Origin of the sequence: Oceanicoccus sp. (assembly GCF_029238675.1) — a bacterium.
GTDB lineage: Bacteria > Pseudomonadota > Gammaproteobacteria > Pseudomonadales > Dasaniaceae > Oceanicoccus.
In genome coordinates this window covers 1-82,806 of the sequence record NZ_JAQWFR010000027.1, presented here as the reverse complement: position 1 = coordinate 82,806, position 82,806 = coordinate 1, and the positions used below count along the sequence as shown (strand labels likewise).

Sequence of the window (82,806 nt, the reverse complement as noted above, 5' to 3'; positions counted from 1 at the left end):
TCATTCATACATACGCGGTTGAAATAGTGGAATTCTTTAATGGGCGGGGACCAAACTTGATGGTGTTTTGCAAGGTTTTCATATAGCCAGGTGGTGCCGCTTTTTTGGGTGCCAATACATAAAAAATCCGGTTTTGACATTATTTTAGGGGCTCTGGTTTGGTTGTGATATTTGGTTACTAGGATTATCGAATGAATAATAAAAAATCGCAACTAAACTGGGGTATTGGGCATTGTTCATACAAAAGTCATAGATAAGAAAGCCAGATATATGACGATATTTATTGAGGTGATGATAAGTGTTTCTTAGGTTGTTTGGTCGGTATATTGTAATATAGCCTCTTATTCAGTGAGCAGCGGCTATATTGTATAAAACTAATACAATCACTAGGCTGAGCTCTGACAAACCGTTAAGGCCTCTAATGAAAGATTTAGTTAAAAAGACCAGAAGTGCCATTAAGTATTATGTTGCTTATATGGGGTTTTATGTGATGGAGCGGTTGTGCCCTAAATCCAGTAATATCTGGTGTTTTTCTACTTGGAAAAATTACCCCCATACGATGGATAATTTACGGGCTGTATTTGAGGCTGTAAAAGATGACCCTGAGATAATTAAGATCATTTTGCTTCAGGGCCAAAAAAAGCCAGAGTGGCAAGTTGAAGGCGTCAATATCAGGTTTGTTCAAGAGGTTTCGCTGTCAGGTGTGTTTTATCTGTCAGTGGCTAAAGTTTACTTAATGGGGACTTCATTAAGAGGGTTTACAAATTTTCATGCCTTGGTCGGTAACAAGCACCAAATTATCCAGTTGTGGCATGGCATACCACTAAAGCGAATAGGTAAGCTGTTTCCACCTGAGAAATTTTGGGAGGAGGAAACAAAAAAGTATTCGGCAACCGTATGTTCTTCTCCTTCTGATCAGGAATTTATGCAGCAGGCCTTTGATCCACTTTCAATAGATAGGGTCTGGCAAACAGGTTTGCCACGAAATGACTTTATTCTGGCCACTGACGAACAGTTACCAAATGATTACTACACTGAATTGGAGAAAATAAGAGACCAGGTCGCAGGTCGTTTTCTAATCTTATATGCACCAACCTGGAGGGATAGTGTCGAGAATGTCTACCAGTTTTCAGCAGAGGAGCAGAGCGAACTGGATGCTCTATTGGCGAGACATAATGCTGTTTTAGCTATTAGAGGTCACGCAAATGTTAGGTCTAAAGTAGATTATCAAGATGTTGGCGCATTAAATAATATTATTTATGTGAACGATGTCCCTGATGCTAATCTTTTGCTTAAAGAAGCGGGTGCTTTAATTACGGATTATTCTAGTATTTACATTGATTATTTGATCACTGATAGACCGATTGTTTACTTTACCTATGATATTGACCGTTATATCAATGAACGTGGTTTTTTATATGAGCTGGTGGAGGCGTTTGTTTGTGACCCTGCAATAGGATTTAAGCAGTTATTGACTGATATTGAGTCCGCAATTACTGAGGGCGTTAAGGATAGAGCTAGATATCATAGGGTTAAATCCTTATTTCATCAGCATGCTGACAGTTGTGCGCTTAATGTCGTTAATAAAATTAAGGCGCTAAATTAAAATAGCTATCTACACAAAAGGAGTTTTGCTTTGAAAACAGTTATTACATTTGGAACATTTGATGTGTTTCATGTTGGGCATGTCAATATTTTACAAAGAGCCTCAGCGCTAGGCGATACCTTGATTGTAGGTGTATCAACTGATGAACTAAATTTTAGTAAAAAACAGCGTTACCCAGTCTATAAACAGCGTGACAGGATGAAGATTGTTAATGGCTTAAGATATGTCAATTACTGCTTTTATGAAGAGTCTTTAGAAAAAAAACGAGAGTATATCTTAAAATATGATGCTGATATTTTAGTAATGGGGGATGATTGGAAAGGGCGGTTCGATGAATTTAAAGATATCTGTGAGGTTGTTTATCTGGAGCGTACCCCCTCAGTTTCTACCACCCAAATTATTGAGATCATTAGTAGTGATGATGATTGAGGGTTAAGGATGTCTTTTTTGAAACATGAAGGATCACATGATAATTTAAAAGGCCAGCGAATATTATTGTTACATCGTGGCGGCCAGCATATTCGAGGAACTGAAGTCTGTCTGATTCAATTTTCTGAGGCTTTAAAAGGGGCCGGTGCTAGATTATATTTGATTTGCAATAACCTTAATTTTTTAAATCAATCCATAGGTATTGAAGAAAGCCATACTATGGAGATGCCGGTTGCCGATGTAATCTATAGTAAGCGGTTCTGGTCACAACCCTATTTAAAACACTTGATTGATGTAGTTAAGTTGGCCAATTTTTGCAGGGCTAATAGTATTGATGCTATCTATGCATCTGGAGGTGCCCCAACTCAATTGGCTGTTCATGCCAGACGTTTTTTGAAGTTGAATGTAACTGTTTTTTCTCACTTCCATCACCCTTGCACAACTCTTTATTATAAAAGCTGGAGTTTAAAAAGAGCTGATATTATCGTTTGCCCTAGTCGTTATACTGCTTCAGACCTTTTGGCATCAGATATCGCATCCAAGGTTATTTACAATGGCGTTAACGTCAAAATGCCTGTTGTAAACCAGAGTCTTGCAAAAGAAGCAGCGGTCAGGGCTTGTTTTGTTGGTCAGCTAGAGTCTAATAAGCGAGTCGATTGGTTGTTAAGGGCAGTAGCTATGCTAAAGGGGCGGGGATGCAGGCTGCATTTAGATATTGTAGGAACCGGGACGGAGCAGCAGCCTTTATTGGAATTATCGAAAGAGCTAAATATTGATGAACGGGTAACTTTTCATGGTCGTATTGATTCCATTTATGATGTTTTAGTTGGCGCAGACTTTTCTGTTATGGCCTCGGATGTGGAAGGGCTTGGGATATCTGTCATTGAGGCCGCAGTATGCGGAATCCCCAGTATTGTTTCTGCATCTACCGGTTTACTTGAGGTTGTTGAGGATGGTTATTCGGGTTGGTATTTTGATTCATCTAGCCTTGAGTCGCTAGCTGATATATTGGAACAGCGAACTTTGGCAGATGATAATCATGTGTTTGGCGAAAACGCACGTGAGCGGGCAGTAAGGGTTTTTTCTGAAGAAAGCTATAAGAAAGAAATGTTAAGTGCATTTTCTAGCGCAGCTTTTTAATGAAATTTGGGTTAATCGGACTCAGCTAAATAGCCCTTTTATGGCAAGGGTGTGAGTATCTTTAACCGTATGATTGCATGGAAGGGTTAATATTCTTTTTGCCATGTCGCTTGCATTTTTATATTGTCCGGGAGAAACGATATTATCTACTTTATCTATGTTAATAAGACTTTTTTTGTATAGCTGAGTTATTCCAAGGTTTTTTAATTGGTGTTCTGGTGGTGTGCTTTGGTTGTTATTAAGGATTGGGATTCTTAAAGGGTGTATTAGTCGATCTTTGTATAAGCTTGAAAGGTTGGCAGCATTTGCCAGCTCGTAGCCTGGATGTTGTTTAGAAGCTAGATGCTGATCTATATTCGCTGTAATAATTTTTTCTTTGTAAGTGTCTAAAGATATAATCTCTTCAAGCCCTTTATATTTGGTCACGCCTACTTTTAGAAAGGGTAGCCTATTGATCAGCCAGTATACCTGGGGTGTTAGTAGCAGGTTATAAATGATAGCTTTTGTAATGGTCGCTACCGCTTTTCTTTTTGGTTTTTTGATAATATTGGTAACGTTTATTTTACCTCTATAAGTTGTTTTTATTAGTGCAAGGCCGCCGCCAAGCAGGCTAACGGGTTTTCCTCTTCCAAATGACGTTATGGCAAAGTCACCAATAATTTTATCGGGCATACTGATGGCTTTATAACATTGGGCATTGTCTTCAATCAGTAGTATGTTATTCGGTAATACAGCTTTTATTTCTGCGAGTCTATCGCTTATGCCTAAAAAATTAACGGCAATAACGGCGATGGTATTGTCATTGATCGCGTTTTCCAGTTGGTCCAAATCATAGCCTGGGTCGTCCTTACCTATATCAACTAATACAGGCTGCACTTTTGCAAAAACAGCAGCGGCGACCAGATCGGGGCAGCCATAGGCAGGGATAATAACTTCAGGATTTTCTACTTCAGGATGTAATTGTTTGGCAGCAATAATCGTTAGTGCTAAAGCTGAGGTCCCGGAATCTACCCAGTAGGCGTCGAAGCCTTCGTAGGTTGGCAGTGGCTTGGGTTTACCTCGCCAAATAATTTTCTCACCCACAGGCGGTAAATCTCCGTGAATGATGCCGCGAATTAACGAGCGGAAGGTTGCCATACGCTCATCCGTTTACCTGCTAAAAATTGGCAGCTAGCATCAAAGATAGCCATATTAACTTGCACAAAAAAGTAGACTAGTTTTGCAACAGTATTGTTTTTAACTTTTTCAGAATAATGGGCTGATAAGGCCAGGCTGTAAAATAGGCACTGCAGGAGTAATGTGACAGTAAAAAAGTCATGATGGCTGGCTAGCATAAAATTAACCGCCAGTAAGGCTATCAAAAACCAGGGCTCTAACCAGCGCATTAGTTTATGGCTAATGACCTGAAAGGCAAATAAACCATGCTTGAAAGGGTTTAGAGCCTGCGGATGACGGCTTAGTGAGGTTAGGCCACGAATGATGGTGCGTGTTTTTCTTGCATACTCTTTGCTGGGGTCGCTTAAGTCCTGGTAGTGGCCCAATACATCTGGGGCTGTTATTGCCCTTAATTCATGGCTGGCGGTATTCAATGCGGTATTAAAATCGCTGGGTGAGTGAATATCCCAGCTCTGGCAGATTTCTTTGCGGGCGGCAAAAAATGATCCGCTTAGGCCGACCAGTCCACCCACTTTTGATTCCAGGCTGCGCAGCCACATTTCATAACGCACATAGGCCCCTTCGCCGGCTATTTCACCATGATTACTGATAAAGCGGTCTTCGCTTGAGACGGATCCAATGGTAGGGTCGCTAAAGTAGCGGCTAAGATTGCTGATGGCGTCTTCAGGTATTTGTGTGGCTACATCAGAGAATATTAGTACTTCCCCTGTGGCCTCTTTAATCGCGCAAAGTTGAGCGTGTTCTTTGCCCAGCCGTTCCGGTGCTCTTACAAGTTTTATGCCCTGGTCGGCATACTCATTAACGATATTGTCAGTGTCGTCATCGGAGCAGTCGGAGGCAATAATAATTTCTAGCTCGGGGTTGCTGGCCTTGAGTATAAGTGTGTTGTCGATTTTGCTCTTAATACGGCCCGCTTCGTTATAGGCGGTAATGATAAGACTTAGGCTGGGTGTTGTGGTGGTGGTGGAAAGTTCGGGGTCAGTTTTTCCCTTGGCAAGACACCATAAAATAGCAGGGTAAATAAAGTAGCTATAAAGCGCGCAAAAGGCGAGCAGCCAAAATAATGTTACAAGCATGCTAAGAACCGTTATCCTTATTGGTAGCCTACATGGGCAGTGGTTAATTTTAGAGTCGTTATTTTTAATAAACAACTGGGTAGCAGTGTAAATGGAAGTGCCTTCTTTGTCTTCTACTAATCAGGTGATGCGCATTATGCATATCGCTTCGGGTGATTTGTGGGCCGGTGCTGAGGTGCAGCTTTTTACCTTGGTGAAGACACTGGCCGCTATGGAGGGTAATGAGCTTTATGTGGTCTTGATGAATGAGGATGAGTTGGCGCGGCGTCTACGCGACACTGGGGTCTCAGTGTTCGTTATTGAGGAGTCTCAACATAGTAGCTGGCAAATCTTTAGGCACCTGCAGGGCCTTATGGGTCAGATTCAGCCTCACATTATCCATACCCATCGCCTTAAAGAAAATATCCTGGGTGCACTGGCTAATCACTTTTCGGTTAGAGCCTATAGTCTGAGAACGGTGCATGGTGCGCCTGAATTTAGTTACTCCTTTTATAAGCAAACCGCCAAGTGGTTTATTAGCCGGTTGGACCAGTGGGTTGGGCGTTATTTGCAGAGCCATGTGATTGCAGTATCACAGCCTTTGGCGGACCAGCTTAGTGATAAATATCCGCCGGAGCATATAAGGGTGGTGCTCAATGGTGTTGATGAGGCTGCCCTGGGTAGCGTGCAAAGTCTGGGTTTTGATGATGCAGGTTTTGAGGGTGATTCTAGGGTAAAGCATATTGGAATGGTTGGTCGATTAGTGGCTGTAAAAAGAGTCGACATATTTCTTGCGATGGCAAAAACCTTGATTGAATCCGGGGGCAGTGAGTACCGTTTTCATATTGTTGGAGATGGCCCCTTGCTGGAAATGTTAAAGAGTCAGGCTACAAATGCTGGCCTGGAAGGAAAGGTAATTTTTTATGGCCACCGAGGCGATGTTGCTAAAATCATTAAGGGCCTGGATGTATTGGTGATGTGCTCTGATCATGAGGGGCTGCCTATGACTGCCCTGGAGTCATTAGCGCTAGGGGTGCCTATTGTGGCTCATGCAGTGGGTGGTTTGGTGCCGTTGTTATCTGGGGTAGATGGTTGTGCCTTGGTGAGTCGGCATAGGTATGAGGCTTATGTTGAGGCTGTTTTGAGTTTGCTGGATAGCGCTGGGCGCGAGGATTTGGTTTTACCTTTGAAGTATTCCGCCAGAGGTAACGCGCAAGCGATGGTTCAAGTGTATAGCGAAGGTATTGAATGTTTGAAATAAAATATTGAGTGGATGTCTTTAGAATTAAAAGGTATAAAAAAAGCGAGCTTAGCTCGCTTTTTTTACACTAATCGCTATTACTTCTGGCGACGGCTAATGCCTAAGCCAGCCAGGCCAAGACCCAGTAGCGCTAATGAACCAGGTTCTGGAACATACACATTAACACCAACGATCATATCGTCATGGTTGTCGTCCTGGTCGGCACCAGAGTCATCAAACAATAAGACGGCATCATAAAAGTTACCGTTGAGGGTGTAATCAAGAATAACTGCGAACGACTGCGGTGAGCCAAGAGGGTTGTTGGCACCATTGGTAACGCCTGCACTTACGTTCTCTGAATAGAAGTTAAAATCCAAGACCTGGTCTACGCCTAATGGTGCGCCCAGGTTGCTTACCGTAAAGCTTGAACCAACCGCATCGGTATTTTTAAGCTGTTCGCTACCAACGTTGAATTGATTAATGAAACCTGCTTCTTTACCGAGAAAGGTATACTTGGCTAATGTGAAAAAACCGTCATAAGTCACGTTTGCGCCAATGTTATACTCTTCACCAGAGCCGTTGGGGATTATGTCGTTAGTGCTGAATATTTCAAGTTCTACACCACCATCGGTTTTTAATAAACCGGCAGTAGCGCTAATTGAGAGTGATACTAGTAGTGCTGCTGCACCGATGAATTTAATAGACTTCATTGTCCTGTCCTTTTAAGTAGATGTGAGATCCAAAGATAATATAAATGTAACTATTCACACTAAGCATGAATGGTGCCAGTTTTTTTAACGTGTTGATAATGTTTAAAAATACCATTTTTGGTATTGGCGGTTGGAGGGGGATTTGTAAGCTATTCCGACAGCTTTTTGCGGTGGAGAACTGCCGGAATTGAAGGTTGGATTACGTGCTTTGGCCCAGGCGTTTTATAAGCTCTTTGCACTTTGGTAATGATCACTAATTTCCTGGTTACCTGGCGCCAACTCCGCAGCTTTTTTCAGCGCAGCCAGGCCTTTTGCTTTGTCTCCTTTATTGACCTCAATCCAGCCGTAGGTGTCTAAAATCGCTGGGTTGCCAGGGGCCAGTGTCGTCGCTTTGCGGGCGGTTTCTAATGCTGCAGGGTTGTCAGTTTCGAAATACAGCCAAGCCAGGTTGTTAAGGGCCATAGCGTCTGAAGGGTTCAGGCTGATGGCTTGGTTGTAATAGTCGGCAGCCGCCTTATGGCTGTCTTTTTGATGAAGTTCTAAGGCTTTAAAGGTTAAGGGTGTGGATGACTGGGGCAGTGCATTAATCCAGCTGTCTAGCAGCTTGCTGGCTTGCTCTTGATCGCCGGCCTTTTTGAGTGTGCGGTAATACAGTGAGCCGACTCGATCAGTGGGGGATATTTCCCAGGCAGCCTTAAGGTTGCTGATAGCTTCAGGCCACTGCTGCTGCGCGACAAATATTTTGCCCTTGAAATATTTGCCTGCCAATTCTCCTTGCTCTGCAAGTTCTATTTGGTCGGCAATGTTTGTAGCTTCGCTGTAGTTTTTACTTTGTAGTTCAAGGTCAATAAGGTCGCCGAGCAGTGCATTGTTACTCGGGGCCAGTTCAAGGGCTGCTGCCAGCCGCTTGCGTGCCCTATCAATATCACCGCTGGCTAGCAGGCGTTTTGACAGGCTTCTATAAATGGTAATGGCCGTATTGCTGGCATAGTTGGAAACAGGTTTTGTGGCGATGGCACTGTCGGCATATTTCAATGCCATGTCTGCCTGGTTTTCCCGGGCGAAATACTCTGCTAATACGGTGTGCAAGATGGCATTGTCTGGTGTGGTTGTAGCTTCGGCGGTTAGTTCGCTGATGATTTTGTCGCCTTGCTTTTGCGCCTGCTGGGCAGTAATCAGTCCTTTGTAGCCAGCGGCGCTGGGGTTTTCAGCGACGGCTTTGCGAAAGCTTTCAGTGCTTTTAGACCATTGTTGATTGATTAATTGTAGCCGGCCAAGACCCAATAAGGCGGGAACGTTATTGGGGGCCAGGCTAAGGGTTTTGTTGAGGCTTTTTTCAGCGGCGGCCTGGTCTTTGTTGGCGAGGTGAACACCGGTGGCTTGCAGGTATACGCTGGGGTCTTCAGGGGACTGTTGGATAAAACTGTTTACTAATTGCAGGGCTTTCTCTTGCTCACCGTTTTGCAGTAGTGCGCGAAGATAGCTATCTCGGACAGTTCTGTCTGCAGGGACTTTTCCCAGAGCTGTATTATATTGAGCATAGGCCTGTTGGTTTTTCCCCAGGGCTAAAAAATGGCTCGCCAAAATGGTGTGTAATTTATGCCGGCTGGGATCGATGGCCAGGGCTTTTTGTAGTGCCAGTGCTGCGCGGGTGTCGGTGTTATCGATATTTAACAGTGCCAGTCCGTAAACGGCTTGAATGCTGGCATCTTCAGGGCGGGACAGCAGGGCTTTTTCCAGTAATGCTACGGCTTTTTCCGGTTTGTTGAGGCGCAGTTGGGTGAGGGCCGTTGAGCTAATGACTTGGCTGCTTGAGGTTTCGGCATCAATATTGTCTTCGAGTAATTCCCCGGCTTCTTCTATGTCTCCTTGTTGCAGGTTAATCATCCCCAGTAGCATGCCGCTGATATTGTTGCTGGGGTAGTCTTGATAAATTTTGATCAGCAGTTCTTCTGCTTTTTCTACTTCGCCTGACTGGTAGAGGCCTAAGGCTTCATTAAATTGCTGCCTGGCTTTATGGGCTTCCGGGTTGGCTTCGGCGAGAAGTTTGGTGTAGATCAGGCTTTCACTGGTGCGACCAAGTTCAGTAAGGGTTTGCGCCAGTTGTGATAGCACTTTACCTTTAAGAGGCTCCATCAGGTCTGTTTCGCGTAAGTTTTGCAGTGCCTGTGTCAGGTAGTCTTCGGCACTGTTCAGGTCATTACTGAAATAAGCGGCTTGCGCTTTCAAAAACAGGGCTTGCGGGTTGTTGGGCCGTTGTTGAAGTAATGTATTAAGTGTTGATATCGCTTTTTGCTGTTCGCCGCTTTGTAGCTGCAGTTTGATTAATTCAATCGTTATCGCTGCATTGCCTGCGTCCTTGGCTAGCAGGTCAGTATAAATTTGTTCGGCTTCTTTAGTGTTCTTTAGGCCTGCTTCAATACGGGCTTGAATTAGCTGGGCTGCTGTTGATTGTTGGTCAATATTTTTTAGCGTGTTGATTGCCGATTGGTATTTGCCGACGGCTGCATAGGCTGTTGCTAATGGCAGGCTAATGTCTTTGGCGTTGTCGGTCAGAAGAGGTTCCAGAATATTGATGGTGCCAAAGCTATTGCCTAGTTTGTTGTAGATGCTGGCCAGTAGCAGATGGCCTTGTACTGAATCGGGGGAGTATTTAATGACATTGCGCGCTTCGATAATAGCTGCACGGTACTGACCTTGTTGAATATAGGAGGCAGCTGTTTTTTGGTGAATTTCTGCTTGTTTGGCATTGTCTGCTGTCTGGTCGCCACAACCGATGATGATCAGGCTGGCTGAAAGTAATGCTGTGTAGACTATATTTTTGGCGCTGACTCTGAAGTTTGGTATTTTCATGGTCTGGTATTCTCCGCAATCCTGTTTGCTCTTGTCTGTTACTAAAAACAGATGTCATTTTTTGGTTCTGTCATATTTTGGTTCAGTGGTTATTAATCTGTGAGGTCATATTTTTTTACCAGGTCATAGAGTGTGGGCCGTGTGACGCCAAGTAGTTTTGCCGCGGCTGAATAATTTCCGTCGGTCATTGAAAGTGCTCGATTAATGGCGCTTTTTTCTGCTTCCTGGCGAACCTGGCGCAGGTTGATTGAGAAATTTTCTACCTTGCTAATGCTTAAATCATCCGGGGTGATATGTTTGGTGTCACACATAATAACGGCGCGCTTGATTTTATTTTCCATCTCACGGATGTTGCCCGGCCAGGGGTAGGATTCTATAGCTTGAGTGGCCTCAGTAGAGAAGCTGGTCACTTTGCTTTTTTGGTCGGCGGTCATGGTTTCAAGGAAGTGTCGGGCTAATAGAATTTTATCGCCCTCTCTTTCCCGCAGTGGCGGAATGTTAATGACCATTTCACAAATTCGGTAATACAAATCTTCCCGGAAGGTGCCTTCGGCGACCATGTCTTCCAGGTTTTTATTGGTAGCGCAAACGACTCTAACATCGACCGGGATTTCTGCTCGCCCACCCACTCGCTCAATGACTCGCTCTTGTAAAAAGCGCAGTAATTTAGCTTGCAGTGGCAGTGGCATATCGCCAATCTCGTCGAGAAAGAGCGTGCCTTCCTGGGCGACTTCGACTTTGCCGATGGTTTGTTTGTTGGCACCGGTAAATGCGCCTTTTTCATAACCGAATAATTCGCTTTCCATCAGGTTTTCAGGAACAGCGGCGCAGTTAATCGCAACAAAGCGGTTGTCTTTTCGTGGGCTAATAGTATGGATAGCTTTGGCGAAGACTTCTTTACCGGTTCCGCTTTCACCGAGTAGTGTTGTGGTGACTGTTGTGGGGGCTACTTTTTCAATGGTGCCGCAAATACGTAACATTTGCGGGTCTGACGCGATAACGCCGTTAAGGGGGGATGTCTGCTGATTGTGGAGTTTTCTGTTTTGCTCTTCCAGTGCGAACATCTGGTAGGCGCGCTGTACAATCAGGTCCAGTGTTTCGGTATTGATCGGCTTTTGATAAAAATCATAAGCACCCAGAGCTACCGCTCTTACCGCATTTTCGTAATCGTGGTTGCCGGTAACAACAATGATTTTTGACGATGGAGAGAGGCTGCTGACCTCTTGAACGGTTTTAAAGCCTTCTTCTACGCCTTCTTCATCCGGCGGTAGGCCAAGGTCCTGCAATATAACGGCGGGCTCGTGTTGGCGTACTGCGGCGATGGCTGCTTGCCGGTCGCCGGCAATAATTACGTTGTACTTGTCGAAGTGCCAGCGGAGTTGGCTTTGTAGTCCTGCATCATCTTCAACGATTAGCAGTGTTTTTTCGGTGTCTTTGCTCATAAATTTTTCTGGGTCATTTATAGGGCGTTAGCGGGAATGGAGATGGTGAATGTAGAACCTTCGCCGGGTGTACTTTCGACATTAATATTGCCACCCATATCGACGATAAATTCCTGGGTCTGGTAAACACCAATACCCATGCCTTTTCCTGATTTGGTTGTATCAAAGGGTTTAAACAGGCGATGACGGATAAAGTCTTCTTCCATGCCTGAGCCATTATCTTCGATGGTTATAATGGCATTTTTTCCCTCTTGGCGTAAAGTGACATCCACAAAACCTGAGTTCTGTGTGGCTTCTTGTCCATTTTTAATAATATTGGCTAAGACCATAATTAATAGGTCCTGGTCAGCCACGACTTTTATATCTTTACTCTCTAGTCGCAATGAAGCAGAGGGCTTATGGTCCTGGCATTTTTTAGCGGCCTCCATTAACACTTTGTGCAGCTCCAGGCTTTTAACTTCACTGGCTTCCTGTTGTTGCAGCTTGCGCAGCAGGTTGCTCATTCTACCGACGGAGTTATCAATGGTTTTGATGGCATCTTCGACAAAGGCTGGGTTCTCTTTGTGCCTGGCGGCATTTTCTACCACCAGTCCCTGTTGTGCGATCAGGTTTTTAAGGTCGTGCATGATGAAGGCGGTGAGTTTGTTAAAGGCATCAAATTGTTTTGAGCGGGCTAGTTGTTCAGCAGCCTCGTGGCGGTCAAGGTAGCTGGCCACCTGTCGCCCTACGGTTTTTAGCAGATCCAGGTCTTCCCAGGTCAGGGAGGTGTCGTGTTTGGGCTCTTTAAGTGCAATAAACCCTAATAGCCTGGTTTCGGTAAGTAGCGGCAGCACCAGCCATAAATCGGGAATGTCATAAATCCATGGGGGCAGTTGGCTATTGGCAGTGCCCATTGATGCTTTGCCAGTGCCGTGGGGAGAAAATACCCATTCCTTTTCAATCATTAGTTGGCAGAAGGGGGTGTTGAGTTCTTCTGTCATTTCCGGTGAGATATTTTCCATATTGTGGGTTTGCACGGGCCGGTAGGCGCGCTGGCTTTCCAGCCAAAGGGCGCCCCCTTCACTTTTAAAAATAGAGGCCACCATGTTAATAGCTCGTTCGTGAAAGTTGTCTTGAGCTGTAGATTGTGTGAGTGAGCTAATCAGGCCCAACCACTCCGCCCGGTAGTCGTATTTGTGACGAAAAAAGTGCTTGCTGATCCAGACATTGATACGTGAGCGGATGGTGCTTGAGACGAACAGGATAACAGTGGTAAACAGTGCACCAAACAAGATGGCCACCTGAACCACGCTTCCCCAGCGGCCGCCATAAAGCTGGACGTAGTAACCACCGACGGCAATCAGCGCAAGGAAGCTGCCAGCCACTGACATGCTGGTGGTATAGAAGGCAACAGGGCGAGATACTGAGAGTACCGAGCGTTCTGACTTCTGTGATGTCAGGGCCAATGAGCCCAGGCACAGGGCCAGTGCCGCCAGCCCATTAACGGCTCCCCTTGATTGCCAAAGCCCCACATCTATTTGGTTGAAAATCAAGCTGTATGAAAACAGGTAAATGTCGTAGGCGAACAGTGCACCGATAGCCACACTGATTAGCTTCATTAACCGTTGCTGGCTGGTATTTCTGTAAAGCTGCTCAACTGTAACAAGGCCGGCAATAGAGAGAATCAGGCTATTCCAGATCAGCAGGTTGCTGTCCTGAATCAAGGGGTGGTGGGCGGCACTTAGGCCGATGATTAAGAAGAGGCTAATCAGCCAGAGCCCATTGATGGAATATCGGAGCTTCGCTTCCAGTTTTTGCCCCAGGGTGTGCTGTAGTGAGGCTAGCAATGCGGCTATCCAGGCACCATAACGCAGGGTTTCCAGCATTAGCAGGTATTCTCGCTCAAGGCTAACATACTGGTAGTTGGCGGCTATGGCCAGATTCCAGAGTGCGGTGATGGTGCTGGCAATAATGAGTGAGTAGTGAGTAAGTTTTATCCTCCATGAATAAACAAAAGCGACGGTCAGTAATGCGAATGCGACGCTACCTGCGGAGTAGCTAATATAGGCTATGTGGTTTTCCTGCATAGTGGTTGCTTATTATGTGTCTGGGGAGAGGGTTCGATAAAGTTACAGCCTCAAGTATAGCTGTTCGGGGTGATATTGCTGTTTTGGTGAAGGGAAATGGTACTTTTATGAATAGAAAAGCGGCCTAAACTCAGCTTGCCTTGGTTGATTGATTGTTATTTAAGCTATTTAGGACGTTACCCATGGCCCGGTCAAAGAGATTGCCCCTTTCCAGGATGGTAATGCGTCCGGCCTGCATATCACAGGCGAAATCTTTGCGCAGTCTCTCTATGGCTTTAAAGCCAAAGCGATTAACAAACACATAGCTGTCTGAGGATTCAATTCTGGAGGCCAGTTTACAGCGAGTTACTTTACCGGTCTTGGCATCTTCAAAAGAGAGCCAGGTCTGTAAAGGGAGTTGTTCGGCTTTGCGAATATACTCATAAGTTAGTTGTTTGTAGCGAGCTTGCTGGCGCTCTACGCCGGTCATTTGCTGCCAGCTTTTGCTGCCACTACCCGGTGTATGCCCAAGGACTTCTGCCTGGCTGGTGCTTAGCGGTCTCATTTGGATGTCGCTATGCCCGGAGGTGTGAAGCTCATCCAGGGTTTTCTCCAGGCTGTTAATGCAATCTTCAGCGGCTTCTCGAGTAGCTGCAATCTGGGTCATGCCTTCGTTGATACGATTTAACAGGCCGGGTTTGATTTTTTGGTAGCGGCTTTGTGATTTGGCATCATTGTGTGCCTGGCTGGCCCAAATAAGGTCATCAATTAGTTGGGTGGCATCAATCCATTCCGAGCTTTCTTCACCATGCTTCAGGTGAGACATAATCAGCAGATTAAGCCAGTGCCTGGTTAAAAAATCACTGATCTTTTCCGGCAATTCGGCCGTTTCAAGTTTTTCAAACATCACTTTTTGTGACATCAGCCTGGCCAGTTTTGTGCGGGCCTGTCCCTCTGCTGCCTGACCGATGCGCTTTTCAATAAGTGCGGATTTGTGCTCGGTCTGCTGGATAAACTTCTCCAGTTCGTTCAGCTTATCAATAAATATCTGGTCGCTGTTGTTGTAGTTTTCATTGATGTCCTGGGTAATGGCGGTCATCAATGAGAACAGGCGATCGCGCTGTAGTTGGCTGGATTCATCCCAGCCAATACTGGCTTCTGCAATCGCATTAATTAAGCGGCGTGCAGGGTGCGAACTTTTGCTGAAAAACTTCTTGTCGTTTAAGGCGACTTTTAAAATAGGGATTTGCAGGCGGCTTATCAGTGCTTGTACAGCCACAGGTAAGTTGTTGTCATCCAGCACAAAGTCAAAAAACATGGCCACCAGATTGATCACATCATCATCGGGTTGTTGCAGGGCTTTATCGGGAGCATCGCCGGCTTCAGACAGAATGGAGCCAATAACCTGCCTCAGGCTTTCAGCCAGCTGCAGTTCTTTGTTGGCTGGTGGTGGCGCAATAGTTTGCTGAATCGTAGTTAGCAGTTGTAGCAGGTCATCGTTAGAGACTGTCGGGCCAGTGTTTCTGGAATAGGCGGTGTAGTTTGGAATCAGGCTTTCGATAGCAGCCGGGTTTTGCTGCCTTAGTGATGACAGTAAGTTACTAAGCTCGGCAAACTCGAATTCAATATTTTGATTTTGCTGTGTGCCGGTGGATCTTTGCGCCGGTGTTTCGCTGTTGCCTTGGTTCTTGTTGTTGGCGTAGCTGCGAGTATTGGGCAGCACGCCGGCTTCTACCAGCAGGTTGTTGGCCGATGAATAAACCGTTGCCAGTTTTGAAATTAACAGGCGATCAAACTGCTTAAACAGGATGATTCTAGCTTTAATATTCAGGTCCAGCATTTTGCAGGCATCGGCAAAATAGCGGCAAATTTGCTGGGGATCCATCGGGTTGTTTTGATCAGTAATGGCCGTGTTAGGCATGAGGTAATCAAACCTCAGGTTCAAGTGATAGAGGCTTTCCTGGCAATTAACCCGAGCCTTGCTGACCATACTGGCAATGGCGACATCCTGTTCCAGAATATCGTTTTGTACCAAACTAAGGCTGGTGTGGTCATCGGCGATGTTATCGAGGTCGGAGGATGGGGTGCTGGTTTGGGCGGCACTGGCAATCTGGTGGAAGCCGGTTTCTATTTCACTCTTGAAGGCCGCTATCACTCCGTGCTTTTTAAGCCTGACTTCACGCATGGACTCAAAGTAGAGATTTTGCTCGCTATTGGTGGCTGCTCGGCTGGATAAATCAAAAAACAGGTCATCGCAGGAACTAAACAGATTTTCCAGATGCGCTAGCAAGATGGAGGCTGAATTATCTTTAATCTGGCGCAGCAGCACAGGGATTTCAGTTGCATTGTTCTTGGCGGGTGCAGCCTGTATGTAATCAGAGTCTTTGTTCATCGTCAGCTTCAAGTATGTCGGAATCACAATTAAACATCCTGCAATATATGTGCCTTAACTGCTTACAAGTTGGCGGTATTGTTTAAGCAACAATAGCTTGTTTTTTAAGTGCTTGTTATTAATGACATAAACGGGATTTCCCTTATCTGTGCCACTAAGACATTATGTTAGATGTGGCCAAAGTATAGGCGTTAGAGCGATATAGCGAGGGGCGCATGTAAAAAAAACCGACGAAAATAGTGGACTATTTCCCTAAGAGGGGCAGCTTAGCTGTTTCTGGAGACTGCTAAATGGGCCAGCCGTATTAACGATTCCTTATAAGGGCTGTCTTTGCAGTCGTTGATAATGGCAGCAGCGGCCTGGCTTTTCTGTTGGGCCAGCTGTTTGGTATAAGTCAGCGCATCACAGCGTTGCACGGCGCTAATAACATGGCTGAGTTGGTCGATACTTTTATTGCTGATGGCATCATAAACAAGAGTCGCATCTTCCTGGCTGCCTTGTTTCATGGTGTAAATCAGGGGCAGGGTGGGCTTGCCTTCGGCCAGGTCGTCCCCTACGTTTTTACCCATTTCTTCGGCATTGCCCTCATAATCAAGTACATCGTCAACCAGTTGGAAGGCCAGCCCAAGATCCAGCCCGTATTGGTAGAAACGGTCGATCTCCTGCTGTTTGGAGCCGGCTAAAATCGCGCCGCAGGCGGTTGCCGCGGCAAATAGCACGGCAGTTTTATTCTTGATCACCTCAAAATAATCTTCTTCGGTGGTGTTGGGGTCTCCCGCTTTGGTTAATTGCAGTACTTCACCTTCGGCAATGGTATTAGTGACCTCGGACATCAGTGTCATCACCTCCATATTGCCGATGGAGACCAGTAGCTGGAAGGCGCGGGTATACAGAAAGTCCCCTACCAGCACGCTGGGAGCGTTACCCCATTCCGCATTGGCGGTGGGTCGGCCGCGGCGCAGGGTGGAGATATCCACCACATCATCGTGCAGCAGGGTGGCGGTATGGATAAACTCAATCACTGCCGCCAGTGTCAGGTGGTCTTTATTCAGGTTGCCACAGGCACCACCGCTGATCAGGGCCAGCATGGGGCGCATACGTTTGCCCCCAGCATCTACGATATAGTGGCCGATATTCTCAACTAAGGGGACGTTGGAGTGGAGTTGGTCGATAATCAGTTGATTAACCGCTTCAAACTCTTTGGCGACGACCTTACGAACCTGTTGCATAACTATTATGGGTGCCTGGCTAGCCTAATCGGGACGCTATTCCTTATTGAACAGCGGGAGCCGCATGCTAGGGGGATGCTGTTATGGTGTCAAGCGGGCTGAGCCCACAGCATAATCCGGGGCAGTTGGTTGGTTTTAACGGTATTTTAGGGCTTGTCCTGTCTCCATAACTACCGTAGAATGCGCCTCCCAAATCTGAACCCGACCCCTTTTTAGGATTCTGAGGAATACTGGATTGAGGCATGGGCTTAGTGCCTGGACTTGTACCGATTGTATTGATTGTCATAGGGATGATTGCTACAGCCGGCTGTACCACGCAAGACCTATATGCAAGCAGGCCAATATTAGTGGAGTAAAGCTATGTACGCTGTTATTGAAAGCGGTGGTAAGCAACACCGAGTCAAAGAGGGTGAAACCCTCAAGTTAGAAAAAATTGAAGTCGCCATTGGTGAGTCGATTGATTTCGATAAAGTATTAATGGTTGGCGAAGGTGAGAGTGCCAAAATTGGCGCCCCTTACGTTGATGGTGGAAAAGTGACTGCCGAGGTTGTTGACCAGGCCCGTCACAAGAAAGTGAAAATCATGAAGTTCCGTCGTCGTAAACATTCTATGAAGCAGGCTGGTCACCGTCAGTGGTACACTGAAGTGAAAATTACAGCTATTAAAGGCTAACAGACTAACGAGGAGAAGTAACAATGGCTCATAAGAAAGCAGGTGGTAGTACTCGTAACGGTCGCGATTCTAATGCCAAGCGCTTAGGTGTTAAGCGTTTTGGTGGTCAGGATGTATTGGCTGGTAACATTTTGGTTCGTCAGCGTGGTACACGTTTCCACGCCGGTGAAAATGTTGGCCTGGGTGTAGATCACACTCTGTTCGCCAAAGCCGATGGTGTAGTAAAGTTTGAAGTGAAAGGCCCGAAAAATCGCAAATATATCAGCGTTGTTTCTGCCTAAGCACGAGAAAGTTTGATAAAAAGCCTCGTCATATGACGGGGCTTTTTTATTTGCGGATTAATCAACTATTATCCATCACATGTCCAATTACATTGAATCGTGATGTCGAAAGCGGAGAACAGGCATGAAATTTGTCGATGAAGCTACTATTAAGGTGCAGGCCGGTAATGGTGGCAATGGCGCACTCAGCTTTCGCCGTGAAAAATATGTTGCTGAAGGCGGCCCCGATGGTGGTGATGGTGGTGATGGCGGCAGTGTTTGGCTACAAGCTGATTTTGCGGTTAATACTATGGTGGATTACCGCTTTCAGCGCTTTTACCAGGCAGAAAATGGTAAAGGGGGTAGCGGAAGAAATTGTACCGGTAAAGGCGGCAGTGATTTAACGCTTACAGTACCGGTAGGCACCACAATTATCGATGACGACACCCAGGAAGTTTTAGGTGATTTGGCAGAGCACGGTCAGCGTATCAAAGTGGCGCAGGGTGGTTTTCACGGTTTGGGTAATACCCGCTTTAAATCGAGCACCAACCGGGCACCCAGACAAACATCACCGGGCTCAGAAGGTGAGTTCCGCAATCTGAAATTGGAATTAAAGGTTTTAGCGGATGTGGGTTTGCTGGGGCTGCCCAATGCGGGTAAGTCGACCTTTATCCGTGCAGTATCGGCGGCGAAGCCTAAAGTAGCGGGCTATCCGTTTACGACTATGGTGCCGAACCTGGGTGTGGTAAAAGTGCAGGCCCACCGCAGCTTTGTGGTCGCTGATATCCCGGGCTTGATTGAAGGTGCCTCCGAAGGTGCAGGTTTGGGGATTCGCTTTTTAAAGCACCTGACCCGTACTCGCTTATTACTGCATCTTGTTGATATGGCGCCTTTCGATGGCAGTGACCCCGCTGAGGCGGCGCAGGCGATTATTACTGAGTTAGAGCGTTTTAGCCCTACCTTGCATCAGCGCGACCGCTGGTTGGTATTGAACAAAATGGATCTGCTGCCAGAAAATGAGCGCGAAGAGCGATGCCAGAAGGTGATTGATGCGCTGGGCTGGCAGGGGCCGGTTTACTCCATTGCGGCTATTAGTAAGCTGGGTGTCGAGCCTATCTGTGGTGATGTGATGGCTTATCTTGAAGCCTGCAAAGAAAGAGAATTGGAAGATCCTGAGTTGGTGGCTATGGAGGCTGATATCCAGAGTCGCATGCAGGAAGAGTCACGCCTGCGAATCCAGCAATTGGCTGCAGTGCGCAAAGCGGCCAGGGCTGCCAGGCAAGCAGAGCAAGATGACGATGATGATTGGGATGAAGATGATTACGATGTTGAGGTGGTCTACGAACCTTGAGTGAAATGATGAATACGCAGCAAACAACCGTTAGGCCCCAGCGCTGGGTCGTTAAAATTGGCAGTGCATTGCTGACCGCCAATGGCAAAGGTCTGGATATGGAGGCTATTGCCGGCTGGACTGCACAGATGGCCGAGTTGCGCCAGCAGGGCATAGAGCTGGTATTGGTCTCATCCGGTGCTGTCGCGGTGGGTATGAGTCGTTTAGGCTGGGTTGAAAGGCCCCATGCCCTGCATGACCTCCAGGCAGCCGCTGCACTGGGCCAGATGGGGCTGGTGCAGGCTTATGAGTCCTGTTTCCAGAAGTTTGACCTGCATACTGCCCAGGTCTTGTTGGGGCATGATGATATCTCCGCTCGCGACCGTTATTTAAATGCCAGGGGCACACTCACCACGCTGTTAAAGCTGGGGGTGATTCCTGTGGTGAATGAGAATGACACGGTGGTGACCGATGAAATCCGCTTCGGTGACAATGACACACTGGCTGCGTTGGTGGCCAACCTGATTGATGCTGACCGTTTGATTATATTGACCGACCAGGAGGGTTTGTATAGCGCCGACCCACGCACTAACCCTGATGCCAAATTGGTGATTGAGGCGGCAGTTGATGACGAGAATCTGGAGCAGATGGCCGGAGGCAGCGCTGGAGCACTGGGTCGTGGCGGTATGGTTACCAAGGTGCGGGCGGCTAAATTGGCTGCTCGGTCCGGTGCCAGTACGGTGATTGTGGGGGGCGAATTCCAGGATGTATTGTTGCGCCTTTCCCTTCAGCAGGCCTTGGGTACATTGCTAAAAGCCAAGCAGCGGCCACTGGTGGCCCGCAAGCAGTGGCTGGCAGGCATGTCGCAGTTAAATGGCACGGTGCAACTGGATGATGGGGCGGTAAAAGTGTTGCGCGAATCAGGCCGTAGTTTATTGCCTGTAGGTGTCAGGGCAGTTTCCGGGGCTTTTAGCCGGGGTGACCTGGTGTCTTGTACGGATCGGGCCGGTAATGAAATTGCCCGAGGCCTGGTGAATTACAGCGTTTTTGATGCCCGGCAAATTATTGGTAAGGCCAGTCAGGAGATTGAAGAGATATTAGGCTACCAGGGTGAAGAGGAATTGATTCACCGGGATAATCTGGTGTTGATGTAATCTTGCGGGGCTTAAGCACCAGGCATAAAAAAACCGGCTATCGCCGGTTTTTTTGCCTTCAGGCTACTCAATTAAGCAGCCAGGGCCTTTACCTGTGAGTTAAGGCGGCTCTTATGACGAGCAGCTTTATTCTTGTGAATAATGCCTTTGTCTGCCATGCGGTCAATAACCGGTACGGCTGCGGCGTAGGCTGCAGTAGCTTCTTCGGCATTGCCAGTGGCGATAGCGGCCAATACTTTCTTGATAGAAGTACGAACAACAGAGCGAAGACCGGCATTGTGCTGGCGACGCTTCTCGCCCTGGCGGGCGCGTTTTTTGGCTTGTGGTGAATTCGCCATGGTTTAAATCCTGTGTCTAATGTGGTCTTTAAAAAAGAGTGGAAAATTAGGAGGCGGGATTATTCCTTGTAAAGACCTCGATGTCAACCGCATCGGCTAGTTATTGCTGGTTTTTAGTGATTAAAAATGTAACTAGTTGGCAGGGCTGTTTGTGAACCCGCGTAAAACCTGGGCTCCCTCCGTCAATAAAATAATTGCCAACTTTTTACCCATGAAGTCAGGCGCTAATAAGGCTAAGCTGAATTCATGTTAATCGGATAGTGAATGCTGCTTGTTGCTATGAAATGCTGCAGGCCCAGGTGGCGGTAAACCGCTACCGAGCTCGCTTTGCTGGACTAAGTCTTTAAGTTTTCACGTAGCTCTCCCCTCGTGAGCTGGAGCCACCTTTGGTGGCTCCTTTTTTATTTCTTCTTTATTATTACCCCCCTTCTATCTATAGCGATCTATCTATAATCACCCCGGAAAAATAACAGAGCCGTAAATATGTTTGATGATAAAACTGATGTTGCCACCCGTCGCCATATCCCCTTTGAGGGAACCCCTAACTTTCGTGATTACGGTGGCTATAAAACAAGGGATGGTCGAGCTATAAAATGGCGCCAGCTATTTCGTTCCGGCGAGTTGTCCAAGCTTACCGATAATGACCAGGACCAGTTTGGTAGCCTGGATATCCGTATAGTCTTTGATTTCAGGCGGGATGATGAGCGACTAAAAGACCCCAGTCTATTGCCTGAATCCGCGATGCCGGAAATGGTTCCGTTGCCGATTAACCCCGGCAATGCGGTGGATTTTGTAGAGATAATCGCGGCGGGTACAATGAATAGCGAGCAGCTGGCCGGCTTTATGTGTGACGTTAATAAAGAGTTCGTTTTTGACCAGTCGGAACAATACCGAAAAATGTTTAGCTGTTTTTTAAATCTGGATGAGGGCGGGTCTTTGGTGCATTGTGCGGCGGGTAAAGATCGCACGGGTTTTGCAGCGGCAATGATGTTATCGGCCCTGGGCGTATCACGGGAAACTATTTTTGCGGATTATATGCTGACAGCTGATTACCTTTCGGTTGATAAGGAGGTTGCCCGCATCAGTCAAAAATACCAATGGCCGGGTGAGCCAGAGGTTATGCGCCCGATGCTGGAGGTGCGGCCCGACTATTTGCAATCTGCCTTTGAGATTATCGACAAGGAGTTCCCACGGGTTGAAGATTATTTGCAGGAAGTTTTAGGGATGGGCGAGGTTGAGCGCAACTGGTTGCAATCGCGTTACCTTGTATAAATAGCAGCAGAAGGCGGGCAACCTTATTGCTGTTCTTTTTGCTTGCGCTTTTCTTTGCTTGCCGAGTTGATGCTGTGATTAAGTCTTTGGTAGTGCAGGTTTTGCAGATAAAAATGCAGGGGTAGGGCGGCTTGCTCATTGTTCTGTGTTGAATGGTCCTGTGTTGAATGGCCCTGTGTTGAATCAGCCACTATGCTCGATTGCTCGCCTGGCGAGAGCTTGAAGCCACTGCCTTTATAATTCGGCTCTATAGCACGTGCTAGTGGGCTTGGCTCATAGTAGTTATCGAGAATCTGCACAGCTTGCCTACCTGATAGTGAATTAGACAATAAATCACGGTTACCACTTAAGTGTAGCTGCCAGACATAAAAAACCCCAGCCTGATAATTAATCAGGCTGGGTTTAATACTTGCGCCCAAATAAGCGGTTAATCTTTACAGGCTTTCTTAGCGGTTTTGATCTGCTTCTGGTGACAGTTTTCCAGAGGATCACTACCCACACACCATTTTTTGCGGTTATCCCATGCGGTCAATATTTGTTTCTCGCCATTAGAGCATTTAACACTGAAGTTAGCGTATTCAACGCCGTCAGCGGTTGTGCCATTAGATTCGAAGGTGATGCTGGCAGGCCTGGCAGCCGAAGCGCTTAAAGAAAATGCAACTAAAGTGGTGGTTAAAGCAATTGATAGGTGTTTTTTCATGCCGAAGGTTCTATGTCGGGTTGGTTGAAAAAAATCGTGCGAGGATTTTAGCATTTGACCAACGGCTTACCAATCGTCTCGGCGGATATTGGTAATAGTTCACCTTAATCGGTGGGTAGGTTTTTTTAGCGGCTGCGCCAGATGTAGTAGGTACCGATCCTCTGGCTTCTATCTAACGGGCGTATCTTGAATTGGTAGCGGGGGCCAGATTTGAACTGACGACCTTCGGGTTATGAGCCCGACGAGCTACCAGGCTGCTCCACCCCGCATCAATAAGCTCTGTCGAAACAACAGGCCGTTGCTGGCTGTTGTTAAGCAAGGCGCGCATCATAGGGATTAGCATGGGGGGCGTCAAGCTAATTCAGATGGATGACGCTAATTAGTTCGTGCCTGCCTTCAAGTCATGGTTTATCTGCGTGGTTTTTGTTCGATCGGGTGCGTTGCGGATGACTAAGCAGCCCATTTCCGGTATCGTTCGCCGCCAATCAAGTTTAACTAAAGGTAGTGAATCACATGGGCCAGTTTGCGGATATCCGTCCCTATAATAATGAAGAAGTGGCTTCCGTTTTAAACAATTTGCTGGCTGATGATGAGCTGGTTGCTGCGGTGGCCAGCTTAAAACTGGGCCCATGGCATAAAGCCTTTACCTGGCTGGTTTATCCCATTATTCGTTTTGTCATTTCACGCCAGCTACGGGGTGTTAGCACCGTCGAAGATTTTCAGCATGTGGTCAAAGGGTATATGGACGGCATGATAGAAAGCACCACCACAGGCCTTACCGTATCCGGATTGGACGCATTGGACCCGAATAAACCCTATCTGTTTATGAGCAACCATCGCGATATCACCATGGACCCCGCCTTCGTTACCTATGCGCTATATCACAACGACCATGATACCGTGCGCATTGCCATTGGTGACAATCTGTTAACCAAGCCCTATGTATCCGACTTAATGAGGCTAAATAAAAGCTTTATCGTAAAGCGCTCCGCCAAGGGGCCACGGCAAATACTGGCTGCCTATAAAATGCTGTCCAGCTATATTCGTCACTCCATAGAAGAAGATAACAACCCCATATGGATTGCCCAGCGCGAAGGTCGAGCCAAAGATGGTAATGACCGTACTGAGCCTGCCATTATAAAAATGCTGGCTATGAGCCAACAAAAACAGACAGAAAGTCTCTCTGACTATATTAATAAGTTACATATTGTGCCGGTCTCTATTTCTTATGAGCTAGACCCCTGCGATGGTGCTAAAGCGAAAGAGCTTTATGAAACCGCCACCCACGGTGAATATCAAAAAGACGAGCATGAAGATGTAGAGTCTATTGCCAAAGGTATTGCTGGTAATAAAGGCAATGTACATGTGTCTTTTGGTGTGCCATTAGAAGGTGAGTTTGACAATGCCGATGCGGTAGCTGATGCCATTGATCGACAGGTTGTTGGCAACTATGTGCTACATAGCAGTAACTTTTTTGCCTATAAATTGTTGCATGGGCACTATCCCGAAGGTGTACACTCCAGTGATCACCAGACTTTTTCCGCACAGGATTTAGCCGCGGGCGAGGCAGCCTTTAGTGCGCGTATTAATGCCCTACCTGCTGAGCACAGAGAGTTTGCACTAGGTATTTACGCGAATACGATTGACCGCAAAAAAGATTTTGCCTGATCTTTTTCATGATAGTTGTGCTGCATGTTAACTGACACCATAAAAGAATCCATCCAATCGGCTTATACCTCCTTGCTGGATAGCAAAGAGTTAAAAGCCCGCTATGGCCAGCGTTTAATGATCGCCGAAGTGGCGCGCACGCTCACAGCAAAAAATGACCAGCAAGATACGCCAGTCTGCGTCGTAGAGGCGGGAACGGGTACGGGCAAAACCATCGCTTATACCGTAGCTGCGGTACCCATTGCCCAAGCTTTGGAGAAAACTCTGGTCATCTCTACCGCAACCGTTGCCCTGCAAGAACAGATTATTCATAAAGACCTGCCCGATATTTTACGTCACAGTGATCTGTCATTTAATTTCGCCCTGGCTAAAGGTCGTGGGCGTTATTTATGCCTGTCTAAACTGGATGCGGTGTTGCAAGATAGCAACGCTAACAGTGAAGCTATGGCGCTTTATCCCGACGAACAACAGGCGCAGGTGGATACGCAAACATTGAATGTTTATCAGGATATGCTGACCGCACTAGGGGCGGGTGACTGGGATGGTGACCGCGATGCCTGGTCGCAGGAATTGGATGTGCCAACCTGGTCCAGGGTCACTACTGATCATGCTCAGTGCACGGGTCGTCGCTGCGCCAATATTAGTCAGTGCTGTTTTTATAAAGGGCGCGAGCAGTTAGGCAGCGTTGATGTGATTGTCACCAATCACGATTTGGTATTGGCAGATTTAGCTTTGGGCGGTGGCGCCATTTTGCCCGACCCTGAAGATTGTATTTTTATTTTTGATGAAGGCCATCACTTGCCGGATAAGGCGATTAACCATTTTTCACAATTTAGCCGCGTGCGTTCAACCGAGCGCTGGTTAGACCAGGGTATTAAAGTGCTGGCCAAAGCGGCGCCGCAGTTGGGTAATGCTGCCGGTATTGGGCGACACCTGCAGGCCCTGCCGCCGATTATGGAAACGCTTAAACAGCATATGGGTATGCTGTTTAATAGTTTGGAATCCATGGTCAGTGTTGAGCCTGGTCGTCGTGGTTCTATTCCTACCCATCGTTTTGAACAGGGTTTGGTGCCGGATGTGTTAAGAGCGCAGGCCACTGAGTTGGTCATGCAATTTCGCGGTATGCAGGATGCATTGGACGGCTGCTGTAAATTATTGGAAGAGGCGATGGAAGATGCCGAGCATGCGATTCCTAAAACCATCGCCGAAGCCTGGTTTCCACCCCTGTCGATGTTGCGTGGCCGTGCCGAGGGTAACTACTCTTTATGGTCTGATTACAGCCATGCCAATACTGTGGAAGACCCGCCACGCGGTCGCTGGATTGCGGTGGTAGAGGGCGCCGGTGGCAATCTGGATTTTGAAGTTTCCACCAGCCCGATTTTGGCGGCGAACACTTTATCCCAGTATTTATGGAACCGCTGTTACGGCGCGGTTATTACCTCCGCAACCTTAACTGCACTGGGTGGTTTTGATCGTTTTAAGATGCGTGCCGGCACGCCGGAGCAAACCAATTATGCCGTGGTGCCCAGTCCGTTTAATTTTGCTGAGGCCGGTGAATTAGTGGTGCCGCAAATGCCCTGTGAACCTTCCGATGCAGAGGCCCATACTGAAGCGCTTATCGATATGCTGCCGGAACTATTAAATAGCAAACAGGGTAGTCTGGTGCTATTTGCTTCCCGCCGCCAAATGGAGCAGGTGTTTGAAGGAATTACTTTAGAGTGGCAGCAGCGCATTATTATGCAGGGGCATTATCCCAAACACGAAGTGCTAAGAATGCATAAAGAAGCAGTGGATGCCGGTGATGGCAGTGTGATTTTTGGCTTGGCCAGTTTTGCCGAGGGTGTTGACTTACCCGGTTTGTATTGCACCCATGTGGTGATTGCCAAAATCCCTTTTGCAGTGCCAGACCAACCTGTCGAGTCGGCATTGGCGGAGTGGATTGAAAGTCGTGGCGGCAATCCGTTTATGGATATAACCGTGCCGGATGCCGCACTTAAACTAGTGCAGGCCAGTGGCCGTTTATTGAGAACAGAAACCGATAGCGGCAGAGTGACTTTGTTAGACCGCCGAGTGGTTAGTAAGCGTTACGGCCAGGCGATGTTAAATTCCCTGCCGCCGTTTAAGCGTACCGTGGCTTAAGCAAAGATTTCAGGCGTGCTGGCTATTTATCTCAGCTTCGACAGATAAATACATTCTCACCAAATGGGCCAGTGAGTTGGCGTTCAGCTTTTCCATTACCCGGGCGCGATGAATTTCTACCGTCCGCTGGCTGATATTCAGTTCAATAGCGATAACCTTATTCGCCTTGCCCTCCACCATCTGTCGCATTACATCGCCTTCCCGCGCTGTTAGTTCATTGATGCCGGCAAAGATGACTTGTTTTTGTTGCAGGCTATCGCGGTTCTCCTGGTCGAGGGTCATAGCCTGGCTGATTTTGTCCAGCAGCTCCTGCTCGCGATAGGGTTTTTGGACAAAGTCCAAAGCACCTTGTTGCATGGCTTCTACTGCCATCGGTACATCACCGTGTCCGGTTACAAAAATAATCGGTAGGATGGAGTTAATCTCGTTAAGCTTGCGGTGTAATTCCATGCCGTTCATGCCGGGCATACGGATGTCCAGCACAATACAACCGGCCATATCCTGGGAGTAAGCATCCAGAAAACTGTCGGCACTTGCAAAAGCCTGAACCCGGTAGCCAATGGACTCCAGCATCATTTGAAGTGAGTCCCGAACGGCATCGTCATCCTCGACGACATGAACACATGCAGCTATATCCATCTTGAATGCTCCAGCAATTTATTATTGGTTATCATTGATTTATATGGCATTTTGTCGCTTCAGTAAAGCCTTATCGATGTATTTATAGATATGCCCGTGTTGCTGATGCTAATCTAATAACTATAGCGGTGCTTTCAGCATCGCTGACAAGGCAAGGGCTTTATTCCACTATGAGTGATTTATCCATACCACAGGCAGAGCAAGAAAAAGGTGTATTGGAGCATGTGCTGCTGGTCGATGATAATCCTGTCAACCTGAAAATCCTTTATAAGACACTGTCTAATGGTGGTTATAAATTACTGACCGCCGAGGATGGAGAAACAGCGGTACAGATCGCTCAACAAACTAAACCCTCGTTGATCCTGCTCGATATTATGATGCCGGGTATAGATGGCTATGAGGTCTGTGAAATACTGAAAAACAACCCCGATACTGCCGATATCGCCATTATATTTCTTTCGGCACTGGAAATTAGTAGCGCCAAAGTTAAAGCCTTTGCTGTGGGCGGCGTGGACTATATTTCCAAACCCTTCCAGGCGGATGAAGTGGTTGCCCGTGTTCGCAACCATATAAAAATTCACCGTCTTGAGCGCCAGTTAGCCAGAAGAAATTTTGAGCTGGAATCTGAAAATCACCAAATATTCAATGCGGTCAGTGAAGGGATTATCGGCCTCGACAAAGATGGCCGTATTACTATGCTAAACCCCTCGGCGATGGTTATTTGTGGCTGGGCCGTGGCCGACTGCCTGGGAGAACAGCTAACTGCACTCAGGCTGTTTGAAGTGGATGAGACTGTTAAGATGCAGGAGCATGAAACACTGCCTTATCTTAGCTACCGTATGGGGCAGTCAGCCCATAGTGATATGAAGCTAATCAGGCGGCGAGACAATACCTTTTTACCCATAGCCATCACCTCAACACCCAGGGCCGAGGGCGGGGCGGTTGTTGTCTTTCGTGATATCAGTGAATGGTTAGACAGTGAAGAAGCGCTGCGTATTGCCCGCCAGGAGCTGGAGTCCCAGCGCCAGAATATTGCCCATATGGAGCGGTTAAATACTACCGGGGCAATGGCTGCGGGTATTGCCCATGAGGTCAACCAGCCGCTGACGGCGATTTCCAATTATTCCAGGGTTGCCCGGCGTCTATTGGAGCGTGAGAATTTCCAGCACCAGCAACTTGCCGAGTTACTGGACAAATTGAATGTTCAGTCTGAGCGTGCCTCTGAAGTGATCCACAGAATGCGCAGCTATGTAAAAAAACCCAACGGTGTGCTATCGGAGGTCGATGTTAATGAGATGGTCATGGAGGTGATAGTCCTGGCTGAGGTCGATTCACGCATCAATGATGTGAGCGTGCATTTTGAGCCGCAGTTGGACTTACCAGCCTTGCATTTGGATGTGGTGCAAATTCAACAGGTGACCCTGAATTTAATTCGCAATGCCATGGAGGCAACGGCAATGGCTAATAGCTCCGCCCAGGGCGTAATGGTAAAAACCGAGCGGCAAGGCAATGCGGTCTTTATCCGTGTTATTGATCATGGCGTTGGGATTGCAGAGGGTAAAGAAGATCAGGTGTTTAACCCTTTCTATACAACAAAAACCAATGGCATGGGCATTGGTTTATCAATCTGCCAGTCAATTATCCAGGCTCAGGGCGGGACCATTGGTTTTGAGCATAATCCAAAAGGTGGCGCCAGTTTTTACTTTAGTTTGGCGATTACCTAATCCGATGTTGGAGTAGGAAAACCACCAAGGTCCTTCCAGCGATTAACAATCAGGCAAAATAATTCCGCAGTTTTTTCTGTGTCGTAGGCCGCCGAATGTGCCTCGGCATTATCAAAAGCGATTTCCGCTGTTTGGCAGGCTTTAGCTAAAACCGTTTGCCCAAAGGCCAGGCCCGCCAGCGTCGCAGTATCAAATACCGAAAAGGGGTGAAATGGATTGCGCTTAATCTGGCAGCGCTCTACCGCCGCCATCACAAAACCGTGGTCAAAGTGAGCGTTGTGGCCCACCAGTACCGCACGGGTACAATCATGGGCTTTGACCTGTTTTCTGATAGCCTGCAGTAACTCGGTAAAAACCGTTTCTTCCGGGTCGGCTTCGCGAAAGGGATGGTGAGGATCAATACCGGTAAACTCCAGCGCCGCCGGGTCGAGATTAGCCCCTTCAAAAGGCACCACATTAAAGACAAAGGTTTTATCCGGTTTAAGATCGCCCCGGTCGTCCATGGTCACAGTGGTGGCTGCAATTTCCAGTAAACCATCGGTCTGGCAATCAAAGCCGCCGGTTTCCACATCGATCACCACGGGTAAAAAACCGCGAAACCGTTTCGATAGTGGGTGAAGTTCTTCTTCGTTAAACTGTTCGTCGTTCACATATATTCCTTAGCTAGGCGACAACTTGCCATTGCAGTGTTTCGCCGGCGCAAAGTGGGATAACGTGTGAGTCGCCCAGCGGTAAACGTTCGGCGACCTGCCAGGCAGATTTTTTTAATGTAATAGTATCTTTGTTTCTTTCCATACCATAAAAGTCGGGGCCATTATGGCTGGCAAATTGTTCCAGCTTGTCCAGTGCACCAGCTTGCTCAAAAGCCTGGGCATACAGCTCAATAGCGGCGTGGGCAGTATAGCTACCGGCACAACCGCAACTGGTTTCTTTATTGTTCTGGGTATGGGGCGCAGAATCCGTGCCCAGGAAAAACTTGTTACTGCCGCTGGTCGCGGCGTCTATCAGGGCCTGCTGGTGAATATTGCGTTTCAAAATAGGCAGGCAGTAATAGTGCGGGCGAATACCGCCCGCCAGCATGTCGTTGCGGTTATACAGCAGGTGATGCGCGGTGATGGTGGCAGCTACATTCTGGCCAGCCTCAGCTACAAACTGTGCCGCGTCTTTGGTGGTGATATGTTCCAGCACCATAGGTAATTCGGGGAAGTCTTTAGCGAGCTGTCGCAGTGAGCGATCAATAAAGACTTTTTCACGATCGAAGATATCAATCTCGTGGTCTGTCACCTCGCCGTGCAATAAAAACCGCAGGCCTTCCTGCTGCATGGCTTCCAGTGCGGGGTAAATCTTATTGATATCGGTAACGCCAGAGTCAGAGTTGGTGGTGGCACCGGCAGGGTAAAGTTTGCAGGCCACAACACCCGCCGCTTTGGCCTGGCGAATATCTTCAGCGGTGGTGTTATCGGTTAAATAAATCACCATCAGGGGTTCTACCTGACGGGGGCAATCTTGCTGGGCCTGCATAATCCGCTCGCGATAGGCACTGGCCTGCGCTCCATTACTGACAGGGGGTGCCAGGTTAGGCATGACAATAGTGCGGCCAAAGTACCGAGCCATGGCCGGTACAGTGTGTCTAAGTGCTTGTTCATCTCGCAGGTGAACGTGCCAGTCGTCCGGGCGGGTCAGGGTGAGTTCTGTTGGGGCTGATGTCATGGATCACTTCTTTCAATACAGGGAGTGTCGGCCAATGGCCTTTGAGCGTGCATGCTACCGGATTCGAGGCCGGGTTTAAAGAAATTGGCTGATTTGCCGATAAGGGCCTGATAATAGAAGAAAAGTAGTAGGAGATTGCTATGAGTCGTGGGTATTTACAGGTTATTTTGGGGTTGTTAATCGGCTGTTTGACACTGTCTGTGCAGGCGGTGCGCCTTGGGCCAGGTATGAATCATGCCGAGTGGAGGCTGGAGCTTTCCCCCTTCGAGTGCAAAATGTTGCAGCCGGTACCCTATTTTGGTGATGCGGTATTCGCTAATCGGGCCGGAGAAGAGCAGAAGTTCTATTTGGCTTCCACCCGTAAGGCGATGAAGCCCGGAGAAGCGAGGTTAGTCTCTGCCGCGCCAGTATGGGATGAAACTCGCCGCGGCCTGGATATGGGTGTGGTCAAAGTTAGTGCGGGTAAGCCCTCAATCTCCCTGGGTAAAAAACGCACCCATCAGCTACTCAATGAATTGTATAATGGTATGTCACCGGTTTTTTCCCGTCCTTCCTGGTATGCCGAAGATGAGCAGACTGAAGTCTTTTTGTCCTCGGTTAACTTTCGTAAAGCCTATGATCAGTATCGGGGCTGCCTGTCGGCTTTGTTGCCGGTTAATTTTGACCAGATCAATCGTTCCCGTATTCACTTCCCCACTGCCAAATATGAGTTAACCAAGTCCTCGAAAACCCAGCTGGACCATGTGGTGCAGTATGTTAAGGCCGACTCGTCAATCACCGGTTTCTTTATTGATGGTCATGCCGACAATGCGGGCCGGCGTCTTTATAACCTGGATTTATCCAAGCGCCGGGCTGAGGCAGTGACCCAATACTTGATTGCCAAAGGGGTAGATGAAGCCATTATTACTACCCGCTACCATGGTGAGCGCTATCCGGTGGCCAGTAACGCCAATGCCAAAAAACGCTCGGCTAACCGCCGCGTTACCATCCGTCTGGAGCGGGACGGACTTTAAGCTCGCCGCAAACCGTCATTCCCGCGCAGGCGGGAATCCAGCCTGCATGCTCATAAAGCACTCGAGGGCAGGCTGCGGAAATTGACAGCACTGGATTCCCGCGTGCGCGGGAATGACGTGTGCGGTGGCAGTTGATAATTAAGACTGTCACCCTCTCGCCTTCTGCGCTAAACCCCAGTAGAATACCCGCCCTCAAAACCCCCTAGAACCATGGTTTACAGCCTGTGTGGAGATTTTCATGTCTGATATCAACAAAGTCGTTTTGGCCTATTCCGGTGGTCTGGATACTTCCGTTATCGTCCGTTGGTTGCAAGATACCTATAATTGCGAAGTGGTGACCTTTACCGCTGATATCGGCCAGGGCGAAGAAGTTGAGCCAGCTCGCGCCAAGGCTGAGGCTTTGGGTGTTAAAGAAATCTATATTGATGACCTGAAAGAAGAGTTTGTTCGCGACTATGTATTCCCTATGTTTCGCGCCAACACCATCTATGAAGGCGAGTACCTGCTGGGCACCTCCATTGCCCGCCCATTAATTGCCAAGCGCCTGATTGAGATTGCCAATGAAACCGGTGCCGATGCGATTTCCCACGGTGCCACCGGTAAAGGTAATGACCAGGTGCGTTTTGAGTTGGGTGCCTATGCCCTTAAGCCCGGTATTCAAGTGATTGCGCCATGGCGCGAGTGGGACCTGACCTCCCGTGAGACCTTAATGGCTTACTGTGCCGAGCGCGATATTCCCGTTGATTTTGCCGGTAGCAAGAAAAAATCACCCTATTCAATGGATGCTAATCTACTGCATATCTCCTATGAAGGCGGTATTCTGGAAGACCCATGGGCAGAAGCCGAAGATGATATGTGGCGCTGGAGTGTGTCTCCTGAACAGGCCCCCGACACACCCACTTATCTTGAATTAACCTACCGCGGTGGTGATATTGTCGCTATCGACGGTGAGGAAATGTCACCAGCTACCGTATTGGCGTACCTGAACAAAGTTGGTGGTGCTAACGGTATTGGTCGTTTGGATATTGTAGAAAACCGCTATGTAGGTATGAAGTCCCGCGGTTGCTATGAGACTCCAGGGGGCACCATTATGATGCCGGCCCACCGCGCTATTGAGTCGATTACATTAGACCGTGAAGTGGCTCACTTAAAAGATAGCCTGATGCCGAAATATGCTGAGTTGGTCTATAACGGTTATTGGTGGGCGCCCGAGCGTCAAATGTTGCAGACAGCGATTGATGAATCCCAGCAATTTGTTAACGGTGATGTACGCGTGAAGCTGTATAAGGGCAATGTCACCGTGGTTGGCCGTCGTTCTGATCAGTCGCTATTTGATGAGAGTATCGCGACCTTTGAAGATGATGCCGGCGCCTATGACCAGCAGGATGCCGAGGGCTTTATCAAGCTTAATGCGCTGCGCATGCGCATTGCGGCCAACAAGGGTCGTTCCCTGTTGTAATCCTTATTGTAAGTCTTAGAGTGCTGTTTGAGTTAATCAGGCAATAATACGGTTGTTTTTAAGCTCGGCCAGTTGTTCGTCGCTCAGGCCCAATAGCTCACCCAGCACTTCGTCATTATGACTGCCCAACTGAGGCCCTGACCAGGTCGTTGCTCCGGGTGTTGATTTTAACTTCGGTAAAATCGCCGGAATCTTCAGCGGTTTGCCATCAATTTCAACCTGCTCAAACATCCCGCGCGCCTGATAGTGCGCGTCGTTCATCATATCTTCGACATTATAGATAGGGCCAACGGGTACACGCTCGGCCTCTAAAATATCAATAATGGTTTTAGCATCATTATCCAAACACCACTTAGCCAAAGCGTTATCAATGTCTACTTCGTGAATTACGCGGCCAGCGTTGTCGGCCATTTCAGGATTTTCCGCCATTTCAGGGTGGCCGGCAGCAATCATCAGGCGTTTAAAAATAGCATCGCCGTTACCGCCAATGACCACATACCTGGCATCGCGACAGCGGTAGGTATTAGTCGGTACGATACCGGTGACGGTAGTACCTGATGGCTCGCGAATGACACCGGCGCCGTCATATTCAGGAATCACCGCTTCCATTAAGTTAAACATGGACTCATACAGGGCCACATCAATCACTTGCCCTTCACTGTTTTCATTATTGCTGCGTTCAATAATCGCAAGGGTGACCCCCAGCGCAGCATGGATAGCGGCAATAGTGTCGCCAATACTTAAATTAGGGCGAACGGGGGCCTGATTTTCAAAGCCATTAACATAACGAAAGCCGCTGTAGCCTTCACAAACCGACGCATAACCGGGCTTAACTGAATTGGGGCCATCCTGCCCGTAACCGGAAATTCGAGTGTAGATAATACCGGGGTTAGTCTTTTTGATGGCATCGGGTCCAAGTCCCCATTTTTCCATCACACCGGGACGAAAGTTTTCAACTAACACATCAGCTGTATCAATCAACTGACGCACCAACTCTCGACCTTCCTCGGCTTTTAAATCAATGGCGACAGATTTCTTATTACGGCCCAGGCTATGCCACCACAATGAGGTACCGTTTTGCACTTCACGCCAGCCTCGAATAGGGTCACCGCCTTTGGGGGGTTCAACCTTAATCACTTCAGCGCCAAAATAGGCCAGCATAGAGCCGGTAAAGGGGCCTGCCAGTAACTGGCCCAATTCAATAACACGGATGCCCTCTAGTGGGCGTTTGCGGCTAGGCATGAGTGAGGTAGCTTAGTGAGCGTGGCCGTGCTCTTGCTCTTCAGCAGTCGCTTCGCGGACGCCTTCAATTTTGCCTTCAAAGTGCAAGGTCAAACCCGCTAAAGGGTGATTGCCATCGACTGTAATGGTGTCATCAGCAACTGCAGTAACAGCGACTGTCATAGGGCCATTAGGTGACTCAGCATTAAACTGCATACCTACCTGGATATCCTGGTCGGGTGGGAAAGACGTGCGGGGTACTTCCTGCACCATTTCCGGAACATGGTCGCCATAGGCTTCTTCAGGTTTAATAGTCACTTTAAAGTCGGCGCCTGCAGTTTTGCCGGTGAGTTCATTTTCAAGGCCGGGGATAATACCCGCCGCACCGTGTAAGTACACTAAAGGTTGCCCCTCCAGGGACTGGTCCATAATTTCACCGCTGTCGTTGGTCAGGGTGTATTGGATACTTACAACAGAATTTTGGCCGATCAACATGATTTTTTCCTCAGTAGTGTGCTCGCGATCAGTGGTTAATCAGGCCAATGGCAAGCTTTATTGTTTTTGGTCAACAATCTATATGGGTTAATAAAACAGCATTTCAAGTGCAGCGGCTATTAAGTCACACTTTCCAGCGACATTAAAGTGCCTCAATTTATGAAATGCTTTGTATAGTTGTATCACTTTGGCAGACAGGGTGACGGTGTCTGCCGCCGGTAATATTAAAACGAGTAACTAACCGCCACTGTAGTTTCAGTGTCAGCATGCTTGGTGTCTGCTGGTACTTCTTCTTTGTACTTGACCGTATAAGAAAGCACAATTGCCACTTCGCCAATCACTTTAACTTCAAGTGCTGTTCTGGAGTTGCTGATCGTATTGTCCTCACCGGCTTCAACATCAAAGCCTTGTGAAAAAGTAGCATTTTCTGAAAATTCCCATTTATAGTTGGTGAACATTCTTAATACAATTTCTTCACTATCTTCACCGTTGCTTTCATCATCCACTTTGCTAGAGCGATAACCGGGACCGACTTCAGCATCCCACTTCATGGTTTCATTATCTAAAATGGTTCGGCCATAACCCATTGAGAATGTGGTTATATAGTCAAAGCCGCTAAAGCGATCATCGTCGTAGGAGTGATACCCATAGACATAGTCCTGGTCAGCATACTTATAGGATAAGCGGTTGGCTAAAAAATACTTCTCAGCGGTATTGTCGCCGTCGGTTTGCGAGGCAGAAGAGTTGAATAAAAAGGTGTACTTCCATTGCTCTGTTTCACGGAATATCTCGGCACGGCTTTTGGTGGTGGTTTCTTCAGTATTGCCGCTGGTATCAACAAAGCCAAACTCAACACTGCCGCTCCATAGTTTGGTTTCCTCTTCAGCGAGAGAGTGGTTTGCAGTCAGAACGCTGGCTACTAAAGAAGCAGCCAGGGTTTTTTGTAATACATTTAATTTCATTGTTGGTCCTGTTTAAAAGATTAAAGTTAAAAGACTAAAGTTAAAAAATTATTGTTAAAAAATTATTGTTGTAAGTGAACATCCATTTGTGGGAACGGAATACTAATCCCTTCCCGGTCGAAACGGAGTTTAATGGTTTCCAGTAATTCGAATTTAGTGGGCCAGTAGTCTTCGGAGTTAACCCATGGGCGCACCACAAAATTGACCGAGGAGTCAGCCAGTTCTGCTACTGCAATGGTGACGGCGGGGTCTTTTAAAATACGACTTTCATTGTTGATGATTTCTTCAAGCACTTGCTTGGCTTTTCGAATATCAGCGTCATAGCCAATACCTACCATCAAATCGATGCGGCGAGTGGCTTCCATTGAGTAGTTGGTGATATTGCCGCCCATAATATTGGAATTAGGAATAATAATGACTTTGTTATCACCGGTTTTCATTGTGGTACTAAAAATGCCGACTTCATCAATAACACCTGCTTCGCCGGCGGCCTCGACAAAATCACCGGAGCGTATTGGGCGGAATAAAATTAACAACACCCCTGAGGCGAAATTGGATAAGGAGCCCTGTAGCGCAAAACCAACGGCTAAACCGGCGGCGCCGATAATGGCAACAAACGATGCGGTTTCAATGCCGATTTGACCCAGTGCTGCAATAATAGCGAAGGCAAATAAAGCGGTATAAATAATATTGCCAACAAAGTTGCTGATAGTTTTATCAACATTTTTTTTGTTCATATTATGGGTAATGGCATTGGCAATGGCTTTTGCTATCCATTTACCAATAATAAAGATAACCAGCGCAGTTATCAGTTGAGCGCCATAGGTGACGACCAGGTTAGGGGCGTCTTCAAGTAGCTTGTCGATATTAAATTCCATAATCTTCTCCGGTATCATTGACGGGCTATTAATAAATCAGTTTTTTTGATCCAGGTTTATTTTGATTATGGTTGGCCGGCATTCTAACAGCTTGTGGGGAATAGTGTAGGCGTCGTAGACTGGCTAGTTAGACCGGCCACATAAGTCCGACATAAAAAAGCACCCTTGAGGGTGCTAAAAAGTATTTATGTTCGAGACCTGGAATGGTGTGTGTTTCAATGTTTACAGATTAATTGACAGCGGCTGGTAAGAAAATGAGTAATTACCGAGAGCCCTGTAAGGATATCTACTTAACTCACCGCTTTTTGGATCAAAAAAAAAGCACCCGGATATGGGTGCCATTAAGGGTACAACTGAGAGACGTGGATGGAGTTGGCTATTCGCATAGCCTTACTGCTATAAAATTCTGCGCATCTGATGGTTAAAATATAGGACACTAGCCGCTAGAAAAAAATCCGTAGATAGCGAAATAAACAGCGGATTATACCTACTCAATCAAGTCATATTATCTCTAAATCAAGATAAAGTTCTTATTTTTCAATGTCTTGGAGTCAGTGCTGCCTATAGGGGTGTGGTAAGCAGCATTTTTAGTAAAGTGCGATAAATATTATCCCGGCGGTAATTAAACCGGAATTCGGTTTCTTTTAAGTGCAGATAAAATGTGTGCTTGTGAATGCCATTAAACTGGGCCATACGGCGCTTGGCAAAGCTCCAGAACGAATCTACGGTATTTATGGTACTACCGGCTGGGCCGGCAACCTCGTCGGTGCTATTTACGTGGTATAGGCGGGTTTGGTCAACATCGGCCAGGCCGTCGTAGTCTTTCCAGCCCTCTGTAGCGGTCAGCTCATCCAGCTTGGCACCATAGCGTTGGTTTTGTTGCAGTATGTGGCGAGTATCGTGGGGAGCAAACTCGGTATAAATCTTATCGTCGCGCTGGTAGATACCAAAAGCGACATATTGATTAACCGGGTCCTGGTCTTTATCGTCGGTGCTGGCGCCAACACCTGTGCCGCGACTTTCATCATTGCTGGCATAGGGCGACCCCGCCTCACACAGTGTAGTGATGCGCCCCCTGATTTTCAGAAAAATGCTGTTGATCGAGCGCACGCTGACATCGGTGAGCTGAGCAGTCTGTGTCGCTGTGAGGTCCATAGCAAAGCAGCGCAAAATTTGTCGAAATTTCGCTTCGCTTATGCGCGAATACTTGTAGTATCGGTTTTTATTTGCTGTCATTGCGTCGGCGTTTGTTGGTCTACAGTAAGCTTGGGAAAAGCACTATAAATAAAATATTTATTATAAAGAGATAACATTAAGCTATTTATTTACCATAAAGTACTATCAGTACATCATTTAAGTCAATAAAGCTTGGGATGATAATAGCACGTTAAGTGGCGTGCCTAATCAGGTTTATTTCTGGCGACCTGTCTGCGGGTGGTTGACTGGGCCACTGGGCAAAAGGTTGTCTAAGGTTGAGTAAAAAGACAATAAACCCTACAGTAGCTCAGATTAATAACCCTATAACGTTATAAGGCAAGATATGACGGCGCGATTAACCACATGGGCATTAAGCCTGTTGTTGGTACTAACCACCCTGGCGGCCAATGCTGCTGCACAAAGTTCTGAGACCGATTATTCCCGCGCCAGCAACTATGCCCGCACCAGTGCCAGCGGTTTAGGTGCGGTTGCCACTATCCATCCCCTGGCCACACAGGCTGGTCTCAATGCCCTGGAGCAGGGCGGTACCGCAATTGATGCAGCGGTGGCTGCTGCATTGACACTGGGCGTTGTTGATAACCACAACTCCGGTATAGGTAATGGCAACTTCGCTGTTATCCACTATGCCGATAGTACAGTAGAGGCCATTGATGGCCGTGAAATGGCACCGCAAGCAGCCCGCCGCGATATGTATATTCGAGACGGCAAGGCGAATAGTGCATTGAGCAAAACCGGCGCCCTGGCTATAGGTGTCCCCGGTGCCTTAGCGGCTTACGACTATATGCTCAAACAGGGCGGCAAACTTAGCTTAAAGGACTTATTACTACCTGCCGCTGATATTGCAGAGCAGGGTTTCCCCCTGAGTGCCGTATCCCATCAGCGAATAACATCCAGCCAGGAAACCATCAAATTATTTCCGCCAACCGCAGCGATTTTATTAGATCAAACAGGCGAGCCCTGGCCTGCGGGCCATCGCTTAGTGCAAAAGGATCTGGCCAATACCTACCGGCAAATAGCCGAGCAAGGTATTGATTATTTTTACCGTGGTGACTTTGCCAAAGCCGTTGACCAGTGGATGAGAAACCATAACGGTATTTTAACCGCCGACGATATGGCCAACTATACAATGCGGATTCGTGAACCGGTAAAAAGTGATTACCGGGGTTATAGCATCTACGGTTTTCCACCACCCAGCTCCGGCGGCGTGCATGTAGCGCAAATACTCAATATGTTAGAGAACTTTGATATCGCCGTCTTAAGTGAAGCAGATCGATATTATTTATTGGCCGAAAGCATGCGTGCCGCTTTTGCTGATCGCGCTCAATTTTTAGGCGACCCTGATTTTGTCAAAGTGCCCAAAGGTTTAATTGCACAAAGCTATGCGGACCAATTGGCAAAAAAAATCGACTTTAAACAAGCCAATATTGATATTAGCCATGGCAATCCACCCAACGCCGAGATTGATTTTTTTGGCAAACACACGACCCATATTTCCGCCGCCGACCAATGGGGTAACTGGGTAGCTATTACCACTACTTTAAATACACCCTTTGGTTCGAAAGTGGTGATACCCGGCACCGGCGTATTAATGAATAACCAAATGGATGACTTTTCCATTCAGCCCGGCGTACCTAACGCTTATGGTTTGGTGGGCAGCGAGGCAAACAGCGTACAACCGGGCAAGCGCCCCTTATCGAGTATGAGCCCAACCATTGTGGTCAAAGATGGCCAGCCTGTTATCAGTATTGGTGCGGCGGGTGGCCCGACGATCATTACCCAGGTATTGCAAGGCATCATGAATATGTTAGACCTGGGCATGACAGTAGAGCAGGCGCTGACAACGCCCCGCGTCCATAACCAGTGGCGCCCGCAAGTGACAATGACAGAAAAAAGTCTACCTGGCCCAGTGCAAAATTCATTAAAGAAACGGGGGCATAAACTGTACCTTCGGTCCTTTAGTGGCGTGACCCAGGCGATTAAATCCAGCGATGGTAAAACCTTTGAAGCCGCTGCTGAGCCAAGAATTATTCAACAAAATAAAATGGTTGAATAATGACTCCTGAATGGTTGTATCAATAAAAGTGGTGGAAGTTTTATGATCATTGGCGAATTAATGACAGACATTGTAGCGGGTGTTTCCCCCGCTGATTGTCTGGCAGATGCAGTGGCCATTATGTGCGAGAAACAATGTTCATGCGTTCTCGTTAGTGAAAGTGGTTTCCCTAAAGGTATTATCACCGAGCGAGATATCGTTCGATTATTTTCCGAGGCATTGATTAACCGGGATGTTGCTGATGTCGCCGTAGCTGAAGTGATGACCAAAGACCCTGTCTGTGTGCAGCAGACCACCTCTTTATATGATGCGCTGGTTTTAGCGCGCAGTCGCAAATTGCGGCACTTGTTGGTGATTAACGAACACGAGCAATTAGTCGGCCTGGTGACCCAAACCGATATGGTCGATGCCTACGTTCACCTGATTGAACGGCAAAGCCAATTAGAGACAGAAAATCATGAGCTGCATTTACTCTCCAACGAAGATGCATTGATGAAAATTGGTAATCGTCGGGCTATGGAGGTGGAGTTAAACTTTACCGAAGCTTCCGCCAGGCGCTATAAAAAAGGCTATGCCATCGCGCTGATGGACGTCGATTTCTTTAAAAAATACAACGACTATTACGGCCATCAGCGAGGGGACAATGCCCTGCGCGCTTTGGCTGATACGATCAAGGACAGTATGCGGGAAAGTGACCGGGTCTATCGCTACGGCGGTGAAGAAATTCTGTTGCTGATGCCTGAGACTAATAAGGATGATGCTATTGTTGCTGCTGAGCGTGTCAGGGAGGCGGTTGAAACCATGGCTTTGCCCCATAAAGAAAGCCCCTTTGAATGCCTGACAATTAGCATAGGGGTTGCCGCAAGCTGCGAGGAGAATTGGCGTGAGTTGATTGAATCGGCGGATAAAGCCTTGTACCAAGCCAAGGGTGGTGGTCGCAACAAAGTAGTGGCGAGCTAGTTCTTACTCTTTTACCGGGCGTTTATTCAACTTTCGCTGCAAGGTTCGCCGATGCATACCCAATGCTCGGGCTGTAGCAGAAATATTGCCATCGTATTCTGCCAGCACTTTCTGGATATGTTCCCATTCTAATCGGTCAACAGAGGGTCTTTGCTCAGGAATTTCTGCCTTAATATCCCCTTCAATATTCTCAAAGGCCGCCAGAATATCATCGGTATTGGCGGGCTTGCACAAATAATTGATAGCCCCTAGCTTAACGGCTTCCACCGCCGTTGCCACACTGGAGTAACCCGTTAGCATCACAATATCTATATCGGGTTGCTGTTGTTTTAGTGTGGGTATCAAGGTTAAACCAGAAGGGCCTTCCATTTTTAAATCAATAATGGCTTTACTAAAGCTCTCTTGCTGTGCCAGTTGTAAAGCCTCGGCAGAATTGTGTGCGCAGACGCATTCCAGCCCGCGGCGATGCAAAGCGCGGGCCAGTACTTGAGTAAAAACGTCATCGTCATCGACGAGTAAAAAGCGCTCCATGATTACAAAGCCTGTGCTGGTTTAGCGGGTAAAATAATAGTGGCCAGTGTACCGCCATCGACATGATTACGCAGCGTAATACTACCGTTATAGCGGCTGATGGTTGCATGACTAAGAAATAATCCCAGCCCCAGCCCTTTGCCTTTGGTGCTAATAAACGGTTTGCCCAATTGCTCCGCCAGATCGGGTGGTATACCTTCCCCGTGGTCACGAATAGTTAATATCAACTGCTTATCATCACTGCCTACGGAGACTTCGATATTATCCGCTTTAGCGTCAGCGGCATTATTTAATAAATTATTAATGGCCTGGTCCAGCGTAGTGTCTACTTCAAGAGTCAGCAATTGACTACTGTCACTGGCCGAGAATTGATAGGTCGCATCGGGACGCAATACCTGCCAGTGGCTTAACAGCTGTTGTACATACTCTGTACATATTACAGCCTGGCGCTGTCCATGGTTGTGCGCTTCAGCTGTAGATACCAGCCCCTGAAGAATTTTTTTACAGCTACTTAACTGAGTATTCAGCAGTGTTAAATCTTCCCCCAACTCTTTTTGCTGTTGATATTCCTGTTGCAGCTCTTCGACTAACACCGTCATTGTGGCCAGTGGTGTACCCAGCTCATGGGCTGTGCCGGCAGCCAGTGTGGCCACCGCAAGAATTTGTTCATCGCGCAACTCATTTTCCCTGTTAGACGCCTGGGTGATTTCCTGCTGCCTTAACGCATTAGCCATCTTCACCACAAAATACGTAATCAGGCCGGTACTTAATGCAAAGGTAATCCACATACCAATGATATGTGCATTTAATGCGCTGCCATGTTGGCTGTGGTCCATGGCCGGCTGTAAAAGAGGCAATGGCTGGTAAAAAAACAGTAGTAAGGTGTAGGCGCTTAGCGACAATCCGGCCACTATCCAGGTATAGCGCCAGGGCAATACAGCAGCTGAAATAGTCAGTGGTACTAAATAATAAGAAACAAACGGGTTGGTGGCGCCGCCACTAACATAAAGCAGCCAGGTGAAATTTCCCAGATCAACCAATAGCTGAAAAAAATACTCTGCATCAGTAACTGGCCAGGGTTGTTGTAAGCGCCAATAGGTCAATATATTTACCAGCGCCATAAAAGCCAAAATGCTCAGGTGAGCGCTATCAATATCTTCGGGAGTAGGCCCCAGATAAATATAAGTCAGCGCCGTTAGCAGTGCGAACACCAGAATCAGGCGGATCATTGCCAGACGCCTGAGATTGGCAATGGAGGCGGTAAGCTGTAAAGGTCTTGTCTTCATCGGGATGGGTTAAGTGGGTGTTAATGACGCGGGGGAGTATAACCTAACCAGTGAAAAAAGGGTGCGACCTAGTGTCGCAAGGGCTTATATCGCCGTCAAGAATGTTAAATAATTTAGACGCTTTTGCTCTGGTTATTTCCTGTGTTTTTAGTAAATATGACTGCTCTTTTTGGCTGGGGTAGTAACTGTCGAATCTTATGATGTTTTCCCGTATAAGATTGACCGTGTGGGGAAGCTAAAAAAGATGCTCAGTAGCTATGCTGTTCTTTAACTCGGTATCAGGAGTGAGTGATGATTAGCTATTCAATCATACGTAATGAGCTTAAAACAGGAGATCTGGTTTTATATTCTGCCAGAGGTGCTTTTAGTGATGTTATTAAATATGGCACCTTGAGCAAGTTTTCACATGTTGGCATGGTAATGCGAATTCCCGAATATGACTTTCTAACCATATGGGAATGTACTATGCCAAGTAATATAGACAATTTGGAATCCAGTCCTCCACGCATGGGGGTGCAGTTGGTACCGTTGAGTGATCGGGTACATAAATACAGTGGTGATATTGCAGTAAGGCAATTAAAAGGGGCTTCTTTACCTACCGGTACTCTATTAAAACTGATGGAACTGAGAAAGCAGTTGCGTAGCAAAAGCTATAAGCACGAGAAGGTGCAATTGCTAAAGTCTGCCAATGACGGTCCCTTTGGCCATAACCATAAAGATCTGTCTGCAATTTTCTGTAGTGAGCTGGTTGCTGAGGCTTACCAGTGCCTGGGCTTGCTGACGGATGAAAAGTCCTCTAATGAATATACCCCCGCAGATTTTTCAGAAAAGAAAATGAGAAAACTGAATGGCCACTTTTTCCTGTCAGATGAAATGCTGGTAAAAAATGACTAGGTTCTGAAAGCTAAACATACTTCCCTCATAACGATTGCTGCGCCAACGCCAAATAAATCGCAAAGCCAGCAATCGTTGATGCCGCTCCCCGTTGTAAATAGCCCTGAAACCTTTCCGATTGTAAAATAAGCGCGCCAGCTCTATCTGCCGCAATGCAGTACGCCGTGTACATAGAGAGGATCGCCAGAATGATAACGCCACCTAACTGAAATGACTGCAGCATAATATTGCCTCTTTCAGTATCAATAAAACTTGGGATCAGAAACAGCAAAAAAAGCGGCGTCATTGGGGTAGAAAAGTTAAGCACCATACCTTCACGAAATAATGTTGCCCGTGATTTGAACGGTTGTACGCCTTGCGTTGTTAATGCAATGGGGCGAGAGAACATTTGCCAGGCTAGAAAAAACAGATAGCAAACGCCAACAATTTTCAAACCATTAAAAATCCACTCGGATGTTTGAATAATAGCAGACACCCCAAAAGCCATCAGCATCACCTGAACGGTTAACGCCAAACAGGTACCTGCTACAAAAGTCATACCCGCTTTCCAGCCCTGCGTTGATGACTGGGTGATAACAATAATCATCTCTGCGCAGGGTATTAGGCAGAGGCTGCTATTAACAATAAAAAATTGGAGGGCCGTCTCGAAGCTGATCATTAGCTAAGTCCTTTTGGGTAGTGATGTTCGCTCTTACTATAAGCGTATTGTGGGGCTTGTTCGTGTCCCCATAGGATGGATAAGTCTCCCACTAATAAGATTGCACTCTAAGTAGGGCAGGTTCAGTTGTTGCGCTGTGGCGGATAAAATTTCTTCACTATCCATTCTAAACAAAAGGGAAACACAGATGCTAATACTCACCAGAAAAATTGGCCAAATTATTACATTAGGTGATGATATTAGATTAACCGCTTTAGACGTTCAGGGATGCCAGGTCCGGCTGGGGTTTAAAGCCCCAAAGAGGCAGGGATCCACCGGCAGGAAATCTATGATCGTATACAAGCTAAATCGCCGTGTTTTGATGGTCGCATAAACTAGTCTTTATGATATGTTTTTATATATCATTGTTGTGCTGTTTGGTATGTTGTGATATGTTTTTGCAGATATTGTGTAAACTTAGATATAGAAAAGAATATCAAGAATGACTTATAACAATGATCAAATACTGGAAGCGCTACGAGAGGCGCGGGCGCGTAAGGGGCTTAGCCAACGGGAGTTGAGTGCGCGCTCTGGTGTGCCCCAAAGCCATATCTCTAAGATTGAGGCGGGTGGTGTTGATCTGCGTATATCCAGCTTGATTGCTTTGGCCCGTGTGTTGGATTTGGAGCTGTTTTTAGCACCTAAGAAGTCTATGCCGGCTATTAAGTCGATTATGCGCTCTGCTGTGGGCGGAGATGATTTGGAAGCGGTATCGCCTGTTTATAGTCTGGATGGTGACGCGGATGAGTAGTGTTTCGACATTGAATGTTCTGCTCTATGGCCAGCTGATAGGGACGATTACCAACGTTGGGCATGACAGAACATTATTTGCGTTTACGGATGACTATATCAGCGATGAAGCGCGACCTGTTTTAAGTTTGGGGTTTAAGGACTCTTTGGGTGGTTTGATTACGGATTTTAAGCCGACACAAACTAAGCTTACGCCGTTTTTCTCGAACTTATTGCCAGAAGAAACGATGCGTCATTATCTGGCGGAACGCGCGAATGTTAATCCGGCGCGCGAGTTTTTTTTACTGTGGGTGCTCGGGCAGGACTTGCCCGGTGCGATAACTGTCGTACCTGCCGAAGGTGAGACCCTGCCACCGAATGTGCATGAAGAGGTGGAAGAGGGGGAGCCATTAGAACAGCCAATGCGGTTTTCACTGGCTGGGGTGCAGTTGAAGTTTTCAGCGGTGCAGCAGGCGGCAGGTTTGACCATCCCAGCCTCTGGAACAGGTGGCTCCTGGATTGTGAAATTGCCATCGTCACGCTTTGAAGCCGTACCAGAAAATGAATTTGCCATGATGGAATTAGCGCGGATGCTGGGTATGGATGTACCAGAGACGCAGCTACTTTCTATCGACCAGATCGGGGGTATCCCGGAAGGTATTGGACGATTTGGGGATAGTGCTTTTGCGATTAAGCGTTTTGATCGCAGTGCTGATGGGCAGGCTATTCACATGGAAGACTTTGCGCAGGTCTTTGGGGTATACCCGGAAGCCAAATACAAGAAAGCCAGTATGCGTAATATCGCTCAAGTTATAGGCCTGGAAGGGCATGAGGGTGATGTGGTTGAGTTTATCCGTCGCTTGGTGTTTAACACGCTGATCGGCAATGCGGATATGCATCTTAAGAACTGGTCGGTGATATATAACGATAAGCAAACTGCCTCAATAGCGCCAGCTTATGATTTTGTTTCAACTATTGCTTATATTCCTGATGATAGTGCATCGCTGAAAGTCAGCCGCACTAAGAAGTTTAGTGAATTTACGTTGGATGAGTTGTCGCACTTGGCCGCTAAAGCCATGCTGCCAGAAAAGCTAGTATTGGATACGGCGCGTGAAACGGTTTTAGCCTTTCACGAAGTCTGGCATCGTGAGAAGACAAATTTACCTCTTACGAAGGATATGATTGAGGTAATTGAAAAACATTTACAAAACGTGCCTTTGGCAGGCACGGGCGTATAATACGCCACAATTTAATCGCTCTGGATTGATTACAAATACGGGAGGCTTTGCTGGCTGCAGGCCTTGGTAAACTACTTGATAATCAGGGCTTAGAGTTAACTTTATTCTTGTGCAAATCTTTGTACAAGTTGGGAATTTAGATACATGGCTGAAGCCAATTTTATTAATGAAGTCAATAAACGACGCACGTTCGCTATCATCTCGCACCCGGATGCCGGTAAAACCACCATTACCGAGAAGCTACTGTTATTGGGCCAGCTTATTCAGGTGGCAGGTACCGTAAAGGGCAAAAAGTCTGACCGCCATGCCACCTCAGACTGGATGGGCATGGAGCAGGAGCGGGGTATCTCGGTAACATCATCGGTGATGCAATTCCCTTATAAAGAGCGCACCGTCAACCTGCTGGATACCCCGGGGCACGAAGATTTCTCTGAAGATACCTATCGTACCTTAACCGCCGTAGATTCTGCCCTGATGGTGGTTGACGGCGCCAAGGGTGTCGAGGCCCGCACCATTAAATTAATGGATGTCTGTCGCCTGCGTGATACCCCTATCCTTAGCTTTGTGAACAAAATGGACCGCGATATTCGCGACCCTATTGACCTGTTAGATGAAATTGAAAAGGTGCTGTCCATTCAAGGGGCGCCCATCAACTGGCCGATAGGTATGGGTAAAGAGTTTAAAGGAGTCTATAACCTCTATACCGATATTATTCATGTATTCCAGCAAGGCCAAAGCAATGTTATTGCCGATGATATTCAAATACAGGGTCTTGAGAGTGACGAAGCCAAAAAGCTGCTGGGTGTTTATTACGAAGATTTTGCCGAAGAGATAGAGTTGGTACGTGGCGCTAGCCATGAGTTCGATCTGGACGCTTATTTAGCCGGTACCTTAACGCCAGTGTTTTTTGGTACGGCCTTGTCCAATTTTGGTGTACGTGAAATGCTGGATGGTTTTGTGGAGTGGGCTCCGTCGCCATTGGCAAGGGAAACGGCCAGCCGGGAAGTTGCCCCCGACGAAGAAAAATTCAGTGGCTTTGTATTTAAGATTCAAGCCAATATGGACCCCAAGCACCGCGACCGTATTGCCTTTATGCGTATTTGCTCTGGTACTTATACCAAGGGTATGAAAATGAAACATGTGCGTATTGCCAAAGACGTAAAAATTGCCGACGCAGTGACCTTTAAAGCCGGTGAGCGAGAAGCGGTGGAGGTGGCACGCTCTGGTGATATTATCGGCTTGCATAACCATGGCACCATTCAGATTGGTGACACTTTCTCCGAGGGTGAAGAGTTAAAGTTCACCGGTATCCCGCATTTTGCACCGGAAATGTTTCGCTTAATTCGTCTTAAAGATCCGCTAAAAGCCAAGGCTTTGCAAAAAGGTTTACAGCAGTTATCGGAAGAAGGGTCTACACAGGTCTTTATGCCGGTCAGCAATTCCAACTTAATTGTGGGTGCGGTTGGTCAGCTGCAATATGAAGTGGTCGCCTACCGTTTAAAAGATGAGTATAAAGTTGAAGCGATCTATGAGCCGGTCAGTGTGTATACCGCCCGCTGGATTGAATGCGACGACGAGAAAATGCTGAGCGAATTTAAAAGGAAAGCGGCAGAAAATTTGGCGATAGATGGCGGCGGTCACCTTACTTACTTAGCGCCAACTCGCGTTAACCTGCAATTGATGGAAGAGCGTTGGCCTGATGTGCAATTCAGGGCAACCAGAGAGCATTAATGTCCTCCACCCCGCAGTCATCTCTCTACAGCCTGGGTTTACCCATGTGGTCGAACCGGCAATGGATAGGGAGCTTGTTTCCTGCGGGCGCTAATAGTAAAAATTTTCTTCAGCACTATTCATCAGTCTTCAATAGTGTTGAAGGCAATACCACCTTTTACGCACTGCCTACGCAAAGCACTGTAGCCAGCTGGAAATCACAGGCCCAGCCTGACTTTCGTTTTTGTTTTAAACTACCCAGAAAAATCACCCACGAAAATTATTTGCGCTACTGCGGTGTTGAATTGTCTGAGTTTCTTAAGCGGCTTGAGCCCCTGGGAGATAATCTGGGGGCGTTTATGATTCAGTTGCCGGATAGTTTTGCTCCCGAGCAGTTGCCTGATCTACAGCGTTTCCTAAAAGAGCTACCCAGTGACTATAGTTTTGCGGTTGAAGTCAGGCATCGTGATTTTTTTAATCGTGGTGATGAGGAAAAGACTCTGAATCAGACCCTGCATAAATTTCAGGTAGATAGAGTGTGCTTTGATAGCCGTGCCCTGTTTAGCCGCCCGGCGATTACTGAGCAGGAAAAAGACGCGCACCGTAAAAAACCTCGTTTGCCTGTGCATGCTATCCCTACAGCAAAGCACCCTATTATCCGCTTTGTTGGCGGAGCTGATTTTCATCATAATCAGCAATATTTGCTGCCCTGGGTTAACAAGATAGCCGAATGGCAACAGCAGGGCATTCAGCCAATCGTTTTTATCCATACGCCGGATAATATTGGCGCGCCAGAACAGGCCGCTATGTTTCATCAGTTATTGGATGGCTTACCGGGGTGGCAGCCTCTGGCCAAAACAATTAAAGATGAAACTCAGTTAGCGATCTTTTAATATGGTTGCACTCTATTCATTCTCTGCGAAGTAAAGCAAAAACACTATGCGCCTGGATAAATACTTAACGGCGGTTACCGATCTTTCTCGAGCCGAATCCAAGAAGATACTGAAATTCAATAGGGTGACCGTTGATGGTGCCAGGGTGACTGACCCTCGCACCCATGTTGAAGAAAGTGCAGAGGTGGCCATTGATGGTGAAGTGCTGCGTGCTGCCACCGCAAGATATTTTATGCTGCACAAACCCCTGGGTTACGTCTCTGCCACTAAAGACCGTGAGCATCTTACGGTGCTGGAATTATTCGACGAAGATAATCTCGACCAATTACATATCGCCGGGCGGCTGGATATTGATACCACCGGCTTGCTATTACTGACCGACGACGGGCAGTGGTCTCATCGAGTAACTTCCCCAAACCGCGATTGCCAAAAAACGTATCTACTGGAAACTGCAGACCCTATTACCGATGAAGCGGTCGTAAAAATTGAGCAGGGTATTCATTTGGATAATGAAAAACGCCCCACAAAACCTGCTCAAATGGAAGTGGTTGATGTGCAAACGGCAAGGCTTACGATCAGTGAAGGAAAATACCATCAAGTAAAACGTATGTTGGCGGCGGTAGGTAATAAAGTTGAAATGCTTCACCGTGAACGCATAGGTCATATTGTACTGGATGAAGATTTGATGCCGGGTGAATATCGCGCCTTGACACCTGAAGAGGTGGCCAGCCTATGAAGGATTTAGCGTGGCAGTTATTGCAACCGGCATTGCAGCAGCAGGGGAATGGGCAAGCACTCTGGCTGGTGGATGAAAATATCACTGAGCAGGATATTGCCAGTATAACCCCGGCGAAAAATTTGCAGGTGATAAGTAACCGCTATGATGTGTATTTGGCACTGCAAAAAAAAGGTTTTAAGGCGGCCTTATCAGATTATGATTTTTCCGGTTTCGAGCTGAGCAGCTTTGATGTTATCTACTATCGCGTTTCTAAAGAAAAAGCCGTTGTCCATCATATTATTAATGCTGCTGCCCGGTATTTAAAACCGCAGGGTGAGTTGCTGCTGGCAGGTTATAAAAACGAAGGCATTAAAACCTACGTAAGCAAGGCTGCGGCCTTATTAGGCTGCCCTGCAGATAAACAGCGCGGCCCCCAAAGCACCCTGTTAGCAACACTGACTCGCGAAGCTATTGCTGCTGACCCACTGGACGATAAAAACTATACCGAATTTTCCACGGTGGTTGCTGGCGACCTGTCTTTTATTAGCAAGCCGGGTATATTTGGCTGGAATAAGGTTGATCAGGGTAGTGTTTTTTTAATCGATACCTTAGCCAATTATCTGGGAATATTTGAAACATTGCCCGAGCAGGTTATTGATTTAGGCTGTGGCTATGGGTTTTTATCCGTCATGGCGCATCAGTTTTTATCGGCTGATTATCTGGCCACGGACAATAATATTACGGCGATTAATGCCTGTAAGCAGAACTTTGCCAAACATAAGCTTAGTGGTGAAGTGCTGATTGATAACTGTGCAGAAGCTATTTCAAAGCAAGCGGATTTGATTATTTGTAACCCGCCTTTTCATCAAGGGTTTGATATTGAAGGTGATCTTACCCGTCGTTTTTTGCAGACTTGCAAACGTTTGTTAGCACCGGGCGGGCGAGGCTTGTTTGTGGTTAACAGTTTTATTCCCCTGGAAAAAAAAGCCGCGCCGTTATTTTCCAGCGTTGAGACGGTTGCCAGTAATAAAAGTTTTAAAGTGATTGCCCTGGCTTTGTAAACCTCTATTTATTCAGGTTGGAAGCAAACTGTTGGTACTCACAGGATTGGCGGCTTCAAGGGGCTTTAGCGGTAAAAATGGCTCTGCGCGGGGCGGGGTAACCTTCAATGGTTTTACTGTGATTTTCAGGGTCTAAAAACTGCTCCAGTGAATGGAAAGTCATCCACTCTGTGCTGCGCTGCTCCTCGATAGTGGTGTCTGTTACATTGACTAGCTTAATATCCTTAAAGCCGACCTTTTTTAGCCATCGCATCATGGTGGGGCAGCTGGGTAAAAACCAGACATTGCCCATCCGTGCATAGCGGCCTTCGGGCACCAGTACTTCGCCTTCATCTCCTTCAATGACCAGGGTTTCTAATACCAGTTCGCCGCCACTGGTTAAACTATCACGCAGTTCCATCAAGTGGTCAAAGGGTGAGCGGCGGTGATACAGCACACCCATGGAAAAAACACTATCAAAGAACCTTAGCTTTTCCGGTAGGTGTTCAATGCCCATTGGCAATACGGTGACGCGATGATCCTGAATATATTTTTGCAGGGTAAAAAACTGCACAATAAATAAAGGGGTGGGATCAATACCTATCACCAGATCTGCACCTGCGCCGCGCATACGCCAGCAGTGGTAGCCACTGCCACAGCCGATATCCAATACCTTTTTGCCCTGCAAGGGTTCGATATGATCTTTTAAACGATCCCATTTCCAATCGGAGCGCCACTCGGTATCAATCTCTACATCAAATAGATTAAAGGGGCCTTTGCGCCAGGGGTGCAGGCCCTGTAACTGTTGTTTGAAGTCGCTGTGCTGTTCAGCCGTTAGAGCATTTTCATTGGTGAGTTGAATAGCGGTCTGGTTTAAATCGTAAGCGGCTGTCGGCCAGTCGGGTAACTGTGCTAATACCGATTTCCAGCGCGGTAAGTCGCCATAGCGTTTTTCATCTAAGCCCTTGGCGATTTGGGCCGGCATTTGCTCAAGCCATTGTGCCAGGGCTTCGCGGTTATCATCGTCGCTGTTAAGTTGTTCAATAAAGGGCTGGTAATCAATCATTATTTGATGGCGACCAACGACGCAAAATTAAAACACTGAAACCACACATCCACATTATTAAAGCCGACTGTTTTTAAACGCTGCTGGTGGGTGACCATGGTTTCGGGGAGTAACACCTTTTCCAGAGCGGTACGTTTCTGGCTGATTTCCATATCGCTATAACCGTTGGCGCGCTTAAAGCTATGGTGTAAATCCGTATTCAGTTCTTGCAGGTGTGGGTCATCAAAACAAAATTTTTCAGACAAGACTAAAATACCGCCGTCGAGCATGCCGTTATAAATTTTTTGCAATAAAGCTTCCCGTTCATCCTTGCTAATAAATTGTAAAGTGAAATTTAACACCACGACTGAGGCGTTTTCGATGTCAACGTCCTGGATATTGGCTTCTACCAACTCAACAGGGGTATTGGCAGTATCCTGGTCAATAATCTGCTGACACTGTTGCTGCATGGCGGCGGAGTTATCCACGGCGATAATTTTACAGTCGCGCCCATCGAGCTGCTGTCGCATCGACAGGGTAGAAGCCCCCAATGAGCTGCCCAGGTCATAACAATGGCTATGGGCCTGGGCATAGCGCTCTGCCAGTACCCCGGTCATAGCGATAATGGTGCCATAGCCTGGCACCGAGCGTTGGATCATATCCGGGAAGACCTGCACCACTTTTTTATCAAAGCTAAAGTTGGTAATAGAGTCTAAGGGCTGTGAGTAAATGGAGTCTTTATCGCTCATTGGGTGGTTGATTTCTGGCCGGGTGGTTTAGGCTGCGGATTCTATCATAAGCCTTAAGTGCTTGGCATAGGGCCCGTCCCGTGGCGCCCTTGCTGGGCTGACTCTCAACAGGCGCCACTATGCCCAAAAAATCCAACCCATTGCCTGATTGTTATCTTCAAGTAAATTCCGTAGAATCTTCTGCACTAATTATCGCGTCTTGTCGGGGTGCTTTGCCCGGAGTTAGCTCTGGAATAAGCTGAGATGGTTTAAGCCAAACCCGTAGTACCTGAACAGGTTAATACCTGCGTAGGAAACAAGTAGTCATGCAGGCAGTTGTTAATGCCTCTTGTCGCTCCGCCAGGCCGCTCCTTAATTGTTTGCCATGATGGAGTGACCACTCAATGTCCAAGTCTACCAGTAACATTCAAAAGCTTAGTGAAACAGCTAAAGTTGATGAGCTATCGACTCAACCTTTCCCCAATTCTGAAAAGATTTATATCGAGGGTAGTCGTCCGGACGTACGGGTAGCGATGCGGGAAGTCAGTCTGTCACCCACCCATCTGCAAGATGGATCGCTGGAAGATAATCCATCGGTGCGTATCTATGATACCTCCGGTGTTTATACCGACCCCTCGGTATCGATTGATGTGCGTACAGGCCTTGACCCTATGCGGGCCGGCTGGGTTGCCGAGCGCAACGACACCGTAGAGCTGGATCGTTTTACCTCGGAATATACCCGTCTTCGCGACCAGAATATTACTCTTGAGACCTTGCGCTTCGATCATATCAGCAAGCCACGCCGCGCCTTGCCCGGCAAAAATGTTACTCAGTTACACTATGCCCGCCAGGGAATTATTACACCGGAAATGGAATATATTGCCATTCGGGAAAACCTGGCGCTGGAAGAAAAAGCGGTAGAAGAGGCCGCTAAAGACCAGCACCCCGGGATGAATTTTGGCGCCAATACCCCCAAATTTATTACCCCGGAATTTGTTCGCAGTGAAGTGGCCGCAGGCCGTGCCGTTATTCCTGCCAATATTAACCACCCTGAATCCGAGCCAATGATTATTGGCCGTAACTTCCTGGTAAAAATTAATGCCAACATTGGCAACAGTGCAGTGACTTCTTCCATTGAAGAAGAGGTAGAGAAAATGGTGTGGTCAACCCGCTGGGGTGGCGATACCGTAATGGATTTATCCACCGGCAAAAATATTCATGAAACCCGTGAGTGGATTGTACGTAATTCGCCCGTGCCTATTGGTACAGTACCCATTTACCAGGCACTGGAAAAAGTGGATGGTGTGGCCGAGGATTTAACCTGGGAAATTTTCCGCGATACGCTGATTGAACAGGCGGAACAAGGGGTGGATTATTTTACTATTCATGCCGGCGTACTGTTGCCCTATGTGCCCATGACTGCCAAGCGCGTTACCGGTATCGTTTCCCGCGGTGGTTCCATTATGGCGAAGTGGTGCTTGGCTCACCACAAAGAAAATTTCCTCTACACCCACTTTGAAGATATCTGTGAAATTCTTAAAGCCTATGATGTGACTTTCTCGCTGGGTGATGGTTTGCGTCCGGGTTGTATTGCCGATGCCAACGATGAAGCGCAATTTTCAGAACTGCGTACGCTGGGTGAATTAACCAAGATTGCCTGGGAGCATGATGTTCAGGTCTTTATCGAAGGCCCCGGTCATGTGCCCATGCATATGGTGAAAGAAAATATGGACGAGCAGTTAAAACACTGCCATGAAGCGCCGTTCTATACTTTGGGGCCACTGGTGACCGATATATCGCCGGGCTATGATCATTTTTCCTCGGGTATTGGCGCCGCTATGATTGGTTGGTATGGCTGTGCCATGCTCTGTTATGTAACTCCCAAAGAGCATTTGGGACTGCCTAATCGCGATGATGTTAAAGAAGGTATTATCACCTATAAGATTGCCGCCCACTCAGCGGATTTGGCCAAGGGGCATCCCTCTTCTCAAATACGCGATAACGCTTTGTCCAAGGCGCGCTTTGAATTCCGTTGGGAAGACCAGTTTAACCTGAGTCTCGACCCGGATCGCGCGCGGGAATTCCACGATGAAACCCTGCCTAAAGAGTCCGCCAAAGTCGCGCATTTTTGTTCGATGTGTGGCCCCAAATTCTGCTCGATGAAAATCACTCAAGAGGTCCGTGATTACGCGGCCCAGCAAGAGGCAGAAAAAGAAGCGGCTGAAGGTATGAACGAAATGTCGGAAAAGTTTCGCTCTGAAGGCAGCGAGCTTTATAAAGAAGTGTAGTGACGCCCATGGTGACGCAAACAGGTTTACAGATTGGTATTGCCGGCGCCGGTATTATGGGGCGGCTGCTGGCGTGGCAGCTGCAACGTGCTGGCCACCAGGTCAGTCTGTTCGATAAAGACCCGGCGGATTTTGGCGGGGCTGCCGCCTATACCGCTGCCGGTATGTTAGCGCCCTACAGTGAACTTGAGTCAGCAGAGAGCTTGATTTACCAATTGGGCCAGCGGGGTTTATCGCTTTGGCCTGAGCTGGTGGCGTCACTGGATGCTGAAGATTGTTTTTTTCAGCGCGGCAGTTTGGTAGTAGCCCATCAACAAGACCAGGCAGACTTACAACGGTTTAATTTAACCCTGCAGCGAAAAATCCCCGACGATTCTTCTGTGCGTCTATTGAACCAGACTGCCCTGGCAGACTGTGAGCCTGATCTGGCGACGCAATTCCAACAGGCGACCCAGCTGGCTGATGAGGGCTGGCTATATCCGCGAGAAATTATGCGCAAGCTGGCCGAGCAGTTAATGGCTGGCGGCGCCAACTGGTATGCCAATACCGCGATAGAAAAAATAGGGCCGCAACAGTTGCATACAGCCGATCAGCAATTCCATTTTGACCTGGTGATTGATTGCCGGGGTCTGGGTGCGAAACAGGATATTGAAAAACTGCGCGGTGTGCGGGGAGAGTTATTGTGGGTACATGCTCCTGAAGTGACTATTAGCCGGATGGTGCGTTTGATGCACCCTCGTTATCGTTTGTATTTGGTGCCACAAAAAGACCAGCAGTATATTTTGGGTGCCACTCAAATAGAGAGCGATGATAACAGCGCTATTAGTGTGCGCTCGGCGCTGGAATTATTATCGGCCTTATATGCCATTCATCCGGGCTTTGCCGAAGCGCGCATTACTGAAACCAAAACCAATTGTCGGCCGGCACTGATGGATAACTTGCCGTTAATCAGTACGGCCGATGGTTTGATCAGGGTCAATGGCTTGTTTCGTCACGGTTGGTTATTAGCGCCAGCACTGGCTGAAGAAGTGCTTCGTTATGTGCAAACCCAAACCATTGCCGAGTCGCAGTTTCCATCGATTTATAATGAAGGGCGGGTAAGTTAATCGTGATTACGATTTTTTTAAATGATCAGGTGACGGAGATTGTCCCTGAGCAATCCATCCAGCAGATGATTGCCGGTTTATCCGATAAGCCAGACAATTTTGCCATTGCTGTTAATGAAAACTTTGTACCCAAAACAGAGTACGACCAATTATTATTGCAGCAGGGTGACCGTGTTGAATTATTGGTGCCAATGCAAGGGGGATAACGATGTGGACCTTGGCTGATAAAGAAATCAATAGCCGCCTGTTTATTGGCTCGGCACTGTATCCATCGCCACAAATTATGGTGGATGCCATTGCGGCCTCCGGCGCTGATGTGGTGACCGTATCATTGCGGCGGCAATCGCAGGAACAGGATGGGGGCAATATTTTTTGGCAAAGTTTGCGCGACCTGGATATTCATATTTTACCCAATACCGCCGGTTGCCACTCTGTCAAAGAAGCTATTACCACGGCACAAATGGCCCGCGAAGTATTTGATACCCCGTGGATTAAGCTGGAAGTAATAGGGGACGAATATAGTTTGCAGCCCGACCCCTTTGCCTTATTGGAAGCCACAAAAGAATTAATTGCCCAGGGCTTTGAAGTGTTCCCCTATTGCACCGATGATTTGGTGCTTTGTGAAAAGTTGGTAGAAGCCGGCTGTCGTATTTTGATGCCCTGGGGTGCGCCAATCGGTACCGGTAAAGGCTTAATTAACCCCTATGCCTTAAAAAATTTACGTCAGCGCTTGCCGGATATTACCCTGGTGGTTGATGCTGGCATTGGCGCACCCTCCCATTCTGCTGAGGCTATGGAAATGGGTTACGATGCGGTATTACTAAATACCGCTATCGCCCAATCTCCTGACCCGGTAACCATGGCTACGGGTTTTAATCATGCCCTTAAAGCAGGCCGGGCAGCTTACGAAGCGGGCTTAATGCCTGAACGTGATTTGGCCCAGCCCAGCACGCCGACTATCGGTACGCCATTTTGGCACCAAAGTTAATGTCGCCTGTGAAAACACATTCTTATATAGCCAGGCGAGCCAGCAAGCCGGTGGTGCTATGTATTGCCGGCAGTGATAGTTCCGGCCTTGCGGGTATCCAGCAAGATGTCAAAACCTGTGAAGCTTTGGGTGTTCATGCGGCTACGGCGATCACGGCTATTACTGCGCAAAATAATCAGCAACTATTTTCTATTAATCCGGTTGCTATCGATAAACTTGAGCAGCAAATTGATGCGGCGCTGGCGTTAAAGCCACAGCTGATAAAAATTGGTTTATTGGTTAATGCCGAGCAGGTTCAGCTTTTAGTCGATAAATTATCTGCGCTATCCATCCCGATTGTTTACGATCCTGTGCTAGCAACCTCCAGTGATGGTGATACTTTCGATAAAAGTGCACTGTCGCTTTTGCGGGAGAAATTGCTGCCACTGTGTACAGTGCTTACCCCTAATATTCCAGAAGCAGAGCAGATCTTATCCCAGACGATTACCGGCCCCGAAACACAGCAGGCAGCCGCAAAGTCTTTGGCTGAGGGTGGTGCCCATTGGGTGGTACTTAAAGGTGGGCATTTGGAAGGTGAGCAGGCTAGTGATTACTGTTATAACGCTGCGCTGAATTTTTATGTATCACAACCCCGGGAAAAAACACTCCATAGCCGGGGCACAGGTTGTGCTTTTGCATCGGCTATAGCCAGCGCCTTAGCCTTAGGCTATGAGGTTAGAGATGCCCTGGTGATTGCGAAAATGGTGATTCAACAGGGCTTGATTAACGCTCGTTCTGTCAATGATGAAAAAGGAGCTGTAGCTGTATCCGGGTTTCCTTCAGCTTATTGGCCCACTTATTCAACGTCAGTAGCGAATCAGCAGGTAGCCTTAAACTTTTTACCCTGTGTTGATTCAGCACGACCAGAACTGGGCTTATATCCTGTGGTAGATAGCGCTGACTGGCTGGAGCAATTACTGCCAACTGGAGTGAGTACAGCCCAATTACGCGTAAAAAATTTAACCGGCCAGGCATTGGCGGACGAAATAGAGCGGGCCGTTGCCATCGCTAAAACATTTGATTGTCGTTTATTTATTAATGATTACTGGCAATTAGCGATTGAGAAAAAAGCCTATGGTGTGCACCTGGGCCAAGAGGACTTATTAACCGCCGACCTGAATGCAATTAGCCAGGCGGGACTGCGTTTGGGTTTAAGCAGCCATAGTCATTTTGAGGTGGCTCGAGCTCGGGCGATTCAGCCATCCTATATCGCCTGTGGCCCCACCTTTGCAACCACCACCAAAGCTATGCCATGGGTGCCGCATGGGCTGGAAGGCTTACAGTATTGGGCTGGCAGTCTCGACTATCCTTTGGTGTCTATTGCGGGCATTGATGAGCATAATATCAAGGCTGTAGCGGCCACCGGTGTCTCAGGTATTGCAATGATTACTGCGATTACGCTGGATAAAGATCCCAGGGCGAAAACACGGCGATTGATGCAGGCGATTGCTGAGGGCAGGCCACTATGACGGCCTTCGATAGCCAGGGTGAATTTTCTGCCGCAGAGTGGCAGCGCTATCAGCGTCATATTCAGTTAGGCGATTTTTCAGTGGCCGGTCAGCGGGCGCTAAAACAATCAAAGGTATTGATTGTCGGTGTGGGTGGTCTTGGTTGCCCCGCTGCGCAGTATTTAGCGGCGGCGGGGGTGGGTCATTTAACCCTGGTTGATGGCGACCGTATTAGCTTGTCAAATTTGCAGCGACAGATTTTATTTACTGAACAGGATATTGGGCAGTTAAAATCTACCGTGGCAGCAGCGCGTTTATTGGAGCTCAATAGTGCTATTACTATTCACGCGGTAGAGCAGCCTTTAACGGAGAATAATGCTGGCCAGTTGATTGCGTGCCATGATTTAGTGATCGACTGTACGGATAATTTTCATACGCGATATCTTTTGAACGACCTTTGTCACGACAATAAAAAGCCCTGGATTTACAGCAGTGTGCTGGGTTTTTCGGGGCAGCTGGCTATGTTTGTGCCCGGTGGCGCGTGTTTTCGTTGTCTATTTCCTGAAGTCAGCGAAGTGCCGGATTGCAACCAGGCGGGTGTGTTGGGTGTTGTACCGGGTATGCTGGGAGTATTGCAAGCGTTGGAGGCGATTAAGTATATCGCCAGATTGCCGGGTGTTATTGCCAATCAGTTGGCCCAGGTTAATGCGCTGGATTTTCGATTTAAAACCTTTAATTTGAAAACGTCGCCTGGCTGTTTATTATGCCAGGGGGACGCTGGCCCCGACAATTTCCGTAAAGATTATCAGCCCGTTTGCAGCAGGCCTGATGCCGTTGATCGCGGGTTAGGGCCAGCGGAATTTATTGCAAGGATAAACCAGCCTGGTATTCGCTTAATTGATGTGCGCTCGCAGGTGGAGCACCAGGCCTTTAATATTGGTGGCGAAGTTATTCCGGTGGATGACCTTATCGCAGCTGGTCTACCTTCGGCGCTGGATAGTGATGCTCAGTATTTGTTGTACTGTCAAAGTGGTTTGCGCAGTAGTAAGGCCGTTAGTTATATGCAGTCACAGGGCGTTGACGGGGTGTGGTCGCTATCCGGTGGCATTGCCGCATTGCTTGAAAGCAGCGACGATTTGCAATAAATCGTCGCCGTTCTATTTGGCTGGCTTTTTCGCTTTCCGTTTTTTCACTTTTGCTGTGCTATCGGTTTTTTTGCCTTTACCGACTTTGTCTTTAACTTTGCCGCCAGCGTTTGATGCGCCCTTTTTCTTTTTGGGCGGTTTGGCTTTGCTACCTTTGTCTGCTGTACTTTCCTCGGCCATAAAAATCGTTTTATTGCAGATACGCACTTTTTTCAGTGTGTTAAGCATATCCTTTGGCATGCCTTCAGGCAGGTCAACCGTTGAGTGGTTGTCATGTAGTTTGATATGACCTATATGGTCGCCATCAATGCCGGTTTCATTGGCAATAGCGCCCACTATATTGCCGGGCGTAACACCATCGTCACGGCCCACTTCGATTCTGTAGCGCACCATATTGATATCGGTTTTATTACGCTTGCCTTCTTCTCTTTTGCGAGCAGATTTTCTGTTGTCGTTGCGCTCCGGTTTATCAAAGCTGTCCCGCTGGTTTTTTCGTTTCGGTTCATCTTTGACTTCAAGCGGTTTATCTTTTTGTAATAGATAAGCCAGTGCACAGGCAATATCTTCCGCAGAGCGATCTGCTTCAATGCTATATTCGGAAAGCACCTGATGGAAAAAATCCAATTTTTGATTTTCCAGTGCTTCAGTTAGTTGTTGTTTAAACTGTTCTATACGTTTACTAGAGACTTCAACGCCAGAGGGCAGCTCCATTTTAGCAATAGGCTGGCGGGTCGATTTTTCTATCGCTTGCAACAGGCGCTTTTCACGGGGCGCTACAAATAATATCGCCTTACCTTCTCTACCGGCACGACCTGTGCGACCAATGCGGTGTACATAAGCTTCCGGGTCGTAGGGAATATCAAAGTTTAAAACATGGCTAACACGTTCAACATCGATGCCTCGGGCTGCGACATCGGTAGCCACAATAATATCGAGTTGTTTTTTCTTGAGGCGGTTGATAGTGCGTTCACGTAACGCCTGATTCATATCGCCGTTTAATGCTGATGCGGAGTAACCACGGGCTTCCAGTTTTTCTGCCAGCTCGGCGGTGGCGGTTTTAGTGCGTACAAAAATAATCATCGCATCAAAACTATCGGCTTCAAGAATTCTGGTAATCGCGTCGAGCTTACGCTCAAAGCCATTAACGATAAGATAGTTCTGCTCTATTTTGGCGGCGGTAGTGGACTCTCTGGCAATGCTGACTTCTTTTGGATTATTCAGGTAGCGGTCTGCCACTTTGCGAATCGGCTTGGGCATGGTGGCTGAAAACAATGCAACCTGACGCTCCTTGGGGGTGTGTTCTAAAATCCACTCTACGTCATCGATAAAACCCATGCGTAACATTTCATCAGCTTCATCTAATACCAGGCTCGTTAAACCTTCCAGCTTCAGGCTGCCGCGGCGCAGGTGATCCATAATACGCCCGGGCGTACCTACCACCACATGAACACCGCGTTTGAGTTGGCGCAATTGCCCGCTCATATCCTGGCCGCCATAAATGGGCAGTACATGAAACCCCTTCATTTGGCTGGCGTAAGTTTGAAAGGCTTCGGCCACTTGAATGGCTAGCTCACGGGTAGGGGCTAGCACCAGTGTTTGCGGGGTTTTCAGTTTGATGTCGATTTTGCTTAGCAGCGGTAAAGCAAAGGCCGCTGTTTTACCGGTACCGGTTTGGGCAACCCCAAGCAGGTCATCACCATTTAACAGGTGCGGAATACTGGCGGCTTGAATCGGCGAGGGCTGCTCATAGCCGACATTATCAATGGCTTTTTGCACGGGAGCGGCTAACGCCAGGTCTTTAAAACTGGTGGTTTCGGGGGCTGACATGAATGTTCTCGATAGTTGGTGTGACGCTGTTTGGCCCCACCGGAAGTGTGGCGGCGGATTATACGGCCTTTGGGGCTTTTCGGGAAGCTTAGCTTAGGGGGATTTTGATGTGAATTTTGCCGCCTGTTACCTGTTCGCCTTTTTTGGCATCAAACACCAGCTCAGCGTTGTAGCTAACAGCGGTTTTGTCGCTATCTTGTTTGGGAATGAAGATACCGGTTTTTGAGGTCTGTTGGCTACTAAGGGGTTGTTCCAGGCTGTCGAGGGCAGGCAAACTCAGGTTTAGCTTGGGCTGCGGGGCCTCGGCTTTGGGTGCTGTGGCAATAAGGGTAGGGGTAGTAGAGGCTGTGCGAACGACTTTAGCAGTAGTGCTGGGTACCATTGCGGCCTGTGTAGGCGCGATGATTTCCATATAAGTCACTAAAAGGGCAAAGGCCAAAGTCAATGTTAGTAATGATCGCATAGGGTCTGTTTGTATTCAGTGTTCTGCGGTTATCGGTTGGTTGAGGTTCGCTTAGCTGATTTGTCGAGCAATTCTAGTCACTTTTGCGGATTTAAAAAGGTAACTAGTTGGCAAAAAATAAACAATATCAAACGCTTGATGGTATTTTTTCGCCTGTCTGTGGTGTATGCCCCAGAGTCTCGGCAAGGGTGATTTCATCATTATGCTGCCGCTTAGACCGGTGATGAGTCTTGATTAAATAACGGATGTTGGCTGTGCAAAAAGCGCTAAAGCGAGACCGCATGAGTTTCGAATTTTAGTGACATATAACGGGCCAGTTAGATAGTTATTAACAATGCTTATAAGCATGAGAGATTTCAATCTATAAAAGGCTAGTAATACTTTTTTTAGGGGAGTATCGTTAAACCGCTAATAACTAAAAACGCAGTAATAACTTGTAGTGCTTGGGAAGAGACACAACAATATTGGTGCTGATTAACAGTTAGCTGTAATGCTGTAGTTATCAGGTTGGCTGCTTGTAAGTGTATTAAGCTTTGCTAGTGCCTACAGGGTAAGTATATGATTTGTTTTTCTGTGTTTTTCATACCAGCTGTTCCCAGCTTGGTATTCTTATTGATTGTTTCATTTTTCATCACTATACATTAACTCTTTACGAGTAATGTAGTTCTCATGTTATTTGCATCATTGCTTTTCAATAGGAAACAAATGGGGTGATATTATGAAAAACAATAGTAATTTATTAATACGATATAGACCTAGTGGGGTGTTGGTAACGGTTACTTTCGCTTTGGTGCTAGCGGCATCTAACACGTTGGCGCAACAAACAGCGGGTGCTAATCAAGTTATAGAAGAGGTGGTCACCATTGGTACTCGTACCCAGGGTCGCTCCGCAGAGGATTTACCAGTACCTGTTGACGTGCTTAATGCTGAAGCTATGGCTAATACCGGTCATACCGAGGTTGGACGTATGTTACAGAGCCTGGCGCCTTCGTTTAACTTTTCAAGTTCGAGTATCAGTGATGGTTCGGATGCCTTGCGCCCAGCAACACTGCGTGGCTTAGGCCCTGACCAAACCTTGGTGTTGATCAATGGTAAGCGTCGTCACCAAGCATCACTGATTCATATTAATACATCGGTAGGGCGCGGTACTGCCGGTGTTGATATGAATGCAATACCCGCAGCGTCGATAAAGCGTATTGAAGTATTACGCGATGGTGCAGCGGCACAATATGGTTCTGATGCTATTGCGGGTGTTATTAATATTATTTTAAAAGATGCTGATGAAGGTGGCAGTATCAGCGGGTCTTACGGTGAGTACAGCGAGGGAGATGGTGAAACCTACAACTTCGATGCCTCTAAGGGTTTTAAGCTCGGTGATGGTGGCTTCCTTAATGCGACCTTTAATTACCGTGATCGCGGTAGAACCAATCGTGCTGGTTTGCAGGGCGCTTGTGCCTATGGTGGTTGTACCGATACCGATATGAATGGTATTGATGAAATTGGTGACCCCAGAGAACTAATTTTTGATCGAGGTAGTTTTAGAATTGGTGATGCCGACTCCGAGCAGTATGCCTTTACTGTGAATGCGGCCTACAATTTGGGCGGTGGCGAGCTTTATGGTTTTATGACGTACTCGGAGCGTGAAAATGAGTCGGGGGCTTTTTACCGAAATCCATCTTCCGGGAGTAGTTCCTATCTAGATGATGGTGACAATGTTATCCCTGATGGTTTTTTGCCGATTATTCATTCCCAAATCGATGATTTTTCGCTAAACATTGGTTATACCATGGAATTTGAAAATGGTATCGACATGGATATTTCCTATACCGACGGTACCAATGAGATTGAGTATGATACCGATAACTCGATCAATTATTCTTATGTAAATTATTTGAATTTTGGTGAGGGACTGAGTGACGATGATATCCGAGCCACGATTCCCCGTAGCGCCGCGGCTTACGGTCTTGAATTAGGTTTGCAAACGATCAATCTGGATTTTAATCAGGGCTTGGGTGATTTGTCGCTGGCTTATGGTTTTGAATTTAGAACGGATAGTTATGAAATTACACCGGGCCAGCCTTATGCTTATGCCGACTTTGATACGGACCCGGCAGATGGCAGTGATTTATATCCACAAAATGCTGGCGGAGCTATTCAAGGTTTTAATGGTATAGCGCCTATTTCGGCAGTGGATGAAGAGCGAGACGTTTATTCATTCTATGTGGATGGAGAATATCAAGTCTCTGCGGATGTGTTGGTAAGTACTGCGGTTCGTTATGATGATTATGACGACTTTGGTGATACCACTAATTTTAAATTAGCGGGTAATTGGACGTTGACCGATACCTTCCGTTTACGGGGCGCCATCAGTACAGGCTTTAGGGCGCCATCCATGCAGCAGTTGTATTTTAATAATATAAGTACCCAGTTTGTTGATGATGGCACAGGTAATTTGGTGGCAGAGCAAAGGGGAACTTATAGGAATGATAGTCAGCTAGCTCAAGATATTGGTATTCCATCGCTAAAAGAGGAAGAGTCTGATAACTATAGCCTGGGTTTTATTTACACGCCGCTAGATCAACTGAGTATCACGTTAGACTTTTATAAAATTGATATTGATGATCGCATCGTCCTCAGTGGTGGCTTGAAAGCTGCTGATGATCCTTCAGGGAATTTGGGTGACGCCTTAGATGCAGCGGGAGCAACTTCAGCTCAATTCTTCCTTAATGGTGCCAATACAGAGACGGAAGGTTTTGATTTAATTACCACCTACTCCGGTATTGAATTGGGTCAAGGTACTTTGGATATTACCTTCGCTGCCAATAAGACGGAAACCGATGTTACAGATATATATACCGGTGGTGGTCTAGCAGCTGTAGACCCAGAAACGGTTTTCACTAGTCAGGATATTTCAATTATTGAGGAGTGGCAGCCAGAAGATAGAATCAACCTATCAGGTTTATATATGCTGGGTAACTGGCAAGCAAACTTGACGCTTAATCGCTTCGGTGAATATACGGTTGAAGATGGTGGTCGACAGACTTATGGTGCTGTTATTGTTACGGACCTTAATGTTCGCTACGCCTTTGATAATGGGCTGAGCTTTAATGTAGGTGGTAATAACATCTTTGATGAGTATCCCGATAAGAACGAGATTGGTAATGGTCGAGGTGGGACCTTGGAAGATGCACCTGGTGGTAATATTATAGTTAGTAGTCCTGGTGTATTTACCTATTCGCGTCGCTCGGCTCCATTTGGTTTTAATGGTGCTTACTGGTATGCGGGAGCTACCTACCAATTCTAAGACTGTTGTTATAGCGTAGAAAGGGGCGATTTATTCGCCCCTTTTTTTATCAATAATTTAATATTACTCATAAGTACATAGGTAGGCCGTTTCGATGGCAACCTTCAATTGAAATTTTTCGTTAGCTTCAACAATAAAGTGCTCGCCAGCATTAAAGGTTTTCCAATTATCACTGCCCGGTAACTTCACCGTAAGCGCACCACTAACAATCGTCATAGTTTCTTTCTGGCTGGTGCCAAACTCAAACTCACCCACAGCCATAACGCCAACAGTGGCGGGCAGGGTTGCAGTTTGAAAAGCGATTGAGGCCACTTTGCCATCAAAGTATTCGTTAACATTAAACATCATCTAGCTCCTGAAATCGGTGTACTGATCAGTGCTATGGGCCATAGCACTGAGCTCAAAAATTGAGGGGCGCGATTATACGTTAAAATTCACAGTAAGAGGGATTAATATATTTGGATCTTATTTGGCTTTGGCAAGCAGTTTGTCCAGTGTATTGGCAAAGGCCTGTTTATCTTTTGAGTCCAGTGGTGGTGGCCCGCCACTGGCTTGTCCTGTGCTACGCATTTCTTCCATAAAATTTCTCATGGTTAATGTCTGTTTGATATTTTGTTCGGTATACAGTGTGCCGCGCGGGTTAATGCCATAGGCGCCCTTGGCAACAATATCTGCGGCTAGCGGAATATCGGCGGTAATAACAATATCTCCAGCTTGAGTTTCCTGGGCTATATGGTTATCTGCCACATCAAAACCTGCGGCTACTTGCACTGATTTAATATACGGCGAGGGCGGGGTTTTTATATATTGGTTGGCGACCAGGGTGACCGGTATTTGTACGCGATTAGCGGCGCGAAATAATATCTCCTTAATGACGTTGGGGCAGGCATCGGCATCGACCCAGATATGCATAACGGATTCCTTTAGTGTTGTTAGTGGTAGAGTTTATCTTTTCGTGCTGTATTACAGTAAATACCGCTCACTTGCCTCTACTAAAATTATTGCGATTGCAGACGTTGCATAAGTTCAAGCAGTTGCGGGTTATTCATAATCTGCTGCTGAATATCCTGGAGTTGCCCAGGGTTATTCTCCAGTTTTTGTAGAACCATATCTCGCAGTTCGGGGTTATTGATCAGGCTTTGCAGCTGAGGGTTGTTCAGCAACTCCTCGGTATCGATACCATCGGTGTTTTGGCTGGCTTGTTCAAGCACTTCTCTAACCGAATCAATACTGAGGGTTTTTGAGCCATTGCTGATAACCGCAGAGCCAGTATTGGAATAAGTAGTCGTTGAGCTGGAACTGCTGATGACCTGACCGTTGCTGATGGTTTGTGAGAACGATTGGGAGAAACCCTGAAAGTTAAGATCTTCACCGTCGGTAATCACGCCGAAGACTTTTTCCCCAAACTGATTGGCGAATTGCTGTAGCGGGTCATTGGGGTCTTGTTTATTGGTTGCCTGCCCAAAGCCCCAAATACCCAACAAAACGATAGCGGCGGCAATAGTGCCATTTAACGTAGCTCCTGCCACTTTACCGCCGACAGAGTCATTATCGACAATGGCCTTAAAAAGCGGGATGACTGAACCAAGTAGTTTAAACGTCGCTGAAACTAATAGGCCGGTGACCAGCATAGTGACAATAAATAGCCCCAAACCACTCATCATTTGCAGGGCAATAGAGGGCAGGGTAATACTGGTGTTTTGGGTGATAAATTCAGCCAGCTGCAAACGATAGCTAAAAGCTACGAAATAGCCTGCAGCGAAGCCCAGTAGCCGGCCAATAACGCCGCTAAAACCAAGCAACATGCCTCGCACGGCAAAGATTAAAACGGCGGTGATTAAAATACCTGAAGCCATAGTTGCTCTCTCTGTGTTTTCCATTGACCTGCATGGATTGGTTTAACCTTGTGATAAAAGTTTCAGAATTAATTCAGCGGTTTCAGTTGGGTGTTCCTGCATAAAACAATGCCCCCCCTCGACCACCAGGCGATCAATAGGGGCATATTGCCTGGCTGCTTTAGCCGCGGTTGCTCTGACAAAGGGGTAGGTTTTTTCCCCAACAATCAGAGTCATTGGCGTAGCCACTTTTTTAGCCGAGGGCCATAATGGGCCTGTTTTTGCTAAAAAAAAGTAAGCTTCAGTTTCTGGTAAGCATTTTAGCTGTGCTCCCTGTTCATCTTCCGCCAGGCAGTGGTCGGTATAGGCTCGCAGGCAGGCATCATCCCACCCTTTATAAATGCCACGGTTGCGCAGCGCTTCAAAGGCGCTTTGGCGGTTGGGCCAGCTGCTGCGACGCTTGAGGGCTTGGCTGAACATTGGATTGTGTTTGGATTGTCCCAGTTGATGCATAAGCCGATTTAATAGCAGCATGAAGGGCGAAAACATCACAGGATCTAGCAAAATCGTGCGGGTAAATAGTTGCGGGCGGTGGCCGACTGTCAGCAGGGTCATAATCGCGCCAAAACTATGGCCCAGGCCATAAAGCGGGATATTGCCTTCCCCCTGCCACTGGCTATTCCATTGGCTATAACTGGCCTCGATATGTTCTACGCTATGTATGGCGCATTGCTGCCAACTAATACTATCCCCTTTATCACTATTGCCATGCCCCTGAGTGTCCATCATCACCAGGTCGTAATGGGGTGCTAATAGCTTCAGCATCGGCTCATAGCATAGGCTGCTAAACCCATTGGCATGGCGGAAATAGATAATGGGTTTACCACTTAAAGGGGTCTGCCAGCCTCTTAGGGTGACATTGTCCGAGGCGGTGAAAGCAAGGGGTTCGAGTTGTTCCAGAAATGTCATAAAGGGTAGTTAGTGGCTAAGGGGGGGCTGATTCTAGCATGCCAGGGGGGTGTTGAGGCCAGGTATGCTCTGGCCTGGTAAAAAATCACTCTGTAATGAATCCAATATGAATCGGGTTTACGTATCTTACTGCAGACAATATTAATAAGGAATAACTATGGACTCAGCCGCTGAACAACCACTTAGCTTTCCCACTATTCCAACTTCAGCCTCAACTTCAGCCTCAACTGCAGTGCCAATTGCATATTCAGATGAAGCAGAGCTTGTTCGCAAAGCGCTGATCGAGGCGGGTTTGGAGACTCCTCTAACCGCAAAACCGTTAAGCCGGGATGAAAAGTACCAGCGTATTCGCGAAGCTATGACTGATGTGGTAAGTGCTCTAGGTCTGGACCTCACCGATGATAGTTTGTGTGAGACCCCCCATCGTATTGCCAAGATGTATGTTGATGAGATTTTCTCCGGGTTGGATTACAGCCAATTTCCTAAAATTACCGCCATTGAAAATAAGATGGGGGTGGAAGAGATGGTTAAGGTAAGTGGCATTAGTTTAGTCAGCACCTGTGAGCACCATTTTGTCACCATCGATGGTGTTGCCAAGGTGGCTTATATACCTGGTGATAAAATTATTGGTTTATCCAAGATTAATCGTATCGTGCGCTTTTTCGCCCAGCGTCCCCAAGTGCAGGAGCGCTTAACTCAGCAGATTTTATTAGCGTTACAAACTTTACTGGAAACGGAGCATGTAGCGGTAAGAATTGATGCCTCGCATTACTGCGTAAAAGCACGGGGTGTTATGGATGCTTCCTCAGTAACCCAAACCACAGCTTTAGGTGGCCAATTTAAAGAAAATGCTATTAGCCGAAAAGAATTTCTGTCTGCTTAATTTTGTTGGTTATTGTTACTCGATTAGCGTAAACGCCGTACTTTAATAGAGCGTTGCCCATCACCCAGTCGCAGCGAATAGCTGCCCATAATGGCTTCAGAGATAGTGGCTTTCATGGGTACAGGTTTGGGTCTGGGTAGGGGCTTGGCTTCAAGTTGGCTCCAGACCTGACCATTGCTGAAGTAAAAAAGCCAGCGGCCGCGGTTGTCCTTTTTGGCTCTGGTAAGCGTGTATTTATAGATTGCAGGCGCTTTATCGGCATTGTTTTTCCCGTACAAATACTTCTCACCGGGTTGTTTTCTCTCGGCACCAGTATTGGCTGGGAGTTCTGGTTGTTTGGGTTTTTCTGCGGGCATGGTGGGTGAAGTGGAGGCTTGTTGATTTAGCGGTGGTGCGAGCTCATCAAAACAGGCCAGACGCTTTACATCGCTTGCTATACGGGAGCAATCCAGCAATCCATTCTGCAAGCCGGAGTTATTAGCAAAACCCAAGGCGGGTACAAGTGCGACGATGGAAATAGTTATTAACCTGAGCATATTGGCCACTCCATACTGTTTAACCCTTATTGAATATTACCTGTTGTTCAGTTAAAAAAAATCCCGCGTACAAGTGTACGCGGGATTTTGTGTATCAAGCTAGCGTTTAAAAGGTTTGCTTGACGCTAACATAGAGTTGACGGCCTCTGGGATCGTGAACCTCGGTGTCAAAGCCTGGACGGTTGTCAATCAGGGATGGATCTTCATCGGTGATGTTAACCACACCTGCAGTAACCGTTGTGTCACCGCCAGCAATCAGCCCTGGGAAGACATAAGAATAGCGAGCGTCATAAGTGGTTTGGCTATCGACAGTCTCGTCCGTCTGGTCATCAGTATAGTCACCAACAAAGCGAGCACTCAGGTTAACGTAGTGGTTGCCATTCATCCAGGTAACTCCACCATTTAGCTTGGTATCTGGTGTGGAGCCGAATGGATTACCAAAGTTACGTGAGTTTTTAACATCGCCAAACTCCGATGAATCATATTCCAGGAACTTGGTCAGTGACAGGTCAAAGATCCAATCACCCTCTGCATTCCAGTCTGGGGCATAGGCAATTTTCACATCTATACCTCTAACATCGGCTGTGCCTCTGTTATCGAAAGACGTGAGTACTGCGTTTATCTGGCCAGTTGCATCACGAAGCACATCCGGGCAAGTGCCAGCGCCGCAGTTATCCACGATTACCTGGGGAGATGCACCGGGAAGAATAAGGTCTTCCAGTTCATAGACCCAGTAATCTACAGATAGGTCCAGGCCATTGTCAGCGGTGTACAGCAAGCCCAGGTTATAGTTTGTTGATGATTGAGGATCCAGGTCAGCTGAGCCACCGGTTACTACAGTGGCATTGAAAGTCCCCGCGCCCGGTTGCTGTGGGTCGGTGACTGTGGCATTACCCGTGGAGCCTGAAACTTGCTTAATGGATGGCGCCTGAAATGACGTGCCCCATGAACCCCGTACCGACAAATCGTCGTTGACGTTGTATTTAAAAGCAACTTTCGGGTCAAGCGTAGAGCCACCCTTATCATCATAGTCCTCATAACGTAATGCGAACTGTGTTTCCAGGTCATCACTGACTGACCAGGCCAATTCGGTGAAGAGTGCGATAGCATCCTGGGAACCTTCACTAGGGCTGGTTTCATCAGCTCGGCCACCTTCAAGCACGCCGCTCAGTCCATCAGGGAAGTCTTCGAAGTCTAAGCGACGATATTGAGCGCCTACGGCTACAGCAATACTTTCACTGACTTCGCCGCTCAGTATAGCCTCTGCTACCTGTTGCATGACGCTACCTGTATTGGTTTTAGAGCGAGAGAATTCTTGAAGCACCAGTGACTCATTACCCGCAGTTGTTGCACCGTCTTTGGGGGAAACCAAGTCAGGTGACACTACAGCCGTACCAAAGGGGTTCCAGCGGCCATCATTAATAATCTCCTGAAGCAAATCTACAGCGTAGTTTCTCGGTTCACGACGGGTGTAATCGGAATTGGCCCAGGTGTAGTTAAGAGCCAAAAACCAGTCATTTTTTAAGTCAATATCGAAACCGCTCGAAATACGGCTATTGGTAAAAACCGTTTTAATTTCATCGGCGTTGGGTCCATCACCCAGCACGGTGCCCAGCGGTCTGAATTGACCCGCCAAATCGGTCGCTACCAAAGTGCCGTTAGCCCAGTCTGCGGCATTGGTGGTTGGATCCAAATAAACCGGTTGGTCGCCACCCTGGTCTACCCAAAAGTTGAAGGGATGACTGCCGGGTATAAACATATTGCCGCCTAAGGGGCCGGTACGTAGTACGGCACCACCCAGTGCATCCGTCACCTGATTGCGGGAATGGCTAATTTCAGAATAGAACGAAGCGGATTCTGATATATCAAAATTGAATTTTGAAAATACTTGAAAGCGCTCTTCTTCAGCAATCAGGCGCCGCTGATCGATAAAGTTATAGCGGCAACGGCTACTTGATATAGTACCCTCTGCCTCAAGGCAATCGGCATCGGGAACCCGTGTGGATGAGCTTCCCAGACCGTGAGTTATTGAGCCATCCACCGGATCGGTGGTCGCAGTTGAGTAAGTGCCTGGTGAGCCAGTGCTGGATGAGAACGTCTGATTATCTTCAATCCAGTCGAAATCACCGCGGAAATTGCCGTCTTGTGTGTAGTAGTTTGCGAAAATAGTGAAGTGCCCTTTATCAAAGGCGGCACCAAATGCGCTACTTAACTGCTGTGAGGAATTTGAAGCATCACGCGCTTCGGCGGTGAACTCCAGGCCTTCGAATTTATCCCGGGTTATGATATTGACAACACCGGCCAAAGCTTCTGAGCCATAGGTTGCTGAGGCGCCATCTGTCAGCACTTCTACCCGCTCGATCATGTTGACGGGGTACTGGTTGACATCAGTGAACAACTGTCCGGTATCATCTGGAACGGCGAAAAGACCTGCTCTTCGACCATTAACCAGGGTTAGGGTTGAGCCAACACCTAGTCCACGTAAACTAAATTGGGAAACGCCCTGGCGTTCATTTTGCCGGTTGGCAAGCTGTGAACCGGAGTTAGAAGTAATGCTCTTAAAAACATCCTGTATTTGTACGGCACCGGCATTACCGATCTCCATTTGGCCCACTGTTTGTACTGGGGCGGGGTTATCAAAATCACCCTTTCTGCGAATATTGGAGCCGGTTATTACTACTTCTTCAACCACTGTCTCTTCAGCCGCATATAGGGCTGTAGGCGTTAAGCCCATAGATCCCGCAGCTATGAGCAGGCCCATGGCAATTCTGCTTTTTTTAAATCCAGGCCTTTTCGGATATGTGTTCATAGTGTAAATACCCCTTAGTTATTATTTATGTCCAAATCTATTGTCAAACAACAGTTCTACTGAGTTTCTCAGTGCCCGCATTCTATATCGTGCTATCTTTCAATTACCTTTCAAACTGAAAGGATTTGTAGGGCTTTGGATAAGAGCTCTGTCTGCTCTTATGATTCAGATAGTATAGGGAATCGGCAACGGACGCAGGTTCCCAGACCGTCTGGCCCAGAGCCGATTTCCAGTTGCCCTCGATGAGCCTGGACAATTTCCTTGACAATGGCCAGGCCTAACCCGGAACCAGTGGAATCATGCGATAATCGATAAAATCGTTCGGTTACTTTTTCCCGGCATGCCTCCGGTACTCCACAGCCCTGGTCACTGACTTCCAGAATACATTGGGTGTCTTGCTGGAAGGTGCGCACGGTGATGGCTTGCGAGCTATCGCCGTATTTTCTGGCATTGTCTAATAAGTTATCAATAACCTCATTAATACACAGTTCGTCGCCCTGCATTGGTGTCGGTTGAAGCTCCAGTTTTAAATCTGCATTCGGGTAGAGTTCCAGGAAAATTGAAGTATGCTTTTTGACAGCCTCGGCCAGATCGATAGTTTTAAAGTGTTGATAACCCAGTGCAATGGCTTCCGCTGTGGTTAGGTTTAACAATTGATGAGTCAGGCGGGCGATATTTTCGGCATTGCGTTTGATTTTTCCCACCGCGACACGTTCACGTTCGCTTTCAGCCCGGCGTAACGCCATATCAGTTTGGGGTAATAGCGCGGCAACAGGGGTGCGTAATTGATGAGCGGCATTTTCCACAAAGCGCTTGGTCAGCGAGGTATTCGCCGACAGGCGCTGTAGTAAGTGATTGAGTGCGAAAACTAAACCAGTGATTTCTCGTGGTAAGTTGCCCTGGTCAAGGGGCGAAAGATCTTTTGGGTGACGCTGCTGCACTGATGCCTGTAATTGTTTTAGCGGTTGCAGGCCGAACGAGACGCCGACGTACAACAGTACGGAGGCAACTACGACCAGAATTATCACTCGGAATATCGTATCCGCTAATATTGAATCAATATAGGCGTTGCGATCATTGATGGTCTGGGCGACAAAGGTCGTCATCCAGCCATCCAGGTCGCGGCCCTCAATCAGGCTTGATACGGCAATCACGCGTACCTTCTGGTCCAGAAAAACGGCGTCGTAAAAATACAGGTGTTCTTCCAGCTCCTGAATGCCACTCTGTGGTTCGGGAATGGTGTTATAGCCTGTAACAAATGACCCGTTTGGACCAATGACCTTGTAATACAGGTTGTCATTAGTAGTGACGCGAATGAGTTCCAGCAGATCTTCTGTCAACAGGTCGCCCTCCGAAGCGAGGGCGTGTTCAGAGATGGTTAACGCTAAGGTAACCAGTAATTTATCGAAGATCCTCTCGGAGGTTTTATGAGTATTAATGTAAGTGCTAATGAGGTGGGCGGCGGACATAAACAGCAACGGGATAACCAGCCAGGCAAGAAGCCGCGTATGGATTGACCTAAACACGACCCTGGTCCGTCTCTAATTGAAGGGCATAACCCAAACCGCGCTTGGTAACCACGCTAACCCCGGAATCACAGAGCTTTTTACGCAGTCTGTGGATGTACAGCTCAATAGATGACACGCTGGCCTCATCTTCATAATTAAAGACATGGAGGGCAATGTTGTCTTTGCTGATGACTTGCCCATTCTGCCGCAGCAGGATTTCCAGCACGGCTCGTTCGCGGGGAGATAGATCCAATGGTTGGTTGGCCAGGCTGAATTCCCGGGATGATTGATTAAATTGCAGTGGCCCGAATGTGATCAGGGGGTTCCGGGTGTTCTTATTTCGCCTCAGCAGCGCACGGACGCGTGCATCGAGTTCGTGTAAATCGAAGGGCTTGCTAAGATAATCATCCGCACCACAGTCCAGGCCGCTGACACGGTCGTCAATGGATGAGCGGGCTGAGATAATCAGTACCGGGGTGTCTTGCCCTCGTTTTCTAAACTCCTGGAGGATTTTCAATCCATCGGCGTCGGGCAAATTTAGATCAAGTATCAGTAAATCGTAATCTTCAGTACGGAACGCCTCTCGTACTTCTTTGCCCTCGGCAAACCAGTCAGAGGCAATACCCATATCGCAAAGTGATTGCTGGATGCACTCGGCTATATCATCGTTGTCTTCAATGATTAAAGTTCGCATCAATTATCCGGAATGGCTTTTATTTGTTATTAGGATCGGGGCTTGAAACTTTATACATGAAATGAAAGGAACTTGAAAGCATCCGGGATTTATACTTTTTGTTCTGTGTATAAGAAAATAAAAGTTGAGCAGCCACTGGTTGTCCTACATGGTGATGATATGTCATGCGATATATTGCAGGTTTCTGGCTTGCGAGAGTGTAATATTGCGTCTGCAAATCTCCCTGCGTGCTAATTAGGAATCAGTAATGAAAACAACAGGCCGAAAGCTGCTGCTGCCGTTAATTTGTGGTCTTGCCATGCAATTTACAATGCCGGCACTGGCTGAAACCAATTTTTCAGGTAAAACCCTCGAGTTGATAGTGCCATTTAGGGAAGATGGTGGGTCGGGTGCCTGGGCGCGCTTTATGGCGCCGTTCCTGGAAAAATATTTACCGGGTAATCCTGCGGTGAATATTGTTTACAAACCCGGTAGTGGGTCGACTAAGGCGGCAAATTCATTTGCCGCGAAGATCCGTGCCGATGGTTTGTCGTCTATGGTCTCCACCACATCGACGCATTTTCCCTTTCTACTGGGGGATCCTCGGGTCAGGTACGATTATAGACATTGGCGTCCACTGACGATCTACCCCTCCGGCGGCGTGGTCTACACTACGCCCGTATTTGGAATAAAAAACGCTAGTGAAATTAGCAGCTTAAAAGACAAACGTCTGGTTTTTGGTAGCCTGGGCGCCACATCGATTGATCTGTTACTCCTTTTGGGGTTCCAGCAACTGGGGCTGGATGTTAAGCCCTTTTTTGGTGTTCGCGGTCGCGGTGCGGGCCGGCTGGCCTTTGAGCGCGGTGAAGCAACCATCGACTTTCAAACATCGGCGGCGTACATCGAATATATACAGCCACTCATTGCTACTGGTAGAGCGACTCCCTTGTTTTCCCTGGGGGTGCTTAATGAGGAGGGCGTATTGGTGCGGGATCCGGTTTTTCCCGACTTGCCCAGTTTTTCAGAAGTCTATGAAATCATCCATGGCAAGCCACCAGCCGGTGTTGCCTGGGAAAGCTGGTTTGCGCTTTTCTCTGCCGGGGTTGGCACCAAGATTCTTGTGGTGCCAAAGGAAACCCCCGACAGCATTGTTGAAACCTACCAGGCGGCTATCCGGGCTATGCAGCGCGACCCTGAGTATATCGAGGCGAGGAATCGGGTGATTGGCTCCTACAAACACTTAACGGGAGAGGCTGCGGATCGAGTCTATAAACTGGCAACCGATATTCCGATAGAGCAGAAAGAATGGGTGCGTGACTGGCTCCGTCGCGAATATAAATTGAATATTAAAAACAAGTGACGATTATGAAAAATTTGATAAAGAAGATCCCGCATAACACGCTGATCATTTTATTGGCGCTGGCACTTACAGCCTGCCAGTCATTTTCAGGTAATTCAATTGAGGCTAAGGCCGAGGGGCAGTTAAAGGTCATAAGCTCAGGTGGATTTGCCGCCGCTTATGATGTGCTTGGCCCGCAATTTGAGCAACAGACCGGCATCAAACTGGAAACCGCCTATGGTTCTTCTTCAGGCGGAGCCTATGATTCAATCCCCGTACGGCTGGCACGTGGTGAGGTTTTCGATGTTATTATCCTGTCGCAATCCTCTTTGAATAATCTGAACAGCAAGGGGGAGGTGGATTCGGAAAGTCGGGTTGACCTGGTTCATTCGGTGATCGGAATGGCGGTGAAAAGTGGCGCGGAAAAACCAGATATAACTACTAAAGAGGCTTTTATCGAAACGTTGCTGGAGGCTGAATCCATAGGTTACTCAGCGAGCGCCAGCGGCACTTACCTGTCCGGTGTGTTGTTTCCTGAGATGGGGATATGGGATCGGATTAAGCCTAAGAGCAAGCGCATTCTTAGTGAGCGGGTAGCGAGTGTTGTTGCAAGGGGTGAAGTAGAAATTGGCTTCCAGCAGGTTAGCGAGATATTACCCATCGAAGGGGTGGATTATGTTGGGCAGATACCGGCAGAACTGCAAAAGACAACGACCTTTTCTGCGGCGATTACAAAACGAGCGCTCAACAAAAGTGATGCAAAAAGATTGCTTGATTATCTGTCCTCACGACAGGTGGCACCAATAATAGTGTCTACTGGTTTAAAACCAGTGGTGCTGGAAAGCAACATACAATAACAAGGCAATAATGATTAATATCCAATATAAACAACGGGACTGCCTGGCAGCTGTGATTTGGCTTGCCCTTGCAGTCATGTGCGTTGCAGCAAGGCCTGCCGTCGCCGATGATTTTCCTAACAAGCCGCTAACAATGGTGGTTGGCTTTGGCGTGGGCGGGAGCGCTGATAGAATGGCCCGGGCTATGTCGTCCTACCTTGCCGACGAGTTGGGTCAACCCGTCAAGGTCATTAATAAAAAAGGCGCCGGTACGCTACTGGCTGCCAACTATGTTCTGGCAAGACCTGATGATGGTTATACGATTTTTGCCTCTACCTTTTCTCCCTACCTGACCAATACCATCATTGAAGGCAATGCCGAGTATACGATAAACGATTTTTCTTATATGAATTTTCAGTGGTTTGACGAAGAGCTTATCGCATTGAGTAAACGCTCCAAGTATAAAAGCTTACCCGAAGTGTTAGAAGCAATTCGCACCAAGCCGAAAACAGTCAGGGCTTCGGTGGTGCGTGGCTCAGGTGGTCATTTAATGGCAAAGCTGTTGCTTGAAGTCAACGGTATTCCTACCGATAACCTCAATCTGGTGACCTATAACAGTGGCGGTCAGGCGCGGGCCGCTGTGGCCGGAGGCGTCGTTGATTTTATTGTAATTAGTGCCAAAGGCAGTGAGAGTATTCGTGAATATTTAAATCCGGTAGCGATCGTTAGTGACCAGCCCAGTGCAAATTGGGGTGTACCCACTTTAAATGAAGTATTAAAACCTGCCGGTGTTGAAGCGCCGGTGTTACCGGGTTCGATACGCGGCTATGCAACCTCAACAGCCTTCAAGCGCAATTTCCCCGCGCGATATGACTTGATCACTTCAGCCCTTAAAAAGGCACTTGAGAACGAAGATCTTCGAAAACTGCTTGATCGCGGCGAAATAGGAAGGCGTTGGATTGGGCCGGAACGATCCGAAGCCATGATGACAACCAATTTTGAGATTATTAAACACTATGGATACCTGCTTCAGCATTAGACGGAGATCACTGTGACAACTTTTAATAAACACCAGATAGCAGACTTGCTGGTGCTCACTGTGTTGCTAGCACTTGTGCTTGGCTACTGTTGGGATGCCTATAACGCTTCCAGTCAGGTGATAAATCTGATTCTTGTTCTGCCCCTTACCGGGTTGGTGTTCATTCTCTGCGCGATCGAGTTTATAAACCAATGGCGGAAAAGAGATCAGCAAGCTCCCGAGCTCGAACCCTTCGCCACGATTGTGCCTGTCGTCTCGCTTTTTGCGGCTTATGTTGTAACGCTCCCCTGGCTTGGTTTCGACGTTGGCACCTGTCTGTTTATAGCCCTGTTTCTATGGTGTCACGGTGAGCGACGTTGGCGCTGGCTGCTGGGATACAGCCTGTGTTTTGCGTCATTAATGACGTGGTTTTTCTCGCAGATGTTGCCCTATCCACTGCCCATGCTAATTTTGCCGACGGAGTATTGAGGTTGCCATGATTGATGTCGATGCTTTACATAGCGGCCTTGGGTTGCTGTTCTCCAGTTTTACCCCCTGGTTAATTGTTATTCCCGGTATTCTGATCGGGTTGATTTTTGGCGCCATTCCCGGGCTACAGATTTCCATGGCGATGGCTATTTTCTTGCCGATGACGCTGTATATGGATTTTATGCAGGCCATGTTGTTTTTAACCGCGATCTTCACGGGGGGCAGTTTTGGCGGCAGCATACCCGCCATACTGATGAATATTCCCGGCACGTCTTCTTCCATCGCTACGGCGTTTGATGGTTATCCCATGTCCCGTAAGGGTGAGCACAATATCGCCTTGGGTATTGCCTTAGGGTCTTCCTGTATAGCGGTGATTATTGGCTACAGCATGTTGTTTTTCCTGATCCAGCCTATCTCCAGTGCGGTGCTGACACTGGGGCCTGCCGAAATGAGTGCGGTGGTTCTTTGGGGGGTTACCTTAATCGCCAGCCTCAGTGGAGCGCACCTTGCCAAGGGCATTATGTCCGGGCTTATCGGCTTGCTGATAGGTACGGTCGGCTATAGCGAAGCCGGGGTGGCCCGGGGCACCTTGGGTAGCGCCTATTTACTCGATGGAATTCCGGCTATTCCCGCCATGATGGGTATGTTTGCCGCGTCGGAGTTATTTAAGCTGGTTAACACGCAATACCTTGTCGCCGACAGCAGTGCGCGCAAGGTCAGCGTAAGGGTGATTTTTGCCTCGTTTAAACGTGCGGTTACCTACCCCTGGGTGATTTTACGTGGCAGCGTCATCGGCATATTTGTTGGTGCGATTCCGGGGGTGGGTTCTTCGGTTGCTAATTTATTGTCTTATATAGAAACCAAGCGCAAGGACAAGAATCCCGAGTCGTTCGGCAAGGGCAATCCCGCCGGGGTGGTGGCGTCGGAAGCGGCCAACAGTACCTCGGAAGCGGGGTCGATGGCGACGCTACTGGCCCTCGGTATTCCTGGTGGTGGCGCCACTGCGGTTATGCTTGCTGCATTTGCCATGCACAATATTACCGGCGGTCCGCAGTTTATTCGCGAGCAGACAGATGTCGTATACGCCATCATCTTTGCTAATTTTGGCCAGGCATTCTTGCTGATAGCTCTGGGGCTGGTATTTATTCCTCTGTTGGCCAATATTGTTAAAGTACCGATGACCTACCTGATACCGTCGGTGCTTGCTCTGGCTGTCTTTGGCGCTTTCGGCTTAACCGGTAATATGGCGGGGCCGTATACCGTAATGATATTTTCCCTTATTGGCTGGCTGTTTAAACGTTTCGACTATTCTGTGCCTGCTGCTGTAATCGGTATTCTTCTTGGCAATATGGCGGAAAGTAATCTGATTTACACCTATCAAATCAGCGGTGCGCAGTGGAGTTACCTGCTTGAGCGACCGGTGACTATTGGAATTATTGTATTACTTTTTGTTTCTTTGCTGGGGGGGCGTTTAGTGAATGCTTTATCCCAAACCGTTAAAAAATAAGATTCCTGATTTCTCAGTCGTTGCATTCAACTCTCGTCCTGCAAGGTATCTGAGAGAGTTACTTATCTATACTGGACGAGAGTCAATTTTTCTATCTAGGCCGTGGGGCATGGGTGTGGGCAAGCTTATTACTTATTTTCGCACATATGGTTTTGTGCTAATCGTCTTGAGTGTATTTTCGCCCTTGACGGTGGCGGCTGACAGGGTCCATTTATTAATACCAGGCGGTGCCGGTGGCGGCTGGGATACCACGGCGCGTGGTGTTGGTGAGGCTTTGTCACGATCAGGGCTGGTTGACTCTGCCTCCTATGAAAATATGTCGGGCGGCGATGGCAGTAAGGCAATTGCTTATTTAATAGAAACCGCTAGTCGTCAGCACAATACCTTACTGATCAGTTCGACTCCCATTATTCTAAAATCCCTGAAGAATATCTTCCCCCAGTCTTACAAAGACTTGATACCGGTTGCTGCGGTAATCGCAGACCACGGCGCTTTTGTGGTGACGGCCGATTCGAAGTACCAGAGCTGGCAGCAGGTCATCGACGACTATCGATTGGATCCCAGAAACGTAAAAGTTGCCGGCGGTTCGGTGCGTGGCAGTATGGACCACCTGGTAGCAGCGCTGGCCTTTAAGAAGTCGGGGGTGGATGCAAGGCAAATGCGCTATATCCCCTATAATGCCGGTGCAAAAGCTATGGTGGGGTTGCTTTCGAAAGAAACGCAGTTGCTATCTACTGGCCTTAGTGAGGCCATAGCACTGGCCAGGCAGGGTGAGGTGCGGATTCTGGCTATGACAGCGCGTAAGCGTGTCGAATATGCTCCTGACGTTCCAACGCTGGTTGAATCTGGAGTTGATGTTGAATTTACCAATTGGCGCGGTTTTTTTGCCGCACCAGGCTTCCCTGCAGAGCGCTCGCAATACTATCACAAGCTCTTGCGCGATCTTTATGATACATCGGAGTGGGATGAAATTCGTGTCAGCCGGGGTTGGACCAACCTGTATCTTGCTGGCCAGGACTTCGTTGATTTTCTCGCCAAACAGGAGCGTGAGTTGGGGAAAATCATGCTCGATTTGGGTATGGTAAAAAAATAGCGTCGTTACGTTGACTATCAGTTTTTAACACAATTTCCTGTCGAGAATCCTATGGCGATGATTGATAACAAAGACAAAGTTGGGGCAGCGCTGCTGCTGGTATTCGCACTGTTTTACTTTCGATACAGCTTCGATATACCAGCTGACCCGACCGCAGTGGGGGAGTTCTTTACACCCAGGACCTTGCCAACAGGGTTGGCCATACTAACCATAATTTGCTCGCTGGTGCAGCTGTTTATGCCCGCTAACGACTCGGAAAATCTATCGATTAGAGACGCTGTGGCCGGTTATCAATGGAAGCCCATGATTCTACTGACTTCACTGATGGTAGTTTATTCGCTGAGTTTCAGTTTCCTTGGTTTTATCCTGGCTACCCTGCTGTTTTTATGTATTGGCTTTATCATTCTGGGCGAAAAGCGACTAATGCTGTGTTTCTCAATTGCTGCCGGGCTGGTGCTGTTTATGTGGGGCATGTTGACCCAGTTGTTTGGTCTCTACCTCGACGATGGCAGTCTCTACCGTATTATATTGGAGGCATTGTAATGCTCGAAGTACGACTAACAAGGAAATAATGTGATGATAGAGGGGATACTAACCGGACTGGCAACGGCATTTACTCCAATCAACTTGATGATGGTGTTAGTGGGTTGTTTTGCGGGAACTTTTATCGGCATGTTGCCCGGACTAGGGCCAGTGTCAGCCATTGCCCTGATGATACCTATTACCTACGGTTTCGATCCGGCATCAGGGATGATCCTGATGGCGGGTGTTTATTATGGCGCGGTGTTTGGCGGTTCAACCTCGGCTATCCTGATTAATGCGCCGGGGGTCTCAGGCGCCGTAGCCACTGCCTTTGATGGCCATCCCATGGCCAAAAATGGGATGGCGGGTAAGGCGTTGGCATTAGCTGCTTACAGTTCATTTTTTGGCGGCACGATCGGCGCCATTTTCCTGTTTGCGCTGGTTCCTGTGCTGGCTTCGGTGAGCCTGAGTTTTCAGTCGGCGGACTATTTTGCCTTAATGTTGTTTGGCTGTACGGCCATTGCAGCTTTCTCTGGAAAAGGCCAGATTCTGAAAGCGATATTGATGACATTACTGGGACTCATGTTGGCCACTGTCGGTGAGGACCCTTCGGGTATACAGCGCTTCACCTTTGGCATGCCTGACTTGTATGGTGGAATCAGTTTCCTGCTGCTATCAATGGCTACTTTCGCCTTGGCGGAGGCGTTATTAGTGGTGTTAAGGGGAGAGCTATCCTCTGCCAGTTCGGCGGCGGGCAAGATGTCCAAGACGGAATTGGGTTCGCTTAAATTGACTGGGGAGGAGGTAAAAGATATTGCTCCTGCGGTGAGTCGCTCTTCCGTGCTAGGGTTCTTTGTGGGTATTTTGCCCGGAGCAGGTGCAACGATTGCCTCATTCCTGGCCTACGGCATGGAGCGCAATCTGGCGCCAGCAAAAAAGAAGGAAGAATTTGGTAGAGGCAGTGCCAGAGGATTAGCGGCACCGGAAACCGCCAACAATGCTGCGTCAACAGGCTCATTTGTACCTTTGTTAACGCTGGGTATTCCTGGCTCTGCTACTACGGCTGTTATGTTAGGTGCGTTGCTTTCCTATGGTGTACAACCGGGGCCGCGCTTGTATATCGACCATCCCTCGGTATTCTGGGCGGTTATTATTTCCATGTACCTCGGTAATATTATTTTGCTGGTTTTGAATTTGCCGTTGATTCCCTATATTTCCAAACTGCTGGAAATTCCCCGACAATTGCTTACTCCCATTATCCTGTTTTTCTCGCTAATTGGTGTCTACCTGGTTTCATTTAATACAGTTGATTTGACCATGATGGTTGCCATTGGTGTTGCCGCCGTTATGTTTCGCGTACTGGATTTCCCTCTGGCTCCACTGCTGCTCGGCTTTATCCTCGGCGGTATGTTGGAAGATAATTTGAGGAGGGCGTTATTAATTTGGGATGGTTCCTGGGCATTCCTGTGGGAGCGGCCAATTACAGCGAC

General features: G+C 47.6%; 75 protein-coding genes, 1 tRNA gene, 1 pseudogene and 1 riboswitch. Of the genes and pseudogenes, 40 read left to right on the top strand and 37 right to left on the bottom strand.

Translation table 11 applies throughout. The features are described from left to right. Positions 1 to 140 (bottom strand): sulfotransferase domain-containing protein (locus P8H32_RS11165; protein WP_367279189.1); only part of this gene is annotated, 140 nt, incomplete at its 3' end. Between the two features lie 281 nt (positions 141 to 421). On the opposite strand from P8H32_RS11165, the gene P8H32_RS09510 reads away from it, so the two are divergent. From P8H32_RS09510 to P8H32_RS09500, 3 genes are read left to right on the top strand one after another with little or no spacing between them, the layout of a single operon-like run. After that, positions 422 to 1,606 carry a CDP-glycerol glycerophosphotransferase family protein gene (locus P8H32_RS09510; protein WP_301089270.1) on the top strand — a complete coding sequence of 395 codons (1,185 nt, stop codon included), beginning with the start codon at positions 422 to 424 and terminating at the stop codon, positions 1,604 to 1,606. A 30-nt stretch (positions 1,607 to 1,636) separates the two neighbouring features. Beyond that, a complete protein-coding gene (locus P8H32_RS09505) occupies positions 1,637 to 2,035 on the top strand; it encodes an adenylyltransferase/cytidyltransferase family protein (protein WP_301089269.1) in 399 nt (132 codons plus the stop codon). Positions 2,036 to 2,044: 9 nt separating this feature from the next. Continuing rightward, positions 2,045 to 3,175 carry a glycosyltransferase family 4 protein gene (locus P8H32_RS09500; RefSeq protein ID WP_301089268.1) on the top strand — a complete coding sequence of 377 codons (1,131 nt, stop codon included), beginning with the start codon at positions 2,045 to 2,047 and terminating at the stop codon, positions 3,173 to 3,175. A gap of 21 nt (positions 3,176 to 3,196) precedes the next feature. Here the strand turns inward: P8H32_RS09500 and P8H32_RS09495 are convergent, their stop codons facing one another. Continuing rightward, positions 3,197 to 4,312, bottom strand: coding sequence for a DegT/DnrJ/EryC1/StrS family aminotransferase (locus tag P8H32_RS09495; protein ID WP_301089267.1), 1,116 nt, complete (start codon positions 4,310 to 4,312; stop codon positions 3,197 to 3,199). Next, the gene (locus P8H32_RS09490; RefSeq protein ID WP_301089266.1) at positions 4,291 to 5,427 is read right to left on the bottom strand and encodes a glycosyltransferase; all 1,137 of its coding nucleotides are present in this window, start codon (positions 5,425 to 5,427) and stop codon (positions 4,291 to 4,293) included. The genes P8H32_RS09495 and P8H32_RS09490 overlap by 22 nt, the downstream gene beginning before the upstream one ends. A 91-nt stretch (positions 5,428 to 5,518) precedes the next feature. Here P8H32_RS09490 and P8H32_RS09485 point away from each other — a divergent pair, with 91 nt between their 5' ends. Further along, on the top strand, positions 5,519 to 6,667 hold the full coding sequence (locus P8H32_RS09485; protein ID WP_301089265.1) for a glycosyltransferase: 1,149 nt from the start codon (positions 5,519 to 5,521) through the stop codon (positions 6,665 to 6,667). A gap of 77 nt (positions 6,668 to 6,744) precedes the next feature. On the opposite strand, the gene P8H32_RS09480 is transcribed toward P8H32_RS09485, so the two are convergent. The 6 genes from P8H32_RS09480 to P8H32_RS09455 all read right to left on the bottom strand — a co-directional run bounded on the left by P8H32_RS09480 (position 6,745) and on the right by P8H32_RS09455 (position 17,317). After that, positions 6,745 to 7,356: a PEP-CTERM sorting domain-containing protein gene (locus tag P8H32_RS09480; protein WP_297293126.1), complete on the bottom strand. Its 612-nt coding sequence runs from the start codon at positions 7,354 to 7,356 to the stop codon at positions 6,745 to 6,747. Between the two features lie 222 nt (positions 7,357 to 7,578). After that, entirely contained in the window at positions 7,579 to 10,209 is a 2,631-nt protein-coding gene (locus P8H32_RS09475; RefSeq protein ID WP_301089264.1) for a tetratricopeptide repeat protein, read from the bottom strand. Positions 10,210 to 10,301: 92 nt separating this feature from the next. Further along, complete coding sequence (gene prsR / locus P8H32_RS09470) at positions 10,302 to 11,651, bottom strand: PEP-CTERM-box response regulator transcription factor (protein ID WP_297293124.1); 1,350 nt, start codon at positions 11,649 to 11,651, stop codon at positions 10,302 to 10,304. A 17-nt stretch (positions 11,652 to 11,668) separates the two neighbouring features. Beyond that, positions 11,669 to 13,717 (bottom strand): XrtA/PEP-CTERM system histidine kinase PrsK, encoded by a 2,049-nt coding sequence (prsK, locus tag P8H32_RS09465; RefSeq protein ID WP_297293123.1) that lies wholly within the window; start codon positions 13,715 to 13,717, stop codon positions 11,669 to 11,671. A gap of 130 nt (positions 13,718 to 13,847) precedes the next feature. Next, positions 13,848 to 16,088, bottom strand: a complete 2,241-nt coding sequence (locus tag P8H32_RS09460; RefSeq protein ID WP_301089263.1) for a DUF1631 domain-containing protein — start codon at positions 16,086 to 16,088, stop codon at positions 13,848 to 13,850. 266 nt (positions 16,089 to 16,354) lie between these two features. Next, positions 16,355 to 17,317, bottom strand: coding sequence for a polyprenyl synthetase family protein (locus P8H32_RS09455; RefSeq protein WP_297293121.1), 963 nt, complete (start codon positions 17,315 to 17,317; stop codon positions 16,355 to 16,357). A 360-nt stretch (positions 17,318 to 17,677) separates the two neighbouring features. Between P8H32_RS09455 and rplU the strand changes: the two genes are divergently transcribed. From rplU to proB, 4 genes are all read left to right on the top strand, one after another. Continuing rightward, positions 17,678 to 17,989 carry a 50S ribosomal protein L21 gene (rplU, locus tag P8H32_RS09450; protein ID WP_297293120.1) on the top strand — a complete coding sequence of 104 codons (312 nt, stop codon included), beginning with the start codon at positions 17,678 to 17,680 and terminating at the stop codon, positions 17,987 to 17,989. Positions 17,990 to 18,012: 23 nt separating this feature from the next. Then, positions 18,013 to 18,270, top strand: a complete 258-nt coding sequence (gene rpmA, locus P8H32_RS09445; RefSeq protein WP_085758676.1) for a 50S ribosomal protein L27 — start codon at positions 18,013 to 18,015, stop codon at positions 18,268 to 18,270. Between the two features lie 124 nt (positions 18,271 to 18,394). Then, the gene (gene cgtA / locus P8H32_RS09440; RefSeq protein ID WP_301089262.1) at positions 18,395 to 19,600 is read left to right on the top strand and encodes an Obg family GTPase CgtA; all 1,206 of its coding nucleotides are present in this window, start codon (positions 18,395 to 18,397) and stop codon (positions 19,598 to 19,600) included. Positions 19,601 to 19,608: 8 nt separating this feature from the next. Beyond that, the gene (gene proB / locus P8H32_RS09435) at positions 19,609 to 20,733 is read left to right on the top strand and encodes a glutamate 5-kinase (RefSeq protein WP_301089271.1); all 1,125 of its coding nucleotides are present in this window, start codon (positions 19,609 to 19,611) and stop codon (positions 20,731 to 20,733) included. Between the two features lie 71 nt (positions 20,734 to 20,804). Here the strand turns inward: proB and rpsT are convergent, their stop codons facing one another. Further along, the gene (gene rpsT / locus P8H32_RS09430) at positions 20,805 to 21,071 is read right to left on the bottom strand and encodes a 30S ribosomal protein S20 (RefSeq protein WP_297293118.1); all 267 of its coding nucleotides are present in this window, start codon (positions 21,069 to 21,071) and stop codon (positions 20,805 to 20,807) included. A 483-nt stretch (positions 21,072 to 21,554) separates the two neighbouring features. On the opposite strand from rpsT, the gene P8H32_RS09425 reads away from it, so the two are divergent. After that, positions 21,555 to 22,343 (top strand): tyrosine-protein phosphatase, encoded by a 789-nt coding sequence (locus P8H32_RS09425; RefSeq protein ID WP_301089261.1) that lies wholly within the window; start codon positions 21,555 to 21,557, stop codon positions 22,341 to 22,343. A 23-nt stretch (positions 22,344 to 22,366) separates the two neighbouring features. Here the strand turns inward: P8H32_RS09425 and P8H32_RS09420 are convergent, their stop codons facing one another. The 3 genes from P8H32_RS09420 to P8H32_RS09410 form a co-directional block, all read right to left on the bottom strand. Further along, entirely contained in the window at positions 22,367 to 22,762 is a 396-nt protein-coding gene (locus P8H32_RS09420; protein ID WP_297293116.1) for a hypothetical protein, read from the bottom strand. A gap of 8 nt (positions 22,763 to 22,770) precedes the next feature. Next, positions 22,771 to 23,043, bottom strand: a complete 273-nt coding sequence (locus P8H32_RS09415; RefSeq protein WP_297293115.1) for a hypothetical protein — start codon at positions 23,041 to 23,043, stop codon at positions 22,771 to 22,773. Between the two features lie 192 nt (positions 23,044 to 23,235). Beyond that, a tRNA-Met gene (locus tag P8H32_RS09410) sits at positions 23,236 to 23,312 on the bottom strand. A gap of 244 nt (positions 23,313 to 23,556) precedes the next feature. Between P8H32_RS09410 and P8H32_RS09405 the strand changes: the two genes are divergently transcribed. Together P8H32_RS09405 and dinG are read left to right on the top strand one after the other, a co-directional pair. Next, on the top strand, positions 23,557 to 24,711 hold the full coding sequence (locus P8H32_RS09405; RefSeq protein ID WP_301089260.1) for a 1-acyl-sn-glycerol-3-phosphate acyltransferase: 1,155 nt from the start codon (positions 23,557 to 23,559) through the stop codon (positions 24,709 to 24,711). Between the two features lie 24 nt (positions 24,712 to 24,735). Then, positions 24,736 to 26,850, top strand: a complete 2,115-nt coding sequence (gene dinG, locus P8H32_RS09400) for an ATP-dependent DNA helicase DinG (RefSeq protein ID WP_297291444.1) — start codon at positions 24,736 to 24,738, stop codon at positions 26,848 to 26,850. 9 nt (positions 26,851 to 26,859) lie between these two features. On the opposite strand, the gene P8H32_RS09395 is transcribed toward dinG, so the two are convergent. Beyond that, on the bottom strand, positions 26,860 to 27,489 hold the full coding sequence (locus P8H32_RS09395) for a response regulator (RefSeq protein ID WP_297291443.1): 630 nt from the start codon (positions 27,487 to 27,489) through the stop codon (positions 26,860 to 26,862). A gap of 170 nt (positions 27,490 to 27,659) precedes the next feature. Between P8H32_RS09395 and P8H32_RS09390 the strand changes: the two genes are divergently transcribed. Next, a complete protein-coding gene (locus P8H32_RS09390; protein WP_297291442.1) occupies positions 27,660 to 29,213 on the top strand; it encodes a response regulator in 1,554 nt (517 codons plus the stop codon). On the opposite strand, the gene rnt is transcribed toward P8H32_RS09390, so the two are convergent. Further along, entirely contained in the window at positions 29,210 to 29,869 is a 660-nt protein-coding gene (rnt, locus tag P8H32_RS09385) for a ribonuclease T (protein WP_297291446.1), read from the bottom strand. The genes P8H32_RS09390 and rnt overlap by 4 nt on opposite strands. A gap of 7 nt (positions 29,870 to 29,876) precedes the next feature. Beyond that, positions 29,877 to 30,923 carry a dihydroorotase gene (pyrC, locus tag P8H32_RS09380; protein ID WP_297291441.1) on the bottom strand — a complete coding sequence of 349 codons (1,047 nt, stop codon included), beginning with the start codon at positions 30,921 to 30,923 and terminating at the stop codon, positions 29,877 to 29,879. Positions 30,924 to 31,063: 140 nt separating this feature from the next. On the opposite strand from pyrC, the gene P8H32_RS09375 reads away from it, so the two are divergent. Both P8H32_RS09375 and P8H32_RS09370 read left to right on the top strand, forming a co-directional pair. After that, positions 31,064 to 31,936, top strand: a complete 873-nt coding sequence (locus P8H32_RS09375; RefSeq protein ID WP_297291440.1) for an OmpA family protein — start codon at positions 31,064 to 31,066, stop codon at positions 31,934 to 31,936. Positions 31,937 to 32,174: 238 nt separating this feature from the next. After that, positions 32,175 to 33,395 carry an argininosuccinate synthase gene (locus tag P8H32_RS09370; RefSeq protein ID WP_297291439.1) on the top strand — a complete coding sequence of 407 codons (1,221 nt, stop codon included), beginning with the start codon at positions 32,175 to 32,177 and terminating at the stop codon, positions 33,393 to 33,395. A 36-nt stretch (positions 33,396 to 33,431) separates the two neighbouring features. Here the strand turns inward: P8H32_RS09370 and P8H32_RS09365 are convergent, their stop codons facing one another. The 5 genes from P8H32_RS09365 to P8H32_RS09345 all read right to left on the bottom strand — a co-directional run bounded on the left by P8H32_RS09365 (position 33,432) and on the right by P8H32_RS09345 (position 38,106). After that, the gene (locus P8H32_RS09365; RefSeq protein ID WP_301089259.1) at positions 33,432 to 34,637 is read right to left on the bottom strand and encodes a CaiB/BaiF CoA-transferase family protein; all 1,206 of its coding nucleotides are present in this window, start codon (positions 34,635 to 34,637) and stop codon (positions 33,432 to 33,434) included. A gap of 12 nt (positions 34,638 to 34,649) precedes the next feature. Then, complete coding sequence (locus P8H32_RS09360) at positions 34,650 to 35,111, bottom strand: peptidylprolyl isomerase (RefSeq protein WP_301089258.1); 462 nt, start codon at positions 35,109 to 35,111, stop codon at positions 34,650 to 34,652. A gap of 224 nt (positions 35,112 to 35,335) precedes the next feature. Beyond that, positions 35,336 to 36,073 (bottom strand): YdiY family protein, encoded by a 738-nt coding sequence (locus P8H32_RS09355; RefSeq protein ID WP_297291436.1) that lies wholly within the window; start codon positions 36,071 to 36,073, stop codon positions 35,336 to 35,338. A 62-nt stretch (positions 36,074 to 36,135) separates the two neighbouring features. Further along, positions 36,136 to 36,951: a mechanosensitive ion channel domain-containing protein gene (locus tag P8H32_RS09350; protein WP_297291435.1), complete on the bottom strand. Its 816-nt coding sequence runs from the start codon at positions 36,949 to 36,951 to the stop codon at positions 36,136 to 36,138. Between the two features lie 561 nt (positions 36,952 to 37,512). Beyond that, positions 37,513 to 38,106, bottom strand: coding sequence for a transposase (locus P8H32_RS09345; RefSeq protein WP_297291434.1), 594 nt, complete (start codon positions 38,104 to 38,106; stop codon positions 37,513 to 37,515). A gap of 385 nt (positions 38,107 to 38,491) precedes the next feature. Here P8H32_RS09345 and ggt point away from each other — a divergent pair, with 385 nt between their 5' ends. Both ggt and P8H32_RS09335 read left to right on the top strand, forming a co-directional pair. Further along, positions 38,492 to 40,222, top strand: a complete 1,731-nt coding sequence (gene ggt, locus P8H32_RS09340) for a gamma-glutamyltransferase (RefSeq protein ID WP_301089257.1) — start codon at positions 38,492 to 38,494, stop codon at positions 40,220 to 40,222. Between the two features lie 60 nt (positions 40,223 to 40,282). After that, on the top strand, positions 40,283 to 41,182 hold the full coding sequence (locus P8H32_RS09335; protein ID WP_297291432.1) for a GGDEF domain-containing protein: 900 nt from the start codon (positions 40,283 to 40,285) through the stop codon (positions 41,180 to 41,182). Between the two features lie 3 nt (positions 41,183 to 41,185). Here the strand turns inward: P8H32_RS09335 and P8H32_RS09330 are convergent, their stop codons facing one another. Both P8H32_RS09330 and P8H32_RS09325 read right to left on the bottom strand, forming a co-directional pair. After that, positions 41,186 to 41,713: a response regulator transcription factor gene (locus tag P8H32_RS09330; protein ID WP_297291431.1), complete on the bottom strand. Its 528-nt coding sequence runs from the start codon at positions 41,711 to 41,713 to the stop codon at positions 41,186 to 41,188. Positions 41,714 to 41,715: 2 nt separating this feature from the next. Then, the gene (locus P8H32_RS09325) at positions 41,716 to 42,999 is read right to left on the bottom strand and encodes an ATP-binding protein (RefSeq protein ID WP_297291430.1); all 1,284 of its coding nucleotides are present in this window, start codon (positions 42,997 to 42,999) and stop codon (positions 41,716 to 41,718) included. A 465-nt stretch (positions 43,000 to 43,464) separates the two neighbouring features. Here P8H32_RS09325 and P8H32_RS09320 point away from each other — a divergent pair, with 465 nt between their 5' ends. After that, a complete protein-coding gene (locus tag P8H32_RS09320) occupies positions 43,465 to 43,893 on the top strand; it encodes a hypothetical protein (RefSeq protein ID WP_297291429.1) in 429 nt (142 codons plus the stop codon). Between the two features lie 25 nt (positions 43,894 to 43,918). On the opposite strand, the gene P8H32_RS09315 is transcribed toward P8H32_RS09320, so the two are convergent. Beyond that, entirely contained in the window at positions 43,919 to 44,551 is a 633-nt protein-coding gene (locus tag P8H32_RS09315; protein ID WP_301089256.1) for a LysE family translocator, read from the bottom strand. Positions 44,552 to 44,738: 187 nt separating this feature from the next. Between P8H32_RS09315 and csrA the strand changes: the two are divergent. From csrA to P8H32_RS09280, 7 genes and pseudogenes are all read left to right on the top strand, one after another. Then, positions 44,739 to 44,929 (top strand): annotated as a pseudogene (csrA, locus tag P8H32_RS09310) (carbon storage regulator CsrA). 103 nt (positions 44,930 to 45,032) lie between these two features. Further along, entirely contained in the window at positions 45,033 to 45,341 is a 309-nt protein-coding gene (locus tag P8H32_RS09305) for a helix-turn-helix domain-containing protein (protein WP_297291871.1), read from the top strand. Next, positions 45,334 to 46,557: a HipA domain-containing protein gene (locus P8H32_RS09300; RefSeq protein ID WP_301089255.1), complete on the top strand. Its 1,224-nt coding sequence runs from the start codon at positions 45,334 to 45,336 to the stop codon at positions 46,555 to 46,557. The genes P8H32_RS09305 and P8H32_RS09300 overlap by 8 nt, the downstream gene beginning before the upstream one ends. Positions 46,558 to 46,701: 144 nt before the next feature. Continuing rightward, the gene (locus tag P8H32_RS09295; RefSeq protein WP_301089254.1) at positions 46,702 to 48,288 is read left to right on the top strand and encodes a peptide chain release factor 3; all 1,587 of its coding nucleotides are present in this window, start codon (positions 46,702 to 46,704) and stop codon (positions 48,286 to 48,288) included. After that, positions 48,288 to 49,160, top strand: coding sequence for a DUF72 domain-containing protein (locus tag P8H32_RS09290; RefSeq protein ID WP_301089253.1), 873 nt, complete (start codon positions 48,288 to 48,290; stop codon positions 49,158 to 49,160). Before P8H32_RS09295 ends, P8H32_RS09290 begins: the two co-directional genes overlap by 1 nt. 46 nt (positions 49,161 to 49,206) lie before the next feature. Continuing rightward, positions 49,207 to 49,896, top strand: a complete 690-nt coding sequence (gene rsuA / locus P8H32_RS09285; RefSeq protein ID WP_301089252.1) for a 16S rRNA pseudouridine(516) synthase RsuA — start codon at positions 49,207 to 49,209, stop codon at positions 49,894 to 49,896. Next, on the top strand, positions 49,893 to 50,939 hold the full coding sequence (locus P8H32_RS09280; protein WP_297291876.1) for a methyltransferase: 1,047 nt from the start codon (positions 49,893 to 49,895) through the stop codon (positions 50,937 to 50,939). Before rsuA ends, P8H32_RS09280 begins: the two co-directional genes overlap by 4 nt. Positions 50,940 to 50,994: 55 nt before the next feature. Here the strand turns inward: P8H32_RS09280 and cmoB are convergent, their stop codons facing one another. Next, the gene (cmoB, locus tag P8H32_RS09275; RefSeq protein WP_297291877.1) at positions 50,995 to 51,984 is read right to left on the bottom strand and encodes a tRNA 5-methoxyuridine(34)/uridine 5-oxyacetic acid(34) synthase CmoB; all 990 of its coding nucleotides are present in this window, start codon (positions 51,982 to 51,984) and stop codon (positions 50,995 to 50,997) included. Next, on the bottom strand, positions 51,984 to 52,712 hold the full coding sequence (gene cmoA / locus P8H32_RS09270; protein WP_297291878.1) for a carboxy-S-adenosyl-L-methionine synthase CmoA: 729 nt from the start codon (positions 52,710 to 52,712) through the stop codon (positions 51,984 to 51,986). Before cmoA ends, cmoB begins: the two co-directional genes overlap by 1 nt. Before the next feature lie 193 nt (positions 52,713 to 52,905). Continuing rightward, a riboswitch (TPP riboswitch) is annotated at positions 52,906 to 53,024 on the top strand. A gap of 71 nt (positions 53,025 to 53,095) precedes the next feature. Here cmoA and thiC point away from each other — a divergent pair. Genes thiC through P8H32_RS09240 form a run of 6 tightly spaced genes read left to right on the top strand, consistent with a single transcriptional unit; the run spans position 53,096 to position 59,705 of the window. Then, on the top strand, positions 53,096 to 54,979 hold the full coding sequence (gene thiC / locus P8H32_RS09265; RefSeq protein WP_297291879.1) for a phosphomethylpyrimidine synthase ThiC: 1,884 nt from the start codon (positions 53,096 to 53,098) through the stop codon (positions 54,977 to 54,979). An 8-nt stretch (positions 54,980 to 54,987) separates the two neighbouring features. Further along, positions 54,988 to 56,085 (top strand): glycine oxidase ThiO, encoded by a 1,098-nt coding sequence (gene thiO / locus P8H32_RS09260; RefSeq protein WP_301089251.1) that lies wholly within the window; start codon positions 54,988 to 54,990, stop codon positions 56,083 to 56,085. Between the two features lie 2 nt (positions 56,086 to 56,087). After that, entirely contained in the window at positions 56,088 to 56,291 is a 204-nt protein-coding gene (thiS, locus tag P8H32_RS09255; RefSeq protein WP_297291881.1) for a sulfur carrier protein ThiS, read from the top strand. A gap of 2 nt (positions 56,292 to 56,293) precedes the next feature. Then, entirely contained in the window at positions 56,294 to 57,073 is a 780-nt protein-coding gene (locus P8H32_RS09250; protein WP_297291882.1) for a thiazole synthase, read from the top strand. Positions 57,074 to 57,081: 8 nt separating this feature from the next. Continuing rightward, positions 57,082 to 58,581 (top strand): thiamine phosphate synthase, encoded by a 1,500-nt coding sequence (gene thiE, locus P8H32_RS09245; RefSeq protein WP_301089250.1) that lies wholly within the window; start codon positions 57,082 to 57,084, stop codon positions 58,579 to 58,581. Then, a complete protein-coding gene (locus P8H32_RS09240; RefSeq protein WP_301089249.1) occupies positions 58,578 to 59,705 on the top strand; it encodes a HesA/MoeB/ThiF family protein in 1,128 nt (375 codons plus the stop codon). Before thiE ends, P8H32_RS09240 begins: the two co-directional genes overlap by 4 nt. 12 nt (positions 59,706 to 59,717) lie before the next feature. Here P8H32_RS09240 and P8H32_RS09235 read toward each other — a convergent pair whose 3' ends face one another. The 3 genes from P8H32_RS09235 to P8H32_RS09225 form a co-directional block, all read right to left on the bottom strand. Next, the gene (locus tag P8H32_RS09235) at positions 59,718 to 61,532 is read right to left on the bottom strand and encodes a DEAD/DEAH box helicase (RefSeq protein ID WP_297291885.1); all 1,815 of its coding nucleotides are present in this window, start codon (positions 61,530 to 61,532) and stop codon (positions 59,718 to 59,720) included. Between the two features lie 88 nt (positions 61,533 to 61,620). Next, a complete protein-coding gene (locus tag P8H32_RS09230) occupies positions 61,621 to 61,995 on the bottom strand; it encodes a hypothetical protein (protein WP_297291886.1) in 375 nt (124 codons plus the stop codon). 127 nt (positions 61,996 to 62,122) lie between these two features. Next, the gene (locus P8H32_RS09225; RefSeq protein WP_297291887.1) at positions 62,123 to 62,278 is read right to left on the bottom strand and encodes a YchJ family metal-binding protein; all 156 of its coding nucleotides are present in this window, start codon (positions 62,276 to 62,278) and stop codon (positions 62,123 to 62,125) included. Positions 62,279 to 62,713: 435 nt separating this feature from the next. On the opposite strand from P8H32_RS09225, the gene P8H32_RS09220 reads away from it, so the two are divergent. Further along, complete coding sequence (locus tag P8H32_RS09220) at positions 62,714 to 65,299, top strand: TonB-dependent receptor (RefSeq protein WP_301089248.1); 2,586 nt, start codon at positions 62,714 to 62,716, stop codon at positions 65,297 to 65,299. A gap of 63 nt (positions 65,300 to 65,362) precedes the next feature. Here P8H32_RS09220 and P8H32_RS09215 read toward each other — a convergent pair whose 3' ends face one another. The 4 genes from P8H32_RS09215 to P8H32_RS09200 form a co-directional block, all read right to left on the bottom strand. After that, positions 65,363 to 65,644 carry a pyrimidine/purine nucleoside phosphorylase gene (locus P8H32_RS09215; RefSeq protein ID WP_297291908.1) on the bottom strand — a complete coding sequence of 94 codons (282 nt, stop codon included), beginning with the start codon at positions 65,642 to 65,644 and terminating at the stop codon, positions 65,363 to 65,365. 120 nt (positions 65,645 to 65,764) lie between these two features. After that, positions 65,765 to 66,211, bottom strand: a complete 447-nt coding sequence (locus P8H32_RS09210) for a YaiI/YqxD family protein (protein WP_297291889.1) — start codon at positions 66,209 to 66,211, stop codon at positions 65,765 to 65,767. A gap of 86 nt (positions 66,212 to 66,297) precedes the next feature. Beyond that, positions 66,298 to 67,155, bottom strand: a complete 858-nt coding sequence (locus tag P8H32_RS09205) for a hypothetical protein (RefSeq protein WP_301089247.1) — start codon at positions 67,153 to 67,155, stop codon at positions 66,298 to 66,300. Between the two features lie 42 nt (positions 67,156 to 67,197). After that, the gene (locus P8H32_RS09200; RefSeq protein WP_301089246.1) at positions 67,198 to 68,103 is read right to left on the bottom strand and encodes an alpha/beta hydrolase; all 906 of its coding nucleotides are present in this window, start codon (positions 68,101 to 68,103) and stop codon (positions 67,198 to 67,200) included. 157 nt (positions 68,104 to 68,260) lie between these two features. Here P8H32_RS09200 and folE point away from each other — a divergent pair, with 157 nt between their 5' ends. After that, on the top strand, positions 68,261 to 68,986 hold the full coding sequence (gene folE / locus P8H32_RS09195; protein WP_297291892.1) for a GTP cyclohydrolase I FolE: 726 nt from the start codon (positions 68,261 to 68,263) through the stop codon (positions 68,984 to 68,986). Positions 68,987 to 69,009: 23 nt separating this feature from the next. Here folE and P8H32_RS09190 read toward each other — a convergent pair whose 3' ends face one another. The 4 genes from P8H32_RS09190 to P8H32_RS09175 form a co-directional block, all read right to left on the bottom strand. Further along, positions 69,010 to 69,522, bottom strand: a complete 513-nt coding sequence (locus P8H32_RS09190; RefSeq protein ID WP_297291893.1) for a hypothetical protein — start codon at positions 69,520 to 69,522, stop codon at positions 69,010 to 69,012. A gap of 106 nt (positions 69,523 to 69,628) precedes the next feature. After that, positions 69,629 to 72,283, bottom strand: coding sequence for a TonB-dependent siderophore receptor (locus P8H32_RS09185; protein WP_301089245.1), 2,655 nt, complete (start codon positions 72,281 to 72,283; stop codon positions 69,629 to 69,631). Between the two features lie 206 nt (positions 72,284 to 72,489). Further along, a complete protein-coding gene (locus tag P8H32_RS09180; RefSeq protein WP_297291895.1) occupies positions 72,490 to 73,800 on the bottom strand; it encodes a sensor histidine kinase in 1,311 nt (436 codons plus the stop codon). Positions 73,801 to 73,849: 49 nt separating this feature from the next. Continuing rightward, positions 73,850 to 74,533, bottom strand: a complete 684-nt coding sequence (locus P8H32_RS09175) for a response regulator (protein ID WP_297291896.1) — start codon at positions 74,531 to 74,533, stop codon at positions 73,850 to 73,852. Positions 74,534 to 74,780: 247 nt separating this feature from the next. Between P8H32_RS09175 and P8H32_RS09170 the strand changes: the two genes are divergently transcribed. From P8H32_RS09170 to P8H32_RS09135, 8 genes are all read left to right on the top strand, one after another. Beyond that, positions 74,781 to 75,872, top strand: coding sequence for a tripartite tricarboxylate transporter substrate binding protein (locus tag P8H32_RS09170; protein ID WP_297291897.1), 1,092 nt, complete (start codon positions 74,781 to 74,783; stop codon positions 75,870 to 75,872). Positions 75,873 to 75,877: 5 nt separating this feature from the next. Then, positions 75,878 to 76,708: a substrate-binding domain-containing protein gene (locus P8H32_RS09165; protein WP_297291898.1), complete on the top strand. Its 831-nt coding sequence runs from the start codon at positions 75,878 to 75,880 to the stop codon at positions 76,706 to 76,708. Positions 76,709 to 76,718: 10 nt separating this feature from the next. Then, positions 76,719 to 77,726 carry a tripartite tricarboxylate transporter substrate binding protein gene (locus tag P8H32_RS09160; RefSeq protein WP_301089244.1) on the top strand — a complete coding sequence of 336 codons (1,008 nt, stop codon included), beginning with the start codon at positions 76,719 to 76,721 and terminating at the stop codon, positions 77,724 to 77,726. 12 nt (positions 77,727 to 77,738) lie between these two features. Further along, a complete protein-coding gene (locus P8H32_RS09155) occupies positions 77,739 to 78,194 on the top strand; it encodes a tripartite tricarboxylate transporter TctB family protein (protein WP_297291900.1) in 456 nt (151 codons plus the stop codon). A 7-nt stretch (positions 78,195 to 78,201) separates the two neighbouring features. Then, a complete protein-coding gene (locus tag P8H32_RS09150; RefSeq protein ID WP_297291901.1) occupies positions 78,202 to 79,701 on the top strand; it encodes a tripartite tricarboxylate transporter permease in 1,500 nt (499 codons plus the stop codon). A 115-nt stretch (positions 79,702 to 79,816) separates the two neighbouring features. Next, positions 79,817 to 80,794, top strand: coding sequence for a tripartite tricarboxylate transporter substrate binding protein (locus P8H32_RS09145; RefSeq protein ID WP_297291902.1), 978 nt, complete (start codon positions 79,817 to 79,819; stop codon positions 80,792 to 80,794). A 57-nt stretch (positions 80,795 to 80,851) separates the two neighbouring features. Further along, positions 80,852 to 81,337, top strand: a complete 486-nt coding sequence (locus tag P8H32_RS09140; RefSeq protein WP_301089243.1) for a tripartite tricarboxylate transporter TctB family protein — start codon at positions 80,852 to 80,854, stop codon at positions 81,335 to 81,337. Between the two features lie 33 nt (positions 81,338 to 81,370). Continuing rightward, positions 81,371 to 82,806: tripartite tricarboxylate transporter permease (locus P8H32_RS09135; protein ID WP_301089242.1), on the top strand; the 1,436-nt coding region annotated here is incomplete at its 3' end.

Bases quoted from the DNA above. Each gene is read 5' to 3' on its own strand.
- P8H32_RS09510 (WP_301089270.1), top strand. From the start codon at position 422: ATGAAAGATTTAGTTAAAAAGACCAGAAGTGCCATTAAGTATTATGTT.
- P8H32_RS09500 (WP_301089268.1), top strand. From the start codon at position 2,045: ATGTCTTTTTTGAAACATGAAGGATCACATGATAATTTAAAAGGCCAG.
- P8H32_RS09495 (WP_301089267.1), bottom strand. From the start codon at position 4,312: ATGGCAACCTTCCGCTCGTTAATTCGCGGCATCATTCACGGAGATTTA.
- P8H32_RS09490 (WP_301089266.1), bottom strand. From the start codon at position 5,427: ATGCTTGTAACATTATTTTGGCTGCTCGCCTTTTGCGCGCTTTATAGC.
- P8H32_RS09485 (WP_301089265.1), top strand. From the start codon at position 5,519: ATGGAAGTGCCTTCTTTGTCTTCTACTAATCAGGTGATGCGCATTATG.
- P8H32_RS09480 (WP_297293126.1), bottom strand. From the start codon at position 7,356: ATGAAGTCTATTAAATTCATCGGTGCAGCAGCACTACTAGTATCACTC.
- P8H32_RS09475 (WP_301089264.1), bottom strand. From the start codon at position 10,209: ATGAAAATACCAAACTTCAGAGTCAGCGCCAAAAATATAGTCTACACA.
- prsR (WP_297293124.1), bottom strand. From the start codon at position 11,651: ATGAGCAAAGACACCGAAAAAACACTGCTAATCGTTGAAGATGATGCA.
- prsK (WP_297293123.1), bottom strand. From the start codon at position 13,717: ATGCAGGAAAACCACATAGCCTATATTAGCTACTCCGCAGGTAGCGTC.
- P8H32_RS09460 (WP_301089263.1), bottom strand. From the start codon at position 16,088: ATGAACAAAGACTCTGATTACATACAGGCTGCACCCGCCAAGAACAAT.
- P8H32_RS09455 (WP_297293121.1), bottom strand. From the start codon at position 17,317: ATGCAACAGGTTCGTAAGGTCGTCGCCAAAGAGTTTGAAGCGGTTAAT.
- rplU (WP_297293120.1), top strand. From the start codon at position 17,678: ATGTACGCTGTTATTGAAAGCGGTGGTAAGCAACACCGAGTCAAAGAG.
- rpmA (WP_085758676.1), top strand. From the start codon at position 18,013: ATGGCTCATAAGAAAGCAGGTGGTAGTACTCGTAACGGTCGCGATTCT.
- cgtA (WP_301089262.1), top strand. From the start codon at position 18,395: ATGAAATTTGTCGATGAAGCTACTATTAAGGTGCAGGCCGGTAATGGT.
- proB (WP_301089271.1), top strand. From the start codon at position 19,609: ATGAATACGCAGCAAACAACCGTTAGGCCCCAGCGCTGGGTCGTTAAA.
- rpsT (WP_297293118.1), bottom strand. From the start codon at position 21,071: ATGGCGAATTCACCACAAGCCAAAAAACGCGCCCGCCAGGGCGAGAAG.
- P8H32_RS09425 (WP_301089261.1), top strand. From the start codon at position 21,555: ATGTTTGATGATAAAACTGATGTTGCCACCCGTCGCCATATCCCCTTT.
- P8H32_RS09415 (WP_297293115.1), bottom strand. From the start codon at position 23,043: ATGAAAAAACACCTATCAATTGCTTTAACCACCACTTTAGTTGCATTT.
- P8H32_RS09405 (WP_301089260.1), top strand. From the start codon at position 23,557: ATGGGCCAGTTTGCGGATATCCGTCCCTATAATAATGAAGAAGTGGCT.
- dinG (WP_297291444.1), top strand. From the start codon at position 24,736: ATGTTAACTGACACCATAAAAGAATCCATCCAATCGGCTTATACCTCC.
- P8H32_RS09395 (WP_297291443.1), bottom strand. From the start codon at position 27,489: ATGGATATAGCTGCATGTGTTCATGTCGTCGAGGATGACGATGCCGTT.
- P8H32_RS09390 (WP_297291442.1), top strand. From the start codon at position 27,660: ATGAGTGATTTATCCATACCACAGGCAGAGCAAGAAAAAGGTGTATTG.
- pyrC (WP_297291441.1), bottom strand. From the start codon at position 30,923: ATGACATCAGCCCCAACAGAACTCACCCTGACCCGCCCGGACGACTGG.
- P8H32_RS09375 (WP_297291440.1), top strand. From the start codon at position 31,064: ATGAGTCGTGGGTATTTACAGGTTATTTTGGGGTTGTTAATCGGCTGT.
- P8H32_RS09370 (WP_297291439.1), top strand. From the start codon at position 32,175: ATGTCTGATATCAACAAAGTCGTTTTGGCCTATTCCGGTGGTCTGGAT.
- P8H32_RS09365 (WP_301089259.1), bottom strand. From the start codon at position 34,637: ATGCCTAGCCGCAAACGCCCACTAGAGGGCATCCGTGTTATTGAATTG.
- P8H32_RS09360 (WP_301089258.1), bottom strand. From the start codon at position 35,111: ATGTTGATCGGCCAAAATTCTGTTGTAAGTATCCAATACACCCTGACC.
- P8H32_RS09355 (WP_297291436.1), bottom strand. From the start codon at position 36,073: ATGAAATTAAATGTATTACAAAAAACCCTGGCTGCTTCTTTAGTAGCC.
- P8H32_RS09350 (WP_297291435.1), bottom strand. From the start codon at position 36,951: ATGGAATTTAATATCGACAAGCTACTTGAAGACGCCCCTAACCTGGTC.
- P8H32_RS09345 (WP_297291434.1), bottom strand. From the start codon at position 38,106: ATGGACCTCACAGCGACACAGACTGCTCAGCTCACCGATGTCAGCGTG.
- ggt (WP_301089257.1), top strand. From the start codon at position 38,492: ATGACGGCGCGATTAACCACATGGGCATTAAGCCTGTTGTTGGTACTA.
- P8H32_RS09335 (WP_297291432.1), top strand. From the start codon at position 40,283: ATGACAGACATTGTAGCGGGTGTTTCCCCCGCTGATTGTCTGGCAGAT.
- P8H32_RS09330 (WP_297291431.1), bottom strand. From the start codon at position 41,713: ATGGAGCGCTTTTTACTCGTCGATGACGATGACGTTTTTACTCAAGTA.
- P8H32_RS09325 (WP_297291430.1), bottom strand. From the start codon at position 42,999: ATGAAGACAAGACCTTTACAGCTTACCGCCTCCATTGCCAATCTCAGG.
- P8H32_RS09320 (WP_297291429.1), top strand. From the start codon at position 43,465: ATGCCAAGTAATATAGACAATTTGGAATCCAGTCCTCCACGCATGGGG.
- P8H32_RS09315 (WP_301089256.1), bottom strand. From the start codon at position 44,551: ATGATCAGCTTCGAGACGGCCCTCCAATTTTTTATTGTTAATAGCAGC.
- P8H32_RS09305 (WP_297291871.1), top strand. From the start codon at position 45,033: ATGACTTATAACAATGATCAAATACTGGAAGCGCTACGAGAGGCGCGG.
- P8H32_RS09300 (WP_301089255.1), top strand. From the start codon at position 45,334: ATGAGTAGTGTTTCGACATTGAATGTTCTGCTCTATGGCCAGCTGATA.
- P8H32_RS09295 (WP_301089254.1), top strand. From the start codon at position 46,702: ATGGCTGAAGCCAATTTTATTAATGAAGTCAATAAACGACGCACGTTC.
- P8H32_RS09290 (WP_301089253.1), top strand. From the start codon at position 48,288: ATGTCCTCCACCCCGCAGTCATCTCTCTACAGCCTGGGTTTACCCATG.
- rsuA (WP_301089252.1), top strand. From the start codon at position 49,207: ATGCGCCTGGATAAATACTTAACGGCGGTTACCGATCTTTCTCGAGCC.
- P8H32_RS09280 (WP_297291876.1), top strand. From the start codon at position 49,893: ATGAAGGATTTAGCGTGGCAGTTATTGCAACCGGCATTGCAGCAGCAG.
- cmoB (WP_297291877.1), bottom strand. From the start codon at position 51,984: ATGATTGATTACCAGCCCTTTATTGAACAACTTAACAGCGACGATGAT.
- cmoA (WP_297291878.1), bottom strand. From the start codon at position 52,712: ATGAGCGATAAAGACTCCATTTACTCACAGCCCTTAGACTCTATTACC.
- thiC (WP_297291879.1), top strand. From the start codon at position 53,096: ATGTCCAAGTCTACCAGTAACATTCAAAAGCTTAGTGAAACAGCTAAA.
- thiO (WP_301089251.1), top strand. From the start codon at position 54,988: ATGGTGACGCAAACAGGTTTACAGATTGGTATTGCCGGCGCCGGTATT.
- P8H32_RS09250 (WP_297291882.1), top strand. From the start codon at position 56,294: ATGTGGACCTTGGCTGATAAAGAAATCAATAGCCGCCTGTTTATTGGC.
- P8H32_RS09240 (WP_301089249.1), top strand. From the start codon at position 58,578: ATGACGGCCTTCGATAGCCAGGGTGAATTTTCTGCCGCAGAGTGGCAG.
- P8H32_RS09235 (WP_297291885.1), bottom strand. From the start codon at position 61,532: ATGTCAGCCCCCGAAACCACCAGTTTTAAAGACCTGGCGTTAGCCGCT.
- P8H32_RS09230 (WP_297291886.1), bottom strand. From the start codon at position 61,995: ATGCGATCATTACTAACATTGACTTTGGCCTTTGCCCTTTTAGTGACT.
- P8H32_RS09225 (WP_297291887.1), bottom strand. From the start codon at position 62,278: ATGCGGTCTCGCTTTAGCGCTTTTTGCACAGCCAACATCCGTTATTTA.
- P8H32_RS09220 (WP_301089248.1), top strand. From the start codon at position 62,714: ATGAAAAACAATAGTAATTTATTAATACGATATAGACCTAGTGGGGTG.
- P8H32_RS09215 (WP_297291908.1), bottom strand. From the start codon at position 65,644: ATGTTTAATGTTAACGAATACTTTGATGGCAAAGTGGCCTCAATCGCT.
- P8H32_RS09210 (WP_297291889.1), bottom strand. From the start codon at position 66,211: ATGCATATCTGGGTCGATGCCGATGCCTGCCCCAACGTCATTAAGGAG.
- P8H32_RS09205 (WP_301089247.1), bottom strand. From the start codon at position 67,155: ATGGCTTCAGGTATTTTAATCACCGCCGTTTTAATCTTTGCCGTGCGA.
- P8H32_RS09200 (WP_301089246.1), bottom strand. From the start codon at position 68,103: ATGACATTTCTGGAACAACTCGAACCCCTTGCTTTCACCGCCTCGGAC.
- folE (WP_297291892.1), top strand. From the start codon at position 68,261: ATGGACTCAGCCGCTGAACAACCACTTAGCTTTCCCACTATTCCAACT.
- P8H32_RS09190 (WP_297291893.1), bottom strand. From the start codon at position 69,522: ATGCTCAGGTTAATAACTATTTCCATCGTCGCACTTGTACCCGCCTTG.
- P8H32_RS09185 (WP_301089245.1), bottom strand. From the start codon at position 72,283: ATGGGCCTGCTCATAGCTGCGGGATCTATGGGCTTAACGCCTACAGCC.
- P8H32_RS09180 (WP_297291895.1), bottom strand. From the start codon at position 73,800: ATGTCCGCCGCCCACCTCATTAGCACTTACATTAATACTCATAAAACC.
- P8H32_RS09175 (WP_297291896.1), bottom strand. From the start codon at position 74,533: ATGCGAACTTTAATCATTGAAGACAACGATGATATAGCCGAGTGCATC.
- P8H32_RS09170 (WP_297291897.1), top strand. From the start codon at position 74,781: ATGAAAACAACAGGCCGAAAGCTGCTGCTGCCGTTAATTTGTGGTCTT.
- P8H32_RS09165 (WP_297291898.1), top strand. From the start codon at position 75,878: ATGAAAAATTTGATAAAGAAGATCCCGCATAACACGCTGATCATTTTA.
- P8H32_RS09160 (WP_301089244.1), top strand. From the start codon at position 76,719: ATGATTAATATCCAATATAAACAACGGGACTGCCTGGCAGCTGTGATT.
- P8H32_RS09150 (WP_297291901.1), top strand. From the start codon at position 78,202: ATGATTGATGTCGATGCTTTACATAGCGGCCTTGGGTTGCTGTTCTCC.
- P8H32_RS09140 (WP_301089243.1), top strand. From the start codon at position 80,852: ATGATTGATAACAAAGACAAAGTTGGGGCAGCGCTGCTGCTGGTATTC.